The organism is Streptomyces lothianensis, assembly GCF_047779955.1.
In the GTDB taxonomy this organism is placed as follows: Bacteria; Actinomycetota; Actinomycetes; order Streptomycetales; family Streptomycetaceae; genus Streptomyces.
Genome location: NZ_JBLMKT010000029.1, coordinates 1 through 114,724 on the forward strand (window position 1 = coordinate 1; position 114,724 = coordinate 114,724).

The following is a 114,724-nucleotide window of genomic DNA, read 5'->3' on the forward strand; positions in this document are numbered from 1 at the left end:
ACCTTCAAGGCCGAACTGATCGAGATGCAGAGCCCCTGGAAGGACGTCGACCAGGTCGAGCGGGCCATCTTCCAGTGGATCACCTGGTACAACGAAGAACGCCTCCACTCCGCGCTCGACTACGTGCCACCGGCCGAGTACGAGGAAGCCTTCTGGCACAGCCAGGAGCAAACCCCGCAGTCCGCCTGAACCAATCAAGATCGGACTCTACGAAACTCGGGGCAGCTCACCCCGCCGTCAGCAGATACCCCAGTTGCCCAGCCATCGCGTCGGGGGAGGCGACTTACGAATGGAGAACCGCCTCCTCGGTCACCGCCAGAAAAACGTGCCCGGATTCGTGGATGATCCGGGACCGCCCGGCTTCCTTGCAGAGGTCGCGGAGCCGGTGAGCCACGGCTTCGCGTGCGGCCTGAGCCGAGGAGGATGGGGAGACTGGCATATGTTGGCGACCGGCGCCGTATTCTCAGCGGATCTTGCATTCATCGTGCGGGACGGCACGGTCCCACACGGCTTGGGACGCAGTGGCCCACAGGCTCACTGCGGGGGGCGCTGGACATTTCGTGGCCGGTGAGGGCGCCGTCGCCGGAGAAGTACCCCCAGCGGATGAGCCGGTCGTCGACGAGCAGTTCCGCGAGCGAGCCATTCGCACGCCATCGCCGCGTGAAGGCGTAGACGCGGTCCCACGCGGGGAACTCGCCCGCCATTGCTCGCCAGGTGATGCCGCCCGCCACCAGATGGCGAACCGTGTCCAACATCTGTCGGTGGCAGTACCCCTCCGGCTGCCCGCCACACCCTCCCCCAGCCACAGCGGCACCGGCAGACAACCGCGCACGAGGGCTCATTCCGTGTCCGCCATGTCCGACGGACAGCGCAGTGCACGTCCAGGGCGATCACCCGCGTTCCCGAACCGGTGAGCGACGCGAAAACACGATGGGGCAGCCCAGTTGAACTCCACGCGCACGAGAGCATAAGACGGCAACAACAGGGCCCCCTGGTGTGCTCCGGCTTCAACAACCATGAGCTGAACTAAAGGCCTTTCCTTCATGCGCACAAGCGGAAAATCACCTGCCAGAGTCGCCACACTCGAACCGATGTTCACCATCATCGGTACGACAACAGCTTCTCACCGTAGCTCTCGACAGTTTCGTCACGCGACCTGGGAGCCTCCACACCCTTGGTGTGCCTTGCTGGGAAACCTGGTCCGACCTGAATGCTGCGTGAGCGGCTGACCTAGAATTGACCAGAGTTCTCAAAGATTCGAGGGTGAGTCCTCATTTTTCGGCCACGAGGGCACGCCGGGCAGCCGCCAAGAAGATGAACCCCTGCTGCGTTCTTGCAGCTTCGGCTGACCTGAACTCCTCCTCACAGGAATCCGGACCAGCGTTGCTTACGGAGCGCAGGCATTCATACCAGGCAGTTCCGGCGCGATCCATGCGCCACATGGCTTCACGGAGCGACTGCACCACGTCCGCCATCTCATTGGGGCCAGCGATACTCACCGCATCCACTGTCTTCGTGAACGTGACCCACCCATGCTGCGCTTCCCGTACATACTGACGGCATTGCTCAGGCGACCTCTCATCAGAGAGCAAGAGATTAACCAGTTTCCACCAGGAGGCAGTTACATGCTTGGACGTCTCAATGCAAGTGAGATACGCCTCACGACGATTCTGTTCGAGTCGATGTTCACGGTCAATGATCTGTTGGCGTCGTTGCTGGGTGTTCTGACTGAGAAATGCGATGAACCCGCTTCCGAGTCCCCCCAGCACCCCGACGGCAGCGCCAATCACCCCTGCCAGCCCTGCGTCCATCACTGCACCCTTTCCAACCTGATGCTCTGGTCCGCCAGTTGGGCTGACAACGTGGTGCGGACTCCGGCAGGCGGCTCTCGACCGGAAGACCGCCTCCACCACAGGCTTCGCATGCTTGTCTACCCGTCCGGTATCGCCGTATCCAGTTCTGTCCAGTGCTTCTTGTGGTCAGGCTCCTGGCCCGCGGCCCCGCAGTGGAGGTCCTCACCGCTGCCGGCGACCCGGGTCTGGGCGCCCAGACCAGCGGCCGGGTGTGAGGCCACCGCACCGCAAGTTCAGGAAGAACTCGCCCGCCACCACGGCCGCCGCGAGCACTTGAGCGACATCGTCCAAGCCTTCGCCGGGCTGCTCACCCACCAGCAGGGCACCGGTACACGAACGTGAACACAAGCGCCGGTCGCTCCGCGGACCGTCGTGGCCGGAGGCACCGTCACCATCCGTGCCGTGCGCCTTCACCGCCACCGGTCAGTCGCCGTCCACGGTCACTGCCGACTCGCGGATGCCGGTGAGCCGGACACATCGTGTGGGCAGCGGTCTGCGGGAGGTGTCGACTCCAGGTTGGCGGTCCACAGCGTGCAGCGATCGTGACGGGCTGTTGCGCAGGGAGGTACGCAGCCACTGCGGGACAAGGATCTCCGCACGGGTTGCGTGCTCCCAGAGGGCCCATTCGGAATCTCCTGCGTGCTCGTGTACAGGCCGCTTGACCGGCTGAGCTGGTGAGCCCGCGGACTGGGGCTATCGTCCAGGCATGCAGCAGCCGACCGCCCGCCCCCCTGATCCTGTTCGCGCTGCGGGATCCGCGCGTGGTGGACATCGTGGGTGGCATGCTGCGCGAGCAGGGGCATGATGTGCTCCACGCCGCGGACGGCCCCGCCGCCCGGCGCGCCATGCGCGCCCGCTGCCCGCAGGGCGTGCTGCTGAGCCTTGATCTGCCCCGGTCTGATCCCTGGCAGCTGCTCACCGAGCTTCGCGCGCACGACCACGGGATGCCCATCGTCGTCACCGCGCCGGTGTACGTGGAGATCGATGCGGCCCGCGCGTACCGTCTGGGCGCTGACGACTACGTCGCCTACGGCCTCTCCAGGGATCAGGGCCTTCCTCGGCTCTCGGCCCGGGTTCCGCCGTCTGCTGCCCTGCCCCGAAGCACCTGGTGGTACGGGATCGACCGGGCATGTCGTGATCGACCGGGCCGCGCACACCGCCACTGTGGCGGGCAGGGCACTCGACCTCAGTCCATTGGAGTTCGATCTCCTCGCCGCCCTGGCCGCCCGGCCCGAGCAGGTGCTGAGCCACGGCCAGTTGCTGCGCGAGGTGTGGGGCGTCTACGGGGACGACGCTCCGGGCCGGGTGAAGTACGCCGTGCTGCGGCTGCGACGGAAGATCGCCGCCGCCACCGGAGGGCGTACCGGTATCTCCACCGTGCGGGGCGTCGCCTACCGCTACCGCCCGGTCGACTGACCCGGCGCGGCCGGGGCCTCCGTCACCTCCCGGCCTGGGACCTTCGTCCTGCTCCCGTTCCTCTTTTCGCTCTTCGCCCGCTCCGCAACCGCGCTGCACCGTTCGTGCACCCCTCCCGCAACCCTGCCACGCCACCGTGGAGGGGTGAAAAGGGGTGAACGGCATGCACTTGGGTGCCATGCGCGTGGTGGCGGTGGTGCCTGCGCACAACGAGCAGGACCGCATCGTCGCCACGCTCGTCGGCCTGTACCGCCAGCGGCACGTCCCGGACCGGATCGTGGTGGTCGCCGACAACTGCACCGACCTGACGGCTGCGCTCGCAGAGCGCTGCGGGGCCGAGGTGTTCGTACCGGTGGACAACCAGGACAAGGCCGGCGCACTCAACCAGGCACTGCTCGGGCTCCTCGACACACTGGGCGAGGACGACCTGCTCCTGGTCCAGGACGCGGACACCGTCCTGAACCCCGGGTTCGTGGCCTGTGCTGTCGATGCCCTCGCTGAGGACGAGGGTGTCGGCGCGGTCGGCGGCATCTTCTTCGGCGAGGAAGGCGGTGGACTGCTCGGGCTGCTCCAGCGGATGGAGTACGAGCGCTACGCCCTGGAGGTGCACCGCAAGGGGAACAAGGCCGTGGTGCTCACGGGCACGGGTACCGGCTTCCGGGCCCGGGTGCTGCGTGAGGTCCGCGCCGCGCGCCGCGCGGGGGTCCTCGGCGGCGGAGACGGCCACTACAGCCTGGCCTCGCTCACCGAGGACGACGAAATCACCAAGGCGGTGAAAACGCTGGGGTACCGCACGGTCTCCCCCGATGCCTGCTGGCTCGTCACCGAGATGATGCCGACGCTGCCCAAGCTCTGGCACCAGCGGATGCGCTGGCAGCGTGGGGCGCTGGAGAACTTGCGCGACTACGGACTGAATCGCGTGACGCTGCCGTGCTTCGGACAGCAGCTGATGCTCGGCGTCGGTGCGCTCGCCCTCTTGCTCTTCCTCACCTTCACGGTCCTGATGCTCGCCTCCCACGGCTGGCAGGGCTTCTCGCCGTTCTGGTCGGCGATCACCCTCCTGTTCGTCCTGGAGCGGACCCTGACGGTCCGCAAGGCGGGCCGCAGGGCCGTGCTCCTCGCCCTGCCGCTCGTCCCTGAGCTGCTGTACGACGTGCTGCGGCAGCTGGTGTTCGTGAAATCACTGATCGACCTGACCTTGCGCCGACAGGAACGCTGGGTCGCCACCCGACGGCCATCGGGCCGTAGAACGGAATCCTCATGTACGGAAAACCCATCGGTGCCGGCGCGGTTGGCGGCGGGGGCGCCGGGCTCGCCGCCACCGGCGGCGGCCTCTCCCCGCTCGCCGCCCTCGGCCTGGTCGTGGCGGCGACCGCTTTGATCGCCGCCGGCCTGGCACTGCGCAGCCTGGCCCCCGTCATCCGCGGCGGCGTTCCAGTCCGGCGCCCCCTGCCGGCCCCGGAACCGACGGGTCCGGACACACCGGCTTCGTCGCCGGGGCGAAGGTGAGGTACCTGCCGGTCTTCAGGCCGTGACCGTCAGAGCAAACATCCCGCGGGACCGGTGCCCGCCCGGCAGTTCCCCGCCCCCGCCCGGCAGGCCTCGCCCGCCGAAGCTCCGGGCGTCACGCCCCAGCACACCACCAGGGACTGCGCGCCGATGGCGACGGGAGGCGGGTCGTTCGGAGTGTGGCGGTCCGCTTTACACCGCGGCGGTCCTACGGCCGACGAGTTTGCCGACCTTGCGGCCTTCTTCCAGGTCACGGTGGGCGATACGGATGTCGTCCAGGGCGTAGGCGTGGACGGGGCCGAGGGTGGCCGTTCCGGTGGCGATCTTGTCGAGGTAGCTCTGCAGGACGGCCGGGGGGAGGTCGGCGGCGTCGCCGGCGTAGGCGGTCAGACGGACGCCGGTGGGCAGGTAGGCAATGGGGTAGAAGTCACGGACCGTCCACTGGTTGGAGAGCATGCCGGTGAAGCAGACCGTGCCGTGGACGCGGGTGGCGCGGAGGGTGTCCGGCAGGGTCGGCGTGCCGACGAGTTCGAGGGCGGCGTGGACGCCCGCTGGGACGACCGCGCGGACCTGGTCGGCGACGGTGCCGTCGTCGACCAGAGGGTGGTCGACGCCGTGCTCGGCGAGAGCCCGGGTGTGGGCCGGATTGCGAGTGGTGGCCAGCACGGTGGCACCGATGTCCTTGGCCAGGCTGGTGGCCGCCAGGCCGAGGGCGGAGGTGCCGCCCCGGATCAGCAGCGTCTGCCCCGGCGCGAGGTCCAGGCCGGTGGTGAGCGAGCCATGTGCGGTTTGCAGGGTCTCGGGCACCGCGCCGAGGGTCTCCCACGGGAGGCTGGAGGTGAAGGGGATGATCTGTGTGCGGGGGACGCAGGTGTACTCGGCGTAGCCGCCGTCGAAGGTGCGGCCCATGCCTCCCATCAGCGCGGCGACCTGCTGTCCAGGTGGCAGTCCTCCGTCCGGGTCGGCGTCGACCGTGCCGACCGCCTCGATGCCGAGCACGCGCGGAAAGGTCACGCCGTCGGCGAGACCGAGACGGGTGTGCAGCTCGGAACGGTTCAGACCGAACGCCTCGACCTTGATTCGCACCCAACCCGGATCAGGCTCGGGGAGCGGCAGCTCCCGCACGTGCAGATTCTCCACCGGCCCGGGGGCGTCGAGGACGGCAGCCTTCATCATCGCGGTCATGGAGACTCCTTGCGCCGGATCAGAGGTGGTCGAGGCGTAGTTCGCACCGCTCGGGGGGTGAGGGCGGCGATGACGGCACCGAACGCGGCAGCCGGTGCGTCGGCCTGTTCGGCCGTGGCGTCAACGGCGAAGTGGTCGCGCACCCCGGCGGCATGCACCGGCTCGTCAGCCGGCCATGGCCTCGCGGACGAGGGCAGTGTCGACGAACTGCTCGAAGCGGACGATCAGTCCGCCACGGACGACGAAGTGGTGGGCGACGCGGACGTTGATCGCTTTGTGGGTGGCCTTGCGGGTGGCGGTGTAGCGGGCGAGGACGACGACATTCTCGCCGTCGACGACGTAGGTGTCGTCGTGGGCGGTCCAGCCGTCCCACTCCTTGGCCAGCTGCTCCATCACGCCTGCGGTGACGCCGTCGGGGGTGCGGTAGGTGCCCGCCAGGGGGAAGCCGGCCATTTCCGTCCACTCCACATCGGGGGCGAGGGTGGCGCGCAGAGCGGCGAGGTCTCCGGCCGCGGAAGCCAGGTACTGGCGTCGTACGACGTCGGCGGGTGCGGAGGAGGTGACGAACTCGCTCATCGTCAGCCCCACTTCATTTCACCCTTGGCGACCTTCGCCCCGAGCTGGGCGGCGATCAGCATGCCGTTGTCGGGGTAACGCTTGACGAGCGCTTCGGTCAGCGCGGCGCCGTCGTCCGCCTTGCCGAGCTCTTCCTCGAAGGCGATGAGGTAGTCGCGGGTATGGGTGATCGCGGAGGCGTCGGCGGCGGTGCCGGGCAGCCGGTGGCCGGGGACGACCAGCTCCGGCTGGAGAGCGGCCATCTCGTCGAGCAGGCCGATCCAGACGGAACGGTCGCCCGGGGTGGGGGTGTCGGCGACCCAGACGTGCTCCTGCTGGAAGAGCAGGACGCCGCCGAGGAGGGCACGGTGCTCGGCCTGCCACAGGTAGTGGCGGTCGGGCAGGCCGGCCGGGCCGCCCCTGAGTTCGAAGCGGTGGCCTTCGAGGGTGAGGGCGCCGGTCAGCGGGGTGAGGTCGACCAGGCGGGTGGGCAGGTTCGGGCCGAGGGCCTCCCATGCCTTGAGTTTGCCCTCGTAGGAGTGCTTGATGTGCTCGATGACGACCGGGGTGGCGACGAAGACGGCGTCGGGGAAGGCGTCGGCGATCACCTCGGCGCCGAAGTAGAAGTCCGGGTCGCCGTGGCTGACGAAGACGGTGGTCAGTTTCTTGCCGGAGTCGAGGATCTCAGCGGCGAGGCGGTGGCCGTCGGCCCGGGTGAAGGCGGCGTCGACCAGCAGGGCCTCCTGCTCACCGGTGACGAGTGTGGCGGTCTTGTTCTTGCTGCCGGCCGGGAAGTCGAGGTCGAGGACCTTGAAGGTGAGGGTGCTCATGCGGGGCCTCCTGGGGAACGGGAATCCAGCGGGTGTGGGGACGGTGGTCAGGGCGCGGTGGTGAGGTCTGCCATTCGCCGGTCGATCTCGTCGGCGGTGGCGTGGCCGTGCGCCAGGACAGCAACGCGTTCGCCGTCGACGGCGAACAGGGTGGGGAAGCCGGTGACGCCCAGCTCGGCGGAGCGGTGGAAGTCGTCCGCCGCCGCGTGGTGCGCCTCGGGCGCGCCGAAGGCAGCCACGACGGCGTCGGCGTCCAGGCCGGCCTCCCCGGCGATCTTCCGGTAGGTCGCGGGGTCGGAGAGGCTGAGGCCGTCGGCGTAGAAGGCGCGCTGGAGGGTGCCGGCCAGTTCCGCTGCGCGGTCGGGGGCCGCCCTGCGCAGGGCGACGAAGCCGCGCGCGGCGGCCTCGGAGTCCATCACGAACGATCCGTCGGCGATCAGTCGCTCGTAGCCCTCGCCGAATTCGGCGCCGGTCAGCTCGGTGATCTGGGCGTTGGAGCCCTGGACGTAGCCGAACTCGCGGATCGGCACCCGGCGTTCCCCGGTGAACAGGCCGCCGGAGATCACCTGGACCGGCAGTTCGGGATGCCGGGAGGCAGCCTCGCGCAGAGTTCCTGAGAACCCGTGTGACCAGCCGCAGTAGGCGTCGAAGACGTAGACGAGCTTCATCGAAGGTCCCGGCAGTGATGTGGCGCCCGCTGAATGCGAGCAGTTCGTCTGACAGAACAGTAACTGACCAGTCAGATATTTTCTCGCCCGTGAGACGTCAGCCACACCGGTGATTCTCATTCCAGTGGATCAGTGAGGCTGCACGGCCGCAGCCGGAGGGGGCCGTTCAGGGCAGGCGAGGCAGAGCATCCCTGGCGGAGTGGCTCAGGATCCGCAGGTCCTCGGCGAACCGCTCCCGGTCCTCGGGCGGCAGCGGCTCCAGGAAGAAACGCCGGATGTTCTCCACATGCACCCGGGACGCCCGCATGGTGGTCTCCTCCCCCAGCCGGGTCAGCCGCACCAGCCGGCCACGCCTGTCACCGGGCTCCTCGATGCGCTCCACCAGCCCGGCCGCCTCCATCCGGTCCACCAGACGCGTCGCCCCACCCGTGGTCAGCACCTGCTCCTGGGCGATGGCCCGCATCTGCAGCCCGGGGTCGCCGGCCCGCCCGAGGATGATCAACACCTCGAACATCAGATGGCTGATGCCGCACTCCAGTTCCAGCGACCGCCCGAGGATGTACCCCAACCTGTTCGCCGCCCCCTGCAACCGCCCGAACGCCAGCACCAAGGCATGGTCCGCAGCCTCCTTCGGCGACGAGATCTCCGCCGGCTCTTCCACGTTCCCACCGCCCGACCAGTCCTCCACACCATGCATCCACCGATCATGCCTTGCGCGGCTTCCGGGCCCCACCCTGCCGGAGAATGCGGAAGGCCCGGATGGTGTCGCCAGCTCCCTCCGCCAGGGCCTCGCCGCCGTCACAGCCGGTCTCACCCTGCCGTGGAGCCCCGGCATCGTCGAAGGCAACGTCAACCATGTCAAAACAATCAAGAGGAGCATGTGTGGCCGAGCCTCGTTCCGGCTCCTCCGGGTCCGTGCCCTCACCCGGTCATGAGTTCGTCGGGCTGAGCTCATACAGTCGGTCCTGTGAACCCTCCAGAGCCAACTGATCCGCAGGCTGAAGCCGCACAAGGCCGTGTCGCTCTCTGGCTCGATCCGCAGGACCTGCGCTGGCTGGCCCACCACTGCTGCTGCACCGACGACACGACAGATGAAGACAGAGATCGTTGCGGGCGCCTCCAGTTCCGCGCCGGCGCCGCCTTGCACAAGAACCGGCACCCTCGCTGAATGCCGGCACACACGTCATCACGGAATCGTGGTCACAGCCCCGTAAGTCACCATCGGGCACCCCATCGCTCGGAGAATCAGCAACGGCCGACTGGCGCTGTTCGCTGCGTCCACTTCGCTCTGCCAAGACGTGAAGCCGACGCTGACGCAGTTCCACATGAAGGCGTTTTTCCACTCCGGGCGGCCCTTCGCCGGGCCGCTCAAGGCGGCGATCACCTTCTCCTGGAAGATCGTGCGTGCTGAGAGACACTCATGTATGAGCGGATCAGGCCGCGTTATGGTGGTCGCCGTCTCGACGGTTCGACGCCCCGGGGTGCTGGTGCACGGTCGCCGTCGGGGCGGCCGACCGCCGGTGCCTGAGGTCGTAGAGTTCAAGGGCCGCCGTGACGAGGAGATACAGCACGGCCATCGTGAGCAGCAGTGCCGTGAAGAACGTCCGGTAGAACTCGATGGTCAATGTGGTCTGCATGACCCCTCCTGAGACTCGCCCTGCCTGCCACTTACAGCCAACATGTCCCGGTGAAGGCGCGCCCGGGGCCATTCGTCCTCAGTGAGGGCCCGAACGGGGCAGCTGGGGGCGTTGCGGCAGGGAGGGGCCGCCCGGTGGCCGAGATACTGGGCCGCGCTCGCCCGGCTGGAGGCCGCGGAGGTCCTGATCGGCGAGTGCATCGAGGCCGGAGGCGCGGGCGGGATGCGGCTGATTCCGGATTGCACGCAGGGACGGCGTTTGCCAAGTTCGATCCCGTCCGCGCTGAACAAGCGGCCCGTGACATCGCCGACGACTCGTCGCGGGAAGCAGGCTTGGCTGAAGTTGCTGTCGCCCTGGCCCGACACGCTCAGAACACCGCCGGAACAAGCCGAGCGTAGAGATTCTGGAAGTCGGCACCCGTGCCGAGGGGCAGTATGGCTACGAAGCCCCGATCCGCGAGATGTCCCAGCGCCTGGAGATGCAGGGCATCACGCCATCGGTTGCCCTGGCAGACCTGGCCGAGGGTCTGGGGAGGCGGGCAGAACCTGATCCCTGGTCAGAGTGCGTAGGGGTAAAGACTGACCTTGTCGCGCGGGACGAAGAGCTCGACCCACGTATCGGCGGCCTCCTCCGGCACCGGATCAGCAAGGTCCAGCAAGATGTTCGTGCCATCGAAGTCCAGCAGGGCAGAGCTGCCTTCCGTGAGGCTCAGCAGTCCCCGCAGAACTACGCAGTGCCCGCCAGTTCGAAGTGCAGGACCGGTACCGACAGCCGGCTTGGCGTTCCGCCCCCCAGACGATGTCCTCGTCGATCGTCCACTCGACGTGGTACTCGCCAGGCTCCGCGTCGCCCTCCCCGCACCACCGGACCGCAGTGTGACCAAATGAGGTCCGGGCATCTGCAAGCCGAGGACTTCCGGGGTACGTTGTGATCTTCACCAGTTCGACCAGCACCGCTCAATCATGCAGCGCCCGCGTTGCTGCCGGAACCCGTGCTGTTCAGGCACGACCTTGCACGTGTGCGGCGGAACATGTGCGCTCTGCTGAAGGTCTTGTTCGAGGTCAGGATGATTGAGCCCTCTTCGTAGCGCTTGGAGATCAACTGAAGGACCAGGATTTGCCTCAGCGCGTTCGAGGGACTGGTAGCCGGCTTCGTCGACGACGAGAACTCCGGGCGGCAGGTAGGTGCGGAGCTTGCTGTTGAGGCGGCCGGCCGCCTCGGCGGCCTTGAGCTGGCGGACCAGGATGACAAGGTCGGCAGGCCGGTGAACCGTGGGGTGCCGTCCTGCAGGTGCTGAGCGTGGTCCCACCATGGAAGAACTTGCCGGCGAGCCCGCCCATCCATGCGGCCCGCCTCAGATCCGCGCCGGAGTGGATCCCTGGTCACCGGCTCAGCCGGGCAGGCCATCTGCGCTCTTCGGACACCCTCCAGGCGGTGCTGGAGGTCCCCGTACGGGGAACCCCTGCCCGCCCCGCACCAGTTGCGGGTACAACCCGGTGCTGCAGTGGGTAGGTTGACCGGTGATGCCGTGGGCAGCGAGCCGGAAGGGGGTGGTCGCCGTGTACGGAGAGCCGCAGCGGCTGGGGGTGGTGTTCGTTCATGGATTCAACTCGGGACCCGACGTCTGGGAAGCCTTCCGTGAACGGATCGCGGAGGACGACAGCCTTGCCTTCGCCGACACCCTGGCGTTTGAGTACACCACCGGCCTGGTGCGGATGCGGCCGGACCGGCGCATTCCCAGCCTGGACACGGTGTCGGACTCGCTCAAGACCTATCTGGAGGTCCGCACCTCGGGTTTCGAGCAGCTTGTGCTGGTCGGCCACAGCATGGGCGGCCTGGTAATCCAGCGCTACCTGGTGCGGATGCTGAACGAGGGGCGCGGCGAGCAACTGGCCCGGATACGGCGCGTGGTGCTGTTCGCCACACCCAACACCGGCTCGGAGATCCTGCGCGGCATGCGCCAACTGCTCGGCACCAACCCGCAGGAGCGGGAACTGCGCGTGCTGGACGAGACAGTGCGCGACACCCATGCGCGGGTCATCCACGACATCGCCAGGGCCTCGGCAGTGACCGAACGGACTTGCCCGATCCCCTTCTCGGTCTTCGCAGGCACCGACGACAAGGTGGTGCCCCGGGCCTCCGCCCAGGGCTACTTCCCGGATGTGGGCGCGCTGCCCGGGGACCATTTCAGCATCGTCCCGCAGAAACGGGACCGGGACCACGCTTCCTACACCACCCTTCGGTATCTGCTGGAGAAGACCAAGGACGGCACCGACCCGCCCGGCGCCGCACCGGCCGCCGGAGAGCCGCCGTTACCGGCTGTCGCGGCGGCGGAGCCGGAGGCCTCACAGGAGCGGCACCTCAAGGACGGCCTGTATCGAAACCTCTGCGAGAACTACCTGCGGGTGGCGTTCCAGGAGTCCCGCTACATCGAACTCGGCGACCTGGGCGTGGAACAGGACGCGGACGACCCGGGGGACGCCGAGCGGGCCCGGCAGCTCGGACTCGACGACATGTACATCTCGCTCCAGGCCGACCCCCGTTCCCTCGCCGACCGGCGTCGCGCGGAAAGCCTGCGGCTGCTGGACGAGGCCGACCTGGCCGGCGACACCGCCCGCGCGCTCTTGAGCCGGGAGAACACCATCGAGGCCATCCTGGCGAGCGGCCCCCGCTCCGCCGCGAGCACCACCACGGGCACGGGAGGCGAGGCCGAGAACGGCGTCCCGCTGGAGACCGCCTTCGAACGGCACCGCGTGCTGGTGGTGCTCGGCGATCCGGGCAGCGGCAAGTCCGTGCTGTGCCTGTGGCTGGAGAACACCCTGGCCCGCCGCTCCCGGGACGTACTGAGCGGCGCGGCCCCCGGCCCGCTGCGCGTCCCGCTGAGGTTCCGGGCCGCAGACTACGCGCGGTACTACGCCCGCGACTTCGCCGAGGGAGAACCGCCCGGCGATCTCCCCGAATTCCTGGCCGCAGACCTCCCCGACGGCATCCGCTACTCCCGGCGGCTGATGCGGGACATGTTCGAGCGGGCACTGGCCGACGGCGACGCGGTGCTGCTCATCGACGGCCTGGACGAGCTGACCGACTACCGCGAAGAGGTGACCGACGCGCTGGTCGGCCTGGTCCGCACCCATGTGGCGGACCGCCCGACGGACCATCCGACCGGCCGCGCCCAGGCGGTGATCACCAGCCGGATCGCCGGATACGACGACGTCTACCTGACCGTCGAAGAAGCCGCGCACTACCTCATCCGGCCGATGTCCGAGGAACAGATCGCCCGGTTCGCCGGCAACTTCTTCACCGCGATCGGCGACCCCGGGCACGCCCCGCCGTTTCTGGACCGGGTCGGGCGCAGCAACTCGACCGTCCGGCGGTTCGCCGCCAACCCGCTGCTCCTCACCTCCATGTGCTCCTACTGGCACCGCCATCACGCACTTCCTCCCGGCCGCTCCGAGCTCTACCGGCGGCTGGTGCTTGACACCGGATATCGCTGGCGGCGCTTCACCGACGGCGCCGGGGAATCCGCGATCGACCGGCTGCTCGGCGACGAGGAAGCGTTCCTCGTCATGCTCGCCCGGGTCGCGCGCCGCATCCACGACCGTCACGCGGATGGCCGGATCAGCGAGGAAGAACTCCTGGAGACACTCGACGACGCCCTGTTCGGCCTGCGCCGGGTGACCGGCGACGACCCGCGCCCGGTCACTCTGGGACTGGTCGACCGCATCCGGCAGCGGGTCGGTATCCTCGCCGAATTCTCCTCCCGGGAATTCGGCTTCATCCACCCCACCTTCCGCGAGTACCTGGCCGGCCGGGACCTGCGGGTACCCGCGCCGTCGGCCAAGGCGGCGGACCCGGGCCTGTTCGACCGCTTCCGGGAACGGCTCGGAGACCCCCGTTGGCGCGAGCCGCTGCTCCTCGCCCTGGGCGAGTGCTCCTCACAGTCCAGGACGGACCTGATCCGCCGGGCCCTGGACACCGGCCCGGAGGAGCGGGAGGTCTGGGCCGACACGCTTCTGGCCGCCGCTGTGGACCAGCCCGCCGCAGCAGCCGGCCCTGCGGAGCTGACCGAACTGCTCGCACTCGCCACCCGCACCCGGGAGGATCTGCAGGACGTCCCGGACGCCCTCGACGCCTTGGACCACCGGCTCGCCGCACTTCGCCGCCACCTCGGGTCCGAGCGCTTCGACTTCGTCGCGCTGAGCCTGTTCGCGGCGGACACCTCCTTGATCCCCCCGCTGGCCGCGCTCTACTGGCGGCGCCGCTGGCTCACCGCCCCGGTGCTGGAGCGGTTCGCCGAGGTGGCCGCGCACGACTCGTCGGACTGGGGCCGGCCCATCCAGCGGGCCCTGCGCCGCGCCGCGGCGGGCGAGCCTCGGCGCCAAACCAAGGTACAGAGCAAGTTCGACCGGCCACCGCACGATGACGCGTTCGCGGTCCGGCTGTACGAGCTGGGCGGGGCGGCCTGGCAGCGGCAGCGGCAGCGGGCCGACGAATCCGTCGTCGAGGAACCCGCCCCCGGCGCCCTGCCGCTCCAGGAGCTTTTCCGGGAACGCCCCGAGCTCTGGCAGGCATGCGTGGCCGACCCGGGGAGCACCCGGGTGCTCTGCGCCCTCTTCGGAGGGCTGGACCACCACGACGCACTGCACTGGGCCGCCGAGTACGAAGGTTTCGCCCGCATGCTCCAGCTGCCGAACGTGCCGCGCGAGATGGAGATCGAGCGACGCGCCACCGAATTGGTGCCGCGGTTCGGCACGGAGGACATCGTCTACAACATCGCCGTGCTGCTCGACACGGACGGCAAGGCGATCACCCGGGCCAGCCCCCAGACCGCCATCGAGGTGCGGTGGCTGAGTCGGCCCTCGGCCCCGGCGGTACGCGGCGCCGTCCACCGATGGGCACTGCGTACTCCCGGCGACCCGGCCGGGCTGCGCGAGGCACTGGCACGGATCGCCACCGCCGAGGAGGGCGACGCGGCCGGGCGGGCGGAGGCCGAGCTGGGTCTGCTGGTCCTCGACGGCCGTCCCATGACGCCCGGCCGGGCGGCCGTCTCCGCGTTGGAGGGCGCGCTGGAGGCCACCGGCGACGCCTTGATCAGGGGATCTCGGGCCTGGTTCACGCAGGTGTGGCAGTCCCGGGACATCCCGGATTCCGAGCGCCCCGCCCTGCACCGCTTCCTGCTCACGCTGTACTTCCTGGTGGCGGGTCGCCCGGTGTCGTTGGCGAAGCCGTCTTCCCGGTTCGAGGAGCCGGTGCTCACCGCCGACCGCCTGGCGCGGTGGGCGCTGGCCCAGTCCTGGGGGGAGGACCCGCCGATGGACACCGGGCTGAACGGCATGTCTGCCCGCCACCTGCTGGCGGCCGTCGGCTGGCTCACCACCCTGCCCTACCCGGAGGTGGGCGCCTGGGGAGGCGACGGTGCCGCGGCTGCCCTGTGGCACGAGGACATGCCGCGCGCAGCGGCGGCGGTGCCCGGCGCGCCTGCCCGCGCGCTGCGCACCGTATCGTCCTGGATGCACCGGCGGGCCCCCGACCTGGAACCCGTGGTGACCGCCGCGCTGCTGGACGCCGCGGAGTCCTGGTGGGGCGGGCAGTCGGAGGCCGCTACCGGAGAACTGCCCGCGCTGATGGCGGAGCTGTACCCGCTGCTGCGCGACGGCCGGGGAACCGCGCGGGCCGGACAACTGGCGGCACTGGAGCGGCTCGCCGCGCAGGCGCCGGCCGGTACCGCGACGGACGCCGCGCTGCTGTTGCTGGCGCTGTCCGGTCAGGTCCAGGACGAAGAAGCGGAGGAAGCCGCGGAGGGAGCGGAGCCAGGAGGGCAGGAGGGCGGCGAACGGCGCCGCTGGCAGCTCGCCGCCCTGGACCTGCTGGCCGCTGAGCCGGACCAGGCGCTGCGGGCCGAACTTCTCTACCGGTGCCGCGGCCACCTGGCCGGGGACCGGCAGGTGCAGGAGCGCTTTCTACGGACGGTGGCCACGCTGGACAGTCCGGTGCTGCGGGCGGACGCGGCCGGGGACCTCGCCGGCTGCGCCGCGGCTCTCCTCGACCGCCTCGACGAAAGCGACAACGACGGCGAAGGCGAAAACGGTGACGGCGCTGCCTCTGCCCCCGAGACCGCCTCGGCCCGCGGCTCCGTCCTCGCCGACCGGATCGCGCTGCGCACTGTCACGGCAGTTCTCCAGGAACTGATCCGGCTGCGAAGTGACGTGCCGGGTGACGGGGAGCGACACTCCCTGCTCACGGACGCGACGGACGGCCCGGCGGTACCGGCCGCCACGGCGGACGCAAGCCGGCTCACTCACGGCTGGTCCCTGCCGCTGGACCGCGGTCTGCTGCAGCGGCTCACCCGATGGCAGACGGCCCACCCCGAGGACGATGCAGCGCTAGCACATTGGCTGTCGCTGGTGTCCGGGGTCGAGGAGGAGGTGGTGCCGGAACTCACCGCCTGGGCGGAGCGGGCTCCGTCAGACGCACCGTGGGCTGCGGCCGTCCGTAACTTGCTGGTGCTGCACCGCGCGTCCAGGGAGCCCCGCGCTCCCGGTGTGTGGCGCGAACTCGTCGAATTGGTGTGCACTGCGGACGCGGGCGCCTCCGCCCGCGCGCGGCTGGCGCTGCTGGGCCCCCGGCAGAACGCGGACCGGGACGTCCGGCACCACCGGCTCTCCGAGGCCGGCGTGGACCGATGGTGGGCCCTGGGCCGGGCGTCCGTGGCCGAGACCGACCCCGCGCGCCGTTCGCTGTACCAGACCGCCGTGTGGGAATGGGACATCGACGACGCGGGGGCGGTGCGGGAGGCGGCCGAGCGGGCCCGACGCGAGGCGGGCGGCCTGCAGGTCTGGCTGTTCCTGCTCGCGCCGGCGACCATCTGGCGGCCCGAGGCCCAGCAGGCCCTTGCGGAATGGCTGGAGGCCGGCGCCGGGACAGATCCGGAAGCGACCCGGACCGCCCTGCAACTGCTCGCCTCCCTGCTCACCAGCGGCAACGGCCTGGAGGTCAACGAAGACCTGGTGCGCGCCGTGACAGAAGCCTGCGTGCACTGCCGGGTAACGGACCGGTTCATCCCGGACCTGCGGGACGGAGATTTCCGCCTCGCCATCGCCGGCCCGGTGGCCGAGTGCTGCGTAGCCGCGCTGGCCCGTCCGCCGGCCGACGGTGCCCGGCGACCAGCCACCGAGGACGACATCACCGCGGCGCGCCGGCTCCTGGAGGACCGCACCCGCCTCGTCACCCCCGGCGGGGACCCGCCGGGCAGGGAGGAACTGAGCACCTACGGGCGCCTGCTGTGGAAGCCCACCTCGGCCCGGCCCGAGGGCGTGACCGCCTACATCCCCCGGGAACTGGGCGGCGAGCGGGCCGTACTGCTCCTCCTGGGCTGGCTGCGCGAACTCCTGGCGGACGACGCCCACACACGCGCCGACGCCCTGGACTACGCCGTGCTGGAAGCGCTGGTGAACACGCTTGTGGTGCTGAGTGCCCGTGAGCCGGCGGTGTTCCGGCTCGCCGCCCGGCCCGAGGAGGTGCAGCCGCTGCTCAGCCGAGTGGTACGGGACGCCGGCGGGCTCGCCGGCCAGGCGGCTCTCACCCTGCTGAGCCGACTCCGCTTCCTCGACCAGTCCCCCGCCGAGGGCCCCGACCTGGTGCAGGTGCTGGACTGGGCGCTGCGCGGGGAGGCTCCGACGTGGGTCGCGGCGTACGACTTCGTCCGCACAGTGCGCCATATCCGCGGGCCGTCGCTCGCCGCCGCGGTATGGGAACGGATCCGCGATTCGCCGAACGAAACGGTGGCGCAGGGCTTCGCCGGGCTGGCCGCCGCCTACGCCAGGTCCCCGGCATGCGGCGCGGCGGAACGCCTGGAGATCCGGCGGCTGCTGCGGGCGGAATCCTCCGTGGGTGGGACGGACCGATTCCCGCTCTATCTGGTCGGAGCGGGGAACAAGGACGATCCTCTCAGCCTGGTCCTCGGCCCCGACCGGCGCTCGGAGTTCCGTCGTCTGCTGCGCGACGCCGACTCCCCGGAGGCCTGGCCGAACCCGTGACCACGCCGGACGGCGAGCCGGCCGCTGCCACCGGGCCGCCACACCGGAAGGAGCCGCACCCCCTGACCCCGTCCCCACGCCGCCGGTCCGGAACCGGTAGTACCACATCCGGTGGTCGTGTTCGTTGCGGTCCACGATGCTCAGGACCAAGGGCGTTGCCGACTGCCGAAGCCGTCGACGCCGCCGTGAGGACGCCTCCGGCTCCCGGGGCTGTGGGCGGCTGTGAGTCCGTCGGCGGCCCTGAGGACGCTCCTGCGGCTGGGGTTCTGCGTGGGATGCCTGCGGAAGGATCGAGAAGAGGGGCATGTCGTCGATGGCACCCGGCTCATCGCCACAGTCCTGATCATCGCTGCCGACGCTCCCTGGGCGACAGCCCGTCGAGCGCCGCGTGAGCCGGGAGGTTCGCGGCGAAGTTCGCGGCCTTGATCCGCCCCTCGGGCGGCGCCTGGCGCGGTCGTCGCACTCGCCATCGGCAGTTCGGCGAGGAATCGGGGTGGGACATCTGCTCCTTGTTCCCCCGGTGGTCGAGCAGAGGTGAGGGCCGGTGGTTTCTGCGGTCACTGCCTGCCGAGACTCGCGAGAGCATGCCGGATCGCAGCGAGGGCCTCCTCGTCAGTGGCATTGAGCTGTCCGGCGACGGCCGCATAGCTGCGTGCATGCTCCGCGAGCTTCGCCCCGATGCCGGTGGTGGCAGGCGGGGCGATGACCCGGGTGCCGGAGCCCCGGCGGCTTCGGACCAGGCCCGCGGCCTCCAGTTCACGGTAGGCCCGCACCACGGTGTTGTTCGCCAGCCCGAGATCGGAGGCCAGTTGGCGCACGGACGGCAGCCTGGTCCCCTCACCGAGTCGGCCGACCGAGATCAGATCAGCCAGCTGTGAACGGAGCTGCTCGTAGGGAGGGACAGGAGACGCGTGATCGACGCGGATGCTGATGCCGTTGCTCGTCATGGGCGCGCCTTGATGTAGGCCTGCGGCATCAGCACGACGCTCAGACAGTGACCTGCGGACACTGCGGAGGCAACGGCCGCGACGACGAGCCCAGGGAGGGTCATGTCCGCCATCGTCCCCCTGCACGGCACAGTCAGCACCACAAGACCCATCGTCGTGGAAACAGCGAACAGCGGCGCGCTCACCAGCACCCCCCATGCACCGACGGCCGCTCTGGCATTGATACGGCGCTGATCGTCGTCCCCGGAGTGCGCCGTGACACGGCGGACCAGCAGGACGCAGGCGACGGTGCCCAGAGCGAGACCACCGAGAGCCGGCCAGGCGTAGTAGGAACCTGGCCACGGCGAGAGCAAATGAGTACCCGCCGGGCACGTGACGGACAGAGCACGCCCCGCACGACCACCGGCATCCGACGACGCCATCACCGTGGCCACGACCAGAAGCGCCGACAAGACCACAGCCTGAACCGCCAGTACAACGGCCAGGGACCGGGGCACATAGTCCCGGGCCAGACGCGGCGTCACATCAGCCGCCCGCAGCCCGCCGGGACCCGGCCGCGCGATGACGTCCGCGGCGAGCACACCGGCCATGGCGCACAGACCGAACACAGGAAAACCGTAGAGCAGGTCCACATCGGGTTCAGGACTGAAAGAGACGAGCACGTTCACCGCCACACCGACCACCACACCGGCCCAGCGCACAGGAATGTCCAGCTCCGACCGCCGGACACCCCCCACCCTCGAGACACGAAACATCCCGTCCCCCTCTCCCCTGCAAAGCGTGTCAACTGACTGACACAATCAGCCCACAACCCCAACCGTGTCAACCACCTGATACAACCCGTGCCAGAAACCACCCACACGACGCCCGACGGTTGTGTGCAGTTCTTGCGCTCTTGCGGTTCCTGGGCGCAACCGATTCAATCGCGCTCACCTCCCACAGGAAGACTTCCGTTCCGTCCACCTCATCGAGGGGCTCATACTCTTGAGAAGCATCAGAAGTCATCGGACGGCCGCCGCGCTCACCACCGGTGCGGCGGCTGCTTGTGCCACTCTGCTCACGGTCGCACCCGCATCGGCGATAAATTCGTACAACGCCACACCGGCTCCCGAGCGCACCGAAGTGGGTGCACTCGTCGCCACGTGGGACAACGACGGGGATCCGGCCACCGCGGACCGGGTCGCCTGGGTGTGTTCGGGCACGATGGTCGATGCGGACACGTTCCTGACCGCCGCACACTGCACCACCGACTGGCCGGACAATGTGCGGTTCTTCGTATCGCTCGACCAGGATGTCCAGGGCGGTCTGGACGCGGCTGCGGAGGAGTTCCCCGGCAACCCGGCCGCGCAGGCCCAGGCGGTCGCCGTGGAGGGCACGGCGGTCAGTCATCCCGGATATCCCGGGCCCGCGTCCGACACCCATGACATCTCGGTGGTCGAGCTGCCGGCCGCCGAGGTGGCGTCCCGGTGGAGCTTCACGCCTGCGACGCTGCCCACAGCCGACCAGCTCGGCGAGGCCGGGCCGCAGGGCCTGAACTCCACCGACTTCATGGTGGCCGGATACGGCACCCAGGAGGCCCGGCGCGGGCCCGGCGGTCATACGCATCCCGGTGGCGGGGTCCGCATGAAGGCGCCCGTCACCTTCAACGCGCTGAACGACGCCTGGATCCGTCTGGCGATGACCGCGCCGCAGGGCAACGGCGGCGCCTGCTACGGGGACTCCGGTGGCCCGAACTTCGCGATGCTGGACGGCAAGCGCACGCTGGTGAGCACCACGATCACAGGCGACTCTCCATGCTACGCCACCAATGTGACGTACCGCCTGGACTCCCCCGGCGCCCGAGCATTCCTCGACCCATTCGTCAACCTGCCCTGAACCTCGACCCCTCCAGTTCCCATCTCGTCGCCCTCGGGGGAGGCCGCCACGATGGCGCCGTCGACCGGGTGGACGGCGTCGACGGAGACGACGAAGGCCCGCTGCTGCTCGCCGGTGAGCAGCAGCGGGCGGAGTCCAACGAGCGTGGCGGCGGCGGTGGCGGCGCAGGAGGGGGGCCTCCGTCAGGGGTGCCAGGTTGGAGTTGGGCAGGGTCGTGCGGCCCACGATGTCGAGGTGGCGCAAGTCGCCGGTGGTGATGGACGGGCCGCGTTCGCCGCCGAACAGGGGCAGCACCCGCAGCTCGCGGCCCCTGTTCGTACCGCTCGTGGACGTAGTGCAGTTCGCTTCTCCACATCGACGGGAATCAGAAGGCCCCGACCGCACGCGTGTCCGGGAGCAGGAGCGCGCGGATGTCGAGGGCCTGACCGGGAAGTGGTATGCGTGGACCGCCGGACCGGGAGCCGATTCGGCCGTCCACTGCTTGGGGCCGTCGGGTCGATACGGCGCGGACGGGGTCAGCCGCGAGCCTCCCTCGGGAGGCCCAGTACGCGCTCGGCGATGACGTTGCGCTGGATCTCGTTCGATCCGGCGTAGATGGTGTCGGAGCGCGAGAAGAGGAAGAGCCGCTGCCAGTCGGTGAGGTCGTAGGGTTCGCCGGCCGCGAGCATGCCGTCGGCTCCGCAGACGTCCATGGCGAGTTCGCCCAGTTCGCGGTGCCAGGTCGCCCAGTAGATCTTGCCGATGGAGGCTTCCGGGCCGGGTGCTCCCGCGGCAACGCCGTCGAGCATCCGCAGGGCGTTGCAGCGGATGATCTCGAGGCCGGTCCAGGCCTGCGCGATCCGGTCGCGGATCAGCGGGTCCCGCGCCGCGCCGTTGCGTTTGGCCAGGTCGATGACGGCTTCCAGTTCGCGCCGGAAGCCGACCTGCTGTCCGAGGGTGGAGACGCCGCGCTCGAAGCCGAGCGTCGCCATCGCCACCTTCCAGCCCTCCCCCGGGGCGCCGACGATGTGGTCGGCGGAGGTGCGGGCGTCGTCGAAGAAGACCTCGTTGAACTCGGAGGTGCCGGTGAGCTGGGTGATGGGCCGGATGTCGACGCCGGGCTGGTCGAGCGGCACCAGGAGGTAGGACAGGCCCCGGTGGCGGGTCGAGCCGGGTTCGGTTCGGGCGACTACGAAGCACCAGTCGGACTCGTGGGCGAGGGAGGTCCAGATCTTCTGGCCGGTCACGGACCAGGAGCCGTCGAGGAGTTCGGCCCGGGTACGGACGTTGGCCAGGTCCGAGCCGGCGTCCGGCTCGCTGTAGCCCTGGCACCACAGCTCCTCGACGGCGACGATCCGTGGCAGGAAGCGTTCGCGCTGCCCCGGGGTGCCGAAGGCGATGAGGGTCGGTCCGAGCAGCTGCTCGCCGATGTGGTTGACGCGGGCGGGGGCGTCCGCGAGGGCGTACTCCTCGTGGAAGGCGACCTGCTGTTCCAGGGTGGCGCCGCGCCCGCCGTGCTCCTCGGGCCAGCCGATGCACGTCCATCCCGCCGCGGCCATGTGCCGCTCCCAGGCGAGGCGTTCGGTGAAGGCCTCGTGCTCGCGGCCCGGTCCGCCGCGCCCGCGCAGGGCGGCGAACTCACCCGTGAGGTTCGCCCGCAGCCAGGTGCGGACCTCGGTGCGGAATGCTTCGACGCTGGTGTGCATGGGCGACTCCGGGCGGATCTCGACGGCCGAGGACTCGTACGCTAACCTACCAAACACTTGTTAGAGAAGGAGGGCGGATGGCTGCTGCCCGCACCGCGCCCACAGCTCACAGCGCACCCACCGGGCCGGTCCGCTACGAACGCCGCCGCCCCGTGGCCGTCGTCACCATGGACCGGCCCGACCACCGCAACGCCCGGAGCTCGGCGATGACCTACGCCCTCGACCGGGCCTTCCACCGCGCGGCCGATGACGACGGGGTCAAGGTCGCCGCGCTCGCCGGAGCCAGGAAGCACTTCTCCGCCGGACATGACATCGACGCCCCGGAGCGCGACACCCATCGGCGGTTCAACCGCAAGGCCGGGCTCTGGTGGGACCACTCGGACAAACAGGGCACGGAGAGACGCTTCGCCCGCGAGTCCGAGGTCTGTCCGGGCATGTGCCGCCGCCGGCGGGAACTGCCCAGGCCGGTGATCGCCTCGGTGCAGGGCGCGTGCGTCGCGGGCGGTCTGATGCTCGCCTGGATCTGCGATCTGATCATCGCCTCCGACGACGTGTTCTTCGCCGATCCTGTCGTACGGATGGGGATGCCGGGCGTGGAGTACTTCGCCCACCCGTGGGTGATGCCGCCGCGGATCGCCAAGGAGTTCCTGTTCACCGGCGGCCGGATGCCGGCGCAGCGGGCGTACGAGGTGGGGATGGTCAACCAGGTCGTGCCGCGCGCCGATCTCCCCGAGCGGACCCTGGAACTGGCCGGGCGGATCGACGACATGCCAAGGCTGGGGCTCGCGCTGACGAAGCGTGACGTCAACCAGGCCGAAAACCTGCAGGGTCTGCACACGGGCATCGACCCCGCCTTCGGGCTGCACCATATGACGCATGCGCACAACGCGGAGACCGCGAAGGCCCCCCTCGGCGGGATGGACATCCGGGCGATGCAGAAGGCCTCCGGCTGATGCACGGGCAGGCGCAAGCCGCTCGCCCGAGCCGACGGGTGCGCCCCGCCCGCCGTAACCGGTCCACCGCACGGAAGGGAGCAGTCTCATGAGGCTGACGGAGGAACAGGAAGAACTGCGATCCGCCGTACGCTCGCTGCTGGTACGGCACGAGGGCGCCGCGGCCTGGCGGCCGCTGGCCGAGCAGATCGGTGTCGCCCAGTTGGCCGTGCCCGAGGAGTATGGCGGAGCCGGATACGGGGCGCGTGAAGTACATGTGGTGATGGAGGAGTTGGGGCGGGCACTGAGCCCGGTGCCCTACCTCGGCTCGGCCGTGCTCGCGGTGCAGGCGCTGCTCGCCGCCGATGACAAGGCGGCTTGCGCGCGGCTGCTGCCGCGGCTGGCCGAGGGCCGCGCGGTGGGTGCGCTGGCGTGGGCCGAGGGGGGATCCTGGGATCCGGCGGCGATCCGGGCCGAGGCCTCCCCCGGCACGGGCGGCGGGGCGTGGCGGGTCAGCGGCGCCAAGGAGCACGTGCTGGACGGGGCCGAGGCGGATGTCCTGCTCGTGGCGGCCCGCACGGCAGGCGGGGTCTCGCTCTTCGAGGTGCCGGTGGACGGCAAGGGCGTGCGGCGCGAGGCACTCGTCACCATGGATGCGACGCGGGCCCTGGCCCGCCTGGGGTTCGATGCGGCCGAGGCGCGGCTCGTCGGCACGGAAGGTGCGGGGGGTGCGGCGCTGTGCCGCGTGCTCGACCTGGCGTGTGCGGCGCTCGCCGCCGAGCAGGTCGGGGCGGCCGAGCGCTGCCTCGAAATGACGGTCGCCCATGCCAGGGACCGCGTGCAGTTCGGACGGCCCATCGGCTCCTTCCAGGCGGTGAAGCACCGGCTCGCGGACGCGTATGTCCTGGTGGAGTCGGCTCGTTCGGCGGCACTCGGCGCGGCCTTCGCCGCCGACGAGGACGCGGCGGAGCTGACCCGCCGGGCGGCGGTCGCCAAGTCCGCCTGCTCGCAGGCGTTCTCGGCGGTGGCGGGCGACATGATCCAGCTGCACGGCGGGATCGGCATCACCTGGGAACACGATGCGCACCGCTACTTCAAGCGCGCGCACGGCGCGAGCCGGCTCCTCGGCTCGCCCGGCTGGCACCGGGCGCGGCTCTCGGCCGAGCTGGGGCTCTGACCGGGAAGTTCACCGGGTTGACGGTTCCGGGGCGATGTTCTGGTTGGAGCGGAAGGCGTTGTCGGGGTCGTACTGCCGCTTGACCGCCCGCAGACGTCCGAGCTTCCGCTCTCCGTAAGCCTCCTTGACGCGGTCCCCTCCCTCGTCCATCAGGAAGTTCACGTACACGCCCGCGTGGTGGGGACGCAGCGCCGACCACAGCTCGCGGCACCAGTTGCGCTCCTCGGCAAAGCCCTCGGTCGTGACGCTGTTGCCGTTGATGTTGAAGGTGTGGCCGATGGTCCGGCCGGTGTACGGGGTGTCGTCCTCGCCGGTCCTCGCGACGGCGCCGCCGAGGTGGAAGATCCCCACCGTCGAGACCGGAGACGCGATCCGCAGGCTGTGCTCGGCCGTCGTGTCGATCACCTCGTCCGTGAGCCGGTCGACGTCGCAGGAGCGGAAGTAGTACCGCCAGCCGTGCGGGAACGACGGATCGAACATGGCCTGGTGCTGCACGAACGGCTTGGCCACGCACAGGTCGAGGAGCGGCGGGACGCGGAAGTTCCGCAGGGGACGCAACAGTTCCTCGCCCGCCTCCACGCTCCCGGTGCAACAGGCGATGACGGCGAGGACCGGGCGGCCGTGGAGTTCCTCGGGGATCGCGGGCAGCGGCGGTGCCTTGCGGTGGACGACGATCGTGGAGAGGCTGTCGGGCAGGTCCGTGATCCACTCCCGGTAGAAGCGCATGACCTGCGGGGATTCCTCCATGGGCCACAGGATCGGGCCGGCGAGCACGATCGGCCCGACCGGGTTGAGCCGGAAGGTGAACTCGGTGACCACACCGAAGTTGGCGCCCGCGCCGCGCATCGCCCAGAACAGTTCGGGCTCGCGCTTCTCGTCGGCCGTGACGAAGGTGCCGTCGGCCGTGACGAGGTCCACCGAAAGGAGCTGGTCGACCGTCAGGCCGTACCGCCGCGACAGCCAGCCGATGCCGCCTCCGAGGGTCAGCCCGGCGACTCCGGTGTGGGTGACGATTCCGGCGGGCACGGCGAGGCCGAACTGCTGGGTTTCCCGGTCGAGTTCGCCGAGCAGCACACCGGCCTGCACCCGGGCGACGCGGGCGTCCGGGTCGACCCGGACGCCCTTCGTGCGCGACAGGTCGAGAACGATGCCGCCGTCCACCAGGGACTGCCCGGGGAAGCTGTGCCCGCCGCTGCGTACGGCAAGCGGCAGCCCGGTCTCACGGGCACAGCGCAGCACGGCGATGACGTCGGCCACGCCGGTGCAGTACGCGATGAGCGCGGGGCGTTTGTCGATGGAGGCGTTCCAGATGCGGCGGGCCCCGTCGTAGGCACCGTCCACGCCGGGTTCGACGAGCGTCCCGCCGAAGGAGGCCGCCAGCTCGCGCACGGCGGCCGGATCCACGCGGACCGGCGCGGGAGGCGGGGTGGCGAGGGTACTCATGAGGCCCCCTCCTCGGGCAGCGGGCCTACTCCCCCAGCCTCCCACCGACGCGGCCGGCCGGCCACTGCTGCCGCAGCTGCGCACACGCAGCCACGTGCCCACGCACACGCACACGCACACGCACGGCTATGCGAGCACTCCGGCCAGTAGCACCGCTGGTCGACCAGGGCTCGTCCCTCCCTGACGTCCGTCGCCCAGGCAGGGGATCTCAGCCCACCCAGGCGCCCGTCGGCCGCCCAAGCCAGTTGCCTTCGGCCGCCAGGCAGGTGGCCGCCTCGTGCAGGGCGGCCAGGCCCGGGTGGGTGAGGCCGCGGCGCCAGACCAGGGAGACCGGTGAGAGCGGCACCGGATCGCACAGCGGGCGCAGGGTCATGCCGGGGACGTCGGTGAACTGGGTGGTGGCCAGGACGGACCAGCCGTGTTTGCGCAGGGTGCGGATGAATTCCTGCTCGCCGGCGATCTCCGGGAACGGGGGTGCCAGGTGGACGCCGTGCGGCGTGAGCAGGCGCCGGGCGAGTGCGGTCCACTCGGCGGTCGCCTCGTTGCCTGCGGCCGCGTAGAGGGTTTCGCCGCGCAGGGCTGCCAGAGGTATTTCGGGGAGTCCGGCGAGCGGGTGGGTGGCGGGCAGGAGCACGGCCATGCGCTCGTAGCGGATCAGCCGGTGCTCCAGGCGGCCACGGGTGGCCTCGGGGAGTCCGGAGTGGAGGCCGGAGGAGACGTCGAGTCGGCCGGCGAGGATGTCCGCGGCCGCTCCGGTGAGGCCGGTGTGGAAGCGGGCGGCGAAATCCACGTCGGGCGCGTCGAGGCGGGCGGCCTCGAGGACGAGGTACGCGGTGGAGATGCGGGCTCCGACGTCCACCAGCAGGGGGCGGTGGTGGGTGGTCCACGCGGCGTCGAGTTCGTCGTAGGCGGCGAGTACGGCGCGCGCGTGCGGAAGGAGGCGTTCGCCGTCGGGGGTGAGCTGCACCTGGCGGGTGGTTCTGCTGAACAGTTCGGTGCCCAGCTGCTGTTCCAGGCGGCGGATGTCGCGACTCAGGGCCTGTTGTGCGATGTAGAGGCGGGCCGCGGCGCGGGTGAAGTGGAGCTCTTCGGCGACGGCGGCGAAGTGGCGCAGGAGGCGAGGGTCTGGATCACGGAACGGCACCCCATCATTGTTCACAACAGAAGTGCGTGAATCGTCACCGGATGGGTGTTGGACCGCGAAGCCGCAGGTCCCACAGGCTTTTCCGTATGACTACTGCCCGCCCGAGCGCTGTTGGCGCCTACACCCTGCTGTTCTCCCTGCCCGGTGCCCGTGCCTTCACGCTGTGGAACCTGGTGGCGCGGCTGCCCGCGGGCATGTTCGGGATCTCCGCGGTGATGATGATCTCCGCCCGCTACGACTCGTACGCCCTGGCGGGCGCGGTCGCCGGAACCGGGCTTGCCGCGAATGCCGTGGCGGGGCCGCTGATCGGGCGGGCCGTCGACCGGTACGGGCAGGCTCGCGCGGCGGTGCCCGCCGCCTCGGTCGCCGCGTGCGGGGCGCTGCTGCTGGCGTTGTGCGTGTTCGTGCACGCGGCGGCGTGGACGCTGTTCGCCGCGTATGTGCTGATGGCCTGCGTGCCCAACACCGGGGGGATGTCGCGTGCCCGCTGGGCGCATCTGCTGCGCGACGATCCGAGCCGGCTGCATGCGGCGAACTCCTTCGAGCAGGCCGCGGACGAGGTCTGCTTCATGCTCGGTCCGGTGCTCGCCGTGTTCCTGTGCACCTCGCTCTTCCCCGAGGCGGGAACGGTCCTCGGGGCGGTGCTGATGTTCACCGGCGTGGTGCTGTTCACGGCACAGCGCGCCACGGAGCCGCCCCCGGCGGCCGTACGGGTGCGGGGCGGCTCGCCGATGGGGGCGTCGGGGATGCCCGCGCTCCTTGGGATGTTCGCGGCGACGGGGGTGGTGTTCGGTGCGCTGGAGGTCGTGACCGTCGCCTACACGGACGCGGCGGGGCACGCGGGGGCCGCCGGCGGCATGCTGGCGCTCCAGGCGGCCGGGTCGTGCGCGGCCGGACTGGTGTACGGGGTGGTGCGGCCCACGCGTTCGGCGCCGGCGCGGCTGCGGATATGCCTCGCGGCGATGGCGCTCCTCATGACCGCGCCACTGCTCGCCGCGCAGTTCGCCGGGCTCCTGGTTCTCTCGGCGGCGCTGCTCGTCGCCGGGATGGCCACCGCGCCGACGATGATCACCGCCATGCAGTTGCTGCAGCAACGGACCGATCCGGGCCGCCTCAACGAGAGCATGACCCTGGCGGTCACCGCGATCCTCGGCGGCATCGCGGCGGGTTCGGCCGCGGCGGGCTGGATCAGCGAGCACGCCGCCGCGGGCACCGGCTACTGGATGCCGGTCGCCGCGGCGGTGACGGCCGGGGGGATGGCGCTGTGCCTGCGGCACGCGCCCGCGCAGGAGGGGCGGCCTGACGGCGCCGGTGGTCTCAGGTCCCGTCCGTGAGGTGCGTGCGGCTCAGCCAGCGCAGATAGGACGCGGCGAAGGGTTCCACGGCTTTCTCGCGGCGAAGCACCGTACGCAGCCAGGCGCAGGTGGCCAGGGCTTCGGCGGCCAGGGCGTCGGGGTAGCCGAGCAGACGGCGGTGTTCGGCGAACTCCTCCTCGTCCTCGACATGCGGTTCGGCGCCTTCGGGGCGTACGACATCGAGGTCGAGGTCGACGAGGTGCAGTTCGGTACCGTCGGTGGACCAGCGTGCGGGCGTGCACACATCGCAGTAGACCTCGGGTCCGGGCGGGCGGCAGAACGTGGCCGTCCACCAGGCCTCGGGCGGGACGAGCAGTACGTACGGGAAGCGCGTGGTCCAGCCGCCGTGGTCGGAGGCCACGGGAACGCCCTCGTCGGTGGCGAGCCATGTGCCGTGGGAGTCCGCCCCCAGGCGTGTCGCCGTCCAGCGGGCGCTGAGGCGGCCGTCGTACTTGCGGATGTCCACGGTGATGGTGGTCATGGAGGCAGGCCAGGAGGTGTCGTCGGCGTGCCTCGGCCTGCGGTCAGGCGGAGGGCTGAACGCAGGCCGAGGGGATCCGGGGTGGAGGTGCCGTCAGTGGGTGGCGCGGCGGGAGCGGCGGTGCAGGGTGTAGGCCGTGGCGCCGAGGCCCGCGGCCACCAGCACGCTGCCGGCCGCGATGGTGGTGGGGGTCGCGCCGAAGGAGCCGCCGAGGCCGCCTCGTACGCCCTGCGGGGTCGCGGAGGTGCCCGTGACGGTGAAGGAACCGGTGTACTTCTGCGAGGGGTTGGAGACATCGCAGACCACCGTGACGGTGTAGGTGCCCGCCTTCGCGCCGGTGAACACCGTGGAGGTGCCGCTGACCTCGCCCGAGCTTCCGACGGCGGACAGGGACGCGGTCGGGAAGGCGTCCGAGTACGCGCGGGCGGAGGCGTTCGGGTTGGAGGTCGCGCAGCCGGTGGCCGCGATGCGCACCGTCGTGCCGGGGGCCGTGCTGCTCGGGGTCACGACGACCGCTCCGGCCTCCACCGCCTGTGCCGCCGGGGCCGTGACGCAGTACGCGGCTCCGGCGAGCAGTGCTCCGGCGGCGAGTGTTCCCTTGTGCATGTGGTGCACCTCGTCTCAGTCCTGTGCCCTGGGCTCGCGGACGAACGAGTCTCAACGAAGGCACCTCGTGGGGCGGTCCGCGGCTTGCGGCTGCCACGACCAGCCGAACGCACCACCGCGACACGCGCACGCCGAGCCCTCCGAACGGTGGAACATCCACGCTCGGTCGGCGCAATCGCGCGAGCCGCGCTTGGTCTCGCTCACGGGACGGCGGGTGCGGTGATGGTGCCGCGGCGGGCCCGGCCCGGCGATCGCCGACCGGGTCGGGCCCGTCCCCACGGAGTACGGACCGCTCAGGACTCCAGCGGCAGGATCGCGCTCGGCGGGAGCACGGTGTGCTTGAGGTCGGCGGGCACCGGGTTGTTGTGCGAGGGGTACTTGGGACCGGCCGCGTTGCGGCGGTAGACCGCCGTGGACGGCTCGGGGCTGCTGTCGAACTCGGGGATCACCTTGTCGCCGAAGAGTTCGATCATCTCCAGGTGCTCCTCGAAGGTCATGCCGCCGGTCATGCCGAAGACGACCTGGTCGCAGCCGACCTGCTGGTACGCGGCGACCTGCTCGCAGACCTCGTCGGGCGTGCCGCAGAGCATCAGGCCGGCCTTGATGATCTCGTCGAGGATCTCCTCGCCCCCGAGCTCGCTGAACGCGACCGGCGGCGTCGGCCAGGTCCGCTCGTCCATCGACTTGGGCATGGTGTCGTGGTACAGGTTCACCAGCGTGATCAGATAGCCGAGACCGGCGTGCATGGCGATCTCGCGCGCTCGCTTGCGGTCGTTGAGGCAGATGACGGTGTTCGTCATCATCACGTTGTTGTTCTGGTAGTCGCCGAGGATCTGCTCGGGGTCGGCGGCCGCCTCCTTGTACTGGTCGATCCGGCCCTTCAGTTCGAAGATCGGCTCGAAGTTGAAGGCGATCGCACCGATGCCCAGCGATCCGGCCTTCGCGAACGACGACGGGTTGCCGCAGGCCATCCAGATCGGCGGGTGCGAGTGCCCGTACGGCTTCGGCAGGATGTTGTGCGGGGTGGGCACCGTGAAGTGCTCGCCGTGGAACTCGTAGTCGTACTGCTCCCACATGCGGACGATCTCGGGGGCGACCTCGTCCCATTCGGCCTTGGTGGAGGAGGGGTCCATGATGTTGAAGGTCTTCAGCTCGTGGCTGCCCGCGCCCCGGCCGGTTCCCCATTCGAAGCGGCCCTCGGTGATGTGGTCGAGCATCGCGGCGCGCTCCGCGAAGCGGACGGGGTGTTCCTTGCGCGGGGAGAGGCTGTTGATGCCGGTGCCGAGGTGGATCCGCTCGGTGCGCGCGGCGACGTAGCCCATCGCGACCTCGGGTGCGGACATGTGGCTGTATTCGGACAGCGAGTGATGCTCACCGAACCACACATACTTCCAGTTGTGCTGGTCCGCCTTGATCGCGATGTCCAACTCCCGCATCAGGGCGAGATGTTCCGATGCGCGGTGGTGAGCCGCCATGCCAGGGATGAACCCGTTGAGGAAGATTCCGAACTCCATGAGGAGCCCTCCCGAATCGATCACGCTCCACGGGCGGTGCCCGGGCGCTGCTGTTCACTTGGGTCGGTGGCGCGCTGTTCGCTTGGTGGCGCTGTTGGCTTGGGTGCTGCTGTTCGCTTGGTAGCGCTGTTCGCTTGGGTGCCGCTGTTCGCTTGGTGGCGCTGCTCACTGGGTGGTGCTTGGGTCGCTTGGTGGGGCTTCGGCCGCTTGGGTCGGTCAAGCCGATCAATCCGGCTGGGCGGAGGATGCACCACAAGCCTTCAAGGGGCCATGGGTAGGACGGACCGAAAAGCGGAATCGGCACGTGGTCTTGACCACGTGCCTCATGTTCCGGTCACGGCTGGCCCATTCGTACGAACCCGCCCGCCGCACCCGGCCCACACACCGCCGCCGTGGCCCACGGAGACGGAGAATCCGGACATGGACAAACTGGTCACCGCCTCCGCGGCCGTCTCCTCGATTCCTTCGGGCAGCATGCTGGTGCTGCCCGACCCGGGCAGCGGGGGTTATCCCGCATCGCTCGTGGCGGCGCTGGGTTCGCTGCCCGCCGCTGGGTTCACCGTGATCTGCCCGGGCCTGACCCACTGGGACGAGGAGCTGCGCGGCTGGCTTGCGGGCGGGCAGGTCGAACGGCTGATCGTCGATGCCGAACTGCCTGACGGGCGGCCAAAGGGCGTGGAGACCGAGTTCCTGCCGCCGGTGCTGCTGCGGCAGCGGCTCCAGGCGAGCGCGGCGGGCACGCCCAGCTTCCTCGGCCCGGTCGGCGGCCGGGCGCGGCCGGCCGGGGAGGGCGGCCGAAGGCGAGCCGTCAGGGAGGGTGCACGGGCGCTGTTCTTCGGCGGCGAGACCTTCGCCCCGGTGCCCGCGCTCACCCCCGATGTTGCGCTGCTGCGTGCCGCACGGGCCGACGCGCGCGGCAATCTCGTCTTCGCCGATGCAGTACGGGAGGTGGCACTGTCGGCCGCGAAGGCGGCGCGCCGCACGCTCGCCGAGGCGGACGAGCTGCTGCCCGTGCTGCATCCGCGGCATGTGCAGCTGCCGGCGCGGCGGGTGGAGTCGGTGGCGGAGGCGGAGGCGGAGGCGGCCCTGAAGATGCTCGGCTGAGATGGAGTTCACGCTCGTCGCCGTACTCCTCGCGGCGGATCACGCGGAAGTCCGCGCTAGTTTTGAACACGTTCAATCCTCTCGGTAGGCTCAGGGCGACACCGAGGGGGTTTTCATGCGCGTGGTGATTCCGGGCGGGACCGGGCAGGTCGGCGGCATGCTGCGGCGGGCGCTCACATCGGCGGGGCACGAGGTGGTCGTGCTGAGCCGACGGCCCGGCGGGCCGGGCGAGGTGGCGTGGGACGGGCGCACGCTCGGACCCTGGGCCGAGGAGATCGACGGCAGCGATGTCGTGGTCAACCTGGCGGGCCGCAGCGTCAGCTGCCGTTACACCGAGGCCAACCTGCGGACCATGATGGACTCGCGGGTCGACTCCGCGCGGGTGGTCGGCGAGGCCATCGCGGCGGCGGCGCGGCCGCCGAAGGTCTGGTTGCAGATGAGCACCGCCACGATCTACGCCCACCGCCACGACGCCGCCAACGACGAGGCGCACGGGGCGATCGGCGGCCATGAGGAAGGGGTGCCCGACTACTGGGCGTACAGCGTCGACATCGCAAAGCGTTGGGAGCAGGCGCAGGAGGAGGCCGCCACTCCCGGCACGCGCAAGCTCGCGCTGCGGGCGGCCATGGTGATGAGCCCGGATCGCGGCGGGGTGTTCTCCGTGCTCTCGCGCATGGCGCGGCTCGGGCTGGGAGGTCCGGTCGCCGGCGGCCGGCAGTACGTCTCGTGGATCCACGAGTACGACTTCGTACGGGCGGTGCTCTTCCTCATCGAGCGTGCGGACCTCGACGGGCCGGTGATCCTGGCCTCGCCGGAGCCACTCCCCCAGCGCGCGTTCATGCGGACGCTGCGCCGGGCCTGGCGGATGCCGCTCGGGCTGCCCGCGACGCGGACGATGGCGGAGCTGGGGGCGTTCGTGCTGCGCTCGGACACCGAGCTGCTGCTCAAGAGCCGACGGGTGCGGCCCGGGCGGCTGCTCGATGCCGGGTTCACCTTCGAGCAGGGGCACTGGGCTGCGGCGGCGGCCGAGCTGACCGCGCGTTCACGTGGCGGACGCCGGTGAAATGGCCGATCGCCGCCCGACCCACGGGCACGTCGGCCGTCACGTAGGCGGTGAGCTCACCGAAGAGCCACCGGAGTTCACTCGCCGGAAGGCGTGGGCTCCGGGGGCACTTCGACGTCCCAGGAAGGATCGGCAAGCACCAGCCGGGGTGTTGCGCTGCCGGTGAAGATCTCTATCTGGATGAGGAGTTGGTCCAGGGAGGCGAGCGCGGGGGCGGCCGAACGGCGGGCGCCGTTGCCGGAGAACGCGGCCCAGACCGCCTTGCCGTCCGGGCCCGGCACCGTCCAGCCCCAGGCGTCGGCCACGGCGTCGACACGGCGCAGACCGTACGCGGCGGTCCGCCGCGGAGGCGTCCTGTCGGGGTCGAACACCGCGCACACCACATCCCTGCCGGACCGCAGCAGCGTGAGCACCACCGGGCAGGGATCCGTGGCCGGGACCGTGTCGTCGAGGGCGTGCGCGAAGGCGTTGGAGACGAATGCGCCGACGACCGGGAGCACACGGGGTGTCAGCGCCCGGCAGCCCCAGCCGTCCAGGGTGGACCGGACGAACTCCCAGGCCTCCAGGTCGCTGTCCGCCGCGCTCTGCAGCAGCTGGGTGGCCGAGCCGGTCGCGGCCGCCGTGTCCCTCGGGTCGAGCAGCGCTGCCGGGTCCGCGGTCCAGGTCACCTGGCCTCCTGAGGCAAGTCGATCGGTTTGGGAGCTTGGCTCCCGGTGACATCCTGCGGGTGCGGACGGAGGGACTGCAAGTACATCTGCAAGTGCAGCCCGGCCCACCACGGCAAGCAGACCGCCCCGTACGGGCGTTCGGGGACGGTGATCGCAGGCAGGGGGCGGGCAGCGCGGCGGGAAGTCGGTCCGTGAGCCTCGAAATTGGTACATGCCAGAGGCATGTCCGCAGTTCGGATCACGGGAATGCCCCCGCAGCGGGCGGAACCGCGGTCCGGCGGGGCGCGTCTCCGGCCGTACCGTACGGATCTTGAACGCTGGGGGCACTGGAGCGATGACCGCGACCCGATACCTGTACCTGGCCCGCCACGGCGAAGCCACGGCCGACGAGAGCGGGCTCACGGAGGCCGGGCGCGCCCAGGCGCGGCTGCTCGGAGAGCGGCTGCGGCACACACCGCTCTCAGCGGTCACGCACGGCCCTCTGGCGCGGGCCACGGAGACAGCCCACCTGGTCCACGAACAGCTCGGCGCCGTGCCCCTGAGCGCCTCACCCGTCGTCGGCGACTATCTCCCCCACCTGCCGTCGCGCGAGGAACTCCCCGCACGGTCGGCCGACTTCTACTTGTCCTTCCTCGACCGGTTCCCCGCCGCCGAACGCGAGGAGGGACCCGCGCTCGCGCAGCGGGCGCTGGCCGAGTTCACCGGGCCCGTCGAGAGTGACGAGGACCGGCATGAACTCGTGGTCACGCACAACTTCCTGGTCGGCTGGCTGGTACGCGACGCGCTGGACGCGCCTGCCTGGCGCTGGCTCGGCCTCAACCATGCCAACGCCGGGCTCACGGTGATCCGTTACGCGCCCGGACGACCCGCGAACCTGCTCTGCTACAACGACACCCGCCATCTGAGCGGGCCCCTGCGCTGGACCGGGCTGCCGCCGGAGGTGCACGTGTGACCGGTCGGTGCGTCGTGGTGACCGGCCGGGGCGCGGCGGTGTGTGGCCGGCCGGGCGCCGCCCGGGGTGTCTTGGGGAGGCACTCCTACGCCGTGAGCCGTGCGCGCAGCGCCTTGCGGTCGAGCTTGCCGACGCTCGTGACCGGGAGGCGGTCCAGGATGTGGATCTCACGCGGGTACTTGTGGGCCGCGAGGTGCTCCTTGCCGTAGTGGATCAGGTCCTCGGTACTGCACGCGTGCTCCGGGTGCAGGGCGACGAAGGCGACGACCTCCTCGCCGAGGCGCGGATCCGAGCGGCCGACCACGCCCGCGGAGGCGACGGCCGGGTGGCCGAGCAGGGTGTCCTCGACATCGCGCGGGAAGACGTTGAAGCCGCCGCGCAGGATCAGGTCCTTCTTGCGGTCGACCAGGTACAGGAAGCCGTCCTGGTCGAAGCGGCCGATGTCGCCGGTGTGCAGCCAGCCGCCCTCCAGGGCCTGGGCACTCTGCTCGGGCGCGTTCCAGTATCCGGCCATGACGCCCTGCGCGCGGACGCAGATCTCGCCGTCCGAGCCGGGCGGCAGTGCCTCGTCCTTCTCGTCGCGGACCTCGATCTCGTAGCCGGGCAGTGCCGTGCCCACCGAACCGGGGCGGTTGCGGCCGGGGCGGGTGGCGGCGATCACCGAACCCGATTCGGTGCAGCCGTAGCCCTCCAGGATCTCGCTGCCCGGCACGGCGCGCTGCCAGGCTGCGCGGGTCTCGGCGGGCAGGGGGGCGGCGCCGCTGGTGACGTACCGCAGCGCGGAGAGATCCGCCTCGGCCAGGGGCTGTTCGAGCAGCATCTGGATCATGCTGGGCACGAGGGTGGTGCGCTGAACGCGGTGCTCCACCGCGAGATCGAGCCACTGGGCCGGGTCGAACCAGCGTTGCAGCACGGCGAGTTGACGCTCCTCGGCGTGCCAGCCGACCAGGGTCACGATGAGTCCGTACGCGTGCGAGAGCGGCAGGGGGAGCAGGGTGCGGTTGATGCCTTCCAGCAGCCCCGTCTCGTGCCCGGCGGCGTGGGCGGCGGTGGAGCAGGCGTGGAGATTGCGGTGGCTGAGCATGACGCCCTTGGCGCGTCCCGTGGTGCCGCCGGTGTACATCAGCGCGGCCAGGTCGGTGCCGGTGCGGGCCGTGACGGCGCCGGGTGCGGCTGCTTCGAGTTCGCTGAACGGGGTGATGGTGACGCCCGTCGGCAGTCCGGGTGCGGTCGGGGGCAGTTCGTCCACCACGATGACCTGCCGCAGGCCTTCTGCCAGGGGTGCGGCGGCGGCCACGGAGGGCATCAGATCGGCCGTTGTCACCAGGACCCGGGCGTCGGAGTCGCTCAGGATGTGCGCCAGTTCCGGCGGGGCGACAAGGAACATCACCGGGGTGACCACGGCGCCCGCACGCCAGATCGCCTGGTAGGTGATGCCCACCTCCGGGCAGTTGGCCATGAGGACAACCACCCGCTCGCCGGGCCGCACCCCGAGCTCGGCGAGTCCCGCGCCGACCCGGGTGGCCCGTTCGTACAGCTCGCCCGAGCGATGGCGTTTGCCGTCGTGAACCAGCGACTCGTAGTCCCCCAGCCGTTCGTACGCGGATTCGGCGAGCCTTGCCAGATGGGCGTCCTGGTCGTACGGCATCGGGGCACCTGCCTTCTCGTGGGCGGCGTGCGGGAGGGCCGTGCGGGGGCGTGCGGGAGGGCCGTGCGGGGGTGCGTGCAGGAGGGCCGTGCAGGAGCAGTTCGCCGGAGTATGGCGCGGGGGCCGGGGTGCGGCAATAGGTGCGGCGTGCACAGACCGGCCGGAGAGGCGGACGCGGCTGTGTCGGCCCCGCCGCCGCTCAGCCGTCCGCTTCGCCCCTGCGTCGCGCCCAGTACACCGAGGCGCCGAGCGCTCCGGCCACCAATGCTCCGCCGAGCGCGAGCTGGATGACGTCGGACTGGTCGAAGGTGCCGCCGGTGCCGGCCCGTACGCCCTTGTGGACGGGCGGCTGGGCGCTGTGGTGTGTGGGCCGTACGCTTCCGCCGTCGTCGGCGATCGTGAGCGTGGCCTTCTTCGTCTTCATCTTGCAGGTGAAAGTGATCTGGAAGGCGGCCGCGGGCTTGGCGTCCTTGAAGACGCGGACCTTCGCGGGCCTGCCCTCGTCGAGTTCGACCAGGTCGAAGACGGCGGCCTCGGCCGTCACGGTCGGCTCCTGGCAACCGGACGAGGTGAGCGTCACCGTACCGCCGGGCTTCACCGTGGCGGGTGAGACACCGACCCGCCAGCCCAGGGTGTCCAGGTCCCCTCGGTCGTCCGCCACGGTGGCCGGGGCCGCGCCGAGCGCGAGCACGCAGCCGCCCGTCAGGCACGCCGCCGCACTCGCCGCCGCCTTTCGAAGCCTCGGTGTCACCGCGCGCATCCGCCCCACTCCCATCCCATACGTCCCGTTTCGCCGTCTGCTTGGGGACCCTAGGCGCAAAGAGAGGAGGCCACCGCCCGGGCGGGTCCGGACGGGTCCGCGAGACGCCCGGTCGACGGCCCACCGGCTGCTCCCCGGGGCCACTCGAACCCGCTTGCGCCAGATGAAGCACTCCTGCGGGGTGGCTTAAGAAATCGTTGATGGACTCCGGAGGCGAGGCGGGGCAGATTGATAAATGCTCGGCATGATCACGAACTCAGGAGGCTCCCCCGGTGAAGGCACTCGTCAAGGACAAGGCGGAGCCCGGACTGTGGATGCGGGAGGTGCCCGAGCCCGTCATCGGCCACGGCGAGGTCCTCATCAAGGTCCAGCGGACCGGCATCTGCGGTACGGATCTGCACATCCGCAACTGGGACGGCTGGGCGCAGCAGACGATCACGACGCCTCTGGTCGTCGGGCACGAGTTCGTCGGCGAGGTCGTCGAGACCGGGCGTGATGTGCAGGACATCGGGGTCGGTGACCGGGTCAGCGGCGAGGGCCATCTGGTCTGCGGCAAGTGCCGCAACTGTCTGGCCGGGAGGCGGCATCTGTGCCGGGCCACGGTCGGTCTCGGGGTCGGCCGGGACGGCGCGTTCGCCGAGTACGTGGCGCTGCCCGCCTCGAACGTGTGGGTGCACCGCACCCCGGTCGACCTGGATGTCGCCGCGATCTTCGACCCCTTCGGCAACGCAGTCCACACCGCCCTGTCCTTCCCGCTGGTCGGCGAGGACGTGCTGATCACGGGCGCGGGTCCGATCGGTCTGATGGCCGCCGCCGTCGCGCGGCACGCCGGCGCCCGCAACGTCGTCGTCACAGACGTCAGCGAGGAGCGTCTGGAGCTCGCCCGCAAAATCGGCGTGAGCCTCGCGCTGAACGTCGCGGAGTCCTCGATCGCGGACGGCCAGCACACGCTCGGTCTGCGTGAGGGCTTCGACGTCGGCCTGGAGATGTCCGGCAACCCGCGGGCGATGCGCGACATGGTCGCCAACATGACCCACGGCGGCAAGATCGCGATGCTCGGGCTGCCCGCCGAGGAGTTCCCCGTCGACTGGGCCCGGATCGTCACCTCAATGATCACCATCAAGGGGATCTACGGACGGGAGATGTTCGAGACCTGGTACGCGATGTCGGTGCTCCTGGAACGCGGGCTCGACCTCGCCCCCGTGATCACCGGCCGCTACGCGCACACCGACTTCGAGGCGGCCTTCGACGATGCCGCCTCCGGTCGCGGCGGCAAGGTCATCCTCGACTGGACCGCCTGACCCGTACCTCGCCTGTCTCGCCCCCGTCCGGCTCCCCAGAAGGAACCCCTCATGTTCGACTCCGTACGCGCACAGCTCCAGCAGACCCTCGACGAGATCGAGGCGGCGGGCCTGCACAAGCCCGAGCGCGTGATCGGCACCCCCCAGTCCGCCAGCGTCGATGTCACCGCCGGCGGGCGTCCCGGCGAGGTGCTCAACTTCTGTGCGAACAACTACCTCGGTCTCGCCGACCACCCCGAGGTGATCGCCGCCGCCCACGAGGCCCTGGACCGCTGGGGCTACGGCATGGCCTCGGTGCGCTTCATCTGCGGTACGCAGGAGGTGCACAAGGAGTTGGAGGCGCGGCTTTCGTCGTTCCTCGGCCAGGAGGACACGATCCTCTACTCCTCCTGCTTCGACGCCAACGGCGGTGTCTTCGAGACGGTGCTCGGCCCCGAGGACGCGGTGATCTCCGATGCACTCAACCACGCCTCGATCATCGACGGCATCCGGCTGTGCAAGGCCAAGCGCTTCCGCTACGCCAACCGCGACATGGCCGATCTGGAGCACCAGCTCAAGGAGGCCGCCGCGGCCGGTGCGCGGCGCAAGCTGATCGTCACCGACGGTGTCTTCTCCATGGACGGCTATGTGGCGCCGCTGCGGGAGATCTGCGACCTGGCCGAGCAGTACAACGCGATGGTGATGGTCGACGACTCGCACGCGGTGGGCTTCGTCGGCGCGGGCGGCCGCGGCACGCCGGAGCTGCACGGGGTGATGGACCGGGTGGACATCATCACGGGCACGCTCGGCAAGGCTCTCGGCGGCGCCTCCGGCGGCTACGTCGCGGCGCGGGCGGAGATCGTGGCGCTGCTCCGCCAGCGTTCGCGTCCGTACCTCTTCTCCAACAGCCTCGCGCCGGTGATCGCCGCCGCGTCCCTGAAGGTGCTCGACCTGCTCGAGTCGGCCGGTGATCTGCGCGAGCAGCTGAACGCGAACACCGCGCTGTTCCGTACGCGGATGGCCGAGGAGGGCTTCGAGATCCTGCCCGGGAATCACGCCATCGCGCCGGTGATGATCGGTGACGCGGCGAAGGCGGCGCGCATGGCCGAGCTGTTGCTCGAGCGCGGCGTGTACGTGATCGGCTTCTCGTATCCGGTGGTGCCGCAGGGCCAGGCCCGCATCCGGGTGCAGCTCTCGGCGGCGCACTCGACCGAGGACGTCAACCGCGCGGTCGACGCGTTCGTCGCCGCCCGTGCCGCCTTGGCAGAATCGGCGGTGTGATCGACGCACGCCGGCTCCGCACGCTGCAGGCCGTGGCAGACCACCAGACGGTGACTGCCGCGGCCGCGGCGCTCTATCTGACCCCTTCCGCCGTCTCCCAGCAGATCGCCGCGCTGGAGCAGGAGCTGGGGCACAAGGTCCTGGAGCGGGAGCGGCACGGCAAGCGCAGCATGCGGGTGACCGGTGTCGGCCAGATCCTGCTGCGGCACGCGAGCCAGGTCATCGCCGAGCTGGAGCGGGCGGAGGCCGAGGTCGCCGCGTACACCTCGGGTGACGCGGGCGAGGTGACGGTCGCCGCGTTCGCCACCGGGATCGCGGTGGTTCTCGCCCCGGCCATCACCGATCTGAGCAGCGCGCATCCCGGGCTGCGGATCCAGGTGCGGGACGCGGAGGGCGACGAGAGCCTGCCGATGGTCCTCGACGGGCGTGCGGATGTCGCCGTGGCGGTCGAGTACCGGGGTGCGCCCGGCGCGGACGACCGGCTGACCCGTATCCCGCTGTACGCGGAGCCCTTCGACGCGGTGCTACCGCTCGGCCATCGGCTGGCCGGGGCCGAGACGGTGTCGGTGGCCGCGCTCGCCGACGAGCCGTGGATCGGGCCGTATCCCGGCAATCCCTGCCTCGACGTGATGCTGCTCGCCTGCGAGTACGCGGGCTTCGAGCCGCGTCTGGAGCATTCCTCGGACGACTTCCGCGCGGTGGTGGCGCTGGCCGCGGCGGGCGCGGGCGTGGCCCTGGTGCCCCGCTCCGCGCTACGGGACACCGACCTCTCGCACGCGGCCGTACGGCCCGTGGACGACGTGGTCGCCACCCGCCGCGTCTTCGCCGCGGTGCGCCGTGGCGCGGAGGGCCATCCGCTGCTGCGGCCCGTCCTCGATGCGCTGCGGCGGGCGGCGGGCTCCGTACCGCCGAACGCGCAGGACTGAGCGGAGCCACTGAGAATTCTCTTCACCGAGAATTCCCTTCGGCGCGATGTCGATCGGGCGCCACCCCGTTCGACATCAGAGTGTGCGGCGCCTCGCCGTACACCGATGCGGCGCCTCCGTACACGGAAGCGGCGCCTCCCCGTACACGGAAGCGAACGGCCCGAGTGAGGGAAAAAATGAGTCAGCTCCTGAGAGTCCAGAACTTCAGTGTCGCCCATGACGGCGTCGCCGCCGGCAAGCACCAGACGCTGGAGAACCCGTTCGGCATCGATGGCGCCCCACAACGCCTGTTCTCCTGGGCCGGGGCCACCGCGAGCTGGCCCAACCGTACGGAACCCGGTGGGAACCGGGGTCTCGACGACTACTTCACGCGGGACTTCGCGCACAACATCGGCGCCGAGATCATGGGCCGCAACAAGTTCGGTCCGCAGCGCGGCCCGTGGCAGGACCATGACTGGCAGGGCTGGTGGGGCGATGAGCCCCCGTTCCACACGCCGGTCTTCGTGATGACCCACCACCCCCGGCCGTCGTTCACGCTGTCCGACACCACGTTCCACTTCGTCGGCGGCGAACCGGCAGCGGTCCTGGAGCAGGCGAAGGAGGCCGCTCAGGGCAAGGACGTGCGCCTCGGCGGCGGGGTCACCACCATCCGCCGGTTCCTGGACGCCGACCTCGTCGACACCCTGCACGTGGTGGTCACTCCGGTGCAGCTGGGATCCGGTCTGCGGCTCTGGGACTCCCCCGACGACCTGCTCGACCGTTTCCATCGGGAGGTCGTCCCCAGCGCGAGCGGTGTGACCCACCACCTCTTCTGGCGCAGGTGATGCGGCCGGCTTCCCCGGTCGCGGGGGCAGGCCGGGGCTGTGCCCCGGGTGCAAGCGGCCGGGCGGGCTGATGTTCGCGGGCGTGCTCGCATAGGCTGCCTGGATGAGCACTCTTGATGATGCCCGCGCGGGCATGAATCCCGCGATCCGGCCGCAGGACGACCTGTTCGGCCATGTCAACGGCGGCTGGCTGGACACCGAGGAGATTCCCGACGACCGCTCCAGCTGGGGCCCCTTCGTGCAGCTCGTGGACGTCGCCGAGCAGCAGGTCAAGGAGATCATCCAGGAGCTCGCCGAGCAGGGCGGCGAGGACGCCGACGCCCGGCGGATCGCCGCGCTGTACGCCTCGTTCATGGATGAGGAGACCATCGCCGCCAAGGGACTCGATCCCGCGCGGCCGCTGCTCGACGAGGCCGCCGGGATCACGGACGTACGGGAACTCGCCGCGTTCCTCGGACGGTTCGAGCGGGTCGGCGGCTCGGGTCTGTTCGGCGCGTATGTCGACACCGACGACAAGGACTCCGACCGCTATATCTTCAACATTGTGCAGGGCGGACTGGGGCTCCCTGACGAGTCGTACTACCGCGAGGAGAAGTTCGCGGAGATCCGTGAGAAGTACGTCGGCTACCTCACGGAGCTGCTCGGGCTCGCGGACCACGCGGCGCCCGCCGAGGCCGCCGCCTCGGTGCTCGCGCTCGAGACGAAGCTGGCCGCCGGTCACTGGGAGCGCGCCGAGACCCGCGACGTCCAGAAGACCTACAACCTGACGACGTTCGACGAGCTCGTCGCGCTCGCCCCCGAGTTCGACTGGCGCGGCTACATCACGGGGCTCGGCGGCAACGAGAAGACGATCGCCGAGACCTGTGTCCGTCAGCCGTCCTATCTCACGCACCTGTCGAAACTGCTCACCGAGGTGCCGATCGGGCAGTGGCGCAGCTGGACGCTGGTGCGGGTGCTGCGCGCCTGCGCGCCGTATCTGACGGACGCGTTCGTACGGAACAACTTCGAGTTCTACGGGCGCACCCTGAACGGGACGCCCGAGCTGCGGGCCCGCTGGAAGCGCGGTGTGGCCTTCGTCGAGGGCGCGGTGGGCGAGGCCGTCGGCAAGGAGTACGTGGCACGGCACTTCCCTCCGTCGTCGAAGGCGATGATGGACGAGCTGGTCGCCAACCTCCTCGAGGCCTACCGCCAGTCCATCGCCCGGCTCGACTGGATGACGGACGAGACCAAGGAGCGGGCGTACGAGAAGCTCGCCACGTTCCGCCCGAAGATCGGTTACCCGGAGAAGTTCCGCGACTATTCCGCGCTGACGGTCTCCGCGGATGACCTGCTCGGCAACGCGCACGCGGCCGCCACCTTCGAATCGGCCCGTGAGCTGGCGAAGATCGGCTCCCCGGTGGACCGCGACGAGTGGTTCATGCTGCCACAGACGGTGAACGCGTACTACAACCCGGGTACGAACGAGATCTGCTTTCCCGCGGGCATCCTGCAGAAGCCGTTCTTCTCCCCCGAGGCCGATCCGGCCGAGAACTACGGCGGGATCGGCGCGGTCATCGGCCACGAGATCGGTCACGGCTTCGACGACCAGGGCGCGCAGTACGACGGTGCGGGCAATCTGAACGACTGGTGGACGGCCGACGACAAGAGCGCCTTCGAGCGCAAGTCGCAGGCGCTGGTGCAGCAGTACAACGGGTTCTCGCCGCGCAATCTGCCCGGGGAGTTCGTCAACGGGCAGCTGACCGTGGGCGAGAACATCGGTGACCTGGGCGGTCTGACCATCGGGCACACCGCGTACAAGATCTCGCTCGGCGGCGTCGAGGTGCCGGCCGGGGGTGAACCGACCGGCTCGCAGCGGCTGTTCATGAACTGGGCGTACTGCTGGCGCACCAAGCGCCGCAAGGAGCAGGAGCAGCAGTATCTGACGATCGACCCGCACTCGCCGCCGGAGTTCCGCGCGAACATCGTGCGCAACCTCGACGAGTTCCACGAGGCGTTCAACACTGCCGAGGGTGACGGGCTGTGGCTGGATCCGGCGGAGCGCGTACGGATCTGGTGATCCGGCGGAGCGCGTACGGATCCGGTGACGCGGTCTCTTTTCGGTGAGGGCCCGGCTGTGCACGTCGGCGTGCACAGCCGGGCCCTCGTCCGTGGCACGGCCCTACCGTGGAGTCATGGGGATGCCATGGAGGGTGTGGAGGCCGGTGTGCTGAGGTCAAGGCGCCGGCTGATCGCGCTGCCGGGGCTCCTGCCGGTCCTCCTCGTCGCGGGCTGCGGCGCCGGTGGGGGGAGGCGGCGGGCGGAAGTACGCGCTGATCGGCGGCCACTCGGGGGGGTCCTTCGACTGGGATCCGACCGCGTTCACGGACCGGGTTCCCGAAGATTCGGGCTACCTCCGAGTGCGGGCCTGCGCCGACGGGGCCCTGGACTCGGCCTGGCGGGAGCCGCGCAAGCCGCTGCCGCCGGGGCCGTCGGCGATGGATCCGTAGGCGGTGATCGACGGGATCCTGCGGGCAGACCTGGACGCGCCGCGCAAGCAGCGGCACACGGTCACGAGGATCTTCCACCGGCTGGTCGAGGAGCACGGCGCGAACGTGTCGTATCCCATGATCAGGCGGTATGTCGCCGGTCGGAAGCCGCAGGTCGCGGTGGAGGCGGGCAGGGCCGTCCACCGGGTGTTCGCCTCCGCCGGCTGAGGAGCTGTCCAGCTCAAGCCCCGCGGGCGAGATCCTGAAGTTCCATGAGCCCCATCGCCCCCACGAACTCGATGGGGCTCATGTCCGATCTGAGTGCCTGACTCGGCCGCGGGAGGAGTCCTTCGCCCAGCTTGGCGTATTCCGCCGTCGCGGTTTCGGCAAGCCACGCCGCCTGTTCAGGGTGCCAGTGCCGGCGTAGACCCTCGATCGCGGCCATCAGCGCGGGGATCCCCCACACGACGAAGGTGAACCGGTGGGTTCCCGTGGAGACCTCGATCTGCCTCTTGATCCCCCAAGAGGTGTCGCGCACCCCGGAGATGACGGGCAGGAAGATGCTGAACCGGCCTATGACGCGATTGGCGAAATGTGAGCAGAAGACGAGCCGGTAGTTCGTCACGTGCAGCTGCCCGCCGATCGCCTCCGATCCTTGCATGCGAACCATCCACGTCAACTGGTCGCGGGAGAAGCGTGTCAGCCCAGCCTCGGCGACCTTCACGACGCTGTTCGCCTTCTTGGCGAACTCCACAGCCTCGCCTGGCAGAAGGTCGTTCGAGCTGAGTGCCATACCCATGGTTCCCCCTGGTCCGCGCGGCACGCGCCACTGGCCGCAGATGCTGCCCTCAGGCCTCATCCTGCCCTGCGGGTCCGGGCCCATCAACAGCTTCTGACACCCTGCAGGCCCCACCTCGGCAGTCCGCCGCCCAGGGGGCGGAGGACTGCCCCACGCTCGACGCCGTCCGACAGGACGACCTCCCAAGCCTCCACACCCTCGCCGCAGGCGAGGACCGGCCGGCTGCCGTCACGCGGTCCTCGGCGAGGTGCTTCGACGCTACGGCGACGCTGGCCTGCGTGCCTGCCGAGCCGGGCCCACGGCGGCGCCTTCTGGTGTCCGTGCGGTCGGCCGTCGGGGCCCGCCACGGCTCACAGCTCGCCGCGTGCCAGGCCGAGGAGACGGTCGAGGACGCGTGGGCCGGACGCGCGTACGCCGTCGTGTTCGTACTCGTCCGTCACCCAGGTGCGCAGGCCGCGGATCGTGTGAGCCGTGTCGAGCGAGTGGGCGGTGTGGACGTACATGTCGTCGTGGTAGACGGCGGCCGCGGCGGGAACCTCGTTGCGGGTGAGGACCTCGGGGGCGTACAGGTGGGCGGGCCATTCGGTGCGGCTCGCGAGCAGCTCGGCCGTCTCGCGCAGCGGGGCGAGGGCGGGGTCGGCCTCGAACATCCACGGGTGGATGGTCTCGCCCGTGAACATCAGCGGGGCATCGCCGGCGAGGCTCTGTTCGGCGTCGAACTGCGGGAACTCGGCGCGTACGCGTTCGGCCGCCCAGTTCGTCGCCAGGCCCGGCTGGGCGTAGATCGCCTCGTGGAGCACCGCGTACAGGGGGCGCGCGGCGTACGAGAGCGCCGCTTGAGTCTCTTCCTGGAAGGTGTCGGAGAGCTCGGTGCCCAGGGGGGTGCGGACGAAGGCGTTCTCCAGGAGGTAGTGGAGTTTGTGGCTGCCGTCTCCGCTGCCGAGCAGGATGCCCAGCGACTGGAAGGCCTCGACGCTCAGCCGGTAGCCGCCGTTCAGGGTGACGGGTCCGTGCTCGGCGAGGTGGGCGGCGATCCTGCGGGCGCGGTCGACGTCCTGCGGATAGCGGGCATAGTGCGCGTCGACCTTGCGTGCGATACGGGGGTAGGCGGCGCGGTAGACCTCGTCGGCAGAGGCTTCGAGGGAGGGCAGACCGCCGGTGATCAGTACCTCGGCGAGGCCTTCGGGCGCGGTGGACAGGTAGTGGACGGCGCAGAAGCCGCCGAAGCTCTGGCCCAGCACGCTCCAGGGTGCGCCGCCGGTGAGCTCGCGGCGGATCAGCTCGCAGTCGCGGACGATGGCGTCGGCGCGGAAATGGGCGAGGTAATCGGCCTGTTCCTTCGGTCCGCCGCGCAGCGGCAGGGTCTGCCGGTTGGCGACCGTGGAGCGGCCGGTGCCGCGCTGGTCGAGGAGCAGCACCCGGAACTCCTTGAGCGCCCGTTTCAGCCAGGCCTGTGCGCCGACCGGGCGCTGAGCCTGGCAGCCCGGGCCGCCCTGCAGGTAGACCAGCCACGGCAGCTCCCGGTCCGCCTTGCCACTCGCGGTGACCTCGCGTCCGTACACCTCGATGCTCTCGCCGTCCGGGCGGTCGTGGTCGAGGGGGACGGTGAAGACGCGGTCGGTGAGGACGACGCCCGGCTGGCGGTTGGAGAGGGGCATACGGCGGCTCCTGGACGGGGTGGGTCTGGGCGGCCCCAGTCCATCACAGGCGGGGGCGGCCGCCCGTCGCGGGCGCCGTACCGCGCGACCCGGCTCGCGCTGACGATCCGTCAAATCCGTTCGGCGCGGCTCTACCAACCGAAAGGGCCGACAGCTACCCTCCGCGCATGATTCCCACGGTTGTCTGGGGTACCGGAAACATCGGCCGGCTCGCCATCCGTGCGGTCGAGGCGCATCCGGAGCTCGAACTGAGCGATGTGATCGTGCACAACCCGGACAAGGTGGGCCGGGACGCGGGTGAACTCGGCGGCCTGGCGGGCCGGCTCGGCATCGCGGCGACCGATGACATCGACGCGGTGCTCGCCCGGAGGCCGCGCGCCGTGGTGTACGCGGCCTCGGGCGATCTGCGGCCCGACGAGGCCCTTGCGGACATCGGGCGTGCAATGCGGGCCGGTGCCGTGGTCGTGACCTGCGCGCTGTACGGGCTGTACGACGTGCGCAACAGTCCCGAGGAGCTGCGGGGGCCGCTGCTCGACGCGGCCCGGGAGGGCGGCGGGTCGCTCTTCGTCTCCGGGGTCGACCCGGGCTGGGGCAATGACATCCTGCCGGTCCTGCTGAGCGGGCTCGGCTCCCGGATCGACGCCATCCGCTGCCAGGAGATCTTCGACTATTCCACGTACGAGCAGCCCGAGGCCGTGCGGTACTCGGTGGGCTTCGGGCAGCCCATGGACTACCTGGCGCCGATGCTGATCGAGACGGTGCCGTCGATGATCTGGGGCGGTCAGCTGCGGCTGATGGCCCGCGCCTTGGGAGTCCAGGTGGAGGACATCCGGGAGACGATGGAGCGGCGGCCGCTGGAGGAGACCGTGTCCACCCCGTCGATGGGCGAGTTCGAGGCGGGTACGCAGGGCGCGATCCGCTTCGAGGTGCAGGGCATCGTGGACGGCGAGCCGCGCCTGGTGATCGAACATGTCACCCGTATCCATCCGTCCTGCGCCCCGGACTGGCCGCGGCCCGCGAACGGCACCGGCACCCATCGGGTGATCATCGAGGGGCAGCCGCGGATCGAGGTCTCGGTGGAGGCGACCGACGAGGGCGAGAACCGCTCCGCGGGCGGCAACGCGACCGCGGTCGGGCGGCTCGTGGGCGCCATCGACTGGCTCGCCGGGCAGCGGCCCGGACTCTACGACGCACTCGATGTCCCGCTGCGGCCCGCGGCCGGGAGACTGGGAAGGAAGCACCCATGATCATTGACATTCCCGACGGTCAGGAGCCCATCGGGTACGTCTGGGACGACATGGTCCCGCACATCGGACGGGCCGCGGCCGCGTACTCGCTCTCCGTCTACGCCCATTCGAACCTGGGACTGCGCGAGTTCGAGGCCGCGCGGCTGAGGATCGCGCAGATCAACGGCTGCACGCTGTGCCTCGACTGGCGCACCGAGCGCGACGGCGAGGAGACGGTCGAGGACTCCTTCCTCGAGGCGGTCGAGCACTGGCGCACCACCGAGGCCTTCGACGAGCGGACGCGGCTCGCGGCCGAGTACGCGGAGCGGTACGCGGTCGACCATCACCGCCTCGACGAGGAGTTCTGGGAGCGGATGAAGGCGCACTACTCGCAGAAGGAGATCGTGGAGCTGAGCATGAGCATCGGGTCGTGGCTGGCCTTCGGGCGGCTGAACCACGTCCTGGGGATCGATGCGGTGTGCAAACTGCCGACGGCGTGAGGCGGCGGCCCCCGCTCCTTTCCGGCTCTGCTTTCCGCCGCTCCTTCCGGGCGTCAGAGTTGCTTGCGGTAGGCGACCCCCGGTTCCCCGTCGATGGTGATCTCGCCGGTGAGCGTGAATCCGGTGCGGGTGAGGACCGCCCGGGAGGCGGCGTTGTCCTGGGTGGTGACGGCCCGCAGGGTGTGCAGGCCGTACTCCTCGGCCGCGAGGGCGCAGATCTGCCGCACGGCGGCCGTGGCAAGTCCGCGGCCGCTCGCCGACTCGGCGATCCGGTACCCGAGCCCGGCTTCGCCTTCGGCCGCATCGACCAGGTTGACGCGGCCGAGGATGCTCCCTTCGGTGTCCACGAGCACGTGGAAGTGGCACTCCCCCGCCGCCTGTTCGGCGAGCCGCGCACGGAGTACCCCGGCGAAGTCGGTGAAGAAGGCGTCACCGCGGTCGGGTACGGCGGCGGCGAAGTAGGCCCGGTTCTCCTGTTCGAAGGCGAGCAGGGCCGGGGCGTGCGCCTCGCTCAGGCGCTCCAGGGCGGGCATGGGCGGGCTGTACCTCCCGGAGCCGGGGACGTGCTGCGGGGAACCCGTCATCGCTGCTCTGCCGCCTTCGCCGCGGCCTCGACACGGTCGTGGTGAGCCTGCCACCAGTCGCCGTCCGTCGAGGGCAGGTTCTCGCTGCCCTGCCTCATGCCCACCGCACCGTCGACGAGTTCACGGACGATGTCGGCGTGCCCGGCATGGCGGTGGGCCTCGGCGATCATATGGATCAGGATCTGCTCCAGGGTGACCGTACGACGCTCAGGGTGCCACCAGGGCACCTGGCCTTGGGCGCCGAGCTCCAGGGCCTCGATGGTCGCGTCCGAGTGCTGCCATACCCGCCGGTACAGCCCCACGATGTCCTCGCGTGACTCCTCGGGCGTGGCCCACATGTCGGCGTTGTCCTCGGCGCCCTCCGCCATCCACGGCAGCGCTTCGGAGAAGGGCCTGCCGAACACGTCCCCGAAGTAGCCCGCCTCCGTGCCGGCCACGTGCTTGACCAGACCGAGCAGGTTCGTGCCGGTCGGGGTGAGCGGGCGCCGTATCTCGTACTCGCAGAGTCCGTCGAGCTTCCAGAGCAGGGCCTCGCGGGCGGACTGCAGATAGCGCTGGAGGTGGGCTTTGGCCTGCGGATCATGTGGATCATGCGGATCGTTCCGTGCGGTGGTCATGGGCGCAGTGTGGCATCCGGGACTGACAACGTCGCCGGGATTTCCCTCGCCCGCGGGTCCGCTCAGACGGCGACGGACTCCTCCATCTCCTCCTCCTGGGCAGCGATTTCCGCCTCGCTCCGGCGCTGCACGGGTACGGGCTCGCCCCTCTCCGCGCCAGCCGCGGGCTGCACGGACTCCACGGGCTGCTGGGCGGCAGTCGCAGCACGGACCGTACGCCGCCGCTCGGTGACACCGGCGGCCGTGATCACCACGAGGGCGAGCCCCAGCCAGGCCACCAGGGTCCAGACGTTGCGCGCCAGACCGTAGCCGTCGAAGTAGACGAGGGAGCGGAGGCCTTCGACGAAGCCCGCGCCGTTCCAGAAGGCGTGCAGGGAGCCGAAGAAGCCGTTCTGCAGTTCGGGCCGGAAGATTCCGCCCGAGCTGGTGAAGTTGAGCATGACGAAGAGGACCATGACACCGAGCGTCGTCCACCGCTTGAGGAAGGTGTGCAGACCGACGCCGAGGAACAGGATTCCCGCCGAGTACAGCCAGGACATGCCCCACAGACCCCACAGGCCGTGGTCGACGAGGCGGAAGACCGGTCCGGCGAAGGCGGTGCCGATCAGGCTGACGACGAACGAGGTGCCTGCGACGAGCAGGGCCCTGAGCCGCATGGGCAGTGCGGAGCCCGCGGCGCCGAGGGCGGCGACGGAGGCGTAGGAGCCGATGCTCAGGGCGACGAGCAGGAAGAAGATCCCCTGTCCGGTGGGGTCGCCCTCGGCGGGCGGCACCACGTCGGTGACATGCAGCGGTTCGCCCTGCTGCTCGGCCACCGGCGCGAACACCTTCTCGGCGGCGGTGGCACTGGTGTCGGATCCGGCCGTGGCCACCAGGATGCTGGAGCTGCCGGGGAGGTAGGCACCGGTGATCTCGCGTGTCCTGAGCGCCTGCTCGGCGGCGGCGCGGTCCGGCAGCGTCCGTACGTCGAGGGCGTCGCCCGTCGGGTCGTGCAGCTCCTGGGCGAGAACCTTGGCCTCGGCACCGCTGCCGACGACCGCGACGGGCAGCTGGTGCGGTTCGGGGTGGGCGAAGGCGCCCAGGTAGGCGAGTCCCATACCCAGGCACATGAGGAGCGGGGTGAGCAGGTGGGCGAGGACATGACGCAGGGCACCGGGCGGTGCCGAGCCGAGGAGGCGCGCCTTGGGCGCGGTCTCGGCCGGGTGGTGGCTTAGCTGGTCCTGCCGATGCGTTCCGCTCACGTCCGTGATCCCCAGAGCTAATAGTTGTGCATTACATCTTTCTAGATGCATGTATCATACAGCTATATTCCTCATGCGTGCCACGTGAAGACAACGACCGGTGGGCGAGGTCACCACGGACCACATGCCCCGATACGCCCTTGTGTGCGAATATGGCGACAGAGCCCGACCGGCTCCCGGACGAGGCGCGCCGTACCCGGATTTCGACGACGGTGCCGAGGGAGTCGTCGTCATGGCATGGGTCGTTCTCGTCATCTCCGGGATGCTGGAGGCCGTCTGGGCCACCGCGCTGGGCAAGTCCGAAGGCTTCTCCCGCACCCTTCCCACCGTGGTCTTCGGTATGGGCCTGATCGCCAGCATGGGCGGTCTGGCTTTCGCGCTGCGCACGTTGCCCGTCGGCACCGGCTACGCGGTCTGGGTGGGCATCGGTGCGGTGCTGACCGTCACCTACGCGATGCTCTTCGACGGTGAGCCCGTCTCGGCCCTGAAGCTGCTGTTCCTGGCCGGGATCGTCGGCTGCGTGATCGGGCTGAAGGCCCTGCACTGAGGCCGATCGACGCTATGTCGCGTCGTACCGCAGCAGCACCACTCCGTTGCCGAAGGTCCTCGTGTCCCTGAGCCGCAGGTCGCTGCGCACCCCGTCGGCGGGGAACAGCGGGCGGCCCGAGCCGAGGACCACCGGGTGGACGTAGAGGTGATAGGCGTCGATGAGGCCCTGGCGGCGGAATTCGGCAGCCAGGGTCGCACCACCGACCACCATGTCTCCGCCGGGCCGCGCCTTGAGCGCGTCGATCTCCGCGGCGTCGACCTGGCGCATGAGTGTCGCATTCCAGTCGGCCCCGGCGAGGGTGCGCGAGAAGACGTACTTGGGCATCTCGCGCCAGATTCCGGCGAACTCCACCTCGGCGGGCGAGGCATCGGGGTCCTGATCGGCGGTCGGCCAGTAGCCGGCCATCAGCTCGTAGTCGACCCTGCCGTCGAGGAAGGCGCTCATGGTGCGCAGCTCGTCGTTGAAGTGCTGATGGAGCTCCTCGTCGACCAGATGCCAGTCGAGGCTGCCGTCCGGGCCTTCGAAGTAGCCGTCGAGGGATACCGACAGGGCCAGAATGATCCTTCGCATCACGCGCTCCTCGGCAAGGTGCATGCCGACGTGGCAGCGGCAGCGGCAGCGGCAGCGGCCCCCGGCAACGGTCAGGCCCCCAGGTCGCGCCCGTAGGTCACGAACTCGCGCGCCACCGTGTACCCGAGCCGCTCGTAGAGCCCGAGCGCACCGGAGGGGTTCGCCGTGTCCACGGTCAGTGAGGCAGTGTCGTAGCCCTCCCGGTGTGCGGCTTCGAGGACGGCGGCCATCAGGGCGGGGGCCGCGCCCCGGCCCCGGTGGGCGCGGCGTGTGGCCAGGTAGCCGACGTGGCAGTCGCGGACCCCGAAGGCCGCCGTGTCGGCCTCCGACTCCTCGGCGAGGAGGTACGCGGCCACCTGCTCGCCGTCGACGAGGAGCCGGCTCATCGCGGGCCGGAAGGCGCGGGATCCGGTGACCCTGGTCCGCCAGTCCGTCTCGTCCATGACGGTGAAGTTCCAGTGGTCGCGGAAGGCGTCGTTGTGGGCGAGCCGGGTCGCCTCCCCAAGGCCCTCCTCGTACGGGACGAGGCTGAGCCCCTCGGGCGCGGGGACGGGTTCGGGCCGGTCACGCCGGAGGGGGTGGGACATCTCGTACCAGTAGCGCTCGGGGGTGAAACCGAGTGCGGCGGTGAGCCCTTCGAGGCTCTCGTCGCCGGACTTGCCGGTGATCAGCAGTCTGCCTTCGAGGGGCTCGAAGCGTTCGCCGTACACGGCCTTGGCGCGTGCGTCGAGGAAGGAGACGAGGCGGGTGCCGATACCCTCGCGGCGCCACGCCGGATGGACACCCGCGTCACCGTCGAAACGGGCGGCGTCCACCGCGCCCTCGGGCGCGTGCAGGATGGCGTACGCGACCAGTTCCTCGCCGTCGAACACGGCGAGGCTGTCCCGGTCGAGGTCGAGCTTGGGGTCGGCGAGTTCCTCGGCGAGGTCTGCGGCATCGTGCCGGTGACCGGTGCGGTCCACGGCCTCGATGGCCTCGCGCAGACCGAGCCAGGCCGGGACGTCATCGAGGGCGAGCGGGCGCTCGGTGCGGGCGCCGGAGTACGGGTCGTTCACAACAACCATGGTCATACGGACGCTCCGATCCCGCCCCCGCAAGCCGGTGGAACGCGCCGGGCGGGGGCGAGCGCAACCGCGAGGAGTCCCTCGGGCCGGGGCTCAGGACCGTTGCCGGGCGGCTTGAAATTACTGGTCGGTATGTCGTGACTTAACAACCCCGCAACAGTAGAACGTGTCCTCACCCCATAGAAGGTGAGGAAGCTCACATGAGACCAACTTCCGTGCCTGGCAGAGGTTCTGACGGGATATCCCGTCGAAGACTTCTCGCAGGAACAGGTTCTATTCTTGGCGCCGCGGCCCTGTCCACTCAGGTCACCGCGGCGCACGCGCGTCCGGCGGCGGCAGCGGACATCCCCGACGGAGCGCGGGTTCCGGTCCTGGTGATCGGCACCGGCTACGGCGGCTCGGTCGCGGCCCTTCGCCTCGCCCAGGCGGGGATCGACGTGCACATGGTCGAGATGGGCCAGGACTGGGACGCGGCGCCCGCCGGACCCGACGGCAGGACGCACCCCAAGGTCACCGCGCCCGACTACCGCTCGTTCTGGATGCGGACCCGGACGAAGGCGCCGCTGAGCAACTTCCTGGGCTTTCCGCTCGACAAGGACGTCCCGAGGTTCGCAGGCATCCTCGACGCCGAGGACTTCGCGGGTATCACCGTCTACCAGGGCCGCGGCGTCGGCGGCGGCTCGCTGGTCAACGGCGGCATGGCGGTCACACCGCGCCGACGGCACTTCACCTCGGTGCTGCCCTCGGTGAACGCCGACGAGATGTACGCCACGTACTACCCGAGGGCCAATGCCGGCCTCGGCGTCGGCATGATCAACCCGGAGTGGTTCGAGCGGACGTCGTACTACCAGTACTCACGCGTGGGCCGCAAGCACGCCCAGCGCTCGAACTTCGACTGGACCTTCGTCCCGGATGTATACGACTGGGACTACATGGAGGCCGAGGACAACGGCACCGTCCCCAAGTCCGCGCTCGCGCAGGAGATCCTCTACGGCAACAACCACGGCAAGAAGACCCTCCCCAAGACCTACCTGGCACAGGCGAAGGCCACCGGGAAGGTCACCATCTCGCCGCTGCACGAGGTCACTTCGGTGACCCCGGCGACCGGCGGCGACTACGCGCTGAGCATCCGCCAGATCGACACCGGCGGCGCCACCGTGGCCACCAAGACGGTGAAGGCGGGCAGGGTGTTCTTCGCGGCGGGCAGCGTCGGCACCAGCAAGCTGCTCGTCAAGCTGAAGGCGACCGGCGCGCTCCCGGGGCTCAACTCCGAGGTCGGCAAGGGCTGGGGCGAGAACGGCAACGTCATGGTGGGCCGCGCCAACCACATGTGGGACGCGACCGGCAAAGCCCAGTCGACGATCCCCTGCTCGGGCATCGACAACTGGGACGCGGGCGGCGCCTTCGCCGAGGTGGCGCCGCTGCCGACGGGGATCGAGACATACGCCTCGTTCTACCTGTCGATCACGGACAACCCGCGGCGGGCCGACTTCACGTACGACGCGGGCACCGGGAAGGTCGGTCTGTCCTGGCAGCGGGCCTGGAAGCAGCACTCGATCGACATGGCGAAGACCATCTTCGACAAGATCAACGCAAAGGAGTGGACGATCTACCGGACCGACTTCTTCGGCGACAACAGGATCTGGGGAGACCATCTGACCTACCACCCGCTCGGCGGCGCGGTCTTGAACCGGGCGACCGACAACTACGGGCGGCTGCACGGCCATCCCGGCCTGTACGTCATCGACGGCGCGCTGATTCCGGGCAACACCTCGGTCAATCCGTTCGTCACCATCACCGCGCTCGCCGAGCGCAACATGGAGAGGATCATCGCGACCGACCTGTGAGGCTGTGACCGTGTTCTGTGTTCTGCGTTCTGCTGTTCCGCAGTGCTCTGATCTCTGATCCCTGATCGCTGCTTCACCGCGGTGGCCTGGTGCTTTGACCGGGCCACCGCTCTGTTTCTGCCGGGCCACCCCGCGTACGGTGGGAAAGGATCTTGCAGTCGTGAAAGGGCAGCTCGTGACGGATGACGTTCTGGTACGGACCGAGGGCCACGCGGCCCATCTCGTTCTGAACCGGCCCCGCGCGCTCAACGCGCTCGACCACCCGATGGTCGGCGCCATCGACGCCGCGCTGACGGCCTGGGAGCAGGATCCCTCGGTGGCGACGGTCGTCCTGTCCGGGGCCGGTGAGCGCGGTCTGTGCGCGGGCGGCGACATCCGTGCCATCCACGACGATGCGAAGGCCGGCGGCAGTGCCTCGGCCGCGTTCTGGCGCGACGAGTACCGGCTCAACGCTCGGATCGCCCGCTACCCCAGGCCGTATGTCGCGCTGATGGACGGCATCGTGATGGGCGGCGGGGTCGGTCTGTCGGCGCATGGTGCGCACCGTGTCGTCACCGAGCGTTCGCGGATCGCGATGCCGGAGACGACCATCGGCTTCGTACCGGATGTGGGCGGCACCTATCTGCTCTCGCGCGCACCGGGACTGCTCGGGACGCATCTGGCGCTCACGGGCACGGCGGTCGGGGCGGCGGATGCGCTGCTGTGCGGGCTCGCCGACCACTTCGTACCCTCCTCGGACCTGCCCGAGCTGCGGGCCGACCTCGGGCGGCTGCCCGCCGACGAGGCGCTCGAACGCTGGGCGCGGCCCGCGCCGGAGGGTGAGCTGGCGGCGGCCCGCGAGTGGATCGACGCGTGCTACGCGGCCGCCACGGTCGAGGAGATCATCGAGCGGCTCCTCGACTGCGGGGTCCTCGCCGCGAAGGAGGCCGCGACAGCCCTCCAGTCGAAGTCGCCCACGGCGCTCAAGGTGACGCTCGAAGCGGTGCGGCGGGCGCGGGAGCTCGACTCCCTGGAGGAGGTGCTGGTCCAGGAGTTCCGCGTCTCGTGCGCCGCGCATGCGATGCCCGATCTGGTGGAGGGGATCCGCGCCCAGGTCATCGACAAGGACCGCTCGCCACGGTGGTCGCCCGCCGATCTGGCGTCGGTCCCGGCGGCCGACGTGGAGCGGTTCTTCGCTCCGGTGGCGCACGAGCTGGAGCTCGGGCGGTGAGGGCGCGTGCACTGCGTGCACTGCGTGCGCGCGTGGTCGGGATGGCTTGCGTGCTGGCCTTCGTGGGCGGTTGCACAGGCTCGAAGCCGTCGCCCGGCGCGGACATGTCCCCCGAAGCCCGGTCCTACCTCTCCGAGGTGCTGGACATCATGGAGGAGAGGGCCCTGCGTCGCGATGACGTCGACTGGGCCGAGGTGCGCAAGACGGCCTTCGAACAGGCCGGCGCCGCCCGGCGTCCGTCCGACACCTATTCTGCGATCATCACCGCAGTGCGCGCGCTCGGCGACGGGCACAGCCGCTTCTACGGTCCGAGAGGTGCCATGGATCTGTTCGGCGACTCGCCCAATCGCGTGCCGGTGGAGGGACGTGCGCTGCCCGACCGGATCGGGTACCTGTCGCTTCCCCGTTTGCAGGGGTCCGACAAGGTCCTCAAACAGTACGTGCGCGAAGGCCGGGCCGCCGTGGCGAAGGCCAACAAGCCCAAGCCTTGCGGCTGGGTGATCGATCTGCGCCGCAACAGCGGTGGAAACTTGTGGCCGATGCTGGCTGTCGTCGGCCCGGTCCTCGGCGACGGTGACGTCGGTGGGTTCGTCGACGCACGGGGACGCAGGAGCGTCTGGTCGCTGGAGAACGGAAGCCCTCGCGTCGACGGGGAGTCCAAGGGGTGGGGGCCGAGTGAGGCGATCGGAGCCGAATCGGCGCCGGTCGCCGTGCTCCACGGCCGTGCCACGGCCAGTTCGGGTGAGGCGGTCGCGGTGGCCTTCCGCGGACGCCCGGCGACCCGGTCCTTCGGCGATGACACCCACGGTGTTCCCACCGCCAACGTGGTGCACCGCCTGTCCGACGGGGCCCTGCTCAATCTGACCGAGGCCAAGATGGTCGACCGCACCGGTCGCGCATACGACAGCCCCATCGCGCCCGATGAAGTAGTGGTCGACAACCGGGGCCGGAGCATCAAACAGGACCCCGTGCTGGAGGCGGCAACAGCGTGGCTGTCCGGTCAGCCTTCCTGTGAGTAGGGGCCGCTTCACAGGCAGGCCCTGAGCCCCGAGGGGGCGTCAGCCGAGGAAGGCCGAGACGGCGGAGGTGAAGGCCTGCGGGTCGTCGAGCCAGGGGAAGTGGCCGGCGCCCGCCTGCTCCTGGTACGTGGACCGCGGGAACAGTCCGGCGTAGGTGCGGACCACGTTCGGCGGTGCGCCCGGGTCGAATTCGCCCGCGAGCAGCAGGACCGGCGCGGGGAACGCGGCGAGCAGGGCGCGGGTGGTGTCCGGGGTGAAGGCGCCCTCGCTGCGGAACACCGCCAGCGCCTCGCCGTTGCGCTGGACGGCCTCGCGCGCCTGAAGCGCGCGCGCCGCCTCGTCCCAGCGGCCGTGGCTGAACGGGGCGACGGCGTCCCAGTCCGCCGGGCCGCCCTGTCCCGAGGCGATGGCTGAGAAGGCCGCGTAGGCGTCCTCGAACCACGGCTCCTCGCGGCGCAGCAGCATCCTGGCGCGTCGGTCCTCTTCCGTGACGGGGAGGCCGACGGCGAGCACGCTGGGCGTGATGAGCACAAGCCGTGTCACGCGCTCGGGGTGCCGGGCCGCGTACTGGACGGCCAGGTTCGCGCCCGCGGAGTGCCCGAGGAGGTCGATAGCGTCGAGGCCCAGGTGCGCGCGGAGCGCCTCGACGTCGGCGACGAGCCGGTCGCAGCGGTACGTGGCGGGGTCCGCGGGGGTGGCCGAGTGGCCGGTGCCACGCAGGTCGAGGGTGACCACCTGGCGGTCCCGGTGGAGTCCGCCGAGGTCCCCGAGGTAGGCGGCGGCCTGCATACCGCCGGGGAGGCAGATCAGTGGACGGCCGCTGCCCCGTACGTGGTAGGCGAGTTCGGTGCCGTCGTACGACGTGAAGGTGGATGCGGAGGTGGAGGTCATAGGCGGCGAGCTTCTCAAGGGTGATCGGATGCGGCAAACGGGTTTCGGCGAGCCGCGTGACTCACGCTTCGGCCTGTTTGCGTCGGGCTTGGACCTGCTTGTGTCAGACCTGGGCCTGCTTGCGTCAGGCCGCCTCGGCCTGCGTGCGGCGCGCTTCGAGACGTGCGTACGTCACGCTTCGAGGACCGGGTGCATGTCCGGTCGTTTCGCCACCCGTCCGTCGCCCGAGGAGCGGCCGCGCAGCCTTCGGCCCAGCCACGGTCCGAGGAATCCGGCCATCCAGCGCACTTCCGTGCCCCAGCCCCCGCCCCGACCCGGCGTCGGCGGCAGCGGATGCGTCCAGGCATCGCTGCTGCCGGGCAGGGCGAGCGCGTGGGCGAGTGAGGCGGCGATGCGTTCATGGCCGAGCGGGGCGGCGTGCAGCCGGTCCGGACTCCACAGCCGGGAGTCGGTGACCACCTCATGGGGGGCGGTGTCGGCGAGGTGGATTCCGGGGCGGCGGGCCGCTTCCCGTATGCCCTGGTTGAGGGCGAGGACCCGGCCCCGCAGCGGCCGGGCCAGCGGCGTGATCCGGGCGATGTCGGGAAAGGTCACGGTCGCCACCCGGGCGCCCTGCGCGGTGAGCGCGGCGAACATGGTGTCCAGATGGCCCACCACCTCGTCGGCGTCGAACTTCGGCCGCAGCAGATCGTTCATCCCCGCGACGACCGTCGCCACATCGGGTTCCAGGGCGAGTGCGGCATCGAGCTGCCCGGCGCGGACCTGGCCGGCGAGGCGTCCTCGTACGGCCAGATTGGCGTACAGGAGGCCCGGGTTGAGCTCCGCGAGCTGTTCGGCGAGACGGTCGGCGAAGCCGCGCAGCCCGCCGGTGTCATCGCCGTCGCCGAGACCTTCGGTCTGACTGTCGCCGAGCGCCACGTACCGCTCGTACAGGCCCATCCCGTACGCCCCTGCCCCGGATGCGCTCGTCCCGTACGCGTTCACCGGGCCGCACCGCCGTCCCTGCGCGCCTGCAGAATCCCCGTGATCCGCTCGCACCACTGCAGATAGCCCCGTTCGAAGACCAGACCGCCCAGACAGGTCAGATACGGGCCGATCCGCTCCCCCTCACGCAGGAACTCCTCCTCGCTGCGCCCCCCGCGAAGTTTGACGAGAAGCGATTCGAAGAGCTCGATCTTGGCGCGGGCGAAGTCGGCGCGCTCGCGCAGCTGGCCGATGACCTGTCCGGTGTCCACGAGGTCGCCGGCCTGCACCTTGACCGCGAGGTCGTCGCGGAGCATCGAGGGCTTCGCGGGGGCGACGGCGAAGCGCTCGAGTTCGGCGAGGCCCTCGCCGGTGAGCTTGAACAGGCGTTTGTTGGGCCGCGATTCCTGCACCACCTCGCGCCCGGCCACCAGGCCGTCCGCCTCCAGGCGGGCCAGCTCGGCGTAGACCTGCTGAGGCTGGGCGTGCCAGAAGTTCGCCACACCCAGGTCGAAGGACTTGGCCAGCTGGTAGCCGCTCAGCTCCTCGTCGAGCAGCGCGGCAAGCACCGCGTGCCGCAGAGCCATCTCCGCCCCCCCTCTGTCGCGTTCACCGCTCGCAATGATACTCATGTTTCTGACTAGTCAGAAACATGAGTATCCAGACAGACGGACCTTTCGAGCATGGAGGACCCCATGGCCCAGTCGGCCCCGTTCCGCGCCGCCGTCGAGGCGGGCGATCTCGGCGCTCTCGAAGCGCTGTTCGCCGAGGACGTCCGGATGTACAGCCCGGTGAAGTTCCGGCCGTTCGAGGGGAGGGAGATGGTGCTCGGCCTCCTCGGGGTGCTGCTGCGCACCTTCGAGGACTTCCACTACGTGGGTGAGCTGGCCGGGTCGGTGCGCACCAACACCGACGACGAGGAGGCCGGGACCGAGGCACTGCTGTTCCGCACCGTCGTGGACGGCAAACAAGTGCACGGCATGGATCTGCTGCACTTCGACGAGGAGGGCAGGATCAAGGAGTTCACCGTCATGGTGCGGCCGCAGTCGGCCGTCCAGGCCGTGCAGCAGGCGGTGTACTCGGGACTGGTGAAGGCCGGGCTCGCATAAGATCGCTCGATGGAATCCAGTGTCATAGCGCGGGCCCGGCGGATCGACTGGCGTGGGCTGGTGCGCCGTCCGGGCCGTTCCACCGTGGTGTGGACCGTGCTGTGCCTGGCGGCCTCGTTCGTGCTCGCGGCGCCCGCCGTCGTGCCCAATGCGGGGTTGCGGCTGGGGAGTTTCGTGGAGACGTTCCGGCCCTGGCTGGGGCTCGTCGTTCCGCTCGTGTTGCTGGTCGCCGTGGTGCGGCGGTCGCGTGCGGTGGCCGTGGCGGCGCTGCTGCCGGGGCTCGTGTGGCTGGGGGTCTTCGTCTCCTGGCCCGGGGAGGATCCGTACGACCTCACGGTCGTGCAGCACAACGTGAGCGATGATCACGCCGATCCCTCGCGCGTGGCGCGGCAGCTGCTCGACAGCGGAGCCGCGCTGATCGCGTTGGAAGAGGTGACCGAGGGGGCGCGCGACACGTTCCGCGAGGTCCTCGAAGGCGCGTATCCGCACCATGCGCACACCGGCACGGTGGATCTCTGGTCGCGGTATCCGCTGAGCGATGTGCGCCGCGTCGACATCCGTCCGCCGTCGATCCCCGAGGGCTGGGAGCGGGGGCTGCGTGCGACCGCCCGGCTGCCGCAGGGCGATACGGCGGTGTACGTGGCGCATCTGCCTTCGGTGCGCTTCCGCGCCACCGGCTTCGGCACCGAGGCCCGCGATGCGAGCGCGCGGCTGCTCGCCGACGCGCTCGCCGCGGAGCCGCTGGAGCGGGTGCTGCTCTTCGGTGACCTCAACAGCACCACGGACGACCGCGGCCTCGACCCGGTGCTCGGCCTGCTTGACGCGCCGGACGAACGGTTCGCGTTCAGCTGGCCGACCTCGCTGCCCGTCGCCCGGATCGACCAGGTGCTCGCCAGGGGTGTCCGGGTGACCGGTCTGCGCACGCTGGCGGACACGGGCAGCGATCATCTGCCGGTCGAGGCGCAAGTGCGGTTCTGAACGGGCCGCTCACGTCGAGCGGTCCGCTCACGTATGTCGCATCGGTGTGAGCTGCTCGATGTCGTAGCGCGCCCGCAGTTCCGCGATCGCCGCATCGTCGAGCGGGCCGCCCGAGCGCAGGAGTTCGAGGAGTTCCTCGAAGTAGCGCTCGTGGTCGGGTGGCGGCGATGCCTGGAAGAACATCTTCGCCGGGGTGTCCGTACGGTTGGCGAAGGCGTGCGGGCAGCCCGGCGGTACGGCGATGACCGTGCCCGCCGTGGCCCGCACGGTGCCGGTGCCGCTGAGCGAGGTCCAGGTGCGCCAGTCGTCCTTCGTACGGATCCTGGGTTCGAAGGCGAGGATGTCGAGTTCGCCTTCGAGTACGTAGAACAGCTCTTCGCTGCGGGTGTGGACATGCGCGCCGACGTCGAAGCCGGGCGGCACCACGACCTCGAAGCTGGAGGCGAAGCTCGAGTGCTCGCCGGTGACCTTGAACGTGACCTCGTGGGCCGGCACCTGGAGCGTGCGCCCGTGTCCGGCCGGGACGAGGAGGCCCTCGCGCGGTGGTGCCGCGGTCACCAGGTCACCGGCAATCCCTCGGGGCCGCGGATCAGCGCGCCGGGCCGCCAGCGCAGTGCGTCCACGGGGACGGCGAGCGCCAGGTCGGGGAGCCGGTCGAGGAGGGTGCCGATCAGGAGCTCGGATTCCAGGCGGGCCAGCATGCCGCCCACGCAGTAGTGCGGTCCGTGTCCGAAGGCGACATGCGGGTTGGGCGAGCGGGTGAAGTCGATGGTGTCGGGGTCGGGGAAGACGTCCGGGTCGCGGTTGGCCGCGAGGTACGAGACGTAGACGGGCTCGCCGGCCGCGATGCGTACGCCGCGGATCTCGATGTCCTCCAGGGCGATACGGGACAGGCCGACCGAATTGCGGTGCGGGATGTAGCGCAGGAGTTCGTCGATGGCGCCGGGGCGCAGCGCCGGCTCCGTGCGCAGCCGGTCCCACAGGCCGGGGCGGGTCAGGAGCAGGTAGACCATGTTGCCCGTGTTGTTGGTGACGGCCTCGCCGCCGATCTGGATGAGCAGTGCCAGGCCCACCGCCTCGGATTCGCTGACGTCTCCGCACGCGACGGCGGCGGCGAGCAGGGCGAGTACGTGCTCGCCCTCGGGCCGGGCGCGCAGGCGTTCGGTGAAGTAGCCGCACATGGCGCGCTTGGCCTCTTCGCTGCGTTCGGCGCCTTCGGCCGAGGACAGGATGCGCACGGTCCACTCGTGCATACGTGGCCGGTCGTGCTCGGGCACGCCCATGACCTCGCAGACGACGGCGAGGGGGAACGGGGCGAGGACGGCTTCGGTGAGGTCGGCGGGCGCCGTGGCGGCGAGCAGCTCGTCGATCAGGCCGTCGAGCATCGCCTGGGCACGCTCGCGCAGGCGCTCGACACCCCTGCTGGTGAAGGCCGGGGCGACGGCGCGGCGCAGGGTGGTGTGGTGCGGCGGGTCCTGGACCCCGACGGCTTCCTTGCTGGGGATGAAGTGGGGTGCGAGGCGGGTGACGTCGCGTTCCATCACGGCGGCGCGGCTGAAGCGCGGATCGTTGGTGACGAACCGTACGTCGTCGTGGCGGGTCACAAGCCAGGCCCAGCCCTCGCCGTGCGGCAGCCGGATCCGGGTGACCGGTCCCTCCTGCATCAGTTCGGCGAGTACGGGGTCGAAGTCGGTGCCGCTCAGCTCGGGTGCGGGCCAGTCCCGTACGGGAGGCGGTGAGGTGACGGTGGTCATCGCGACCACCGGCCCAGGGACATCTCGGCGGTGATGCCGGGACCGAAACCGGCGAGCAGCCCGGTGGCCGAATCGTGGGCGCCGCCCTCCTCGAAGAGGCGGCGCAGCGCGTCGAGGACGACGGCGCTCGCGATGTTGCCGTACTCGGTGAGGGTGGCCCGGCTGAAGCGGAAGGCCTCGGGGGTGACGCCGAGGAACTTGCTCAGGTCGTCGAGGATGCGCGGCCCTCCGGCGTGGATGATGTAGAAGTCCAGCTGCGCGGCGTCCCAGCCGTGCAGGCCCGCCAGCTGCTTGAGAGCCGGGGCGAGCGGCTCCATCGTGCCGGGGACGCGCTTGTCGAGCTGGAAGTGGAAGCCGGTGGAGCGCACCTGGTAGGCGATCCAGTCCTCGGTGTCGGGCACCAGGTAGGAGGCGTTGCGCTCCAGGGTGATGCCGGAGCCTCCGGTGCCGCGGACGACGGCGGCGGCGACTCCGTCGCCGAAGAGTCCGTTGGAGAGCAGGTTGCCGACGCCGAGGTCGTCAGGCTGGTAGCAGAGCGAGCAGAACTCGCAGGACACGATGAGCGCGTTGGCCTCGGGGTACGCGGTGCAGAAGTCATGCGCCCGGTTGACGGCGGCGCCGCCCGCGGCGCAGCCGAGCTGGGCGATGGGAATCTGCCGGGTGTCGCTGCGGAACTCCATGCGGTTGATCAGCCAGGCCGTCAGGGACGGCATCATGAAGCCGGTGCAGGAGACGTAGATGATCACGTCGATGTCCTGCGTACGGAGTTCCGCGTCCGTGAGCGCCCGGGTTATGACTTCCGGTACCCGCCGCTTGGCCTCGGCCTCGTAGACGGCGTTGCGCGACTCGAAGCCGGGGTGGCGCAACGTCTCCTCGATTGGCTGGACGATGTGCCGCTCCTCGACTCCGGTGTTCTCTATCAGGCGCAGGGCGAGGTCGAGCTGCGCATGCTCGGAGTGGAGTTCGCGGGCCAGATCGAGGGTCTGCTGCATGGTGATCACGTGCTCGGGTACGGAGACCGCCGGTCTGCAGATCGTCGCCATGGGGAGACCCTTCTGTGTCGCCGAGATGCGCGGGAGGTGCGCGCGAGATGCGTGAAATCACCATCTCCCCGCGCCCCGGGTGGGCCCCCAGTTCAACTGGGCCGAACCGGTGACGGGCCCGCCGGGGCATGGCTCTTGTCATGTACGGCCCCGCACCCCACACTGCCGCCGTGCACCGGTACGAGAGCTCACCGCGTCCCGCCCCCGGCTCCCCCGATGTCGTGGTGATCGTCCTCGACGACCTCGGCTTCGCCCAACTCGGCTGCTACGGCTCCGATATGGACACCCCGCACATGGACCGGCTCGCCTCGGGCGGGCTGCGGTTCAACCGCTTCCATGTGACGGCGATGTGCTCGCCCACCCGGGCAAGCCTGCTCACCGGCCGCAATCATCACGCCGTCGGCATGGGCTTCCTCGTCGACCTGCCGATCTCGTATCCCGGCTACACGGCCCGGCTGCCGAAGAGCGCGGCCCCGCTCCCCCGGGTCCTGCGCGACGCCGGCTACTCCACGCTCGCCGTCGGCAAGTGGCATCTCACGCCGCGCTGGGAGCGTACGGCCTCGGGTCCCTTCGACCGCTGGCCGCTGGGCTACGGCTTCGAGCGCTTCTACGGATTCCTGCAGGGCGACACGAACCACTGGGCGCCCCACCTGGTCCGCGACAACCACTACACCGAACCGCCCGCCGGGCCCGGGACCGGCTACCACCTCAGCGAGGACCTCGCGGACAGCGCCATCCGGATGGTCCTCGACCAGCACCAGGCCACCCCCGACAAGCCGTTCTTCCTGTACTTCCCGCTCGGCGCCATGCATGCCCCGCACCATGTGGCGCCCGAATGGACCGAGCGCTACCGGGGCCGTTTCGACCAGGGCTGGGAACGCTGGCGCGCGGAGACCTTCGCCCGGCAGACGGCGGCCGGTGTCGTCCCGCCCGGCACCACCCTGTCGCCGCGTCCGCCGTGGATTCCCGACTGGGCCCGACTCCCGGCCGAGCAGCGTCGGTTGTTCGCACGGATGCAGGAGGTGTACGCGGGCTTCCTCAGCCATACCGACGCGCAGATCGGGCGCCTGATGGACTTCCTGGAGCAGATCGGACGCCTGGACAACACCCTGGTCCTGCTGCTCTCCGACAACGGCGCCAGCGCGGAGGGCGGTCAGCTGGGCACACCCAACGAGCACCGGTTCACGGCCCGCAGCGGCGACACCGTCGAGGCGAATCTCGCCGCGTACGAGGACTGGGGCGGGCCCGCCACGTATCCGCACTACGCCTGGGGCTGGGCCTGGGCGGGGAACACTCCGCTGCGGCTGTGGAAGCGCTACACCTGGCTGGGCGGCACCCGCGCCCCGCTGATCGCGCACTGGCCGCGGCGGATCCGCGAACAGGGGGCGCTGCGCGGCCAGTTCGCGCATGCCGTGGATCTGATGCCGACGATCCTCCATGCCTGCGGGGTCGAGCGGCCCGAGCAGGTCGACGGGGTGGCGCAGGAGCCCTTCGACGGGCGGAGCCTGCTCGACGTACTGGAGGATCCGCAAGCACCCGCGCCGCGCGGGACGCAGTACTTCGAGATGCTGGGCTCGCGCTCGATCGTCCACGACGGCTGGAAGGCCACCACCGACCATGTCTCGCACGGGGTGGCCGACGAGGAGCAACTGCTGCCCGGCAGCCGGGACTTCGCCGAGGACCGCTGGTCGCTCTTCCGCTTCCACGAGGACTTCGCGGAGGCGCATGACGTCGCGGACGAACACCCCGAGGTCGTACGGAGGCTGGCCGCGCGCTGGGAGGCGGAGGCGGCCGCGCATCAGGTGCAGCCGCTGGACGACCGGATGCAGGAGCGGCTCGGTGCGATGATCGGGCCCGCCTGGCCACTGCCCGACCGGGGCGTGTACCTGCCCGGCGGTTCCCCTGTGCACGACGAGGCGCTTCCGCTGCTCTTCGGCGGGTTCACGCTCACGGCGGAGGTGGAGGTGCCCGGGGAAGGAGCGGCGGGCGTGCTCTGCGCGCTCGGGGACCTCACGGGCGGGTTCGTGCTGTACACGGAGGCCGGCGGCCGACTGGTGTTCGCCTGCTCGCGGGCCGGGGACGTGGACCGGGTGGTGGCGCCGGAGCCCGTCGCGCCCGGGCGACGCTCGCTCGGGGTGCGCTTCGACACGGGTGACGGCGACGGCACGTACACACTCCTCGTGGACGACGAGGACGTGGCGAGTTGCGCGCTCGGCGGGCCGTTCCCGTTCACCTTCCAGCACGGCGGTACGGGGCTTTGCGTGGGCCTCGACCGCGGGCTGCCGGTGGAGGACGGCTACCGGCCGCCGCATCCGTGGACGGGTGTGCTGCACCGGGTGGTGATCGAGACACCGCGGGGCAGGGCGGCGGCGCGGCGGGACCTCAGGGATGAGATCGAGGCGGCGATCCACGCGGACTGAGGTCGGTTCGCGGAACCGTCCACGCGGAGTGACGTCGGTGCGCGGAACCGTCCACGCGGACTGAGGTCAGTTCGCGGAACCGTCCGCGCGTGGCCGCAGGCGTACGAAGGGCAGCTCGCGTCCGGCCGCACGGTAGTCCTCGAGGGTGCCGTCGACGCGGAAGCCCATGAACTTCACCAGTTTGCGGGCGGCCCGCGGGTGGCGGGCGGCATAGCCGGCCATGAACGCGCCGCCTTCATCGGGGTTCAGGGGCTGCGCGTGTACGGCGAGGCGGCGGGCGCCGACCTGGATGGTGACGTCCGGGTGGGCGAGGAGGTTGCGGTACCACTGCGCCTTGGGGCCGAAACCCGAGCAGACGATGTACGAGCCGGTGGACCGCTCGTGTTCGACCACCTCGATGACGACCTGCCGCTGCTGCCCCGATACGCGGCCGATGTGGTTCAGGAGCAGCAGCCGGCTGGGCACGAGGGCGCCGAGTCCCAGGCGGTAGAGGCGGATCGGGGCGCGGAAGAGGGCACGGCGCAGACCGGTCGGGGGTGTGGGGCGACGGGTGATCTCCATAGGTACCGGACTCTACGCCCGGTTCGTGGCGAGGCGGGGAGGAGGCTACGTGTCCCAGCCGGCCGGGAGGGTGCGCGGGCCACGGATGAGGGCGTTGCGGCGCCAGGTGACCTGCTCGGCGGGGACGGCCAGGCGGAGGCCGGGCAGCCGGTCGAGGAGCGTGTTCATGAGGAGGTCGATCTGCAGGCGGGCGAGCAGGCCTCCGGTGCAGTAGTGGGTGCCGAAACCGAAGGCGACATGCGGGTTGGGGCTGCGGTCGAAGTCGATCTCCTGAGGGTCGGCGAAGACCTCGGGGTCGCGGTTGGCCGCGAGATACGAGACGTAGACGGGTTCGCCGGACCTGATGCGGTGCCCGTGCAGATCCACGTCCTCGGTGGCGATCCGGGCGAGACCCACCGCGCTGCGGTGCGGGATGTAGCGCAGGAGTTCGTCGAGGGCGCGCGGGCGCAGGGCGGGATCGGCGGCGAGGCGGGCGAGCAGCGCCGGGCGGGTCATGAGGAGGTAGAGCATCTGGCCGGTGTTGTTCGTGACGGCCTCGCCGCCGATCTGCAGCGGCCCGGCGACGCCTGCCGCCTCCTCGGCGGTGAGCTCACCGCGGGCGACGGCGGCGCCCAGGAGGGAGAGGATGTCCTCGTCCTCGGATCCGCTGCGTTCCCGGATGGCTTCGGTGAGCCACGCGTACAGCTGCTCCTTGACCTGACCGGTGGTGCGCGGGTCCGCGGACGGGAAGACGATCTGGTCGGTCCACTCGGTGAGCCGGGCGCGGTCCGCGGGCGGCACGCCCATCGCCTCGCAGACCACGGCCACGGGGAAGGGCCCGAGGACCCGTTCCACGAGGTCGGCGGGCGGCCCGGATTCGAGGAGCGCGTCCACGAGGCCGTCGAGCATGGGTTGCGCCCTGCGCCGCACCCGCTCGACGCCCGCCGCGGTGAACGCGGGCGTGACCACGCGGCGCAGCCGATGGTGGTCGGCTCCGTCGGCGAAGGCGAGCGAGCCGGGCCTGGGTTTGAAGTGCGGGGCGAGGCGGGTGATCTGACGCTCGGTCACCGGACCGCGTACGAACCGGGGATCGTTGGTGATCATCCGTACGTCCTCGTAGCGCGTCGCGAGCCACGCCCAGCCCTCGCCGTGCGGCAGGCGGATGCGGTGCAGCGGGCCCGCATCCATCAGTTCACCCAGAACCGGGTCGAAGGCCATGCCGTCGAGATCCTGCGCCGGCCAGTCGCGTACCGGGGGTGCGGCGGGGGCTACGTCGTCGATCATGCGAGGGCTCCGTCCGTTGCGTCCGTGCTCCCCTCACGCTCCCGCGGTGTCGGGGGCGGCTCGCGCCGGGTTACGCCGGATGGGCGTGGGCGCCCCGCGCACGAGCGGGCACCGAGGTTGGATGGGAGGGCGCCGCGGTTGGACGAGCGGTGCACGGCGAAGCGCGAGACGAGCCGGAGGACGATCCGTGATCAACCCCGAAGCCGACACCCTGACCACCCGCGACGGCCGGACCGCACTCGTCATGCGCCGCCGCTTCGGCCGTCCCCCGGCCGCCGTCTGGGCGGCGATCACCGAGCCGCCGCAGCTCGCGCGGTGGTTTCCGGCCGAGGTCAGCGTCGAGCCGAAGCCCGGCGGCACGATCGGCTTCGGCTTCCCCGCCGAGGACGGGCCAGGCATGACGGGACGGGTCACCGAGGCCGACGAGCCGCGTGTCTTCGCCTTCGAATGGGGCGAGGACCATCTGCACTGGGAGATCACCCCCGAGGACGAGGGCACGCTCCTCACGCTCACGCACACGTTCGAAGACCGCTTCGGCGGGGCGAGCTTCGCCTCCGGCTGGCATCTGTGCCTCACGGCACTCGGACAGGTGCTCGACGGCGAGCCGGTCGACGTCGACTCGGACCGGGGTGATCTGCACGAGGCGTATCTGGAGCAGTTCGACCTGGGCGGCGGCGAGATCGAGGGCGGCACGGTCCGCTTCGAGCGGCAGCTCCTGCGCCCCGCGGCGGCCGTATGGGCAGAGCTCACCGGCGACTCCACGGCGTCGGTGGGCTCCGCCGTTCCGCACGGGTTCACGGCACCGGCCTATGAGGAAGGCACCGTGACCGAGGCCCGCGAGCCCGAGCTGCTCGCCTACCGCACGCCCGCCGGCAACGTCATCCGCTGGTCGCTGGGCCAGGGCACGGGCCACGGTGCCCGCCTCGTACTGACAGTGGAACAGCGCGCGGATCCCGGTCGGGCCCGGGACGCCTGGCACGAGCGGGTCGAACGGCTTGCGGCACGGCTGCTCGAACTCGCCTCGGCCTGAGCGCGGGCCGCCGCGTGCGCCCGATATGCTGCGGTTTTGCCCGCCGACCCGGCGGGTGTACGAGCCCGTGAACCGCAGGAGACGCACCGGTGACCCTTGCCACCCCCGCCACCGCCCCCGCCACCGAAGTGCCCGCCCAGGCCGTCGATGCCACCGAGGGCGCTCCGGCCACGGCGGAGCTCGACGTGCCGGAGACGGCCCTGCCCGAGACGGTGGCCTCTGAGGCGGTGTCACCGGAGACGGTCCTGCCCGAGACGGTCGAGTCCGAGGGGATCACGCCCGCGACGGTCGAATCCGAGACGGTCGAGTCCGAGGCGATCACGCCCACGACGGCCGGGTCCGCGACGCTGGTGCCCGAGGCGATCGTGCAGGACGCGCAGGCGTTCGGCGCGTACGCGCGGACCGGAGGCTGGACCTTCGCCCTCAAGGTGGCGCGCAGTGTCCGGCCGGGCGGGCAGAGCCTCGCGGACAGCAGCAAGGTTTCGGCCAGGCGTTTCGCGGAGCTCGCGCAGTGTTCGCCTGAGCGGGTGATGCGCTTCTACAAGGCCTGGGACCTCGCCGCGGACGACGGGCTCGTTCCGCAGTTCGAGGCGCTCCGGCCCGGCGGCGACGTGGAACTCCCCGAGGCCGATGTGTGGTTGAGCTACTACAGCTCCCGCTCCGGTGCCACTTCCGTGCGCGGCACCGCGATCACCGCGGCCGCCGAGGCGGAGGGGATCCGGCCGACGAAGGCGCTCGAGGTCGCCGAGAACCCGACGGCACTGCGTGCCGCGATCCTCGCCGATCCCGGCACGGCGCAGGCGGCCCGTTCGGCACTGCTCGACCGGATCGAGGAGGACGAGGAGCTGCGCGACGCGCTCGCCCGCGATGTGGCCGCCCGCGAGGAGCTGAAGAAGGCGGTGGCCGGTGAGGCCAAGGTCTCGGAGCGGATCGGATACGTCCGGCAGGTCGCCGAGAACGGCCAGGTCAAGACGGCCGCGGGCCAGGTCATCGATGCCCCGGCCGAGCTGCGCCAGGAGGCGGAGCGCCATCTCTCGCTGCTCGACGAGCTGGACGAGGGCGAGGAGGCCGGCGAGTGGGCGGCCGAGGCGTACGGCACGGTGAAGAGCCTGATCCAGGAGACCGTGGAGGCCGATCCGCAGCTTCGGATCGCCGAGCGGCGCTCGAAGTTCTATGCCGGTATCGGCAAGGCGACCAAGGCCTTCGAGGAGCTGACCTTCGACGATGTCGACGCGGGCGAGCTCTACGAGGACGACATGGTGCAGCGGCTCGAAGAGTTGCAGAGTGCCCTGTCGGCGTGCATCGAGGCCCTGCGCAAGGCCGCGGACCGGGAGGGCTGAACCGATCGCCCCTTCCCTGCTGCTTCCCTGCTACTCCCCCCGGGTGGTGGTGTGCCGGTGGCGGGCCCACAAGGGCAGTATGAACCAGCACAGGAGGTACCAGGTGACGACGCCGGCCACCAGCCAGGGCACGAGGGCGTTGTGCATGGTGACACGAAGGACCAGGAGCAGCGCGGCGGTCAGGGTGCAGAGCAGCAGGATGAGTCCGATGAAGGTGAGCCGCGAGGCCCACCGGACGGCCTGCGGCTTGATGCGGCGCCCGGCCACGATCCGGTGGAAGGAGACCGGCCCGATCAGCGCCCCCGCGGCGAGCGAGCCGAAGAGGACCGTGGCGATGTAGATCGCCCGGTCCGTGTCGCCGAGCTCGGCGAAGCGCGGGGTGAACGCGACGGTCAGCAGAAACGCCAGGAGGATCTGCACACCGGTCTGCGCGACACGGACCTCCTGGAGCAGCTCGACCCATTGCCGGTCGGCCCGCTGCTCCGCCGACTCATTGCGTCCATGCCTCGTCTCGGCCACGCCACCATTCTCCCGCCGCACCGCCGCGCACGCTCCTTCGCCTGCCCCGGACCGGTGGTGCGCGTGGTGCGCCCGGCAGGTGCCGCCCTGCCGGGCGCACTGGTGTTCCGGCCGTTGCGTAATGGTTCAATCCCTAACACATTGTGACCGGACACTTTTCGGCCATCGATGGCCTCAACCTGCGCTATTCCTTGCACTCTTGGGGGTACGAACGCCTCTGAACGGGGATGACACGGGTGGCGCCCGCGCCACCACGCAGCCAGTGGCGACCGCCGGCGCCCCGTATCGACACAGCCAGCGGAGCGAGTTCGTCACTCCGCGTCACAGGACGGGGGCCTCGGGAGTGGCCATGGGGACCGCGGAGTTCATGTTCGGCCTGGAGCACCGCACAGTGGGGAGCACGCTCTTCCTGCTGCTCAGCGGCGAGCTCGACATCTGGGCGGAAGAGGAACTGGCCCCGCGCACGCTTCGGTTGATCGGTGCCATCCGCCCCGAGGTCGTCATCGATCTGGAGCGGGTGACCTTCCTCGACGCGAGCGGTGTGCGGCTGCTGCTCGCCATTCGCCGTTGCGTGCAGCAGCGCAGGGGCACGGTGCACCTCATACGCGCCCATGGCCAGCCGCAGCTGGTCCTGCAACTGACCGGCCTCGAGCACGATTTCGATCTCCGGGCCGGTGAGCCGGGCGGTCCTTCGGGGCAGGGTCCTGCCGTATCCGCCTGAGCGTCAGAGGCGAGTTGTAAGGTGCCCACGAGGGGCGCGCAGAGGCGTCGCACGGAGTGTCGACTGGGGGGCCGGTGCCTGAGAGCAGGAGTTCATCGCATCTGATTCCGACGGGGGACGACCATCGGGTCACGCCCGCCGAGCTGTTCTTCGACCTCGTCTTCGTCTACGCCATCATGCAGGTGACCGCGATGATGGCCTATGACACCTCGGCGGGCCGCATCGTCGGCTCCCTCGTCGTGCTTGCGCTGCTGTGGTGGTGCTGGTGCTGCTTCGCCTGGCTCGGCAATGTGGTGCGGGCCGATGCGGGCGGGCTGTTCGCCGTGCTCGTGGCGGTGATGGGCGTGATGCTCATCGTGGCGTTCGCCTTGCCCGAGGTGTACGACGACCGGGCCGGTGGCGTCTACGCCCCGTTGGTGTTCGTGCTCTGCTACGGGGCCGTGCGCCTGCTGCATCTCGTCTCGTACTGGATGTCGGCGCCCGACGACCGCGAACTGCGCGCGACCGTGCGCCGCACCGCGCTGACCTCGGTGGCGCCGCCGTTCGCGCTGCTGCTCGTGGGTGCGGCACTCGACGGGACGGCGCGGATCGCCGTCTGGGCCGGGGCGATGGCCATCGACTACGCCATGGTGTTCGTGACCCGCGGATCGGGCTGGCGGGTCTCGTCCCCGGGCCACTTCGCGGAGCGGCACAGCCTGATCGTGATCATCGCACTGGGCGAGTCCCTGGTGTCGATGGGCGTCGGCGTCAGCGACTACGCGCTGACCTGGCCGGTGATGGCCGGCGCCGTGCTGGGCATCGGGGTCGCCTCGGGCATGTGGTGGATGTACTTCCGCAAGGTCGCGGACGTGGCCGAGCACCGGATCGCCCGGGCCGAGGGCGGGGAGCGCACCAAGCTCGCCAGCGAGGTGTACACGTACCTGCATCTGCCGATGATCGCGGGCATCGTCCTCACCGCACTCGGCACCAAGATCGCCCTGCACCAGATCGCCGACCGCGAGCACTACCCGCTGTCCGAACCCCTGCACGGGATCGTGGCGTGGGCACTGCCCGGCGGAGTGGGTCTGTTCCTGCTCGCGTCGGCGGCGGTCCTGGCCAGGGTGTCCGGCAAGGGGTCGCTGGTGCTGCTGACAGGCGGCGGACTGTGCCTGGTGGGCGGCCCGTTGGTGGCCGCGGTCCCCGCGCTCCTGGCGCTCGCGCTGCTCGGGGCCGCGGTCGCGGGCATGGCGGCACTGCACGCGCGGGTGGCGCGCCCGGCGCCGGGCGGGGCGGCGGCTTCCGAGGGTTAGGGCGTGTTTCGAAGGTCGCCCTGGCAGCGAAGAGGCAAGCCGGGCCTTCGGCTTCCCTCGATGCGCCGTGTCCGGATTCGCCGTCTGTGCGGCATCGCCGCTTCGGCCCGGACCTGCGTATTACAACTCCCTTAAGGCTGAGGAGGATTGAGTTTCGGTCAAGATCAGGAAGGGACGAGCGAGCGGCCTTTGGCATATGCCAGAAGCACCACCGTGTCGTGTCTTGCCAAACGCCTTACGGACCCCGCTGACCTGTGCGACAGTCGTAACCGGCCCTTCCGTCAGACTTGGTTGTACCGCGCCTGTATCGGAGTACGAGATGCCGTCCCATATCTTCGCGGACCGCCCCGCCGCACAGCCGCCGGAGCGCGGCACCGTCGACGCGCTGATCCAGCAGACGCGTCGGCTGCGCGGCGAGGTCGACGCGGTGCGCCGGGACACCGCGGTGGACGAGGACGATCCGCAGGGGCGCTGGCAGCGCGCGCTGTGCGAACTCGCCGTGCACCAACTCGACGACCTGGACGAGCATCTGGCACAGCTGCGCGAAGGCGGGCCGGCTGATCCCGCGGAGCAGGAGCTGCTCGACGGGCTGGAGGCCGAGCTGGTCGCACGGCCCGGAAGCGGTTCGCTGCTCAGCCGGGTCGGCAGCGCGGAGTGGAATCTGCTCACCGACGAGGTGGTCTGGTCCGGGGAGCTCTACCAGATCTTCGGCCGCTCCCCCGAGCTGCCGCCGCTCACCCTCGACGAGCTGCCCACGTTCGTGTCCGCGGAGGACCGCGACCGGCTGACGCAGATGGTCACGGACTGCTTGATCGACGGCTCTCCCATCGACGGCGAATTCCGCATCGTCCGCGACGACGACAGCGAGCGCACCGTCCACATGATGGGCGAGCCCGTACTGGACGCCGATGGTTCCACGGCCTCCATGTGGGCGGTCCTGCGGGATGTCAGCGAACTGCGCCGCAGCCAGTCCGCCCTGCGCGAGAGCCGTGACTCGCTGCAGCAGCAGCGGCATCTCGCACAGACCGAGCACCGGCTCGCGGTCCAGCTGCAGGAGGCCGTGCTGCCACCCTGGCGCGGTCCGCTGCGGTTCCCGCAGGGCGGGTCCGACGCCCTTGACCTGGCCGCGCACTATCTGCCCTCGTCGAGCAGCGATCTGATCGGCGGCGACTGGTACGACGCGCTCGAACTGCCCGACGGCGAGACACTGCTCAGCGTCGGCGACCTCACCGGCCATGGGGTGGCGGTCACTTCCGGCATGGCGATGCTGCTCGGCGCACTGCGCGGGATGGCCGTGGCGGGCGCGCAGCCGGGCAGGCTGATGGGCTGGCTGAACCAGTTGGTCGACGCCTCCGCCCAGCCCGCCCTCGGCAGCGCGGTGTGCTGCCGCTACAACCCGCACACCCGCGTCCTCAGCTGGTCGCAGGCCGGCCACCCGGCCCCGCTGCTCTTCCGTCAGGGCACGGGCCGCGCACTCGACACTCCCGAAGGCGTTCTCCTCGGTGCCACTTCGGCCGCCGTCTACGAGCAGGCGAGCGAGCAGCTGCGGCCGGGCGACCTCCTGGTCCTGCACACGGACGGTCTGGCACCCCACCGGGACGGCGAAGCCTCCCGTTCACGGCTGCTTGACCTGGCTCCCCGGTTCGCCACCGCCCGTACGGCGCAGGACTGTGTACGGACCGTGCTGGAGGAGTTCACTCAGCGGGGTGAACGGGAGGACGATGCCTGTGTGTTGGTGGGGCTGGTCGGCAAATAGGTGGGTAACTCGTCGAACCGGTGAGCTCCGCGGGCCCTTTCAGGCCCGCAGCGATCCGCCCCCTCCTTTGGATCCCCTGGACCGCCGTGGGAGCGCCAGCTGGATCTCCTCGCGCAGGTCCTGGATCTTCGCATACCCGGAGTACTGCCCGGTCAGCCGGTACATCTCCCGCAGCCGGTCCCAGGTCCGGTGGGACGAGGTCTCGCCCATGGACATGAGCGCCAGGCGGGCGTAGCGGTCGGCCTGTTCGGGGTCGTCGGCGATGAAGCAGGCCGAGGCCAGGGAGATGTAGTCGAAGATCTGGGAGCGCTGGCGGCCCTTGGCGCGCAGCTCAAGCGCCAGCTTGGCATGGCGCTGTGCGATCGAGGCGGCCGCGGGATCGTGGTCGGCGAGGGTGCGGTAGGCCAGGGCCTGCATGCCGTGCAGATCCGCCTCGTCGAACATCTGCATCCAGCTGGGCGGCGGCACATCACGCTTGTCCGAGACAAAGAGGTCCTCCGCCTCACCGAGCGTACGGCGCATGGCCTGGCCCTTGCCCATCGAGGCCTGGGCCCAGGCCTCGATGGTGTACAGCATTGCCTTCGTACGCGGCAGTACCTCCTCGCCCGAGCCGGACTTGGCGAGTTTCATGAGGTCGAGGGCGTCGTCCGGCCTGCCCAGATGCACCATCTGGCGGGCCGCCCGGGAGAGCGCCTCGCCGGCGCGGGGCCGGTCACCGCCTTCGCGGGCCGCGTGGGCCGCGATGACGAAGTACTTCTGGGCCGCGGGTTCCAGGCCGACGTCGTGCGACATCCAGCCCGCGAGTACGGCGAGGTTGGCGGCGACGCCCCACAGGCGCCGCTGCAGATGGTCGGGGTGACGGTAGGAGAGCATGCCTCCCACCTCGTTGAGCTGCCCCACCACGGCCTTGCGCTGCAGCCCGCCACCGCGGGCCGCGTCCCAGGCGCGGAATACCTCCACCGAGCGCTCCAGCTCCTCGATCTCCTGCGACCCGATGGGGGCGGCCTCGTAGCGGTCGAACCCAGCGGGGTCGGCGTTCAGGGGATCATTGATGAGGGGAGCGTCGGCGGTCGGGGCAGGGTCGGTGTGCAGCCAGTCGTACATGGCGCTGCTGAGTGCGGAGCCCGCGGTGAGCGCGGCGCCCGCGCCCACCAAGCCGCGTCGGTTGAGCATGAGGTCCATTCCCGTGAATTCGATGAGGACCGCAGCAGTCCGCCCGGGCGCCCACGGCATCGAATCGGGGTGGTCGTTCTCCTTTCCACCCTGCCGTTTCCCCGTACGCCCGCGTCGGACCAGACCGAGATCCTCGATGGTCACGACACGGCCGAGTCGCTCGGTGAACAGTGCCGCAAGTACCCGTGGCACCGGATCGCGCGGGATCTCTCCCATATCGATCCAGCGCCGCACACGCGAGGTGTCGGTCGCCAGCTGCGGATGGCCCATGGCCGCCGCCTGCCGGTTGACCAGCCTCGCGAGCTCCCCCTTGGACCAGCCGGCCAGGCCGAACAGGTCGCTGAGTCGGGCGTTGGGTTCACTGCTCACGTCAAGCCCCCAGGTTCTCGGCTGAGTTGACAGTAACCCCCTGTCAGTTGCTGAGCGACTATTCGCCAGGGTTCGCCAGGGTGCACCCGATGGTTCGCCACACCCGCCCGGGTGTCAGGTAGGAATGCGCCACCCCGACCCGGCGGCCGCAGCGCATTCCCCAGGGTGCGTCGGGCGGTCGGGCCGGGAGGCGCACGTGACTTGTCGGCGCACGAAGGGATCTGTCTCGCCCATGTACACAGCATCGTCCTCCGTGTCCGCCCCGCCCCGGCCGTCCACCACCCGGCAGGCCGGGGGCCCCTACCTCGCCCCCGCCCGCCCGACGGCTCCCGTCGTGGGCGGCGGTGGGACGCGGCGGGCCCCGGGTGCTCCCGGCGCGGCGGGCTTCGGCAGCCAACCGCTCAGCGGGCGGCTCGATCTGTCCGGCCCGCAGGGTGCCCAGTTGCGCGCGGCGGTGGCCGCGGTGCACCGGATCTGCCCGGAGTTCAGCCCGGTGCAGGTGCTGCGCCGCAGCGGGCGCTCGGTGCTCCTGGTCGGTACGACGGGGCGGATGACCGCTGTGGCCAAGTGCTTAGTGGATCATTCGCCTGCGTGGGCGGAGCGCAGCCGGCACGAGATAGCCGCATACCGTTCGTTCGTGAGGCACCGCCCCCCGGTGCGGGCACCTCGGCTGATCGCCGCCGATCCCGAGAACGGCACCCTGGTGATCGAGCGGATGCCCGGCCGGGTGGCGGCCCTGCAACGCCACCCGGCCGAGGCCCCGCCGCGTGCCGACGTCAGGGCGGCGCTCGGGGCGATCTGCCGGCTGAACGCCTGGCGGCCGCCCGCGGGTATGTTCGACGCCCCCCTCGACTACGCGGCGCGGATCAACCGCTATCACGAGCTCGGCCTGCTGACCGACCGTGATCTGGACGATCTGCAGAAGCTGTTGCACGGCATCGCGCAGACCGCGGGCGGCGGCTCCCTGGGGCAGTTCTGCCATGGCGACGCCCTGCTGTCGAACATGCTGCTGTCCCCCGCGGGCCCGGTCCTCGTCGACTGGGAGCACGCCGGCTGGTATCTGCCGGGCTACGACCTGGCGACGCTGTGGGCGGTCCTCGCCGACGCACCGGTCGCGCGCCGTCAGATCAGCCAGCTCGCCCAGTCCGCGGGCCCGGCGGCCCGTGATGCCTTCCTGGTCAATCTGATGCTGGTGCTGACCCGGGAGATCAGGACCTACGAGATGGCGGTCCAGCGCACGATGCGCGAGGCGGCACCGGCGGCACCGGGCCCGGCCCATCCCGGCGCCGTGCCCTCCGGCGAGGAGCAGCGGCTGCTGCTCAGGCGGCTGCACGACGACTGTGCACTGGCCCGTCGGGCCGTGCGGGCGGCGGTCGGTACTCGCTGACGGGGAGCGCGAAGGCCCCTCGGCACCTCCACCTTCGGGGTGGAGGTGCCGAGGGGCCTTCGCCTGTGCGCTCGGCCTGTGGCCCGATCAGGTGGATCCGCATTCAGGGCCCATTGGTCCATTCCACTGACGCTGCGCAGGCCGTCCTGCCACCGGGACGGAAACCGCCGAGGAGCGCTCTGACATGGGAAATCCGCGTCTGCATCGCATGATTGACGGATCGTCGGGCAGCCGGTACCACTGACCTCGCCCGGCCCCGTACGCCCCCCACGCGCCCTTGGCGCTCCACCGTTCCGGAGGCTGCTTTGCGACGAGGACCCGATGCCGCCCAGGACTCCGCCGCACGCCGAAGGCTCCCCCGCAAGGCCGGGGCCGCCCTCGCCACGGCCGCGCTGCTGCTGCCCTTGACGGCGGCCGCTCCGTCCGGGAGTGCCGCCCCGTCCGCGAGTGCCGCCCTCGCGGGGAGTGCCGCCCCGCCCGGGAGTCAGGCGCAGGACAGCAAGCTGCAGAGAGCGTTCAGCGCGGCGGCCGAGGAATTCCGGGTGCCGGAGAGTGTGCTGCTCGGTGTCTCGTATCTGCAGTCCCGCTGGGACACCCACGCCGGGGCGCCGAGCGTGGCGGGCGGCTACGGCCCGATGCACCTCACCGACGCCGCCACCGCACTCGCGACTTCCCCGGCCCCGCATCACAGTGACGGTGGCGAGGATGCGCGCGGGGACTCCTCCCGCCCCGCACGCGTCCCCGACCTCGGACTCCCGGAAGCATCCCAACTGCCCGAACGGCTGCGGACCTTGCGCCACGCCGCGAGGCTCACCGGAATCTCGGCGAAGGAGCTGCGGACCGATGCGGCGGCGAATCTGCGCGGCGGTGCGGCGCTGCTCGCCGAGGCGCAGAATCGGGCGGGCGGTCCGCTCAGCGATGATCCCTCCGACTGGTACACGGCCGTCGCCGCCTACTCGGGCGCCGAAGACCGGGCCACGGCCGCCTCGTACGCGGACGAGGTCTTCGCCGTGATCCGCGAAGGTGCCGCGCGCACCACGGATTCCGGCCAGCGCGTCGCGCTCGCGCCCACCAAGGGCGCCGAGCCGGATGCCGCGCGGCTGGGGAGTCTCGGCCTGCGACGGGCCGCGGCGGGGGCGACGGACTGTCCGCGGACGGTGTCCTGCGAGTGGATCCCGGCGCCGTACGAGGAGTTCGGCGAGGGCGACTACGGCAATCACGACAAGGCGAACCGGCCTGCGGACCAGTCGATCGACTACATCGTCGTGCACGACACCGAGGCCACCTGGGAGACGACGCTGCGGCTGGTCCAGGACCCCACGTACGTCTCCTGGCAGTACTCGCTGCGTTCCACCGACGGGCATATCGCGCAGCATCTGAAGCTCGAGGACGTGGGCTGGCACGCCGGGAACTGGGCCGTCAACAGCAAGTCGATCGGCCTTGAGCACGAAGGGTTCCTGGCCGCGCCGGACGCCTGGTACACGGAGGCGATGTACCGGTCATCGGCGCGTCTGGTGAAGTACCTCTCCGAGCGGTACGGCATTCCGCTGGACCGCCAGCACATCCTCGGCCATGACACGGTGCCGGGGCCGGTCTCGGCCAACATCCCGCGGATGCACACGGACCCGGGCCCGTACTGGGACTGGCAGCACTACTTCACCCTGCTCGGCAGGCCCTTCCACCTCAGCGCCTCGCCCTCGGGCGGCCTGGTGACGATCCTGCCCGAGTACGCGGAGCACAGCCCGGAGTTCACCGGCTGCACCGGCGCCGGGGAGAGCTGCCCGGCGCACGGTTCGAGCGCCGTGCGTCTGTACACGGCGCCGGATGAGGGCGCGCCGCTGGTCAGGGACATCGGGCTGCGTCCCGACGGCAGCCCGTCGACGACCGGCGTGAACGATGTCGGCTCGCGGGTCTCGACCGGTCAGCGTTTCGCGCTCGCGGAGCGCGCGGGCGACTGGACCGCGATCTGGTACCTCGGCCAGAAGGCCTGGTTCCACAACCCCAAGGAGCAGCCGACCGCGGTGGACGCGAGCGGGCGGGTGATCACGCCGAAGGCGGGCCGGGCCGAGGTGCCGGTGTACGGGCGGGCCTATCCGGAGGCGGCCGCGTACGAGGGCACGGGGATCGCTCCGCGGCCGGTGTCGCCGCTTCCGTACAAGCTGCTCGCCGGGCAGGAGTACGCGGTCGGTGACCGGGTCAGGGGCGAGTACTTCTTCTCGCCGACCTTCGAGGTCGAAGGCCATCGGGTGGTGCGCGGCGAGGACGTGTACTACGAGATCCAGTTCGGGCACCGGGTGGCGTTCGTACGGGCCGCGGACGTGGACATCAGCCGTCACGCGACTGACCGCCCGGGCGGACCGGGCGGACCGGGCGGACCGGGAACGCGGGCAGGGGATGCGGACCGGGAAGGCGGACATACGGCGGGGCCGCGGTGGTGCACCGCGTCCCCGTTGTCGTGTCCCGGCGCTCAGGCCTGCTGGAAGAGCTCCGCGGGCAGCGGCTTGAGCAGGGCGTACAGATCGTCGGTGATGGGGCGGTCCCAGGCGGCGATGGTCACCAGGACGTTGTCGCTGCGGTCGAACTGGACGCAGGAGATGCGGCTCTCGGAGAGCTTGAGGCGGCGCACGATCAGCAGGTTGTCCCCCTGCATCACCGGGACGTCCTCGACGGCGACGACCTCGATCTCCTCCTCGTTCTCCAGCGCGAGCAGCAGCTGGGCGACCTCGAAGGGCACCTGCTTCTCGCCGAGGTCCCGGGCCGGGGAGCCCTCGGGGAGGTTGCCGATGACCATGGCGGGGCCGCGGCCGCCGAACAGGTCGTAGCGCAGGAAGACGCCCTGGCAGCTGCCGTCGGGGGCGGGGAGCAGGCCCGCGCCGAGATTGCCCGGCCAGTCTCCCGGATCCATGGCGAGGACATCGAAGTCCGGCCCGGCGGGGGTGGGGGCGCTGCGGCGGCGGAGGAAGGACATGCGTCCCATGGTACGTGGCTGCGTGCCGTTCCCGTCGCCGGGGACGGGGATGTGCGGTGCCCGTGGGGCCGGGGTGCGGGCCAGGGTGCCGACTGCGGTGCGGGCCGCGGTGCGGCTCGGTGCGCGGCTCGGCAGGGCCATGTTCGCCGCCGGTGCGTCCGGACCGGGCGGGCGCTGCGGGCCGGTCAGCGGATCCGGTCGTAGATCAGGGCGAGTTCACCCCGTTCGCCGGTCTCCTGGTGGGCGAGGGTCCACTGTGTGGCGGGCAGTCCGTCCTCGAAGAGGCGCTCGCCGCCGCCCGTGACCTCGGGGCAGATCAGGAGGTGGAGGCGGTCCACGAGGTCGGCGGCGAGGAGGGGCTTGAGGATGCTGGGGGCCGTGTTGACGAGGATGTCGCCCGCTTCCTCGCCCTCTGCTGCGCCCTCGGTCTTGAGGTCGCGGATGATGTCCGCCGGGGATCCGTTCACGATGCGGGTGCGGTCCCACGGCGCCTCGGTCAGGGTGTTGGAGAAGACCACCTTCTCGGCGTTGACCAGCCACTTCGCGTAGCCGCGGTCGCGGGGATCCGCGCTCTCGTCCTCGGCGACCGCCGACCAGTAGCCGAGGAACCCGAGGGCGTTGCCCCGGCCGAAGACGGCCGTGGTCTTGCCCTCCCAGATCCGGGTGAGGTGCTCGCGGGCGGCCTCGGTGACGGCATACGGAACGATCGGGCCCAGGTCGCCGGGGCCGCCGGCTCCGTGGTAACGCCCGTCGAGGGTGAGGCTGATGTTGGCGGTCACCTTGCGTGTGGTCGGGGTGCTCATCGTGTGTTCTCCCTGGTTTCGTCGCTGGTTCGGCGTCCGGCTTCGTCACTTGCCGGATGCGGGTGTCAAGTCATGTGGTTGGGGCGAGTTGCGGCGAGGAGCTCGCCGAGCCGGTCGAGGACCTGGGTCCAGCCGGTCTCGATGCCGGCGATGAAGGGAGCCGCTTCCGCGACCGTCGCGGAGAGCACGAGGGCGAGGCGGAGCCGAGTGCCGCGCCTGCCGTCCGCGGTCTGTTCCTTGCCTTCGCCGGCATCGGCGAGTGTCAGGTCGTAGTGCCCGGAGAAGGCGGCGGCTCCCGCGGCATCACGTACGGACAGGTCGAAGACGAGGCGCTCGCCCTCCGTCGCCGTGTGCACGCGGCCCGAGGAGTGGTAGGTGCCCTCCGCGTCGCGGTAGTCGAGGACGGCGCGGCCGCCCGCCACGGGTTCGAGCGCGCAGTCGGTCACCGTCAGGGACGGAGGCGCCCACCAGGCGGCGAGGAGTTCCGGGTCGGTCCAGTGGCGCCAGACCGTGCCGCGGTCCGCCGTGAAGCTCCGTTCGAAGACGAAGCTGCGGCCGTCCGCCCAGCGGTCACCGCCGCGCTCGGCGGCGGCCGCCTCCTCCGCGACGGCGGCCTGGTAGCGGGTGAGGACGTCGAGCTCGCCCCGGTGTGCACCGGCCGTCTCGACGAGCGCGAGCAGCCGCTGCCCGAGGGCTTCGAGCGACGCCGCCTCGATCGCGTAGACGCGTCGCTGGCCGAGCGGATGGACGCTGGCGAGTCCGGCGCGTACGAGGGTCTGGAGGTGCTTGGTGGTCTGCGGCTGCCGCAGGCCGGTCAGCTCGGCGAGCTCGCCGACGGAACGGGGGCGTACGGCGAGCAGCTCGACGATGCGCCAGCGGGCGGTGTCGCCGAGTGCGGATGCGATCTGCTCCATGACGAGAAATATTCTCCGATGCGAATATCCTTGTCAAGGAATATCTTTGGCTCGATTCCGCGGGAGCGCGCTAGCTTCGGCCTCACCGATAAGCGGAAGGGGTGGCCGTATGGCGGAGGATCTCCGGCGGTCGGCGGCGGGAGCTGCTGGGGTCGTGACGCAGGTCAATCACTGGCAGGGCGGGCTGGCGGAGTTGCCCGACGACATCTGGCAGCCCGGGGTGGAGGTGCTGATCCTCGCGGACAACGCACTGACCGAGCTGCCTGCCCGGATCGGCAGCCTCCGCCGCCTGCACACCCTCGACCTCGGCCACAACCGGCTGACCTCGCTGCCGCCGGAGATCGGTGAGCTGACCGGACTCTCGCGGTGTCTGTATCTGCACGACAACCGGCTGACTTCCCTGCCGGAGTCGCTGGGCCGTCTCGGTCGGCTGCGTTACCTGAACGTCGGGGACAATCCGCTCGGCGAACTGCCCGGCAGCCTGGGCGGGCTGACCTCGCTGGTCGAGCTGCGCGCCCAGCGCAGCAGGCTGAGTGCGCTTCCGGACAGCCTGGGTGAGCTCACCTCGCTGCGTGAGCTGTGGCTGCGCGGCAACCGGCTCACCGGATTTCCGCCCGGCGTGCGGGACTTGCGCGAACTGCGGGAGGTCGAGCTGCGCGAGAACCGCTTCCGGGAGATCCCTGGCGGCCTGCGAGGTCTCCCCCGCCTGCGCCGAGTCGATCTGCGCGGCAACCAGGTGCGCACCCTGCCTCGCTGGCTCGCCGAGCTGCCCGCCCTGGAGAAGCTCGACCTGCGGTGGAATCCGCTGGAGGCCGGCGGGTGTGCGGCGGTGACGGAGGAGCTGGAGCGGCACGGGTGCGTTGTGCTGCGCTGACCCGGGCGGGCAGTGAGCGGGGCTCCTGCCCACCCGGATCATGGGGTCAGGCGCGGCAGCGGGCCAGCTCCAGGGGCGGGTTGACGAACAGGTCCGCCCAGAAGTCCTCGCCGTACTGCTCGACGCCGGCGTCCGAGACGTGCAGCGGGACCCACTCCAGGTCGGTGAAGCCGGCAGCCGCCAGGGACGTCTCGTACACCTCACGGCTCGGGCGCGCGGTCACGAAGCTGACCGGGTGCTCCGGCAGGTGGGCGGTGAGGCGTACGAGCGGGCCGGTCTCCGCCTCCTCCCCGGTCAGTTCGCTGCGGAGGCCGTACTTGTCGATCGAGGGTCCGTCGAAGCGGAAATCGGGCGACTGATTGAGGAGGAAGAACTCGCCGCCGGGCCTGAGGCTGCGATGGATGTTGCGGCACATCCGCTCCATCGCGGCGCGGTCCTCGGCGTAGTGCAGCAGCTGCACGCCCACGGCGAGGTCGAACTGCTCTCCGAGGTCGCGCAGTTCGGCCGCGTCTGCCACCTCATAGCGCACGCCGAGCGGTTCGGCCTCCTCCAGGCGCTTCGATACGGCGATCATCTCGCCGGAGATGTCGATCCCGAGCACGTCGGTGGCGCCGCGGCGCTTGAACTCCCGGCTGTAGAAGCCGGTTCCGGAGGCAAGGTCGAGGACCGACTTGCCCCGCACGTCGCCGACCAGCGCCAGTACGCTGGGTACCTCTCCGTACTGGGCCAGCGGCAGCGCCTTGAAGCCCTCGAAGGCCTCGCCGATTCCGTCGTAAAGCTGTGTGCTCATCGCGTTATGCCCCCGCACATCGTCGGATCGCGGCAGGCTGCCGCGCGTCGTGTGAGGAGTACATCGCCCGCCGGGGCCGCCCAGCCAGGCGTGGAAGGTATGAAGTGCCGAGGCGACCGGGGCCGGGAGTTCGTATAGATCTACGAGGGTGGCGGGCCCGCGGGTCGCCGCGCTACGTGAGGTCGAACTCGCCGTCCCGCGCGCCCAGTACGAACGCCCGCCACTCGGCGGGCGTGAAGATCAGGGAGGGGCTCTCGGGGCGGCCGCCGTTGCGCATCGCGATGAAGCCCTCCACGAAGGCGATCTGCACGTCCCCCTGGTTGCGGGTGCCCGACTGCCATTCGGCACGGCTCAGGTCGAGTTCGGGCTTCTCCCGCCCCTCGAACGGGTGCTGTCGGGTGGTGGTGCTTTCGGCCACGTCCCTGCTCCTCCCGGTATGTCGTCCGCATGGGCCAGCCTAGCGAGCGGCACCGTCGCCGGACAGAGCGCGGAGGCGAGTAGGCACGGAGGCATGGAGGCGAAGAGGCAAGGAGGCGCAGAGACAAGGAGGCGCGGAGACAAGGAGGCGCGGAGACAAGGAGGCGCGGAGACAAGGAGGCGAGGGGGGCATGGAGTGCAAGGTATGGGCGCGGTCGCCGGGCAGGCCGCGGAAGGCGGGCGGCCTGCCCGGCGCCGCCGTCTCGGCTCAGCTCTGTGGCGGCTGCGAGCCGACCAGCCACATCGCGAAGAACTGTGAACCGCCGCCGTACGCATGGCCGAGGGCCTTGCGCGCGCCTTCGACCTGATGTGCGCCGGCCTGGCCGCGTACCTGCAGCGCCGCCTCGGCGAAGCGGATCATCCCGGAGGCGCCGATGGGGTTGGTGGAGAGCACCCCGCCGGAGGCGTTGACGGGCAGATCGCCCTCGATCTCGGTGACGCCCGCCTCGGTGAGCTTCCAGCCCTCGCCCTCGTCCGCGAAGCCCAGGTTCTCCAGCCACATCGGCTCGTACCAGGAGAACGGCACGTAGATCTCGGCGAGGTCGATCTCGGCCCGCGGGTCCTTGATGCCGGCCTGCCGGTAGACGTCGGCCGCGCAGTCCCGTCCGGCGCGTGGGGAGACGAAGTCCTTGCCGGCGAACATCGTCGGCTCGGAGCGCATCGCCCCGCCGTGCATCCAGGCCGGCGGCCGCGGTGAACGGGCCGCGCCCGTACGGTCGGTGAGGATCATGGCGCAGGCGCCGTCGGAGGACGGGCAGGTCTCGGAGTAGCGCACCGGGTCCCAGAGCATCGGCGAGGACTGCACCTTCTCCAGGGTGATGTCCTTCTCGTGCAGGTGCGCGTACGGGTTCTTCAGCGCGTTGCGCCGGTCCTTGTACGCGACGAGCGAGCCGATGTGGTCGGGTGCGCCGGTGCGCCGCATGTAGGCGCGGACATGGGGCGCGAAGAACCCGCCCGCACCGGCGAGCAGCGGCTGCTGGAAGGGCACGGGCAGCGAGAGGCCCCACATCGCATTGGACTCGGACTGCTTCTCGAAGGCGAGGGTGAGCACCGTCCGGTGCACCCGCGAGGAGACGAGGTTGGAGGCGACGAGTGCTGTCGAGCCGCCGACGGAGCCCGCGGTGTGCACCCGCAACATCGGCTTGCCGACGGCGCCCAGCGCGTCGGCGAGGTAGAGCTCCGGCATCATGACGCCCTCGAAGAAGTCGGGCGCCTTGCCGATCACGACGGCGTCGATGTCGGCCCAGCTCAGCTCCGCGTCGGCGAGGGCCCGCTGCGCCGCCTCGCGTACGAGTCCGGCGATGGAGACGTCCTTGCGCGAGGCGACATGCTTGGTCTGGCCGATGCCGACGACGGCCACCGGCTCTTTCGCGGCGCTCACTGCGCGTCTCCTTCCAGTACGGCGACCAGGTTCTGCTGCAGGCAGGGGCCGGAGGTCGCGTGGGCGAGTGCGCGTTCTGACTCGCCGTGGTGGATGCGGGCCGCGGCCTCGCCGATACGGACCAGGCCGGCGGCCATCATCGTGTTGGCGGCGAGGGCGCCGCCGGACGGGTTGACCCTCACATCGTCGCCGAGCTTCAGGGCCTTGCGCAGGACGACCTCCTGCGAAGTGAAGGGTGCATGCAACTCGGCGGTGTCCACGGGCCTTTCGAAGGCTCCGGCGCGTTCGGCGGCGAGCCGCGCCGAGGGCGAGTCCGTCAGGTCGCGTACGCCGAGGCTGTGTGCCTCGATGCGGTGGTCCATGCCGCGGATCCACGCGGGCCGTTCGCACAGCTCGCGCGCCTTGTCGCCGGCGGCGAGGATGACGGCCGCGGCGCCGTCGCTGACCGGCGGGCAGTCGCCCTTGCGCAGCGGACGCACCACATAGTCGCCCTGCGGCACCGAACCGGTCACCTGGGCGTGCGGGTTGGTCTCGGCGGCCTCGCGGCTGCGGGCGGCGATGCCCGCAAGCGCCGGTTCGTCGGTCTCGCCGGTGTCGATCAGGGCCTGGGCCTGCAGCGCGGCGAGTGCGACCGAGTCCGGCCACAACGGGGCGACGTAGTACGGGTCGAGCTGGCGGGTCAGCACATCGCGGACGGAGCCGGGCGAGGACTTGCCGTAGGAGTAGACGAGCGCGGTGTCGACCTCGCCCGTGAGGATCTTCACCCAGGCCTCGTACAGCGCCCAGGCGCCGTCCATCTCCACATGCGATTCGGAGACCGGCGGCCAGGCGCCCACCCCGTCGAGGGTCATCGTGAAGGAGAAGGCGCGGCCCGCGAGATAGTCGCAGGAGCCGGAGCAGGTGAAGCCGATATCGCTCGCGCGCAGCCCCGTCTGCTCCTTGACCTGGTGCAGGACCGGCATGAGCAGTTCGACCTCGGACTGCTCGTCCGAGTGCCGCACATGCTCGCTCTGCGCGAAGGCGACGATCGCGACCTCTCGCATCTACACCAGCTCCTTGTACGTGTCGTAGTCGGCGTCCGGTTCGCCGGTGGGGCGGTAGTGGTCGGGGTAGCGGCTGCCTGACGAGGACTCGGCCCACACCGGTTCGACGCGCAGGCCCATGCGGACCTGGTCGTACGGGATGCCGGCGATGCGGCCGTGCAGGGCGAGGTCGGCGCCGTCGAGTGCGATGTGCGCGTACACATAGGGCAGTTCGATGTCGAGGTTCTTCGCCTTGACGTTGACGATGCAGAAGGTGGTGACGGTCCCCGCCGGTCCGACTTCGACCTGCTCGTCGGTGGCGACCCCGCAGGTCGGGCAGGCGCCGCGCGGCGGCACGTAGACCTTGGCGCAGTTCGGGCAGCGCTCGCCGACGGCCTTCTGTTCGGCGAGGGCGTTGATGTAGCCGCTCTGGGCACGGCCGGGTGAGTAGGTGTAGTCGAGGCGGGCGGGGGCGATGATGCCGGTCACCTGGCCCTCGAAGCGGCCTTCGTGCGGGCGCGCTTCCCGGCTCTCACCGCGTTCGCCGCCTCCTCCGCCGTCACCACCCGCATCGCCTTCGTACGGCTCGAAGCAGGCGATGTCGGTGATGGCGCCGGGGCGTTCCTCGGCCCAGCGGATCCGTACCCGCATGCCGGTGTGCACGGCGTCCGGGCCTTCGGCGTCGAGCGCGTGCAGCAGGGCAGTGTCGGCGCCGTCGAGTTTCACCAGGACCCAGGCGAAGGGACGGTCGAGGGGCTGGCCGCGGCGGGGCTCGGCGTTCCAGGCCCAGGTGGTGACGGTGCCGACGGGTTCGACCTCGAAGAGTTCGCGCAGCTCTTCGGCGGTCTCGGGGTCGTATTCGACGGGCGGTACGAGGATCTTGCCGCCCCCGGTCCGGACCCCGAGGACGGTGCGCTCGCGCAGGCCGGTGAGGAAGGCGCTCTGCACCGGGCCGAGGGAGCGGGTGAAGGGGAACTCGACGACCAGGGGTGCTTTGAGGAGTTCGGGCACGTGGGTGTCTCCTTGGCTACGGGAACGAGGCGGACGCTCAGGCTGCGGGAACGGCGGGGCGGCCGCCGCTCAGCCACGCTCGTCACGGGGATGGCACTGCTCAAGCGCGCTTGTAGACGGGCGGGCGCTTCTCGGCGAAGGCCTTCGGCCCTTCCTTGGCGTCCTCGGTGGCGAAGATCGGCCAGCCGCGTTCCAGTTCGGACCTGAGCCCTTCGGTCTCGGTCATCTCCGCCGTCTCGTAGACGGAGGCCTTGACCGCTTCGACGGCGAGCGGGCCGCAGGCGTTGACCCGCTCGGCGATCTCGAGCGCCTTGTCGAGGGCCTGCCCCTCGGGGACGACATTGCCGATCAGGCCGATGGAGAGCGCCTCGGCGGCGCTGTAGTGGCGGCCGGTGAGCAGCATCTCCAGGGCGTGGGTCCGGGGGATCTGCCGTTGCAGGCGGACCGTCGAGCCGCCGATGGGGAAGAGCGCCCGCTTGACCTCGGAGAGCCCGAAGGTGGCGCTCTCGCCGGCCACCCGGATGTCCGTGCCCTGGAGGATCTCGGTGCCGCCGGCCACGCAGTAGCCTTCGACGGCGGCGATCACCGGCTTCTTCGGCCGGTGGTGGCGCAGCATGGCCTTCCAGTGGAGATCCGGGTCCTCCTTCATCCGCTCCCGGTACTGCTGTCCGGCCATGCCCTTGCCCGCGAGTACCTTGAGGTCCATGCCCGCGCAGAAATCGCCGCCCGCGCCGGTGAGCACGATGGAGCGGACCGAGTCGTCCGCGTCGGCTTCGAGCCAGCCGTCGTAGAGGCCGACGAGCAGCGGCAGCGAGAGGGCGTTCTTGGCCTCGGGCCGGTTCATCGTCAGTACGAGTGTCGCGCCTTTGCGCTCCACGGTGAGGTGTTCGGTCCCGCCCATGTGCTGCCTCCCGCTCCGTCGGCCTCAAGACCTAGAACAGGTTGCAGTAGGCGGGGGTCCAGTTCAATAGTTTTCTGACAGCCAGTCAGATTTCTTGTTCCGGTCCCCTTCCCAGTTCCGCGCACCGGCGATCTAATGACCGCCGAGCGAGCACGTGCGTACGGGTTTCGTCCGGTGTCAGGAGGAACGGTGGAGTACAACCTTGCCGATCTGTTCGAGTCGATCGTCGACGTGGTACCGGACCGCGAGGCGCTGGTCTACGTCGACCACCCGGGCACGGGGGCCGAGCGCCGGCTCACCTACCGCGAACTCGACGAGGCCGCCAACCGCATCGCCCACCATCTGATCGCCTCGGGCCTCAGGCCCGGCGAGCACCTGGGGCTGCACCTGTACAACGGCGTCGAGTACGTGCAGACCCTGCTCGCCTGCCTCAAGGCGCGCCTCGTACCGGTGAACGTCAACTACCGGTACGTGGAGGAGGAGCTGGTGTACCTGTACAAGGACGCCGATCTCGTGGCCCTCGTCTTCGATGCCGAGTTCACCGAGCGGGTGGCCGCGGCGCTCCCGCAGACGCGCAGGCTGCGGCATCTGCTGCGGGTGGGCCGGGCGCCCGCCGACGCACCCGCCCTCGACGTCGTCGAGTTCACCGAGGCGGAGGCGGCCGGCTCAACCGGACGGGGCTTCGGGCCACGCTCGGCAGACGACCTGTTCATCATCTACACCGGCGGCACGACCGGGATGCCCAAGGGGGTGATGTGGCGCCAGGAGGACCTGTTCTTCGCGGGCCTGTTCGGCGGCGCACCCTCCGGTGAGCCCGTGCAGCGGCCCGAGGAGCTGGCCGAGCGGGTGGCGGCGGGCGGTGCGGGGCTGACCTTCTTCCCCACTCCCCCGCTGATGCACGGCACCTCGACACTCACCACGTTCGTGGCCTTCGACTACGGGCAGCGGGTCGTGCTGCACCGCAAGTACTCGCCCGAGGACGTGCTGCGCACGATCGAGAAGGAGAAGGTCTTCAGCGTCTCCCTGGTCGGCGATGCGATGCTGCGGCCTCTTGTGGACGCGCTGCGCGGCCCGTGCAAGGGCACGGACATGTCCTCGCTGTTCAGCCTCTCCTCCTCCGGCGCGATCATGTCGGACACGGTCCGCGCGCAGTTCCAGGAGCTGGTGCCGAACGTCATGCTCCTGAACAACTTCGGCTCATCCGAGTCCGGTTCCAACGGTCGGGCGACGGCGGACTCGGGGCCCGACAAGGGGTTCCGTATCGAGGTCAACGAGCGGACGCAGGTGGTCGATCCGGCCACGTACGAGCCGGTGGCGGTGGGCGAGGTGGGGCGGCTCGCCCAGCGCGGCCATGTGCCGCTCGGCTACTACAACGACCCGGTGAAGACCGCCGAGACCTTCTTCCAGCGGGACGGTCAGCGCTGGGTGCTGCTCGGCGACATGGCCACGGTCGACGAGGAGGGCATCGTGACCGTCCTCGGCCGTGGTTCGCAGTGCATCAACACGGGCGGCGAGAAGGTCTATCCCGAGGAGGTCGAGCAGGCCCTCAAATCGCACCCGGATGTGTACGACGCCCTGGTCGCGGGCGTGCCCGACCCGAAGTGGGGCAACCACGTGGCCGCGGTCGTCCAACTGCGCGACGGTGCCACCGAGCTGACCCTGGACGCGGTCCAGGCCCACTGCCGCACCCATGTCGCGGGCTACAAGATCCCGCGCCGCCTTGTCGTGGCGGACCGCATCCAGCGCTCCCCCAGCGGGAAGGCGGACTACCGCTGGGCGAAGGCGCTGGCCGAGAAGGACGCTGGGCTGTAGAGCCTCAGGGGGGTGGGGCTCTGGGGGGGGTGGGGCCTCGAAGGGGTTCGACCTCGGAGGCCTGCGGTCTCGGAGACGTGCAGCTCGGAGACGCACGGCCTCAGAGGCCGAACTCCCGTATTGCTGCGAGGAATTCGGCCGGCCGCGCCTCGTGGACGAGGTGGGCCGCGGCGATCGTCACGAGGCGGGCGTCCGGCATCCGGGCCGCCATCGCGGCGATCTGCTCCTGCGGGAGATGACTTCCGGGGCCGCCCGCGATGACGAGCGCGGGCGCGTTGATCCTTTCGTAGCCCGCCGACCAGGCGGGATCGGGATCGTTGAGGTCCCGGTCGGTGGCGGGGACCAGCGGCCAGTCGAAGTCAAGCTCGCCTTCGGGCCGTTCGGCACCGCCCCGGCGCGGGTCGAGCGGCACCATCGTGGGCGCCTCCTCGAGGACCAGGCGGCCGATCAGCTCCGGCCGCTCCTGAGCGAGAAGCCAGGCCGCGGCCCCGCCCATCGAATGGCCGATGACGGTGGCTCCCCGCAGGTCCAGGGCCTCGAGGAAGGCCCCCAGGTCGTCGCGGAAACCGGCGAAGGAATACGTGCCGGGCCAGTCGCTGAGACCATGCCCGGTCAGATCGACCGCGAACACCCGGTGCTCGGCGGAGAGTTCGGCGGCAATGCGGGTCCAGCTGCGGCGGTCGGCGCCGCGTCCGTGGACGAGGACCACGGGCCGGGCGCTCTGCGGCCCGGTCACGGTGTACGCCAGGCGCCCGCGTGGCGTACGGACAGTGCGTACGGATGGGTCCAGGAAGGTGGCGAGCGTACGGCGGAACGCCCCCGGGTCGTCGAGCCACGGGAAGTGCGCGGCCCCGGGCTGTACGAGGAACTCGGCCGCGGGCAGCACCTCGCCCAGTCCGGCGGCCACCAGGGGGCGCGGGCCGCCGTCGAGTTCGCCGGTCAGGACGAGGACGTCGGCCTCCAGTGCCGCGAGTGCGGCGCGCGTGGCGGGCGGGTCGAAGGCGCCCTCGGAGGCATAGCGCTGTGCGGCCTCCGGGTTGACCTCGCGAGGGCTGTCGGCCGCGTGGGCTTGGGCCTGCGCGTCCCAGCGTCCGTAGAAGAAGGCCTCGAAGGATCCGCCCGGTTCCTCGCCGCGCAGCCGCGCCTCGAACCGGGGCCACACCTCGTCGAACCACGGCTCGCCCTTCCGCAGCAGCGCGGCCTCGCGCCGCTGCTCGGCGGTGACCTGGATCCCGGCGGCCCACAGGGTCGGCGTGACGAGCGCGAGCCGGCGCACGCGGCGGGGATGGGCGGCCGCGTAGAGCAGGGCAAGGTTCGCGCCCGCCGAGTGGGCGAGCAGATCGATGTGGTCGAGGCCGAGATGGATCCGTAGCGCTTCGAGGTCCGCCACCTGCCGGTCGCAGCGGTACGTGGCGGGGTCGGCCGGCACGTCGGAAGCGCCGGTCCCGCGCAGATCGAGGAGGACCAGCTGCCGGTGCGCGTCGAGACCGCCGAGGTCCCCGAGGTACGCGCTCGCGCGCATCGCGCCGCCGGGCACGCAGATCAGGGGCTCCCCGGAGCCAAGAACACGATAGGCGAGGCGGGTTCCGTCCGCGGCGGTGAAGGTGGGCATGGCGCGATCCTCACCGCCAGGTCCGCCCGGCCGCAAGGCAATTCACCAGCGGTGAAAGCGCCCGTCTCCCGGTGAAGGCACCTGCCACCGCCAGCCGCCCCCGGCGAGAGCACCCGCCCCGCACTGCCGTCACCCCCGATTTGGCAGACTGCTGCCGTGAGGGCAGCCATGCAGGTGAACAAGCACACCACCCTGAGGGCGGCGACGCCCGGCGATCTCGAGGCCATCGTCGAGCTGCGCGCCGTCGTCATGCGGCAGGACCTCATGCGCCTCGGCCGGTTCGATGCCGAGCGCGTGCGTCGGCGGATGCGGGACGCCTACGCTCCGCAGCACACCTCCGTGATCCTCCACGAGGACGCCTTCGCCGGGTCGGTGGCCCTGCGCCCGGTCCGGACGGCCGGTGGCTCGAACACTTCTACCTCCGGCCCGACCTGCAGGGACGCGGCCTCGGCACGGCCGTCCTGCGCGGCCTGCTGGCCGGGCCCGACGCGGCCGGCGAGACCGTGCGGCTGAACGTGCTGCAGGGCAGCGCCGCACGCGGGCTCTACGAGCGGCACGGCTTCGTCCTCGAGTCCGAGGATCCGGTCGACGTCTTCATGGTGCGCCGCCCCCGACGCGCCTGACGGAATCAGGCAGACCCCTTGCCCCTGACCACCGCCACCTGCGTAACTGATCCCGGCGGCTCCACCGAATGTTCGGTCGCCCGATACGGGCGTCGGCGGATGCGACGACGGGACAGACGACGGGACACGGGACAGACGACGGGAAAGGGGTACGACGGATGGCGGACATGCTCGACGCGGGAGAGCGGCTCGGCCCCGAGGAGCTCGCTCAGCTGCAACTGACGCGCCTGCGGGAGACCCTGCAGCATGCCTACGCGCGCGTGCCGCACCACCGCGCCGCCTTCGACAGGGCCGGGGTGCATCCCGAGGACTGCCGTTCGCTCGCCGACCTGGCCCGTTTCCCGTTCACCACGAAGGCGGATCTGCGGGAGAACTATCCGTTCGGGATGTTCGCCGTCGAACGCGCGAAGGTCCGCCGTATCCATGCCTCCAGCGGTACGACGGGGCGGCCGACCGTCGTCGGGTACACCGACCGGGATCTGGACGTCTGGGCCGATGTCGTGGCCCGGTCGATGCGGGCGGCGGGGGCGCGTACCGGGCAGATCGTCCATGTGGCCTACGGATACGGCCTGTTCACGGGCGGACTCGGCGCGCACTACGGCGCCGAGCGGCTGGGCTGTACGGTCGTGCCCGCTTCGGGAGGGATGACGGCGCGTCAGGTGCAGCTGATCCAGGACTTCCGCCCGGAGGTCATCATGGTGACGCCCTCGTACATGCTGACGCTGCTCGACGAGTTCGAGCGGCAGGGCATCGACCCGCGGTCCACCTCCCTCCGGGTCGGCATGTTCGGCGCCGAGCCGTGGACCGGGCAGATGCGGGCGGAGATCGAGCAGCGGTTCGCGATCGACGCCGTGGACATCTACGGGCTCTCCGAGGTGATCGGCCCGGGCGTGGCGCAGGAGTGCGTGGAGACGAAGGACGGGCTGCACATCTGGGAGGACCACTTCTACCCGGAGGTCGTCGACCCGCTGACCGGCGAGGTCCTGCCGGACGGCGAGCAGGGCGAGCTGGTGTTCACCTCCCTCACCAAGGAGGCGATGCCCGTGATCCGCTACCGGACCCGGGATCTGACGCGTCTGCTGCCGGGGACGGCGCGGGTGTTCCGGCGGATGGAGAAGGTGACCGGGCGCAGCGACGACATGGTGATCCTGCGCGGGGTGAATCTGTTCCCGACGCAGATCGAGGAGATCGTGCTGCGCACCCCGGGCGTCGCTCCACACTTCCAGCTCCGCCTCACCCGAGAGGGCCGCCTGGACGCGCTGACCGTACGGGCCGAGGCCCGCGCCGATGCGACGGGCGAGGCGCGGGAGGCCGCGGCGAGTGCGATCGCGCGGGCCGTGAAGGACGGTGTGGGGGTCTCGGTGCGGGTCGAGATCGTGGATCCGGAGACACTCGAGCGATCCGTGGGCAAGATCCGGCGGCTCGTGGACGAACGGGGTTAGGGGTGTCCGGCAGCCGCTCCCCTTGGCGGGCGGCAGCGGGTCGTACGTGCCGGCGGCCTCCCGAAAACGCGCGGCGGCCCGTCCGTCCGGTGCACGGACGGGCGGGCCGCAGGCATTTCACAGTCACGCCCCCGAGGACGCCTCGCGCATGGGCCGCTCCTCGACTCCGGCCGCCCTCATCCGCCGAGGGCAGCGGCTTGACCGGAGCCCGCGCCTATCTCCTGCTGGTACATCCGCTCCTCCACGGGTCACGGGGCGGAGCCTTCTCCGCAACATAGGCAGCACCATGTCCCGTCCACGAGGAGAACCCCGCCGGAGCGCCGCCGCCGCTCGGCGGGGTCCAATCGGATGACTGACCGTCAGTGGGTTCGGCCATTGGGTTGACGCGCCGTCAGGGTCACGGCCTTCGCCCGCGAGGCCGGTGTGACGTGGCGTCAAGGGTACTGCGAGCCGACCGTCAGAAACCCCCGGCCCGGGGGTTCTTCAGGCCTCCGTCCGCTGCGATGCCGCCTTGAGCAGCACTTCTCCCGCCGCCGAGCGGAAGTACAGGACCGAGCGCCCCGACCTGCTGCGGACCGCGAGGCCCGCGTCGAGAAGGATTCTGAGGTGCCGCCCGACGGAGCCGAGCCCCTGCCCGGTCAGGGCGACCAGCTGGGAGGTGCTCTTCGGCGTGTCGAGCAGTACGAGCACCCGGGCCCGGGACGGTCCGAGCAGCGCGCCGAGCGCCTGCGGCACCCGGCTGCGGCCGGCTTCGGCGAGCGCTCCGGAGCAGCTGTAGACGAGGGCGTGGCAGCTGCCGTCCGCGCGCCAGGCGACCCAGCCCGACTTCGGGGTGACCGGCACGAACAGCAGTCGGGTGGCGTCGAGTTGGCGGGGCGGGTTCGCGTGGGCGTTGATCCGCAGCCGGCCGTCCCCGAGCCAGCGCATCCCGGGCCGCAGCCCGTCGAGCGCGGCGCTCCAGCCGCCGCGGCCGAGCTGGGCGGTGCGGGCGGAGATGTCGGCCTCGAGGATTCTGCGTCTGCGATCCCAGTCCGGCCGCACGGTGTGCGTCCAGACCCAGTGCAGGGTGTTGGCGATGCGTTCGGCCAGGTCGTCGCGTTCGAGTTCGGGCGGCAGCGGGCCGCCGAGCGAGACGGCCAGCTCGGCACGGGCGAGCTCGGGCGGGTACCCGCGGATCCGGTCCAGTTCCTCCTCGAAGGTCTGTCTGCCCTCGGGGTCGGGCGTGGGCGTGAGGAAGTCGGCGAGCCAGGTGGCTCCGATCGCGGCCCTGAGCGTACGGGCGGTGAGCGGATCGGCGGCGAGGCGGGCGCGGTAGGCGGGCAGATGCTCGGCGAACCAGGGGCGCTCACCGGGGTGGTACGGGATGCCCCATTCGAGGGCCAGGAACGCGGCCGTGGTCTCCGCGAGGGGCGAGATCACGAAGCGGCTGTGGGCGAGGGTGTCGGTGCCGATGAGCCACAGCCCCACCCTCCCCCGCCTCCCCGTCCCGTCCTGTTGCGTGCTTTCGCGCCTGCGCGAAACACTAACCCCCGCCGCCGCCCGGCTGCGAGGAATCCTCCATGCGCACCTATCGCGATCTCTTCGCCACCCCCGAGTTCACACCCCTCTTCCTGGCCTCGGCCGGTCATATCGCAGGCGGGACCGTGAGCGGCCTCGCGCTGGGCACCCTGGTGCATACGGCGACGGGGTCACCGCTGCTGACCGCGCTCGCGATGTTCGGCCCCTCGCTGGCCCAGGTGCTCGGCGCGAGTCTGCTGCTCTCCGCGGCGGACCGGCTGCCGCCGCGCGCGGCACTGACGGGCCTGGCCCTCCTGTACGCGGCGGGCACCGCGCTGCAGGCACTGCCGGGGATGCCGGTGTGGGGGACCTTCCTGGTGCTCCTGGTCCTGGGCATGGCCGCTTCGCTGGGCGGCGGGGTGCGCTACGGCCTGGTCAACGAGGTGCTGCCCAGGGATGGTTACGTACTCGGCCGCTCGCTCCTGAACCTGTCCTCGGGCACGATGCAGATCGCCGGATTCGCGCTCGGCGGCGTGCTCGTGGTGGCCCTTTCCGCGCGCGGCGCGCTGCTCGCGGGGGCGGGCCTGTATCTCGTCTCGGCGCTCACCGCCCGCCTCGGCCTGTCCCGCCGCGCGGCCCGCGCCGAGGGGCGGGCGTCCGTCGCCGAGACCTGGCGCACCAATGCGCTGCTGTGGTCGGATCGCGCACGCCGCCACGTCTATCTGGCGCTCTGGCTGCCCAACGGTCTCGTCGTCGGCGTCGAGTCGCTCTTCGTCTCGTACGCGCCCTCGCGGGCGGGTCTGCTCTTCGCGTGCGCCGCGGGGGGCATGCTCCTCGGCGACGTCCTCATCGGCCGCTTCGTTCGCCCTGCGCTCCGTGCGCGCCTTGGCCTGCCCCTGCTCGTCCTGCTCGCGGCCCCGTACCTGGTCTTCGTCCTGCGTCCGGCCCTCCCCCTCGCCGTCGCGCTGTCCGCGCTCGCCTCGGTGGGCTTCGCCGCGAGCCTGGTCCAGCAGGAGCGGCTGATGTCGCTCACCCCGCACCAGCTCAGCGGCCACGCCCTGGGCCTGCACACCTCCGGCATGCTGACGATGCAGGGCGTGGCCGCCGCGCTCGCCGGGGCACTCGCCCAGGTCACCTCGCCCGCCACGGCGATCACGGTGATGGCGGTCCTGTCTCTCACGGTGACCCTGACCCTCGCACCCGGGCTGCGGCGCGGCGCCACGGCGGTTGCGGCGGCTGCCTGCGAGGCCGGTGCGGGAGAGGTCAGGCGGTGATCCTGTTCGGACGGTGAGCCGGGGCCGGGGCCGGATGGGCGCGTTCCGCTGCCGCCGCTCGGCGCGGCAGTGTGCACGGACGGCGAGCGGCAGTGTGCACGGACGGCGACAGGAGACCTACCGGTTGGTACGTTGAACCGCCCCTGCCCGCACACCTGTTGGGAGGATTCATGCACCGAGGATCGCGACGGTGGCTGCTGCTCGCCACCGCGCTGCTCACCGCGGCCGCCACCGCATCGCCCGCGCCGGCCGCCGACCGGGGCCAGGACGGTGACCGCCACGGGCGGCATCCCTCGCACGGCGGCCTTTCGGCCACCATCCGCTACACCGAGTACGGAATCCCGCACATCCGCGCGCAGAGCTACCCCGATCTGGGTTTCGGTACGGGGTGGGCGCAGGCGCAGGACAACGTCTGCATCCTGGCGGAGGACTTCGTCACCGTGCGCGGCGAACGCTCCAAGTACTTCGGCGCGGACGGGGCGCCCGACGGCTCGCTCTCCTCGGCCTCAACGAACGCCTCCAGCGACCTGTTCTTCCGCGGGATCAGGGACGCTGGCACGGTGGAGCGGCTCGCCGAGCTCCCGCCGCCGCTCGGCCCCAGCCGCGAACAGAAGCAGTTGGCCCGCGGGTTCGTGGCCGGTTACAACGCCTGGCTGAAGCAGAACCGCATCACCGATCCCGCATGCCGGGGCGCCGACTGGGTGCGGCCCGCCACCGCACTCGACATGTCGCGGCTGAGCTTCGCCCTGTCCGTGCTCGGCGGTCAGGGCCGCGTGGCCGATGCGATCAGCGCCGCGCAGCCGCCCGCGCCGGGCGCGCAGGCCGCGGACGTCCCGGCGCGGGAGAAGACGGGCGAGAAGGCCGAGGAACGGAGGACCCGGGAACAGGCGGAGGAGAAGGCAGCGGAGAAGGCCGAGGCCGCCCGGGAGCTGTTCGCCGACGATGACGCGGCGATGGGCTCCAACGCCGTGGCCTTCCACGGCAGTACGACGGCGAACGGCCGTGGCCTGCTGCTCGGCAATCCGCACTACCCGTGGCAGGGCGGCCGCCGCTTCTGGCAGATGCAGCAGACCATCCCCGGCAGGCTCGACGTCTCCGGCGGCGCGCTGATCGGCTCGCTTACCCCGTCCATCGGCTTCAATCGGCATGTCGCCTGGAGTCACACCGTGGCGACCGGGGTACCGGTCAACCTGCACCAGCTGACCCTGGATCCGGCCGATCCCACCACGTATCTCGTGGACGGCGAGCCGCGCCGGATGACCAGGCGCACGGTCACCATCGAGGTGAAGGGCGGCGCACCGGTCACGCGCGAGCAGTGGTGGACGGAGTACGGGCCGGTCGTGACCTCGATGGGCGCCCAACTGCCGCTGCCGTGGACGGCCACGACGGCGTACGCGCTCAACGACCCGAACGCCTCGAATCTGCGTGCCTCCGACACCGCGCTCGGCTTCGCCAGGGCTCGCAGTGTCGAGGGCGTGCGGCGGACGCTGGCCGAGACGCAGGGCCTGCCGTGGGTGAACACCATCGCGGCCGATGCGCGTGGGCACTCGCTCTTCACCCAGTCGCAGGTGCTGCCCCGCATCACCGACGAGCTCGCCGAGCGCTGCTCCACCCTGCTCGGCAGGTTCACCTACCCGGCCGCGGGTCTCGCCGTGCTGGACGGCTCGCGCTCCGACTGCGGTCTCGGCCGTGACCGCGACGCCGTGCAGCCGGGCGTGTTCGGTCCTTCGCGGATGCCGACCCTGGTGGACGCCCCGTACGCGGAGAACTCCAACGACAGCGCCTGGCTCGCCAATGCGGACCGCCCGCTGCGCGGCTACGAGCGTGTCTTCGGCGACATCGACACTCCGCGCAGGATGCGTACCCGTGGCGCGATCGAGGATGTGGCGGCGATGGCCGCGCGCGGCGGGCTGACCGTCCGGGACCTGCAGCGCCAGCAGTTCGCGGACCGGGCGCCCGCAGGAACGAAGGGCGCGGCCGAGGCGGCCGACGCCTGTGCGCTGCTGCCCGGCGGCAAGGCCATGACCGGTGACGGCCGGGCCGTCGAGGTGGGTGAGGCCTGCGAGGTCCTGAGGAACTGGGACCGGACCATGGACCCGGACAGCCGTGGTGCACTGCTCTACGACCGCTTCTGGCGGAATCTGACCGGCGCACTCGGTGCGCAGGGCGTATGGACGACGCCCTTCGACCCGGCGGACCCGGTCCGTACCCCGCACACGCTCAACACCGGTTCACCGGCCTTCGCCACCGCGCTCGCCGAGGCCGTCGCCGAGCTCGACGCGGCCGGCATCGCGCTGGGCGCCCCGCTCGGTGAGCACCAGTACGTCGTACGGGACGGAACGCGCATCCCCGTGCCCGGCGGCACCGAGTCGCTCGGTGTGTGGAACAAGGTGGAGGCCTCGTGGGATCCCGCCGCCGGCTACACCTCGGTGCGTACGGGATCCAGCCATATCCAGGCGGTCGGCTGGGACGGCTCGCGCTGCCCCGTGGCGCGCACGCTCCTCACGTACTCCCAGTCGCAGAACCCGAACTCGCCGCACGCCGCCGACCAGACCCGGCTGTTCTCACAGCAGCGGTGGGTGACCTCGCGGTTCTGCGAGAAGGACATCAGGCGGTCGCCGGAGCTGAAGGTGGTGAAGGTCATGGAACGGGGACGGCGGTGAGGGCGCGGGGCCGTGCTGTCCAGGGCACTGGGCATCACGGCCCCGCGTGCACCTGGCACGCCCACAGGCTGGGCGTGTGGGGATAGGTGTCGCGCAGGGTGCGTACGGCGCCGTGCAGGGCTTCGGCCGTGCGGGCGACGTCGAGCGTGCCGTCGCCCCGGTCCAGGGCCTCGTACACACCCAGCGCCACCTCCCGCCCGATCATGTCGTCCACGTGCCACAGCGAGCCGACGACATGGGGGAAGCCCGCCATCTGGAAGGCGCTGACGATGTGGACGGCCTCGTCGGCGAGCTCGGGACTGGTGAGCAGGGTGTCGCACGAGGACAGATAGGCGAGCCGCACGGACGGCAGCCGCAGCCGGGCCAACGCGCTCACGGTCAGCGGATGTTCCGTGTGGTCGTGCAGGACGAGCCGGCTGCCCGAGGCGCGTTCCAGATCGCCGAGCGCGTGGCAGGCGAAGTGGGCGTAGGTGTTGCGGTGCAGGGCCGACACGACCGCCGCATGGGTGGCGGTCTCGCCCGCGAGCAGTTCCGCGCCGGGCAGCTTCCTGGCCAGCTCCTCGGCCTCGTCGCGGGCGCCGGGGAGCGCGGCCTGTCCGGCGGCCTCGGTGACGCTCACGACGAGGGTGCCGCCGCCCGCCGGGCGGGCCGCCCGCCGGCGCGCGTGGTGCAGGGCCCGCAGGGTCGGTGTGTACGAGGAGACCACCCGGTCCAGGGCGCCGGGCACGGCGCCGGTGTCCGCGGGGGCCGCCGCGTGCAGGGGCAGTGTGCCCAGGAGGCCGCCGGGCGACCACCACACCCGGGACGCCCCGGGCAGCCGGTCCAGGACCGGGCCGGTGACCGCCCGCCACAGCCAGGCGAGGGTCTCCCGTACGACCTGCTGCGCACGCCGGGCCTGCCTGCGCGAGGTCTCGGGTGCGTCGATGCGCACCAGCGCGTCCTGGAAGGCCCGCCGGCGGGTCGCGGTGGTTTCCGGGCCAAGGTCCGGGAGCGGTACGGCTTCGATGGCGTGCTCGGTGACGATCAGGGCGTGGCTGCCGTACGGGGAGATGTTGACCAGGACGACCGGGCCCGAGGCTGCCGTGGCACGCAGTTCCCGCTCGTCCCAGTCCCGCACCGGGCGCAGCAGGCCAAGTGCGGGGTGCTCGGTGCGGATCCGGGCGGTGAGCTCGCGCCATTCGGCGGCCAGGCGCTGCCGTTCGTCCGCGCGGGCCGCGACCAAGGCGGTGGCGTCGGCGGAGCCGGGCGGTTCCTCCGGCAGCGGCCCGAGACCGCCGGTCGCCGCATCGAGCAGCTCCCGGAGTTCCTCGAAGCGGTCGGCGAGGCCGGGGGCGGCCTCCCGCAGGCGGGTCAGGTCGCTGTCGGCGTCGAAGGCGTGCGAGAGGATCACGCCCCTCGCCTGTTCGAGCAGGCCGACGGCGAGTCCGGGCCGTCCGCAGCGCACCGCGCACGCCGCGGCGTCGGCGCCGAGCCCGACGGTACGGCTCAGCAGGAACTCCTGGTCGTCACGGACGAGATGGCGGGGCGCGACGGAGTGCAGCAGATCGACCGCCACGACATAGCCCTCCAGGGCGCCGTCCCAGTCCTCCAGCTCCGCCCGGACATCGCCCCAGGCCCGTGCGGCATCCAGGCGCAGAACGGGCGCGCACTGCTGCTCGAGGGCCGCTTCCCGGAGCCGCTCGGACGCTTCGACCAGGTCGGCCCGACGGCGACGGCGGCGGCGCGGCCCCACCCCGCGCAGGGCGTTGCCCAGGTTCGAAAGGCGCTGTGTGCGGGTGGGGTGACCGGGCGGGGTGACCTCGGCGGCCCGGCGGTACAGCGCGACCACCTCGTCCTGGGCGGCCGTCGACAGCAGGGTGCGGGGGCTCAGGAGGCGTGCGCCCGCGGCCGCCGTGAGGGCAACGGGCAGGTCCGCGGAGTGCGGGGGCAGTGCCGCGATCACCGAGTCGGCCAGCTCTCGCCCCTCACGTACCTCGTCGATCCGCAGCGTGTGCGCGCTGCGTGCCAGAAGGGCCAAGGCGAGATTGAGGCGGCGCCGGGGCAGCACCGGATGGCCCGGCGGAGTGAGGGCGATCGCTTGCCTCAGGAGCCGTACCGCCTCGTCGAGCCGGGCTTCGGGGTCGGTGGCCCGCTCGGAGCCCGCCAGGAGGCCGAGCCCGGTCGAGCTCACCCGCATCGCCTCGTACGCGGGGCCCATGCCGGGCAGTTCGGCGGCCCGGCGCCGGCATTCCACGGACTCGCGCAGGTCGTCGCCGTCCTCGTTCAGCCGGTGCCGCAGACTCAGTGCGGCACCGAGGTTGAGCAGCCGCAGCCCGAGGGATCCGTGCCCCTCGCGCGTGAGGGCCACGGACTCCCGGTGGGCCCGTACGGCCTCGTTCAGCTCCTCCGCTGTCCCGGAGCGCTGGAAGCAGGCGATCAGCACCAGGCCGAGGTCGTCGAGGGCCGCGGCACGGTCCGGGTGGCCCGGTGCCATGACCTGCTCGGCGCGGCGCAGTTGGCGCAGCGCCTCGTCCAGATCGGCCCCGTTGGTCCCCGGATCGCGCAGGTAGCGGTTGTAGAGGACCATCGCGGGGGCGATGAGCGGCAGTTGCGGCCCGTCCGGCGCCTCCGCGGATGCCGTGGAAGCGGGGCCGGTGAGGCCGAGCGCCGCGTCCAGATCGGCTGTCGAGCCGGTCGCGACGGAGCGGGCCCGCAGGGCGTTGCCGAGCGCGTTGCGCAGCGCTGCGGTCTCTCCCGGGCTGTCCGCCGTCCGCAGTCCCTCGGTGAACACGGCGATCGCCTCGTCCAGGTCGGCCGTCCGGCCGGTGTGGTGCGCCCTGAGCACGAGGGCCATGCCCAGGTCGTGTCCCGCCGAAGCGGCTTCCTTCAGCCTGCCGCCTAGGGCCCGGCGGCAGGCGTCCACCACTTCGTCGCACTGCTCGGGCGTCGCACCCTCCACCTGCCGCAGCAGTCCCAGCGCCTCCCCCAGCGCGCCGAAGGCGTCGGGGATGTGCGGGTGGTCGGGCGGAAGTTGGGCCAGTACGTCCCGTGCGATGCCGACCGCCTCGTAGAGGTCCTCGGTGTCGTGCGCGTCCAGGTAGCGGCTCAGGAGCAGCCGGCCGAGTCCGTCGAGGGCGAGGACCCGTTCCGGGGAGGCGGCCGGGATCCGTCGGAGAGCGTGGTGGACGAACCGGACCGGGTCCGCGTCCGGCAGGTCCGCCAACGGCCAGGACTCCCCCGCCCGGGGCAGGAGGCCGGCAGCGCCTCTGAGCCGGCCTGCGAACCAGGGTTCGTGCTCGGGCGTCGCCAGTACGGCGAGGGCAGCGAGCCCGGTCGCGGAGGCGAGCTGCGCCTCGCGCGAGGGCGCCACGGATGCCATCAGTGCGGCCAGTTCGTGGAGCCTGCGGTCGGATTCGGAGGCGCCCGGCGGCGGGGTGTGCTGCTGTCCCCTGGCCAGGATCTCGAAGGCGGCGACCTGGGCCGACCACTCGTGCGGGCTGTCCGCGTTCGCCGGATCGGGGTGGACGGCCGGATCGTTGGCGGCGTAGCCCGCCGCCAGCTCCGGCGGCACCAGCCCCGGGTCGGCGACCCACACCGGGTAGAGCAGGGTTCCGGCCATGGACCCGTGTACTGCGCCGCGGTGCCCGGGCTCGGCCATCGCACGGGCGACGCAGAGCCAGCCGGCGGCGTGCCGGGCCTCCATGTCGGTGCGCGTGTCGCAGGTCCGCAGCAGCCCCCGCAGCTCGGCGTCCGCGGCGGGTCCGGAGACCACATGCGCGTCCACCCGCCCGGCCGCTGTCCTGGCCCGGTCGACACGCGCGCGCACCGCAGCGAGGAACGAGTCCCGGTCGTATCCCACGCTCCAGCTCCTCCCGGCCGGTGCTTGGGGGGTGTCCGGCGGATCATGCCACCGACGCGGGGGGCTGGCACGCCGTTCAAGGCACCGCAGTTCGAGGGCGGCCTGATCCGCCGGACACCCCCTAAGACAGCATGCCAACTCCCGCTCAACTCCGCTTGATCTACGGCACACTTGGACCATGACCGCATCTCCCGACCTGTCCTCGGCCGACCGTCGGTCCGCGGCGGCGCTGTGCGCGCTGCTCGGCACGCCCGAGGACCTGAGGGGCCCCGGCGTGCGGGAGCTGGCCGAGCGGGCGCGGGACCTGCTGCGGCAGGGCGCGGGCGCAGAGGAACTCGCCGACTGCTACAGCGCCCTGGACACGGCGCTGCGCCGGGCGGGGGACGCGCGCGGGCTGGTCGGCGGCTCCCGGGGCGGGCGGGTCCCGGGCGTCTCCCGGCGCATCAAGGTGGCCCTGTGTCCCGGGCCGATCGGGTGCACGCGGGTCGAACGGGCCCGCGATCTGTTCCCCGCCCCGTCCTGCGCGGTCCATGGCATCCGTATGAGCAAGGGCGATCTGAGCCCCGGCCAGTGACCCCGCCCACCTCCACGCCCACGCCGACGCCCACACCCCTATGAACCCACTCCTCGCCACCCTGGGCAGCAAGCTCACCGAACGCTGGCTGAACCTGCTGGTCCTCCCCGGCGCCCTCTTCCTGGCCGCCACGGCCGTCGGCACCACCCTGGGACACCGCCACTGGCACGATGGCGAACGGCTGCGCAGCACGCTGGACGAGCTCGCGGCCCGGCCCGCGCTCGACCGCGCCGGTACGGCCGCGCTCCTTGTCGCGTTCGTCCTGCTCGGCGCCACCGCGGCCTCGCTCGCCGCGCAGTTCCTCGGCGGTGCGATCGAGCGGTATCGGCTGCGGTTCGGCCGCGACCCGCTGTCCCGTGCCCTCACCGCCCGCCGGATCCGCAGGTGGCGGGAGCTCGACAGACGGTACGAGGGGGCCCTCGGTGCCGTCTCCACGGCCGAAGGCCGCCCGTCCGTCCCGCCGGACGTCCGGGCGCGCATCGAACATCTCGCCGAGGCCCGCGACCGCGTCGCGCTGCGCATACCGAACCGTCCCACCTGGTACGGCGACCGCGTCCAGGCGGCGGCGGAACGCGTCCACCTGGCCTACGGAGTGGACCTCGCCGCCCTCTGGCCACGGCTGTGGCTGACTCTCCCCGAACCCGCCGTGCGCCAGATCCAGGCCGCCCACGACTCCTTCACAGCCGCCGCCCGCCTCACGGCATGGGCCGTGGGCTATGCCGTGCTCGCCTGCTGGTGGTGGCCGGCCGCCCTGGTCGCCCTCGGCTGCGCGGCCGTCGCCCGCTCCCGCGCGCACGACGCCCTGGACGCGCTCGCCGAGCTCATCGAGGCCGCCGTCGACGTCCACGGCCGGGAACTCGCCGAGCGGGTCGGCCTGATCGGGACGGAGCCGCAGGTGCTTGGCCGTGCGGTGGGTGACCGGATGTCGGAGCTGTTCAGGAAGGCCGAGTGAGGGGCGGGCGGTCGTTCACATGGGCCGCTCGTGCCCCTCCCAGTACGGCTCGCGCAGCCGCCGCTTGTAGAGCTTGCCGTTCGGGTCGCGCGGCATGGTCTCGATGAAGTCGACGCTCCTGGGCCGCTTGTAGCCGGCGAGTTGCCGCTCGCAGTGCGCCAGGATGTCCTCGGCGAGCGCCTCGCCTGCCTGGTGTCCCTGCGCGGGTTCGACGACGGCCTTGACCTCCTCGCCCCAGTCGGCATGCGGGATGCCGAAGGCCGCGGCGTCCGCGACGGCGGGGTGGGTGAGCAGCGCGGACTCGATCTCGGCCGGATAGATGTTCACGCCACCCGAGATGATCATGTCGATCTTGCGGTCGCGCAGGAACAGATAGCCGTCCTCGTCGAGCATCCCGAGGTCGCCGACGGTGAAGAAGTCGCCGATGCGGTTCTCCTTCGTCTTCTCCTCGTCCTTGTGGTACGAGAATCCGCCGGTCTTCATCTGCATGTAGACCGTGCCGAGTTCACCGGGCGGCAGCCGGTTGCCGTCGTCGTCGAAGATCGCGAGCTCGCTGATGGGCCAGGCCTTGCCGACCGTGCCCGGCTTCTTCAGCCAGTCCTCGGCGGTGGCGAAGGCGCCGCCGCCCTCGCTGGCCGCGTAGTACTCCTCGACGCAGCTCCCCCACCACTCGATCATCGCCCGCTTCACATGGTCCGGGCAGGGCGCCGCGCCGTGGATCGCGTGCCGCATCGAGGAGACGTCGTACGCGGACTTCGTGGCCTCCGGCAGCGCGAGCAGGCGGTGGAACTGGGTGGGCACCATGTGGGTGTGGGTGCACCGGTACGTGTCGATGAGCCGCAGCATCTCCTCGGGCGTCCACTTGTCCATCAGGACCAGCGGATGCCCGATGTGCAGGGATGCTCCTGCGAACTGGAGCACGGCCGTGTGGTAGAGCGGCGAGCACACCAGGTGAACGTTCTCGTCGAAGGGCTGGATGCCGAAGATGCCGAGGAACCCTCCGAGATGCGCCTCCTCGGGCAGCTTCCCGGACAGCGGGCGGCGGATGCCGCGGGGGCGTCCGGTGGTGCCGGAGGTGTAGTTCATCACCCACCCCTGGGTGCGGTCCGCGGGCACCGCATCGGGCTGTCCGTCAAGGAGTTCGCCGTACGGGCGGAAGCCCGCCACGGAGCCGACCGCGTAGCGCCGCTCGGCGGGCAGTTTGGCCTCGTCGGCGGCGCCCGCGGCGGCCTCGGCGAAGCGCTCGTGGGCGATGAGGACCTTGGCGCCGGAGTCGGCGACGATCCAGGCGATCTCGGGACCGACCAGGTGGTGGTTGACGGGCACGAGGTAGAACCCGGCCTGGGAGGCGGCGAGGTACGCGGTGAAGAACTCCACGCCGTTGGGCAGCACGACGGCGAAGGCGTCGCCCCGCTCCAGACCCGCGGCGCGCAGCCCGTGCACGAGCCGGTTCACGGCGGCGTGCAGCCGCCCGGCGCTCCATGCCTCGCCGTCGGGTGCGATGAGGATCCTGCGGTCCGGGTCGGCCGTCGCCTGCGCCCAGAAGCCGTTGGGTGCTTGGGACATGTTCAGGGGCTCCTTCGAGTGCTGGGCCGCAGGGGTCAGTCCCGGCCCGCGATGCGGTTGAGGCGGTCGATGGCGCGCTCGAAGCCGCGGGTGAGGTCGTCGAAGATCTCCTGTACGGCGCGCTCCGAGTTCATCCGGCCGACGATCTGGCCGACGGGCGTGCCGAGCAGCGGCTCCACCTCGTACTTCTGGATCCGGGTGAGCGCCTCCGCGACGAGCAGGCCCTGCAGCGGCATCGGGAGGGTGCCGGGGCCCTGCGGGTCGTCCCAGGCGTCGGTCCACTCGGTGCGCAGCTGGCGGGCGGGTTTGCCGGTCAGGGCGCGCGAGCGGACGGTGTCGCCGGAGCCCGCGGCGAGGAGTTTCTCGGTGACGGCGCGCGAGTGCATATCGGCCTCGGCGGCGGTGAGCCAGATCGATCCGGTCCATACGCCCTGCGCGCCGAGCGCGAGGGCGGCGGCGACCTGTTCGCCGCCGCCGATGCCGCCGGCCGCGAGCACGGGCAGCGGGGCGACCGCCTCGACCGCCTCCGGGGTGAGCACCATGGAGGCGATCTCACCGGTGTGCCCTCCGGCCTCGTAGCCCTGGGCGACCACGATGTCGATGCCGGCTTCCTTGTGCTTGAGCGCGTGCCGTGCGCTGCCCGCGAGCGCGGCGACGAGGACGCCCTTGGCGTGTGCCCGCTCGATCACGTCGGCGGGGGGTGAGCCGAGCGCGTTGGCGAGCAGCTTGATCGGGTAGTCGAAGGCCACGTCGAGCTGGGTGCGGGCGACCTGTTCCATCCAGCCGGTGATCCGCCAGCCGGAGGCCTCGCCCTCGGCGAGTTCGGGGACGCCGTACTTGGCGAGGGTCTCGCGGACGTACTCGCGGTGGCCGGCCGGGATCATCGCCTCGACATCGGCCTCCGTGACGCCCTCGACCTTCTTGGCGGGCATCACGACATCGAGGCCGTACGGCTTCCCGTCGGTGTGCCGCTCCATCCAGTCGAGATCGCGTTTGAGCTCGTCTGGGGCCGTATAGCGGACCGCGCCGAGCACGCCGAAGCCGCCGGCGCGGGTGATGGCCGCGGCCACGGCGGGGAACGGCGTGAAGCCGAAGACGGCGTGCTCGACTCCGAGTTTCTTGCTCAGCTCCGTCTGCATGCGGGCAGGATGCCGTAGGCGGGCGGCCGAGGGAAGAGATTTTCTGACTGAGTGTCAGATTGCTTGCGGCCGGGTCCGGCCGAGCCCGGTCACTGCGGCGGCTGGTAGGGATGCTGCGGGTTGGCGCCGGGCTGCGGGTGCGGGGCCGGGTGCTGCGGCGGGGCCTGGTGCGGCTGCTGCGGGTGGGCGCCGCCCGGCTGCTGGTGCTGCGGCGGAGCCTGGTGCGGCTGCGCGGAGTGGGGCTGCTGGGCCTGCGGCTGGCCGTAGGGCTGTGCGGTCCCGTACAGCTGGGGCTGGCCGTTTCCGTAGGGCTGGGGCTGGACGTACGGCTGTGGTTGACCGTAACCCTGAGGTTGAGGTTGACCGTAGGCCTGTGCCTGTGCCTGTGCCTGTGGCGCGTACGGGCTTCCCGGCGGGACCAGCCGCAGGCGTCCGTTCGGCTCGTTGAGAGGCACGAATCCCATCGCCTGCAGCCGACGGCCGATGTCACCGCGCCACTTGCGACGCACCAGGAAGCTGCCGCCCGCCACCAGCACGGCGACACCGAGCAGCACGCCCCAGAACACCGCGATGTCCGGGGTCCGCTGCATCTGCAGGGCGACGATGACGAAGGCGACCGGGACGGCGACCAGACGCCGCTTCTCGTTCTGCGTGGCGTACATGTCGAAGCGGATCCGATTGCGCAGCAGCTCCGGTACCTCGGTCGGCAGCTGCGGCAGCGGGGCTCCGGCGCCGGGCGGGTGCTGTGCCCAGGCCTGCTGTGCGCGCTGCCGCGCCTGCGGGTCGGGGTCGGGAACGAGCAGCATCTTCAGGCCCTGCATGCCGATGACAACATCCGCGTACTGGTAGCCGAACCGCTCGGCGAGGGCCGCGATCCGCGCGAGCTTCTTCACCGAGGCCCAGTAGCTCGTCACCTCGGCCGGCTGCCCGTAGGCCATGGCGTCCATGACCGTACGGACCTGCGATGTGGTGCTCATGGCTCTTCCCTCCCTGTCCCGGCCGCTCGTCGCGGCCCGGGTCCGCCACCCTCTCACAGCCTCCTGTGCCCGGAACCCGCTCCCCCGGCGTCATCACTTCCCGGCCCCGGACTTCCGGCACCCCCGGACTTCCGGCACCCCGGACTCCCCCAACCCCCTGGCGTCCTCACTCCCCCAGCACCACCATCGCCGCGTTGTGCCCGGGAATCCCGCTCACCCCGCCGCCGCGTACCGCGCCCGCCCCGCAGAGCAGCACGTTGGGGTGTGCGGTCTCCACGCCCCAGCGCCCGGTGCCCTCCTGCGCGTACGGGAAGGCGAGGTCGCGGTGGAAGATGTTGCCGCCGGGCAGGCGCAGATCGCGTTCCAGATCGAGGGGTGTCCTCGCCTCGATGCAGGGGCGGCCCTGTGCGTCGAGAGCGAGCAGGTCCGTGACCGGTTCGGCGAGGTGGGTGTCCAGCTGGTCGAGGGTCGCCTTGAGGAGTTCCTCGCGTACGGAGTCGTTGTCGCCGGTGAAGAGGCGGGCCGGGGTGTGCAGGCCGAAGAGGGTGAGGGTGTGGTGGCCGCTCGCGGCCAGCTCCTCGCCGAGGATGCCCGGGTCGGTCAGGGAGTGGCAGTAGATCTCGGAGGGCGGCGCGGAGGGCAGCCGGCCGGATGCGGCCTCGGCATGGGCGGTCGCCAGCTGTGTGTAGCTCTCACGGACGTGGAAGGTGCCGGCGAAGGCCTCGCGCGGGTCGACGTCCTGGTCCCGAAGCCGGGGCAGCCGCTTGAGCAGCATGTTCACCTTGAGTTGTGCGCCCTCGGCGGGCGGGGGCGGCTGCTCGCCGAGCAGCGCGGCGAGCACCTGCGGGGAGGCGCCGACGAGGACGTGCCGGGCGGCGGCCGTGAATTCCTCCGCCTCGCCGCGGCAGGTGACCTCCGCGCGGGTGCCGTCCGTCTCGACCCGGACCGCCTCGCACCCGGTGGCGAACACCGCTCCGGCATCGAGGGCCGCGCCCGCCAGCGCGTCGGTGAGCGCGCCCATGCCGCCGAGCGGCACATCCCAGGCTCCGGTGCCGCCGCCGATCACGTGGTACAGGAAGCAGCGGTTCTGCCGCAGGGAGGCATCCCGGGCATCGGCGAACGTGCCGATCAGCGCATCGGTGAGGACGATGCCCCGTACGGCATCGTCCTGGAAATGCTCCTCGATCGCCGCGCCGAGCGGCTCCTCGAACAGCATCCGCCAGGCGTCCTCGTCGTCCACCCGCGCCCGCAGCTCCTCACGGGTGGGCAGCGGTTGGGTGAGCGTGGGGAACACCCGCCGGGCGAGGCGTCCGGTCATCCCGTAGAACCGTTCCCAGGCCTCGAACTCCCGCTCCGAGCCGGTGAAACGCGCGAACGCCTCCCGGGTGCGCGCCCTTCCGCCGCCCACCAGGAGTCCGGTGTCGCGGCCGCCGCGACGCACCGGGGTGTACGAGGAGATGTCGCGTCCGCGGACCGCGAAGTCGAGGCCGAGTTCGCGGACGATCTTCCGTGGCAGCAGGCTGACCAGGTACGAGTAGCGCGAGAGCCGGGCGTCCACGCCTTCGAAGGCGTACGTGGAGACGGCGGCGCCTCCGGTGTGGCCGAGCCGTTCCACCAGGAGCACGGAGCGACCGGCGCGGGCCAGATAGGCGGCGGCGACCAGCCCGTTGTGCCCACCGCCGACGATCACGGCGTCGTAGCTGCGGCGGGCGGGCGGCACTCCGTGTGCGGTCATGGCTCTTGGTAACACGGGATGATCGCCACCCGCCAGAGAACCGCCACCCGCCAGAGAAGGGGAAGGGAGCGGGAGGACAGGTCGGGGCGGTGGCCCGGGCGGTGTCCGCTCAACGGGTGCCGTCCTGCTGCCGCAGCGCCGCGACCCTGCGGTACAACTCGACCGCCTCGGCGCCGCGCCCGAGCTGTGCCAGGCAGTGCGCCTCGTCGTTGCGGCCGGCGAGCGCGTCCGGATGGCCGGCGCCGAAGACACGCTCGCGGGCGGCGGCGACACGACGGTACTCCACCAGGGCGTCGCCCCAGCGGCCCAACCAGCCGAGCCCGACGGCAACCTCGCGGCGGCTGACGAGGGTGTCGGGGTGCTCGGACCCGAGGACGCGCTCGCGGATCGCGCAGACATCGCGGGCCTCGTCGAGCGCCTCCTCCCAGCGGCCCATCCGACCGAGATTCACGCCGAGACCGTGGCGGGCGCGCAGGGTCTCGGGATGGTGGGGGCCGTGGACGCGTGCGCGGTCCGCCACCAGGGCGCGGTAGAGGCTCAGGGCTTCGGCGCTGCGCCCGAGGCGGCCCAGGCTGATGCCGACCTCGTAGCGGGCGGCGAGTGTGTCGGGGTGGTCGGCGCCGAGCGCGGTGGTACGGGTCTCGGCGACCTCCCGGTACGTCTGCAGCGCCTCGTTCCAGCGGCCCAGCCGGCCCAGGGCGTAGGCGACTTCGTAGCGGGTGACCAGCGTGTCGGGGTGCTCAGGCCCGAGGACCCTGGCGCGGGCGGCGGCCACATCGTGGGCCATCCGGAAGGAGTCCTCCAGGCGCCCAAGTCTGGACAGGTTGAACGCCAGGTTGTGGCGGCAGCGCAAGGTGTCGGGGTGGTCTGGGCCGAGGCGCGGGTTGCCCTCGCGGGCGGCGAGCACGGCCAGGTACACCTGGTGTGCCTCGAGGTGCCGGTCCAGCCGGCCGAGGACGTAGGCGACTTCCTGGCGGGCGGCGAGCGTGTCGGGGTGACCCGCGCCGAGCACACGTTCGCGGCCCTCGGCGACGCGGGTGTATTCGCGCAGGGCGTCGGCGGGGCGACCGGTGCGGCTGAGGGTGAAGCCCACCTCGTAGCGGCTGGCGAGGGTGTCGGGGTGGTCGGGCCCGAGGGCATGCTCGCGCTCGGCGGCCACGGCGCGGTGCACCTCCCCGGCCTCCTCCCAGCGGCCCAGGCGCCCGAGGCTGAGTCCGGCGTTGTGCCGTCCGGCGAGTACGGCCAGGAGTTCAGGTGCGGGGGTGGGGCGCTCGGGCTCGGGCGCGGGCGCCGCCGGGCGCAGGTCGCCGCGCGGGATCCACTCGCCGGTCAGCCCGGCGGCGGCATCGGGCGGTGTGGTGCGCAGGGCGGCGCCGCCGCCCGCCTTGTGGCCGGTGGTCATGCCGCGGGTCCAGGAGGGCAGGCGCGGTTCCCTGGGGCGGGGCTGATCGGGGTGGCGGGGGCCCGGGGGTGTTCGCGTCTGTGCGTGTGCCGGGTTCTGCGCGTGCGTCTGGCTGTGTGGCTGTACGTGCGTCTGCGCGTGTGGCTGTACCGGCGCGTGTGGCTGTACCGGCGCATGTGACTGACTCTGCGTCTGCGTCTGCGCTTGCTCCTGTGCCTCCACCTGCGCCGCCCGTGTCTGCGGCTGCGGCCATGGCTGCGACTGCGGCCGCATCTGCGGATTCGGCTGCGTGGGGATGCCGGAGACGGCCGGGATCGTCAGGCCGCGGCCCTGGGTGACGCGGCCGGCCAGTTCCCGGGCATCGCCGGGCCGCTCCTCAGGGCTCTTCGCAAGCAGGTCGAGGACGATCCGCTCGAAGAACTCGGGCAGTTCCGCCCGGTGGCTGCGCGGCGGCTCCGGCTCGGTGTCCCGGTGGCCCACCAGCACCGACCAGGCGTCGTCCAGGTCGAAGGGCGGGGCGCCCGTGGCGATCTCGTACAGGACACAGCCCAGGGAATACAGATCGCTGCGGTGGTCGACCTGCTGGCCGCCGATCTGCTCGGGCGACATGTAGTGCGGGGTGCCCATGGCGATGCCCGTACCGGTGAGCTTGGCGGTGAAGCCGATGTCCTCGCCGAGCCTCGCGATGCCGAAATCGCAGATCTTCACGGTGCCGTCGCCGAGCCGCATGATGTTCGCCGGCTTGAGATCGCGGTGCACGATGCCCTGGTCGTGGGTGTACGCGAGGGCGTGGGCGACCTGTTCGGCGATGTCGACGACGTCTGGCACGGGCAGCGGGCGTTGGCGGTTGTCCTCCAGGAGCTGGCTGAGGTTGCGGCCCTCCAGGAGCTCCATGACGAGGTAGAGGACGCCGTCGGACTCGCCGAAGTCGTGCACCACGGTGACACCCCGGTGCTGCAGCGCGGCCGCCACCCGCGCCTCGCGCCGGAAGCGCTCGCGCAGCACTCGGGTGAACGAGGCGTCCGGCTGGGGTGCCGTGGGTTTGAGGCACTTCACGGCCACGCGCCGTCCGAGAGATTCGTCGCGGGCCCGCCACACCTCGCCCATGCCGCCGCGCCCGATGAGGTCGAGCAGCCGGTAGCGGCCCTGGATCAGCCTCGTCTCCCCCAGCTCTGGCATTGCCTGCGCTCGCCCCCGTCGTCTATCCGCGCTTGGCCCTCCCCGGCCCGTCCAGTATGGCTGCGTGCCCGCGGAGTTTGTACGGTGCCGGGCGGCTGCCCGGCCCCAGTCGCTCCATGGCGCGCAGAATGTGTTTGGGCGGCAGCTGCCAGCGTACGCGGGCGGGGATGCACCGCAGCAGGGTGCCCGCGAGCCGCAGCCTGCGGTCCGTGCTCCTCGCCGAGGGCCCGCACCTGCCGTACAACTCCTGTGCATACGGCGGCAGTGCGGCATACGCCAGGTTCGCCACCCGTCGCCAGATCAGGGCGCGCAGGGGTACGAGGAGAGGGTGGGTGGGCGGCCGCTGAAGGAAGTCGTCCACTTCGCGGGCCTCCTCGCCCGCCTGCAGTTCGGGTCGCACCCGCTCGAAGTACGCGGCCAACCCGGCCCGGTCGGCCGGGACCTCCTCGGGGTCGAGTCCCACGAGCCGTGCGCCGGTGCGGTGTTCGTCGATGTATCGGTCCACGAGTGCGTCGTCGAGCGGATACCCCGATCTGCGGACGACCTCGACGTAGGAGTCGATCTCGGCGCAGTGCACCCACAGCAGGAGGTCGGGCTCGTCGATGCGGTAGGTCTCGCCGGTGGCCGGGTCGGTGGCCTTGAGCAGACGGTGGATCCGGCGCACGCGGGCGCCGGCCTGCTCGGCGGCTTCGGTGGTGCCGTAGCTGATGGTGCCGACGAAGTTCGCGGTCCGCATCAGGCGCCCCCAGGCGTCCTTGCGGAAGTCGGAGTTCTGTATGACGCCGCGTACGGCCCGTGGATGCAGCGCCTGCAGGTACAGGGCACGCACCCCGGCCACCCACATCATGGGGTCGCCGTGCATCTGCCAGGTCACCGAAGCGGGCCCGAACAGCCCGGGGTCCGCCGCGCTCGCGCCGCGGTCCGCGGAGCTCGCGCCGGGCTCCGTCCGCCGCGCACCGAAATCCGCCTGCCGTGCACCGGGCTCCGCCTCCCGCATGCGCCCCACCTCCGCTTTCAGAGTAGGCGCACCGGGCGGCCCCGGTCAGGGGCAGGAACACCTCTTCTCCGGGGACGGGCTCCGGTGGCGCGTACGGGTGCGGTGCGGGCCGCACCCGTACGGCTGCGGTGCGGACCGCACCCGTATGCGCAGGCGCGCGGTCAGTCCACCGTGCGCAGCGCCTCGGGTGTGAGGTCGGCGAGTGTGGGGTATCCGTCGACCGCCATCAGAAGGTCCGCCTCGGCGAGCATCGAACGCAGTACGTGGACGAGGCCGTCCACTCCGCCCAGCGCGAGCCCGTAGGCGTACGGGCGTCCGACGGCCACCGCGCTCGCGCCGAGGGCGAGAGCCTTGACGACGTCCGTGCCGCTGCGTACCCCCGAGTCGAAGATCACCGGCAGTCCGTCCGCGGCCGCCACGACCTCCGGCAGGGCGTCGAGCGCGGCCAGACCGCCGTTGGCCTGGCGTCCGCCGTGGTTGGAGCAGTAGATGCCGTCGACGCCGCCGTCCTTGGCGCGGCGTACGTCCTCGGGGTGGCACAGGCCCTTCACGATCAGCGGGAGGGAGGTCAGCGAGCGCAGCCAGGGCAGGTCCTGCCAGGTGAGCGGGTTACCGAAGAGGCCCGCCCAGTGCAGGACCGCGCTGTTCATGTCCTGCTCCGGCGGCTGCGGCAGCAGGGCACGGAAGACGGGGTCGCTGGTGTAGTTGGCGAGGCAGTGCCCGCGCAGCTGGGGGAAGTTGCTGGTGGCGAGGTCGCGGGGGCGCCAGCCGGTGACCCAGGTGTCGAGGGTTACCACGATGCCCCGGTAGCCGGCCTTCTCGGCGCGCTCGACGAGGCTTGCGGCGAGCTCGCGGTTCGTGGGCGTGTACAGCTGGAAGAAGCCCGGGGTCTCGCCGAATTCAGCGGCGACCTCCTCCAGCGGGTCCACGGACAGCGTCGAGGCGATCATCGGCACGCCGGTCCGGGCGGCGGCGCGGGCCGCCGCCACATCGCCGTGCCGGTCCTGCGCGCACAGGCCGAGCACGCCGAT

The 114,724-nt window shown here is 71.1% G+C and carries 94 protein-coding genes, 4 pseudogenes and 1 riboswitch (1 of these 99 cut by a window edge); of the genes and pseudogenes, 42 read left to right on the forward strand and 56 right to left on the reverse strand.

Translation table 11 applies throughout. The features are described 5' to 3' along the window. Positions 1–189 (forward strand): integrase core domain-containing protein (locus ACLF6P_RS09040; protein WP_415949354.1); only part of this gene is annotated, 189 nt, incomplete at its 5' end. 290 nt (positions 190–479) lie between these two features. Here the strand turns inward: ACLF6P_RS09040 and ACLF6P_RS09045 are convergent. Together ACLF6P_RS09045 and ACLF6P_RS09050 are read right to left on the reverse strand one after the other, a co-directional pair. Beyond that, a complete protein-coding gene (locus ACLF6P_RS09045) occupies positions 480–755 on the reverse strand; it encodes a hypothetical protein (RefSeq protein WP_415949355.1) in 276 nt (91 codons plus the stop codon). Positions 756–1,271: 516 nt separating this feature from the next. After that, positions 1,272–1,811 (reverse strand): hypothetical protein, encoded by a 540-nt coding sequence (locus ACLF6P_RS09050; protein WP_415949357.1) that lies wholly within the window; start codon positions 1,809–1,811, stop codon positions 1,272–1,274. Positions 1,812–2,617: 806 nt separating this feature from the next. Between ACLF6P_RS09050 and ACLF6P_RS09055 the strand changes: the two are divergent. The 3 genes and pseudogenes from ACLF6P_RS09055 to ACLF6P_RS09065 all read left to right on the forward strand — a co-directional run. Beyond that, positions 2,618–2,869, forward strand: a pseudogene (locus tag ACLF6P_RS09055) (response regulator); the annotation flags it as partial. A gap of 118 nt (positions 2,870–2,987) precedes the next feature. After that, a complete protein-coding gene (locus tag ACLF6P_RS09060; protein ID WP_415949358.1) occupies positions 2,988–3,269 on the forward strand; it encodes a winged helix-turn-helix domain-containing protein in 282 nt (93 codons plus the stop codon). Between the two features lie 163 nt (positions 3,270–3,432). Further along, positions 3,433–4,650, forward strand: coding sequence for a glycosyltransferase family 2 protein (locus tag ACLF6P_RS09065; protein ID WP_415949359.1), 1,218 nt, complete (start codon positions 3,433–3,435; stop codon positions 4,648–4,650). 320 nt (positions 4,651–4,970) lie between these two features. On the opposite strand, the gene ACLF6P_RS09070 is transcribed toward ACLF6P_RS09065, so the two are convergent. The 7 genes and pseudogenes from ACLF6P_RS09070 to ACLF6P_RS09100 all read right to left on the reverse strand — a co-directional run. After that, positions 4,971–5,963: a zinc-binding alcohol dehydrogenase family protein gene (locus ACLF6P_RS09070; protein WP_415949360.1), complete on the reverse strand. Its 993-nt coding sequence runs from the start codon at positions 5,961–5,963 to the stop codon at positions 4,971–4,973. A gap of 165 nt (positions 5,964–6,128) precedes the next feature. Further along, complete coding sequence (locus tag ACLF6P_RS09075; RefSeq protein WP_415949361.1) at positions 6,129–6,539, reverse strand: nuclear transport factor 2 family protein; 411 nt, start codon at positions 6,537–6,539, stop codon at positions 6,129–6,131. Between the two features lie 2 nt (positions 6,540–6,541). Continuing rightward, complete coding sequence (locus tag ACLF6P_RS09080; protein WP_415949362.1) at positions 6,542–7,348, reverse strand: MBL fold metallo-hydrolase; 807 nt, start codon at positions 7,346–7,348, stop codon at positions 6,542–6,544. Positions 7,349–7,395: 47 nt separating this feature from the next. Further along, positions 7,396–8,016, reverse strand: coding sequence for a DsbA family protein (locus ACLF6P_RS09085; RefSeq protein ID WP_415949363.1), 621 nt, complete (start codon positions 8,014–8,016; stop codon positions 7,396–7,398). A 166-nt stretch (positions 8,017–8,182) separates the two neighbouring features. Next, positions 8,183–8,677: a MarR family winged helix-turn-helix transcriptional regulator gene (locus ACLF6P_RS09090; RefSeq protein WP_415949707.1), complete on the reverse strand. Its 495-nt coding sequence runs from the start codon at positions 8,675–8,677 to the stop codon at positions 8,183–8,185. A 772-nt stretch (positions 8,678–9,449) separates the two neighbouring features. Beyond that, positions 9,450–9,653: a hypothetical protein gene (locus ACLF6P_RS09095; protein ID WP_415949364.1), complete on the reverse strand. Its 204-nt coding sequence runs from the start codon at positions 9,651–9,653 to the stop codon at positions 9,450–9,452. Positions 9,654–10,694: 1,041 nt separating this feature from the next. After that, a pseudogene (locus ACLF6P_RS09100) lies at positions 10,695–10,896 on the reverse strand (ATP-binding protein); the annotation flags it as partial. 280 nt (positions 10,897–11,176) lie between these two features. On the opposite strand from ACLF6P_RS09100, the gene ACLF6P_RS09105 reads away from it, so the two are divergent. Then, complete coding sequence (locus tag ACLF6P_RS09105) at positions 11,177–17,689, forward strand: alpha/beta fold hydrolase (protein ID WP_415949365.1); 6,513 nt, start codon at positions 11,177–11,179, stop codon at positions 17,687–17,689. Between the two features lie 557 nt (positions 17,690–18,246). Here the strand turns inward: ACLF6P_RS09105 and ACLF6P_RS09110 are convergent. Both ACLF6P_RS09110 and ACLF6P_RS09115 read right to left on the reverse strand, forming a co-directional pair. Beyond that, the gene (locus ACLF6P_RS09110; RefSeq protein WP_415949366.1) at positions 18,247–18,636 is read right to left on the reverse strand and encodes a GntR family transcriptional regulator; all 390 of its coding nucleotides are present in this window, start codon (positions 18,634–18,636) and stop codon (positions 18,247–18,249) included. Beyond that, the gene (locus ACLF6P_RS09115) at positions 18,633–19,310 is read right to left on the reverse strand and encodes a hypothetical protein (protein ID WP_415949367.1); all 678 of its coding nucleotides are present in this window, start codon (positions 19,308–19,310) and stop codon (positions 18,633–18,635) included. The genes ACLF6P_RS09110 and ACLF6P_RS09115 overlap by 4 nt, the downstream gene beginning before the upstream one ends. 310 nt (positions 19,311–19,620) lie before the next feature. Between ACLF6P_RS09115 and ACLF6P_RS09120 the strand changes: the two genes are divergently transcribed. After that, positions 19,621–20,511: a trypsin-like serine protease gene (locus tag ACLF6P_RS09120; RefSeq protein ID WP_415949368.1), complete on the forward strand. Its 891-nt coding sequence runs from the start codon at positions 19,621–19,623 to the stop codon at positions 20,509–20,511. Between the two features lie 515 nt (positions 20,512–21,026). Here ACLF6P_RS09120 and ACLF6P_RS09125 read toward each other — a convergent pair. Next, complete coding sequence (locus ACLF6P_RS09125) at positions 21,027–22,196, reverse strand: acyl-CoA dehydrogenase family protein (RefSeq protein WP_415949369.1); 1,170 nt, start codon at positions 22,194–22,196, stop codon at positions 21,027–21,029. Between the two features lie 77 nt (positions 22,197–22,273). On the opposite strand from ACLF6P_RS09125, the gene ACLF6P_RS09130 reads away from it, so the two are divergent. Further along, positions 22,274–23,149 (forward strand): enoyl-CoA hydratase, encoded by an 876-nt coding sequence (locus ACLF6P_RS09130; RefSeq protein WP_415949370.1) that lies wholly within the window; start codon positions 22,274–22,276, stop codon positions 23,147–23,149. 88 nt (positions 23,150–23,237) lie between these two features. Further along, the gene (locus tag ACLF6P_RS09135) at positions 23,238–24,305 is read left to right on the forward strand and encodes an acyl-CoA dehydrogenase family protein (protein ID WP_415949371.1); all 1,068 of its coding nucleotides are present in this window, start codon (positions 23,238–23,240) and stop codon (positions 24,303–24,305) included. Positions 24,306–24,314: 9 nt separating this feature from the next. Here the strand turns inward: ACLF6P_RS09135 and ACLF6P_RS09140 are convergent, their stop codons facing one another. Beyond that, the gene (locus ACLF6P_RS09140) at positions 24,315–25,748 is read right to left on the reverse strand and encodes an FAD-binding oxidoreductase (RefSeq protein WP_415949372.1); all 1,434 of its coding nucleotides are present in this window, start codon (positions 25,746–25,748) and stop codon (positions 24,315–24,317) included. Between the two features lie 208 nt (positions 25,749–25,956). Further along, a complete protein-coding gene (locus ACLF6P_RS09145; RefSeq protein ID WP_415949373.1) occupies positions 25,957–26,892 on the reverse strand; it encodes a LysR family transcriptional regulator in 936 nt (311 codons plus the stop codon). A gap of 86 nt (positions 26,893–26,978) precedes the next feature. On the opposite strand from ACLF6P_RS09145, the gene ACLF6P_RS09150 reads away from it, so the two are divergent. Then, on the forward strand, positions 26,979–28,226 hold the full coding sequence (locus ACLF6P_RS09150) for an MFS transporter (RefSeq protein ID WP_415949374.1): 1,248 nt from the start codon (positions 26,979–26,981) through the stop codon (positions 28,224–28,226). Here the strand turns inward: ACLF6P_RS09150 and ACLF6P_RS09155 are convergent. From ACLF6P_RS09155 to ACLF6P_RS09165, 3 genes are all read right to left on the reverse strand, one after another. Further along, positions 28,210–28,728 (reverse strand): DUF402 domain-containing protein, encoded by a 519-nt coding sequence (locus ACLF6P_RS09155; RefSeq protein WP_415949376.1) that lies wholly within the window; start codon positions 28,726–28,728, stop codon positions 28,210–28,212. The two genes, ACLF6P_RS09150 and ACLF6P_RS09155, sit on opposite strands and share 17 nt — an antisense overlap. A gap of 93 nt (positions 28,729–28,821) precedes the next feature. Then, the gene (locus ACLF6P_RS09160; RefSeq protein WP_415949378.1) at positions 28,822–29,334 is read right to left on the reverse strand and encodes a hypothetical protein; all 513 of its coding nucleotides are present in this window, start codon (positions 29,332–29,334) and stop codon (positions 28,822–28,824) included. A 293-nt stretch (positions 29,335–29,627) separates the two neighbouring features. Beyond that, positions 29,628–30,848: an LLM class flavin-dependent oxidoreductase gene (locus ACLF6P_RS09165; RefSeq protein WP_415949380.1), complete on the reverse strand. Its 1,221-nt coding sequence runs from the start codon at positions 30,846–30,848 to the stop codon at positions 29,628–29,630. A gap of 420 nt (positions 30,849–31,268) precedes the next feature. Between ACLF6P_RS09165 and ACLF6P_RS09170 the strand changes: the two genes are divergently transcribed. Next, positions 31,269–31,952, forward strand: coding sequence for a CoA-transferase (locus ACLF6P_RS09170; RefSeq protein WP_415949382.1), 684 nt, complete (start codon positions 31,269–31,271; stop codon positions 31,950–31,952). 115 nt (positions 31,953–32,067) lie between these two features. After that, positions 32,068–33,015, forward strand: coding sequence for an epimerase (locus ACLF6P_RS09175; RefSeq protein WP_415949384.1), 948 nt, complete (start codon positions 32,068–32,070; stop codon positions 33,013–33,015). Between the two features lie 77 nt (positions 33,016–33,092). Here the strand turns inward: ACLF6P_RS09175 and ACLF6P_RS09180 are convergent, their stop codons facing one another. Further along, positions 33,093–33,683, reverse strand: coding sequence for an ATP-binding protein (locus ACLF6P_RS09180; RefSeq protein ID WP_415949386.1), 591 nt, complete (start codon positions 33,681–33,683; stop codon positions 33,093–33,095). Positions 33,684–34,017: 334 nt separating this feature from the next. On the opposite strand from ACLF6P_RS09180, the gene ACLF6P_RS09185 reads away from it, so the two are divergent. Next, a complete protein-coding gene (locus ACLF6P_RS09185; RefSeq protein WP_415949388.1) occupies positions 34,018–34,635 on the forward strand; it encodes a histidine phosphatase family protein in 618 nt (205 codons plus the stop codon). An 85-nt stretch (positions 34,636–34,720) separates the two neighbouring features. On the opposite strand, the gene ACLF6P_RS09190 is transcribed toward ACLF6P_RS09185, so the two are convergent. Beyond that, positions 34,721–36,283, reverse strand: coding sequence for a class I adenylate-forming enzyme family protein (locus tag ACLF6P_RS09190; RefSeq protein ID WP_415949390.1), 1,563 nt, complete (start codon positions 36,281–36,283; stop codon positions 34,721–34,723). Between the two features lie 199 nt (positions 36,284–36,482). Beyond that, complete coding sequence (locus ACLF6P_RS09195; protein WP_415949392.1) at positions 36,483–37,043, reverse strand: hypothetical protein; 561 nt, start codon at positions 37,041–37,043, stop codon at positions 36,483–36,485. Between the two features lie 272 nt (positions 37,044–37,315). Here ACLF6P_RS09195 and tdh point away from each other — a divergent pair, with 272 nt between their 5' ends. From tdh to ACLF6P_RS09225, 6 genes are all read left to right on the forward strand, one after another. Continuing rightward, the gene (gene tdh, locus ACLF6P_RS09200; RefSeq protein WP_415949393.1) at positions 37,316–38,344 is read left to right on the forward strand and encodes an L-threonine 3-dehydrogenase; all 1,029 of its coding nucleotides are present in this window, start codon (positions 37,316–37,318) and stop codon (positions 38,342–38,344) included. A 51-nt stretch (positions 38,345–38,395) separates the two neighbouring features. Next, entirely contained in the window at positions 38,396–39,604 is a 1,209-nt protein-coding gene (locus ACLF6P_RS09205; RefSeq protein WP_415949394.1) for a glycine C-acetyltransferase, read from the forward strand. Further along, positions 39,601–40,530, forward strand: a complete 930-nt coding sequence (locus ACLF6P_RS09210; RefSeq protein WP_415949396.1) for a LysR substrate-binding domain-containing protein — start codon at positions 39,601–39,603, stop codon at positions 40,528–40,530. Before ACLF6P_RS09205 ends, ACLF6P_RS09210 begins: the two co-directional genes overlap by 4 nt. 176 nt (positions 40,531–40,706) lie before the next feature. Next, the gene (locus tag ACLF6P_RS09215; protein ID WP_415949397.1) at positions 40,707–41,354 is read left to right on the forward strand and encodes a dihydrofolate reductase family protein; all 648 of its coding nucleotides are present in this window, start codon (positions 40,707–40,709) and stop codon (positions 41,352–41,354) included. 103 nt (positions 41,355–41,457) lie between these two features. Beyond that, a complete protein-coding gene (locus tag ACLF6P_RS09220) occupies positions 41,458–43,410 on the forward strand; it encodes a M13 family metallopeptidase (protein ID WP_415949398.1) in 1,953 nt (650 codons plus the stop codon). Positions 43,411–43,843: 433 nt separating this feature from the next. Continuing rightward, the gene (locus ACLF6P_RS09225) at positions 43,844–44,047 is read left to right on the forward strand and encodes a hypothetical protein (RefSeq protein ID WP_415949399.1); all 204 of its coding nucleotides are present in this window, start codon (positions 43,844–43,846) and stop codon (positions 44,045–44,047) included. A gap of 13 nt (positions 44,048–44,060) precedes the next feature. On the opposite strand, the gene ACLF6P_RS09230 is transcribed toward ACLF6P_RS09225, so the two are convergent. Both ACLF6P_RS09230 and ACLF6P_RS09235 read right to left on the reverse strand, forming a co-directional pair. Next, positions 44,061–44,618 (reverse strand): hypothetical protein, encoded by a 558-nt coding sequence (locus ACLF6P_RS09230; RefSeq protein WP_415949400.1) that lies wholly within the window; start codon positions 44,616–44,618, stop codon positions 44,061–44,063. A 350-nt stretch (positions 44,619–44,968) separates the two neighbouring features. Continuing rightward, positions 44,969–46,276 (reverse strand): alpha/beta fold hydrolase, encoded by a 1,308-nt coding sequence (locus ACLF6P_RS09235; RefSeq protein ID WP_415949401.1) that lies wholly within the window; start codon positions 46,274–46,276, stop codon positions 44,969–44,971. Positions 46,277–46,443: 167 nt separating this feature from the next. Between ACLF6P_RS09235 and ACLF6P_RS09240 the strand changes: the two genes are divergently transcribed. Both ACLF6P_RS09240 and ACLF6P_RS09245 read left to right on the forward strand, forming a co-directional pair. Next, a complete protein-coding gene (locus tag ACLF6P_RS09240; RefSeq protein ID WP_415949402.1) occupies positions 46,444–47,523 on the forward strand; it encodes an NAD(P)H-dependent amine dehydrogenase family protein in 1,080 nt (359 codons plus the stop codon). Beyond that, a complete protein-coding gene (locus tag ACLF6P_RS09245) occupies positions 47,520–48,002 on the forward strand; it encodes a carboxymuconolactone decarboxylase family protein (protein WP_415949403.1) in 483 nt (160 codons plus the stop codon). The genes ACLF6P_RS09240 and ACLF6P_RS09245 overlap by 4 nt, the downstream gene beginning before the upstream one ends. A gap of 53 nt (positions 48,003–48,055) precedes the next feature. On the opposite strand, the gene ACLF6P_RS09250 is transcribed toward ACLF6P_RS09245, so the two are convergent. The 3 genes from ACLF6P_RS09250 to ACLF6P_RS09260 all read right to left on the reverse strand — a co-directional run bounded on the left by ACLF6P_RS09250 (position 48,056) and on the right by ACLF6P_RS09260 (position 50,312). Continuing rightward, positions 48,056–48,535 carry a GNAT family N-acetyltransferase gene (locus tag ACLF6P_RS09250; RefSeq protein ID WP_415949404.1) on the reverse strand — a complete coding sequence of 160 codons (480 nt, stop codon included), beginning with the start codon at positions 48,533–48,535 and terminating at the stop codon, positions 48,056–48,058. Between the two features lie 47 nt (positions 48,536–48,582). Continuing rightward, the gene (locus ACLF6P_RS09255) at positions 48,583–49,203 is read right to left on the reverse strand and encodes a DinB family protein (RefSeq protein WP_415949405.1); all 621 of its coding nucleotides are present in this window, start codon (positions 49,201–49,203) and stop codon (positions 48,583–48,585) included. Positions 49,204–49,265: 62 nt separating this feature from the next. Continuing rightward, a complete protein-coding gene (locus ACLF6P_RS09260; protein WP_415949708.1) occupies positions 49,266–50,312 on the reverse strand; it encodes an ABC-2 transporter permease in 1,047 nt (348 codons plus the stop codon). Positions 50,313–50,602: 290 nt separating this feature from the next. Then, positions 50,603–50,663, forward strand: a riboswitch (guanidine-III (ykkC-III) riboswitch). Positions 50,664–50,676: 13 nt separating this feature from the next. On the opposite strand from ACLF6P_RS09260, the gene ACLF6P_RS09265 reads away from it, so the two are divergent. Next, on the forward strand, positions 50,677–50,991 hold the full coding sequence (locus ACLF6P_RS09265; RefSeq protein WP_415949406.1) for a DMT family transporter: 315 nt from the start codon (positions 50,677–50,679) through the stop codon (positions 50,989–50,991). 12 nt (positions 50,992–51,003) lie between these two features. On the opposite strand, the gene ACLF6P_RS09270 is transcribed toward ACLF6P_RS09265, so the two are convergent. Continuing rightward, complete coding sequence (locus tag ACLF6P_RS09270; protein ID WP_415949407.1) at positions 51,004–51,564, reverse strand: dihydrofolate reductase family protein; 561 nt, start codon at positions 51,562–51,564, stop codon at positions 51,004–51,006. Positions 51,565–51,635: 71 nt separating this feature from the next. Next, positions 51,636–52,634 carry a GNAT family N-acetyltransferase gene (locus tag ACLF6P_RS09275; RefSeq protein ID WP_415949408.1) on the reverse strand — a complete coding sequence of 333 codons (999 nt, stop codon included), beginning with the start codon at positions 52,632–52,634 and terminating at the stop codon, positions 51,636–51,638. A gap of 194 nt (positions 52,635–52,828) precedes the next feature. Between ACLF6P_RS09275 and ACLF6P_RS09280 the strand changes: the two genes are divergently transcribed. The 3 genes from ACLF6P_RS09280 (at position 52,829) to ACLF6P_RS09290 (ending at position 56,704) form a co-directional block, all read left to right on the forward strand. After that, complete coding sequence (locus tag ACLF6P_RS09280; protein WP_415949409.1) at positions 52,829–54,475, forward strand: GMC oxidoreductase; 1,647 nt, start codon at positions 52,829–52,831, stop codon at positions 54,473–54,475. 160 nt (positions 54,476–54,635) lie between these two features. After that, entirely contained in the window at positions 54,636–55,685 is a 1,050-nt protein-coding gene (locus tag ACLF6P_RS09285) for an enoyl-CoA hydratase/isomerase family protein (protein ID WP_415949411.1), read from the forward strand. A gap of 41 nt (positions 55,686–55,726) precedes the next feature. After that, positions 55,727–56,704, forward strand: a complete 978-nt coding sequence (locus ACLF6P_RS09290; protein WP_415949709.1) for a S41 family peptidase — start codon at positions 55,727–55,729, stop codon at positions 56,702–56,704. A 39-nt stretch (positions 56,705–56,743) separates the two neighbouring features. Here ACLF6P_RS09290 and ACLF6P_RS09295 read toward each other — a convergent pair whose 3' ends face one another. From ACLF6P_RS09295 to ACLF6P_RS09305, 3 genes are all read right to left on the reverse strand, one after another. Continuing rightward, positions 56,744–57,595 (reverse strand): alpha/beta fold hydrolase, encoded by an 852-nt coding sequence (locus ACLF6P_RS09295; RefSeq protein ID WP_415949412.1) that lies wholly within the window; start codon positions 57,593–57,595, stop codon positions 56,744–56,746. Between the two features lie 171 nt (positions 57,596–57,766). Then, a complete protein-coding gene (locus tag ACLF6P_RS09300) occupies positions 57,767–58,534 on the reverse strand; it encodes an SGNH/GDSL hydrolase family protein (protein WP_415949710.1) in 768 nt (255 codons plus the stop codon). A gap of 41 nt (positions 58,535–58,575) precedes the next feature. Next, positions 58,576–59,145, reverse strand: coding sequence for a PadR family transcriptional regulator (locus ACLF6P_RS09305; protein WP_415949413.1), 570 nt, complete (start codon positions 59,143–59,145; stop codon positions 58,576–58,578). 96 nt (positions 59,146–59,241) lie between these two features. Here ACLF6P_RS09305 and ACLF6P_RS09310 point away from each other — a divergent pair, with 96 nt between their 5' ends. Beyond that, positions 59,242–59,667: a nuclear transport factor 2 family protein gene (locus ACLF6P_RS09310; protein WP_415949414.1), complete on the forward strand. Its 426-nt coding sequence runs from the start codon at positions 59,242–59,244 to the stop codon at positions 59,665–59,667. A gap of 9 nt (positions 59,668–59,676) precedes the next feature. Then, entirely contained in the window at positions 59,677–60,645 is a 969-nt protein-coding gene (locus ACLF6P_RS09315; protein WP_415949415.1) for an endonuclease/exonuclease/phosphatase family protein, read from the forward strand. A 27-nt stretch (positions 60,646–60,672) separates the two neighbouring features. Here the strand turns inward: ACLF6P_RS09315 and ACLF6P_RS09320 are convergent, their stop codons facing one another. The 3 genes from ACLF6P_RS09320 to ACLF6P_RS09330 are packed head-to-tail and all read right to left on the reverse strand — an operon-like array spanning position 60,673 to position 63,442. Further along, positions 60,673–61,206, reverse strand: a complete 534-nt coding sequence (locus ACLF6P_RS09320; protein WP_415949711.1) for a cupin domain-containing protein — start codon at positions 61,204–61,206, stop codon at positions 60,673–60,675. Beyond that, a complete protein-coding gene (locus tag ACLF6P_RS09325; RefSeq protein ID WP_415949416.1) occupies positions 61,200–62,399 on the reverse strand; it encodes a cytochrome P450 in 1,200 nt (399 codons plus the stop codon). Before ACLF6P_RS09325 ends, ACLF6P_RS09320 begins: the two co-directional genes overlap by 7 nt. Continuing rightward, positions 62,396–63,442, reverse strand: a complete 1,047-nt coding sequence (locus ACLF6P_RS09330) for a type III polyketide synthase (RefSeq protein WP_415949417.1) — start codon at positions 63,440–63,442, stop codon at positions 62,396–62,398. The genes ACLF6P_RS09325 and ACLF6P_RS09330 overlap by 4 nt, the downstream gene beginning before the upstream one ends. Positions 63,443–63,612: 170 nt before the next feature. Between ACLF6P_RS09330 and ACLF6P_RS09335 the strand changes: the two genes are divergently transcribed. Next, complete coding sequence (locus tag ACLF6P_RS09335) at positions 63,613–65,862, forward strand: arylsulfatase (RefSeq protein WP_415949418.1); 2,250 nt, start codon at positions 63,613–63,615, stop codon at positions 65,860–65,862. A 66-nt stretch (positions 65,863–65,928) separates the two neighbouring features. Here ACLF6P_RS09335 and ACLF6P_RS09340 read toward each other — a convergent pair whose 3' ends face one another. Next, complete coding sequence (locus ACLF6P_RS09340; protein ID WP_415949420.1) at positions 65,929–66,423, reverse strand: nitroreductase family deazaflavin-dependent oxidoreductase; 495 nt, start codon at positions 66,421–66,423, stop codon at positions 65,929–65,931. Between the two features lie 45 nt (positions 66,424–66,468). Then, complete coding sequence (locus ACLF6P_RS09345) at positions 66,469–67,686, reverse strand: cytochrome P450 (RefSeq protein ID WP_415949421.1); 1,218 nt, start codon at positions 67,684–67,686, stop codon at positions 66,469–66,471. Positions 67,687–67,873: 187 nt separating this feature from the next. Here ACLF6P_RS09345 and ACLF6P_RS09350 point away from each other — a divergent pair, with 187 nt between their 5' ends. Together ACLF6P_RS09350 and ACLF6P_RS09355 are read left to right on the forward strand one after the other, a co-directional pair. Then, a complete protein-coding gene (locus tag ACLF6P_RS09350) occupies positions 67,874–68,716 on the forward strand; it encodes an SRPBCC family protein (RefSeq protein WP_415949422.1) in 843 nt (280 codons plus the stop codon). Between the two features lie 317 nt (positions 68,717–69,033). Beyond that, the gene (locus tag ACLF6P_RS09355; RefSeq protein WP_415949712.1) at positions 69,034–70,056 is read left to right on the forward strand and encodes a hypothetical protein; all 1,023 of its coding nucleotides are present in this window, start codon (positions 69,034–69,036) and stop codon (positions 70,054–70,056) included. 30 nt (positions 70,057–70,086) lie between these two features. On the opposite strand, the gene ACLF6P_RS09360 is transcribed toward ACLF6P_RS09355, so the two are convergent. Continuing rightward, on the reverse strand, positions 70,087–70,575 hold the full coding sequence (locus ACLF6P_RS09360; RefSeq protein WP_415949423.1) for a DUF6328 family protein: 489 nt from the start codon (positions 70,573–70,575) through the stop codon (positions 70,087–70,089). 349 nt (positions 70,576–70,924) lie between these two features. On the opposite strand from ACLF6P_RS09360, the gene ACLF6P_RS09365 reads away from it, so the two are divergent. The 3 genes from ACLF6P_RS09365 to ACLF6P_RS09375 all read left to right on the forward strand — a co-directional run bounded on the left by ACLF6P_RS09365 (position 70,925) and on the right by ACLF6P_RS09375 (position 74,341). Next, positions 70,925–71,296: an STAS domain-containing protein gene (locus ACLF6P_RS09365; RefSeq protein WP_415949424.1), complete on the forward strand. Its 372-nt coding sequence runs from the start codon at positions 70,925–70,927 to the stop codon at positions 71,294–71,296. A gap of 74 nt (positions 71,297–71,370) precedes the next feature. After that, complete coding sequence (locus ACLF6P_RS09370) at positions 71,371–72,585, forward strand: low temperature requirement protein A (RefSeq protein ID WP_415949425.1); 1,215 nt, start codon at positions 71,371–71,373, stop codon at positions 72,583–72,585. Between the two features lie 319 nt (positions 72,586–72,904). Then, on the forward strand, positions 72,905–74,341 hold the full coding sequence (locus tag ACLF6P_RS09375) for a PP2C family protein-serine/threonine phosphatase (RefSeq protein WP_415949427.1): 1,437 nt from the start codon (positions 72,905–72,907) through the stop codon (positions 74,339–74,341). Positions 74,342–74,380: 39 nt separating this feature from the next. Here ACLF6P_RS09375 and ACLF6P_RS09380 read toward each other — a convergent pair whose 3' ends face one another. Then, complete coding sequence (locus ACLF6P_RS09380) at positions 74,381–75,883, reverse strand: DNA-binding protein NsdB (RefSeq protein ID WP_415949428.1); 1,503 nt, start codon at positions 75,881–75,883, stop codon at positions 74,381–74,383. 232 nt (positions 75,884–76,115) lie between these two features. Between ACLF6P_RS09380 and ACLF6P_RS09385 the strand changes: the two genes are divergently transcribed. Both ACLF6P_RS09385 and ACLF6P_RS09390 read left to right on the forward strand, forming a co-directional pair. Next, the gene (locus tag ACLF6P_RS09385; RefSeq protein ID WP_415949429.1) at positions 76,116–77,270 is read left to right on the forward strand and encodes an aminoglycoside phosphotransferase family protein; all 1,155 of its coding nucleotides are present in this window, start codon (positions 76,116–76,118) and stop codon (positions 77,268–77,270) included. A gap of 305 nt (positions 77,271–77,575) precedes the next feature. Next, positions 77,576–79,597: pseudogene (locus ACLF6P_RS09390) on the forward strand (N-acetylmuramoyl-L-alanine amidase); the annotation flags it as partial. A 140-nt stretch (positions 79,598–79,737) separates the two neighbouring features. On the opposite strand, the gene ACLF6P_RS09395 reads toward ACLF6P_RS09390, so the two are convergent. The 3 genes from ACLF6P_RS09395 to ACLF6P_RS09405 form a co-directional block, all read right to left on the reverse strand. Then, positions 79,738–80,238, reverse strand: coding sequence for a hypothetical protein (locus tag ACLF6P_RS09395; protein WP_415949713.1), 501 nt, complete (start codon positions 80,236–80,238; stop codon positions 79,738–79,740). 185 nt (positions 80,239–80,423) lie between these two features. Next, positions 80,424–81,041, reverse strand: a complete 618-nt coding sequence (locus tag ACLF6P_RS09400; protein ID WP_415949430.1) for a dihydrofolate reductase family protein — start codon at positions 81,039–81,041, stop codon at positions 80,424–80,426. Between the two features lie 65 nt (positions 81,042–81,106). After that, a complete protein-coding gene (locus ACLF6P_RS09405; protein WP_415949431.1) occupies positions 81,107–81,955 on the reverse strand; it encodes a metalloregulator ArsR/SmtB family transcription factor in 849 nt (282 codons plus the stop codon). A 109-nt stretch (positions 81,956–82,064) separates the two neighbouring features. Between ACLF6P_RS09405 and ACLF6P_RS09410 the strand changes: the two genes are divergently transcribed. Further along, on the forward strand, positions 82,065–82,829 hold the full coding sequence (locus ACLF6P_RS09410) for a leucine-rich repeat domain-containing protein (RefSeq protein ID WP_415949432.1): 765 nt from the start codon (positions 82,065–82,067) through the stop codon (positions 82,827–82,829). A gap of 46 nt (positions 82,830–82,875) precedes the next feature. On the opposite strand, the gene ACLF6P_RS09415 is transcribed toward ACLF6P_RS09410, so the two are convergent. The 6 genes from ACLF6P_RS09415 to ACLF6P_RS09440 form a co-directional block, all read right to left on the reverse strand. After that, entirely contained in the window at positions 82,876–83,619 is a 744-nt protein-coding gene (locus ACLF6P_RS09415; RefSeq protein WP_415949433.1) for a class I SAM-dependent methyltransferase, read from the reverse strand. A gap of 172 nt (positions 83,620–83,791) precedes the next feature. Beyond that, positions 83,792–84,037: a DUF397 domain-containing protein gene (locus tag ACLF6P_RS09420; protein WP_415949434.1), complete on the reverse strand. Its 246-nt coding sequence runs from the start codon at positions 84,035–84,037 to the stop codon at positions 83,792–83,794. A 267-nt stretch (positions 84,038–84,304) separates the two neighbouring features. Further along, positions 84,305–85,477: a thiolase domain-containing protein gene (locus tag ACLF6P_RS09425; RefSeq protein ID WP_415949435.1), complete on the reverse strand. Its 1,173-nt coding sequence runs from the start codon at positions 85,475–85,477 to the stop codon at positions 84,305–84,307. Continuing rightward, positions 85,474–86,520, reverse strand: a complete 1,047-nt coding sequence (locus ACLF6P_RS09430; protein ID WP_415949436.1) for a thiolase domain-containing protein — start codon at positions 86,518–86,520, stop codon at positions 85,474–85,476. Before ACLF6P_RS09430 ends, ACLF6P_RS09425 begins: the two co-directional genes overlap by 4 nt. Then, a complete protein-coding gene (locus ACLF6P_RS09435) occupies positions 86,521–87,510 on the reverse strand; it encodes a Zn-ribbon domain-containing OB-fold protein (RefSeq protein ID WP_415949437.1) in 990 nt (329 codons plus the stop codon). Positions 87,511–87,610: 100 nt separating this feature from the next. After that, entirely contained in the window at positions 87,611–88,411 is an 801-nt protein-coding gene (locus tag ACLF6P_RS09440) for a crotonase/enoyl-CoA hydratase family protein (protein ID WP_415949438.1), read from the reverse strand. 189 nt (positions 88,412–88,600) lie between these two features. On the opposite strand from ACLF6P_RS09440, the gene ACLF6P_RS09445 reads away from it, so the two are divergent. After that, positions 88,601–90,223: an acyl-CoA synthetase gene (locus ACLF6P_RS09445; protein ID WP_415949439.1), complete on the forward strand. Its 1,623-nt coding sequence runs from the start codon at positions 88,601–88,603 to the stop codon at positions 90,221–90,223. Between the two features lie 100 nt (positions 90,224–90,323). Here the strand turns inward: ACLF6P_RS09445 and ACLF6P_RS09450 are convergent, their stop codons facing one another. Then, complete coding sequence (locus ACLF6P_RS09450) at positions 90,324–91,835, reverse strand: alpha/beta fold hydrolase (RefSeq protein ID WP_415949440.1); 1,512 nt, start codon at positions 91,833–91,835, stop codon at positions 90,324–90,326. A gap of 168 nt (positions 91,836–92,003) precedes the next feature. Between ACLF6P_RS09450 and ACLF6P_RS09455 the strand changes: the two are divergent. Beyond that, positions 92,004–92,458: pseudogene (locus ACLF6P_RS09455) on the forward strand (N-acetyltransferase family protein). 158 nt (positions 92,459–92,616) lie between these two features. Beyond that, complete coding sequence (gene paaK / locus ACLF6P_RS09460; protein WP_415949441.1) at positions 92,617–93,900, forward strand: phenylacetate--CoA ligase PaaK; 1,284 nt, start codon at positions 92,617–92,619, stop codon at positions 93,898–93,900. A 483-nt stretch (positions 93,901–94,383) separates the two neighbouring features. Here the strand turns inward: paaK and ACLF6P_RS09465 are convergent, their stop codons facing one another. Continuing rightward, the gene (locus tag ACLF6P_RS09465) at positions 94,384–95,367 is read right to left on the reverse strand and encodes an ArsR/SmtB family transcription factor (protein ID WP_415949443.1); all 984 of its coding nucleotides are present in this window, start codon (positions 95,365–95,367) and stop codon (positions 94,384–94,386) included. Between the two features lie 92 nt (positions 95,368–95,459). Here ACLF6P_RS09465 and ACLF6P_RS09470 point away from each other — a divergent pair, with 92 nt between their 5' ends. Both ACLF6P_RS09470 and ACLF6P_RS09475 read left to right on the forward strand, forming a co-directional pair. Beyond that, complete coding sequence (locus ACLF6P_RS09470) at positions 95,460–96,671, forward strand: MFS transporter (protein ID WP_415949444.1); 1,212 nt, start codon at positions 95,460–95,462, stop codon at positions 96,669–96,671. Positions 96,672–96,841: 170 nt separating this feature from the next. After that, the gene (locus ACLF6P_RS09475) at positions 96,842–99,334 is read left to right on the forward strand and encodes a penicillin acylase family protein (RefSeq protein ID WP_415949445.1); all 2,493 of its coding nucleotides are present in this window, start codon (positions 96,842–96,844) and stop codon (positions 99,332–99,334) included. Positions 99,335–99,368: 34 nt separating this feature from the next. Here ACLF6P_RS09475 and ACLF6P_RS09480 read toward each other — a convergent pair whose 3' ends face one another. Next, positions 99,369–103,172: a CHAT domain-containing protein gene (locus ACLF6P_RS09480; protein WP_415949446.1), complete on the reverse strand. Its 3,804-nt coding sequence runs from the start codon at positions 103,170–103,172 to the stop codon at positions 99,369–99,371. A 178-nt stretch (positions 103,173–103,350) separates the two neighbouring features. On the opposite strand from ACLF6P_RS09480, the gene ACLF6P_RS09485 reads away from it, so the two are divergent. Together ACLF6P_RS09485 and ACLF6P_RS09490 are read left to right on the forward strand one after the other, a co-directional pair. Further along, on the forward strand, positions 103,351–103,746 hold the full coding sequence (locus tag ACLF6P_RS09485) for a hypothetical protein (RefSeq protein ID WP_415949447.1): 396 nt from the start codon (positions 103,351–103,353) through the stop codon (positions 103,744–103,746). Between the two features lie 40 nt (positions 103,747–103,786). Next, positions 103,787–104,698: a hypothetical protein gene (locus ACLF6P_RS09490; protein ID WP_415949448.1), complete on the forward strand. Its 912-nt coding sequence runs from the start codon at positions 103,787–103,789 to the stop codon at positions 104,696–104,698. A gap of 15 nt (positions 104,699–104,713) precedes the next feature. Here ACLF6P_RS09490 and ACLF6P_RS09495 read toward each other — a convergent pair whose 3' ends face one another. The 7 genes from ACLF6P_RS09495 to ACLF6P_RS09525 all read right to left on the reverse strand — a co-directional run. Further along, the gene (locus tag ACLF6P_RS09495) at positions 104,714–106,264 is read right to left on the reverse strand and encodes an acyl-CoA synthetase (RefSeq protein ID WP_415949449.1); all 1,551 of its coding nucleotides are present in this window, start codon (positions 106,262–106,264) and stop codon (positions 104,714–104,716) included. A 35-nt stretch (positions 106,265–106,299) separates the two neighbouring features. Next, positions 106,300–107,403, reverse strand: coding sequence for a nitronate monooxygenase (locus tag ACLF6P_RS09500; protein ID WP_415949450.1), 1,104 nt, complete (start codon positions 107,401–107,403; stop codon positions 106,300–106,302). A gap of 89 nt (positions 107,404–107,492) precedes the next feature. Further along, positions 107,493–108,380 (reverse strand): hypothetical protein, encoded by an 888-nt coding sequence (locus tag ACLF6P_RS09505; RefSeq protein WP_415949452.1) that lies wholly within the window; start codon positions 108,378–108,380, stop codon positions 107,493–107,495. Positions 108,381–108,546: 166 nt separating this feature from the next. After that, the gene (locus tag ACLF6P_RS09510) at positions 108,547–110,115 is read right to left on the reverse strand and encodes a phytoene desaturase family protein (protein WP_415949453.1); all 1,569 of its coding nucleotides are present in this window, start codon (positions 110,113–110,115) and stop codon (positions 108,547–108,549) included. Between the two features lie 109 nt (positions 110,116–110,224). Continuing rightward, positions 110,225–112,687, reverse strand: a complete 2,463-nt coding sequence (locus ACLF6P_RS09515) for a serine/threonine-protein kinase (protein ID WP_415949715.1) — start codon at positions 112,685–112,687, stop codon at positions 110,225–110,227. Between the two features lie 31 nt (positions 112,688–112,718). Continuing rightward, on the reverse strand, positions 112,719–113,558 hold the full coding sequence (locus tag ACLF6P_RS09520; RefSeq protein WP_415949716.1) for an oxygenase MpaB family protein: 840 nt from the start codon (positions 113,556–113,558) through the stop codon (positions 112,719–112,721). A gap of 296 nt (positions 113,559–113,854) precedes the next feature. Next, a protein-coding gene (locus tag ACLF6P_RS09525; protein WP_415949454.1) for an alpha-hydroxy-acid oxidizing protein crosses the window boundary here: on the reverse strand, positions 113,855–114,724 show its 3' portion. Its footprint extends 294 nt past the window's final position; 870 of the gene's 1,164 nt are visible here — the last part of the coding sequence; the start codon falls outside the window, past its right edge; the stop codon is at positions 113,855–113,857.

Coding starts and splice junctions, on each gene's coding strand:
- ACLF6P_RS09135 (WP_415949371.1), top strand. CDS start 23,238: ATGAGGCTGACGGAGGAACAGGAAGAACTGCGATCCGCCGTACGCTCG.
- ACLF6P_RS09265 (WP_415949406.1), top strand. CDS start 50,677: ATGGCATGGGTCGTTCTCGTCATCTCCGGGATGCTGGAGGCCGTCTGG.
- ACLF6P_RS09315 (WP_415949415.1), top strand. CDS start 59,677: ATGGAATCCAGTGTCATAGCGCGGGCCCGGCGGATCGACTGGCGTGGG.
- ACLF6P_RS09065 (WP_415949359.1), top strand. CDS start 3,433: ATGCACTTGGGTGCCATGCGCGTGGTGGCGGTGGTGCCTGCGCACAAC.
- ACLF6P_RS09110 (WP_415949366.1), bottom strand. CDS start 18,636: ATGACGAGCAACGGCATCAGCATCCGCGTCGATCACGCGTCTCCTGTC.
- ACLF6P_RS09215 (WP_415949397.1), top strand. CDS start 40,707: ATGAGTCAGCTCCTGAGAGTCCAGAACTTCAGTGTCGCCCATGACGGC.
- ACLF6P_RS09325 (WP_415949416.1), bottom strand. CDS start 62,399: ATGACCACCGTCACCTCACCGCCTCCCGTACGGGACTGGCCCGCACCC.
- ACLF6P_RS09205 (WP_415949394.1), top strand. CDS start 38,396: ATGTTCGACTCCGTACGCGCACAGCTCCAGCAGACCCTCGACGAGATC.
- ACLF6P_RS09165 (WP_415949380.1), bottom strand. CDS start 30,848: ATGGAGTTCGGAATCTTCCTCAACGGGTTCATCCCTGGCATGGCGGCT.
- ACLF6P_RS09275 (WP_415949408.1), bottom strand. CDS start 52,634: ATGACCATGGTTGTTGTGAACGACCCGTACTCCGGCGCCCGCACCGAG.
- ACLF6P_RS09190 (WP_415949390.1), bottom strand. CDS start 36,283: ATGCCGTACGACCAGGACGCCCATCTGGCAAGGCTCGCCGAATCCGCG.
- ACLF6P_RS09440 (WP_415949438.1), bottom strand. CDS start 88,411: ATGGGCGGGACCGAACACCTCACCGTGGAGCGCAAAGGCGCGACACTC.
- ACLF6P_RS09270 (WP_415949407.1), bottom strand. CDS start 51,564: ATGCGAAGGATCATTCTGGCCCTGTCGGTATCCCTCGACGGCTACTTC.
- ACLF6P_RS09185 (WP_415949388.1), top strand. CDS start 34,018: ATGACCGCGACCCGATACCTGTACCTGGCCCGCCACGGCGAAGCCACG.
- ACLF6P_RS09070 (WP_415949360.1), bottom strand. CDS start 5,963: ATGACCGCGATGATGAAGGCTGCCGTCCTCGACGCCCCCGGGCCGGTG.
- ACLF6P_RS09160 (WP_415949378.1), bottom strand. CDS start 29,334: ATGCACAAGGGAACACTCGCCGCCGGAGCACTGCTCGCCGGAGCCGCG.
- ACLF6P_RS09505 (WP_415949452.1), bottom strand. CDS start 108,380: ATGAGCACCACATCGCAGGTCCGTACGGTCATGGACGCCATGGCCTAC.
- ACLF6P_RS09490 (WP_415949448.1), top strand. CDS start 103,787: ATGAACCCACTCCTCGCCACCCTGGGCAGCAAGCTCACCGAACGCTGG.
- ACLF6P_RS09125 (WP_415949369.1), bottom strand. CDS start 22,196: ATGCACACCAGCGTCGAAGCATTCCGCACCGAGGTCCGCACCTGGCTG.
- ACLF6P_RS09500 (WP_415949450.1), bottom strand. CDS start 107,403: ATGCAGACGGAGCTGAGCAAGAAACTCGGAGTCGAGCACGCCGTCTTC.
- ACLF6P_RS09050 (WP_415949357.1), bottom strand. CDS start 1,811: ATGGACGCAGGGCTGGCAGGGGTGATTGGCGCTGCCGTCGGGGTGCTG.
- ACLF6P_RS09410 (WP_415949432.1), top strand. CDS start 82,065: ATGGCGGAGGATCTCCGGCGGTCGGCGGCGGGAGCTGCTGGGGTCGTG.
- ACLF6P_RS09345 (WP_415949421.1), bottom strand. CDS start 67,686: ATGATCGACGACGTAGCCCCCGCCGCACCCCCGGTACGCGACTGGCCG.
- ACLF6P_RS09510 (WP_415949453.1), bottom strand. CDS start 110,115: ATGACCGCACACGGAGTGCCGCCCGCCCGCCGCAGCTACGACGCCGTG.
- ACLF6P_RS09300 (WP_415949710.1), bottom strand. CDS start 58,534: ATGGGCCTGTACGAGCGGTACGTGGCGCTCGGCGACAGTCAGACCGAA.
- ACLF6P_RS09235 (WP_415949401.1), bottom strand. CDS start 46,276: ATGCCCCTCTCCAACCGCCAGCCGGGCGTCGTCCTCACCGACCGCGTC.
- ACLF6P_RS09520 (WP_415949716.1), bottom strand. CDS start 113,558: ATGCACGGCGACCCCATGATGTGGGTGGCCGGGGTGCGTGCCCTGTAC.
- ACLF6P_RS09295 (WP_415949412.1), bottom strand. CDS start 57,595: ATGACCTCCACCTCCGCATCCACCTTCACGTCGTACGACGGCACCGAA.
- ACLF6P_RS09220 (WP_415949398.1), top strand. CDS start 41,458: ATGAGCACTCTTGATGATGCCCGCGCGGGCATGAATCCCGCGATCCGG.
- ACLF6P_RS09305 (WP_415949413.1), bottom strand. CDS start 59,145: ATGGCTCTGCGGCACGCGGTGCTTGCCGCGCTGCTCGACGAGGAGCTG.
- ACLF6P_RS09330 (WP_415949417.1), bottom strand. CDS start 63,442: ATGGCGACGATCTGCAGACCGGCGGTCTCCGTACCCGAGCACGTGATC.
- ACLF6P_RS09280 (WP_415949409.1), top strand. CDS start 52,829: ATGAGACCAACTTCCGTGCCTGGCAGAGGTTCTGACGGGATATCCCGT.
- ACLF6P_RS09405 (WP_415949431.1), bottom strand. CDS start 81,955: ATGGAGCAGATCGCATCCGCACTCGGCGACACCGCCCGCTGGCGCATC.
- ACLF6P_RS09395 (WP_415949713.1), bottom strand. CDS start 80,238: ATGTCCTTCCTCCGCCGCCGCAGCGCCCCCACCCCCGCCGGGCCGGAC.
- ACLF6P_RS09130 (WP_415949370.1), top strand. CDS start 22,274: ATGGCTGCTGCCCGCACCGCGCCCACAGCTCACAGCGCACCCACCGGG.
- ACLF6P_RS09140 (WP_415949372.1), bottom strand. CDS start 25,748: ATGAGTACCCTCGCCACCCCGCCTCCCGCGCCGGTCCGCGTGGATCCG.
- ACLF6P_RS09495 (WP_415949449.1), bottom strand. CDS start 106,264: ATGTCCCAAGCACCCAACGGCTTCTGGGCGCAGGCGACGGCCGACCCG.
- ACLF6P_RS09245 (WP_415949403.1), top strand. CDS start 47,520: ATGATCATTGACATTCCCGACGGTCAGGAGCCCATCGGGTACGTCTGG.
- ACLF6P_RS09385 (WP_415949429.1), top strand. CDS start 76,116: ATGTACACAGCATCGTCCTCCGTGTCCGCCCCGCCCCGGCCGTCCACC.
- ACLF6P_RS09250 (WP_415949404.1), bottom strand. CDS start 48,535: ATGCCCGCCCTGGAGCGCCTGAGCGAGGCGCACGCCCCGGCCCTGCTC.
- ACLF6P_RS09365 (WP_415949424.1), top strand. CDS start 70,925: ATGGGGACCGCGGAGTTCATGTTCGGCCTGGAGCACCGCACAGTGGGG.
- ACLF6P_RS09255 (WP_415949405.1), bottom strand. CDS start 49,203: ATGACCACCGCACGGAACGATCCGCATGATCCACATGATCCGCAGGCC.
- ACLF6P_RS09195 (WP_415949392.1), bottom strand. CDS start 37,043: ATGCGCGCGGTGACACCGAGGCTTCGAAAGGCGGCGGCGAGTGCGGCG.
- ACLF6P_RS09310 (WP_415949414.1), top strand. CDS start 59,242: ATGGAGGACCCCATGGCCCAGTCGGCCCCGTTCCGCGCCGCCGTCGAG.
- ACLF6P_RS09340 (WP_415949420.1), bottom strand. CDS start 66,423: ATGGAGATCACCCGTCGCCCCACACCCCCGACCGGTCTGCGCCGTGCC.
- ACLF6P_RS09045 (WP_415949355.1), bottom strand. CDS start 755: ATGTTGGACACGGTTCGCCATCTGGTGGCGGGCGGCATCACCTGGCGA.
- ACLF6P_RS09230 (WP_415949400.1), bottom strand. CDS start 44,618: ATGGGTATGGCACTCAGCTCGAACGACCTTCTGCCAGGCGAGGCTGTG.
- ACLF6P_RS09475 (WP_415949445.1), top strand. CDS start 96,842: ATGCACCGAGGATCGCGACGGTGGCTGCTGCTCGCCACCGCGCTGCTC.
- ACLF6P_RS09485 (WP_415949447.1), top strand. CDS start 103,351: ATGACCGCATCTCCCGACCTGTCCTCGGCCGACCGTCGGTCCGCGGCG.
- ACLF6P_RS09080 (WP_415949362.1), bottom strand. CDS start 7,348: ATGAGCACCCTCACCTTCAAGGTCCTCGACCTCGACTTCCCGGCCGGC.
- ACLF6P_RS09430 (WP_415949436.1), bottom strand. CDS start 86,520: ATGCGAGAGGTCGCGATCGTCGCCTTCGCGCAGAGCGAGCATGTGCGG.
- ACLF6P_RS09450 (WP_415949440.1), bottom strand. CDS start 91,835: ATGCCCACCTTCACCGCCGCGGACGGAACCCGCCTCGCCTATCGTGTT.
- ACLF6P_RS09105 (WP_415949365.1), top strand. CDS start 11,177: ATGCCGTGGGCAGCGAGCCGGAAGGGGGTGGTCGCCGTGTACGGAGAG.
- paaK (WP_415949441.1), top strand. CDS start 92,617: ATGGCGGACATGCTCGACGCGGGAGAGCGGCTCGGCCCCGAGGAGCTC.
- ACLF6P_RS09290 (WP_415949709.1), top strand. CDS start 55,727: ATGGCTTGCGTGCTGGCCTTCGTGGGCGGTTGCACAGGCTCGAAGCCG.
- ACLF6P_RS09400 (WP_415949430.1), bottom strand. CDS start 81,041: ATGAGCACCCCGACCACACGCAAGGTGACCGCCAACATCAGCCTCACC.
- ACLF6P_RS09240 (WP_415949402.1), top strand. CDS start 46,444: ATGATTCCCACGGTTGTCTGGGGTACCGGAAACATCGGCCGGCTCGCC.
- ACLF6P_RS09075 (WP_415949361.1), bottom strand. CDS start 6,539: ATGAGCGAGTTCGTCACCTCCTCCGCACCCGCCGACGTCGTACGACGC.
- ACLF6P_RS09260 (WP_415949708.1), bottom strand. CDS start 50,312: ATGTGCCTGGGTATGGGACTCGCCTACCTGGGCGCCTTCGCCCACCCC.
- ACLF6P_RS09170 (WP_415949382.1), top strand. CDS start 31,269: ATGGACAAACTGGTCACCGCCTCCGCGGCCGTCTCCTCGATTCCTTCG.
- ACLF6P_RS09155 (WP_415949376.1), bottom strand. CDS start 28,728: ATGACCACCATCACCGTGGACATCCGCAAGTACGACGGCCGCCTCAGC.
- ACLF6P_RS09415 (WP_415949433.1), bottom strand. CDS start 83,619: ATGAGCACACAGCTTTACGACGGAATCGGCGAGGCCTTCGAGGGCTTC.
- ACLF6P_RS09375 (WP_415949427.1), top strand. CDS start 72,905: ATGCCGTCCCATATCTTCGCGGACCGCCCCGCCGCACAGCCGCCGGAG.
- ACLF6P_RS09175 (WP_415949384.1), top strand. CDS start 32,068: ATGCGCGTGGTGATTCCGGGCGGGACCGGGCAGGTCGGCGGCATGCTG.
- ACLF6P_RS09150 (WP_415949374.1), top strand. CDS start 26,979: ATGACTACTGCCCGCCCGAGCGCTGTTGGCGCCTACACCCTGCTGTTC.
- ACLF6P_RS09085 (WP_415949363.1), bottom strand. CDS start 8,016: ATGAAGCTCGTCTACGTCTTCGACGCCTACTGCGGCTGGTCACACGGG.
- ACLF6P_RS09095 (WP_415949364.1), bottom strand. CDS start 9,653: ATGCAGACCACATTGACCATCGAGTTCTACCGGACGTTCTTCACGGCA.
- ACLF6P_RS09470 (WP_415949444.1), top strand. CDS start 95,460: ATGCGCACCTATCGCGATCTCTTCGCCACCCCCGAGTTCACACCCCTC.